This is a genomic window from Bradyrhizobium sp. McL0615 (genome assembly GCF_049993905.1).
GTDB lineage: Bacteria > Pseudomonadota > Alphaproteobacteria > Rhizobiales > Xanthobacteraceae > Bradyrhizobium.
On sequence record NZ_CP188254.1, the window covers coordinates 7,552,532 to 7,665,520 of the forward strand.

The following is a 112,989-nucleotide window of genomic DNA, read 5'->3' on the forward strand; positions in this document are numbered from 1 at the left end:
TGGTAAAGGCGTAGGACGCCAGACCAAACGGCAACCGATTGGCTTCCTCGGCTACCTCGGTTCAGTCGCGGCCTTCAAGGGCCGTACCAACGGCTCGATCTACGCGGTCGCTAAAGCGGGTATGACGCATTACACCCGCTGCCTCGCAGACCAACTCAGATCCTACGAAATCACCGTCAACTGCATCGCGCCCGTCGACACCCGCACCGGCCGCTTCATGGGCACGCGCGCGGTGGACCAGGAACGAATGGTGGAAACTGGCACGCTCGACCGTATCGCCACCGTCGACGAAGTCGCACGCGTCGTCGAAGTGTTCGCAGGACCGCTCGGTGCATTCGTTTCGGGCCAGGTGCTTCGCGTCGATGGCGGGGGGACAGTGCTGGGCGGCGTGAGGCGGATGCCGGTTTGCCAGCCACAAACCCTTCTGGGATTTCGACATTGCTTGATCGGACTGGATTGGACGCCCGCATCCTGGGCGGCGCAAGCCAGGCGTCAGCCGCATCGGCGTTGCTTCCAGAACGGTAAAGGTTGCTGCAAACTGCATATGTAACGCGGCGATTCGTAGATGTCTTGAGGGCCCATGAACGAGACTTTGATATCCGCCTGCACGATGTTTCTCGTTCCGGCAACGCTTTTGTTTGGCGCTCTGGGTGTCGCGAACTCGTCCTTTCTCAAGATGCTGGTCTGCTTGCTTGGCGTAGCCACGACAGGAATATGGCTTTACCGGATCTGGTGGTGGACAAACCTGTCCTTGATTGATCGCAGAACGGCACTTGGTCTCGCGGGCATGTTTGCGTGCGGATGGCTGGTGACATTCCTGGTACAATTAAAGAATGTGTCCTCGTCGCGCTGACTTGCTCCGTCCTGCTGAAAATCTTGTCAGTTAGCCGTGTGACTCCATCTACCCATACAAGCCACACCTGCCGATTGCCTGTGAACGACCGCTTTGCGCCGTGGAGAACACGGCGTGGTCAGCCATGGGCGCTCGACGGGCTGCGATCAGGTTGTTAAGCCCGCCTCCGCCAAGGGGACTTTGAGTCGAGCCATGACCGTTGCAATCGAGATGGGACACACGACGGCAGGCGCCCCGGCTAACCTGGACCTCGAGGAACTGCTGGCGACCCGCCTGCTGGTGCAGGGCAATTCGGGTTCCGGCAAATCCCATTTGCTGCGCCGGCTGCTGGAACAGAGTGCGCCCTGGGTGCAGCAGACCATCATCGACCCCGAAGGCGACTTCGTGGCGCTTGCCGAGCGATTCGGCCACCTGCTGATCGATGCCGAGGAGCATACCGAGCGGGGCCTGCAGGTCGCCGGCGAGCGCGCACGCATCCATCGCGTCTCCACGGTGCTCAATCTCGAAGGGCTCGACGCCGAGAACCAGATGCGGCGCGCCGCCGCCTTCCTCGGCGGGCTTTTCGACGTCGCCCGCGACCACTGGTACCCGATGCTGGTGGTGGTGGATGAGGCGCAGCTGTTTGCGCCGGCCGTCGCCGGCGAGGTTTCGGACGAGGCGCGCAAACTCTCGCTCGGCGCGATGACGAACCTGATGTGCCGCGGCCGCAAACGCGGGCTTGCGGGGATCATCGCCACCCAGCGACTGGCGAAGCTCGCCAAGAACGTCGCGGCCGAGGCGTCCAATTTCCTCATGGGCCGAACCTTTCTGGATATCGACATGGCGCGCGCCGCCGACCTTCTGGGCATGGAGCGGCGGCAGGCCGAGGCATTCCGGGATCTGGAGCGCGGGCAATTCATGGCGCTGGGACCGGCGCTCTCCCGCCGTCCGCTGGGGCTGCGCATTGGCCCAACGGACACCACGCCGCGCAACGCGACCCCGCGCCTGATGCCGATGCCGGAAGCGACAGCGGACGCACGCGCCATCATCCTGGCAGCGCCGCCGCCCGGAAATAACCGGCCGCAGCGCCGGTCGTCACCAGACCTCCTCGAGCAGCTCATGGCGGCAAAAACCGCGGCGCTGGAAATCCGTTCCGAGGCGGTGGAACAACGGCTCAGCGCCGATGAACTGGCGGAGCGGCGCGAGCGCGTGGACCGTATTCTTCGCGCCGTCATGGCGGAGCCCGACGCAGGCTTCCGCGCCATCGGCGTCCTCTATCAGGAGTTCGTGGTCCGTTGCCGAATAGAAGGCCTCGGTTCGGACGTGCCGGACCTTGCTGACTTCCGTCGCATGCTGACGCGCGCCCGCGCCGGGCTCGGCTCCGATATGGCAGAGGATGACGGGTGGCAGGATGTCTCGGTCCGCGCCTCGCTCCTGCCGGAAGATATGCAGGGCGTCTTCATGATGATTGCCCGCGCCGCGAAGGAAGGCTGGCCCTGCCCGGGCGATGCCGCGATTGCGCGCGCCTATGGCTCACATTCGTTGCGCCGTGCGCGGCGCCTGCTGACGTATATCGAGGAGCAGGGCCTCATCGTTTGCCAGCTTGACGGTGCCGGCCGGCGGATCGTGACGCTCGTCGAACTGGCCTGGGCGACGGCGCCGGGCGACCCCAATGCCGAGGAACTGCCGACGGAACAAGCCTTCACAAACGAAGTAACTTGATAATAGCGCCCGTCTCGCTCCGCGGTGTATGATTCGCAGAAGTGACTGAGCGTTGCGCCACGGTTCCTTTGACTGCGTCCGCGGTCTTGTCGCCGACCGCTTTTGGCATATCTCGCTTAAGAGGAGTTTTGAGCTTGAGCGTTGCCTTCACCAAGGAAGACAGTGCCGAAACGGCGTCGGAGACGTTGCTTCCCGACCGCCCGGTGTCACCTCATCCGAACCTCGTTACGGTAGCGGGATTAAAGGCCCTGGAATTTCAGCTCCAGCAGGCCCGCGAGGCGTACGAGACCGCGCAGAAGATCGAAGATGTGAATGAACGCCGCCGTCAAACAGCAACCCCCTTGCGCGATGCGCGCTACTTTGCGGCGAGAGTTCGGACGGCTCAGGTCATCCCCAATCCGACGTCAACCGAGACGGTCGCCTTTGGCAGCACTGTGACCTTCAGGCGCGACGATGGGCGCGTGCAGAAATATCATATCGTGGGAGAAGACGAAGCGGACCCCAAGGCCGGTTCCATTTCCTTCGTGTCCCCGGTGGCAAGGTCTCTGATGGGAAAAGCTGTTGGGGATGTCGTCGGTACATCCGGTCAAGAGCTTGAGATCGTCGCGATCTCGTAGCCCCCCGCACAAGACGCAACCGATCGCGCGGGGTTCGCTCTTTCACCCGCTGCACAGAGATTTTTAATGACGACAAAACAGGTCATGCTCGCTCGACATCATCGTTGACGGTTGACTGATCTGCCGCCTTCTTGCGACACTTTCGGAAAAGCCAATCCTGCTGGTCCGCCATGCAGGGTTCAATCAACGATCGGAGGGGACGATGGGAAGCGCTTCAAAGGTATTGATCGCAATCCTGCTCGCATGTCAGTGGACCGGCGTCACGAGTGGTTACGCCGCGAGCGTGTACCCCGAACGTGCGATCCGTCTCGTCGTTGGTTTCCCTGCCGGCGGCAGTTCCGATGCAATCGCGCGCATCGTGCAGCCGAATGTTGAAAAGCAATTAGGGCAGGCGCTCGTGATCGAAAATCGCCCCGGTGCGGGCGGAGCGATCGCGATCGGCATGGTCGCAAAGGCGCCACCAGACGGCTACCTGATCGGGCTGGGTGGAGCCGCGGGGCTGGGCGTTAGCCTCGGTGTCCAGGAGACCGCAGCCTATGACCCGATCAAGGACCTCGCGCCGGTTACCGGCCTCGCGTCGGTGCCTTTCATTCTCGCAGCCTCAAATGCGCTGCGGGGGAAAACGCTTCGCGAGATCATCACCATGGCAAGCCAGCCAAACAACCTTACGATCGGTCACGGTGGTAACGGTACGCTGATGCACCTGACATCCGAGATGTTCAATCAGATGGCCGGTACCAGGATCGAGCTGGTGCCCTATCGCGGCATGGCCCCGGTAGTTACCGATCTGGTCGGCGGGCATATGACGCTCGGCGTGATCGATCCTCCATCGGCGATGTCTGCGATCGAAGGCGGTCTCATTGCGCCCATCGCCGTCTCTTCGGCCACTCGATATCAACGCCTCCCGGACGTTCCAACATTTGCCGAACAAGGCGTTCCGGGTTTTGAAGCGACCGGTTGGTTCGGCATCGTTGCGCCTGCCGCAACGCCGGACGATGTGATCGCAAAACTCAACGCGGCCTTTGTCACCGCACTGAAGGATCCGGCAATCGTTGAACGGATCCGTGCGCTGGGATCGGACCCCCTGCCTATGTCGCCCCAGGAGTTTTCACGATTCATCGAGAGCGAGGCGCGGAAATGGGAAGCGGTTGCTGCAAAGGCGGGAAAAAAATAGACTTCGTTTCGCTCGCGCTTCGCCAGTTGGCCGTCAATGTGAGACTTGGAAGGCCGCCGACTCGGCATCATCGCGGCGATGGAACGGCCAGTGATGGGGATCGCCGGTGGCTCACTGCGACGAGCGACGGACGCTCGTCCGTACCTTCAGGCCATAGGGATCCAGGCAGAATGAGTGGTGGTAGCGAGAGAGCGCTACCGCTTTTCCCCACACGACGCAAACCTACGATATTTTCTCCGATCGCCCGCCTAAACTCAGAAACTTGTCGGATGGTAGGTTCGAATCGGGTTCGCCACGCGGCGGACCTAATCTACGGTGAAGCCGACATTAATAACGTGACCGCGCGGGAGCGCGACCAAGTTCCCTCAAGCAAGCCTGGACCTGAGATATGGCGCAAGCACCCTCCCCAGAGCGAAGCCAGAAAGCTACGAGAGGATTGCCCTCGTAGGCAAAAGCGTCACCCGCTTCGACCTCCCTTGCCCACCAAACTGGGTCGGATGCCGCGCGCGCCGCCGCGAATTGGGCGGCGAGTAGCGCGTCATAGACCTTCAGCTCCAGCGTTCTCCTTTAGGAAGCATACTTGCGAAATCCGCTTACGATGCGGGCGGATTTCCGATACGAAGCAAACGCGCTGACGCTTGTTTCGGTTGTCAGCATAACAAGAGCTTGCCGCGAAGGACGGGCGCTTAAGCAGCAGTTAATACTTTTGCGCAAATGATAGACAACCAGCGCAACAACATTAGATCGCCGCAAGAAGTGCGAGCGGAACTCAGGCCCCTTATGAGGGATTAGCATGAGAACGCTTCTCATTGGTGCTCTAGCTGCGACCCTGGTTGGCTGTAGCTACCCTTCACTGCCGCAAGCGAGCATGGACGCGTGCATGGATGCGACTGGGCTCGGTCGTATCAACATGACCGCAGCCAGCCGGCCGGTTGAACCGGCGCCAGCGTCATCCAAGACCAGTTCCGAGACAACAAAAGGAAAGCCCGCTGTCGCGGCGAAGACGGAACAACGGTCGACTGCCCACGTCCGCGACAGGCCCCAACTCGCTGAGAAAAAAGCGAAGTCCACCATGACCGAAGCGAAAGTTGAGGCTCCGGCATCTGGTCGGCCCGCTGAGACGTCCGATCCGGTCATTATCAAGGCGAAGACCACGATTGCCGCGAAGTTGGAGGACCCGGCGTCCGCCGAGTTCGGTGAGATGAAACGTGCCACCCGCAAAAACACGCTCGGAAAATCCGTCGACACCATTTGCGGCCGTGTCAAAGGAAGGAAAGCGTCGGGTGAAGACACCGGAGACCGGCCGTTTTTATATCTCGTGACGGAAGATGAAGCATACGTCGTCGATGGTCCCGCGAATTCGGCGGCGGCGAGCGCGTATCGCAATATTTGCAGCAGCTAGATCTGTTGCGACGGACCAGAAGGTCCCCTGATGACGTTCCTGCGAACGAACTTGAAAACCGAAAGCACGTCGCGATCAGCAGCAATTCGCTGCAGAGTGTGTGGGGCAGACTTTGCTCCATGGAAAATGGAAATCAAAACTGGCGGAGTGACTCAAGCCCTTCTCTGAATTCGGGGACATCATGGACGATTTTTCTAATCCTGCGGAACTAGCCCTCGTATCACAAAACTCGCCGGTGATCGTGATCATCGAGCAACATGTCCTGGCGCGTACGTGCATCCTCAATATCCTCGAGAGAGAACTCACTGGATTCGAGATCGTCGAGATGGCGACGACGAATAGCCTGAACTGGTTATCCGGCAGAGATATCCGCTTGATTGCGCTGAGTATCGGGGACAGTCAGATGACTGACCCTTCGATCGAGGAAAGCCTCGCCCTACTCGCAGAATCCTGCCCGAAAGCGTCGGTTGCCGTGTTGTCAAATCGCGACGACGATGCGACGGCTTCAGCTGCGATGCAACGGGGAGTGCGCGGTTTTTTCCCGATATCGATCCCGGTCGAAGTCGCTATTGCCGGATTGCGCTTGGTTCTTGCCGGTGGGGTCTACCGACCGTTAGCGATCGTTGGGCAAAATGGAGCGTCGAGCCTCAAGGCGATATCGGAATGCCCCGACGCGCCCGAGCTATTCGGAGCTAACGAGGGTAACGGCGCCACCAGGATTATGCCGGAGAAGGCGATGGTCGACCTTACGCCACGCGAACAGCATGTGCTCGAGGCGCTGCAGCTGGGCCTTCCCAACAAGTTGATTGCCGTCAGGCTCAACCTTTCGGAAAACACCGTAAAAATGCATATTCAGCGTATCATGCGAAAATGTTCCGCGCATAACCGCACCGAGGCGGTCATTCGCTGGAGCCGGCGAGCCAACGGTCATGCGCAGCCCTCACGCGTGCGATCATCTTGAGAGCTGCCTGAGCTAGCAGTTCTGCTCGCAGTTCAATCCTCGCGGAACGCGCTGTGGAAGCTGTCGAGCAGAGGCCTGAGGGCGTAGAGCGCCACGGTGCCGCGACCCGTCTTGATGAACGCCTGGGCCGGCATTCCCGGAATGATCTGGACACCAGCGAACCCGGCGCCGGCCGGATCCTGCACTCGAATCTTCGTTGCGTAGTAGGGTTGATCGGTTCGCTTGTCGACCAGACGGTCGGCAGACACGTGCATCACAGTCCCATGGAGCGGTGGCACGCGGCGCTGATTGTAGGGCAGGAGATTCACTTCGGCGCTCAGTCCGGGACGGACCACATCGATGTCTTCGGGCCTGACGCGCGCAATCACGATGAGCCGATCCTGCCGGGGAACCAGATCCATGAGAGGTGCGCCGGCGCCAATGACGCCGCCTGGCGTGTGGACCTTAAGGTCGGTTACCACGCCGTCCTCGGGTGCCTGGATCGCCGTTCGCGAGAGTTGGTCGTCGGCCGCCCGCAGTCGTTCCCATATCTGAAAGATCTGGTTCTGCACCTCGCGCAGCGACTGCGCGATCTCGTTTTGACGGTCGTTCTCGAGCTTGAGAAGAGTTGCCTGCGATTCGTTGATAACCTGCCCGGCGCGCGATATCTGCGCGACAATCTCACCCCGCCGCCCCTCGATGTCAGCCATTTCCCGCTCGAGGTTCAGAAGCCGCGGACGCCGCTCAAGTCCCTTGTTAACAAGCATAGCGACGGTCGCCGCTTCTTCGCGGACGATTTCGATGCGCCTTGAGGCCGCGCTTTCCTGCGCCCTGAGGCCCTCGATCTCTTTTTCCACCTGCGACCTCTTTTCGCGGTTTACGGCCGCTTGCGACTGAAAGACCTGCCGGCGCGTTTCGAAGATGGCTTGCTGGCCCGCAAGGACATCGGCGACAGAGGCACTCGCCATCTGCGCCATCTCCAGCCTGGCCGGAAACGATACTCGCTCTTCTCCGCGCTGTTCCGCCTGCAGCCGAGCTTCGCGTGCCGTCGCTTCCCACAACTGGCCTTGCAGGCTCTGGGCTTCGGCACGGGCCTTGGTGTCCACCAACGAGATCAGTGTTTGTCCGGCGCGGACAGCGTCGCCGTCCGCGACCAGAATTTCCCTGATGATGCCACCCTCAAGGTGCTGAATCGTCTTGCGGCTCGACTCGGATTCGACGGTGCCGATCGCAATCGCGGCACTCTCGAGCGGGGCATAGGTTGACCAGGTACCGAGACCAACGACGAAGCCGCAAACCAGCAGATTTCCTGTCCAGGTGACGCCGCGAAGTCGATCGCGGAGCGCCGGCGGCGCCGATCGCAACCACCGTGGGACCTCCCAAATCTCGACGTGAGTGAATGCAATTTCCAGACGGGCCCATCTCCTTCGGTCAAAGAGACGGTGAAAATGTCTGATGCAGATCCAGGTGACACCGCGAGGCAGGTCGGAGAGCACCAGCGCCGCCGATCTCAACCACCGTCGAGCCTTTCGAATGTTGATGTGAGCGACTGAAATTTTCATGAGACAGGCTCGCGCGAAGCAACCTGGGGGCGTGACAAACACCTTTCGAAAATTTCCCTGCTCTCACCGAATGCGCTGACCGCACCGCCCTGCATGATGGCAAGTTTGTCCGTTGCGCCGAGGATCCCTATCCGGTGGGTGATGATGATGACAATTGTATTGGCCGCCTTCATCCGTTCAATGGCGTCGAAGAGCATGCGCTCGCCGAGACTGTCCAGGCTGGAGTTCGGCTCGTCGAGGACCACGAGGTGCGGATCGCCGAAGAACGCCCGTGCAAGGCCGAGGCGCTGGCGAAACCCACGTGGGAGATTGGCCCCTGCGACGTTGACCACCGTATCGTACGCCTGCGGCAGCCGAGTGATCGTTTCGTGAAGGCCGGCCAGCTTTGCTGCTTCAATCACCTTCTGCAAATCGGCGTCGTTCAACCGTGCAATGATGTCCTTTACCGTTTCTCCGAAGAGATCGATATCCTGCGGCAGATATCCAAGGCGCCGGCCGCCACCCAAATCGCGCACGGCCAAAACGTCGATGCCGCCGAGCAGGACCGAACCCACCATCGGAGCGGAGATTCCAGTGATGATTTTGCCGAGCGTCGATTTGCCGGAGCCGGAGGGACCAATGATGCCAAGGCATTCACCGGGCGCGAGACTGAACGACACATCTCTCAGCATCAAATGGTTCGATCCCGGCAACACGGCGCCAACATTGTTGACGATGAGGTTGCCCTTCCGGTCCGGGAAGGCCTTGATGCTCTTGACCGGGGTGGCAGCGGACATGATGTCGTTGAGTCGGCGGTAGGCGGCCAGGACCATCGCGAAAGCCTTCCAGCCTGCAATCGCCCCTTCAATGGGCGCGAGCGCGCGTCCGAACAGCATGCTGGTAGCAAAGATGATGGCGGGACTTCTGCTTTGTTCCAGGACGAGCCAGGCGGCAGTGCCCATGATCAGGACCTGCGCCAGCGCCCGTGCGGGTTTGGAGATCAGCATGATGGTCTCGTGGCGGCGTTGCACCACGGCTTGCTCACTTCTCGCATCCTGCGCAGCTTGGCCAATGAAGCGCGCAGCGCCGTCGAGCATTCCCATGGCCCTGATCACGTGGAGGTTTCCGGCGGCCATGGCGAACCATCCCTGACTCCTCGTCAGTGCTGCAGCCGACCGCGCCTGCGGGCCTTCCGTGAGCCTGTCTCCGGCAAGCCCGAGACCAAGCAGGAGAAGCGCGGTGAGCGCGCCTATCACTCCCAGCAACGGATGCACAAGGAAGAGAACGCCGAGAAAGAGCGGCGTCCAAAGCGCGTCAAACAGCGTCGAGCTGGCTCCTGACTGAGCGAACTGACGCAGGGTCGTGAGATCGCGATATGCTTCCGATGACCGCGCCCGATCGGCTTCGTGGGCGTATTTGAGGCATGCGGAGAGCATTGCCGGATGGAGCTCTTCTTCAAGCCATTCGCCCATCCGCCCCAATGCAGCGCGGCGCAGGGCATCAAGCACTCCGCCAACCACGACGGTAAACGCAACAATCAGTGTCAGCATCAGGAGCGTATCGCCGCTGCGGCTCGACAGCACGCGATCATAGATCTGAAGCAGATAGATGGATGGCGCGAGAAGAAGGAGATTATAGCTGCAGCTATACGCGAAAACGAGTCCGAGTGACCCCGCGCAGGCCCGCAAGGCCGCCTTCAACGGCGTCTGCGGTGATGAGATCGTTTGGAGCCGGAGCGGTGGCATCAGCATTGCGGTCCCCGCCAGAGATCTGAAGTCCGACCTTTCCCACCCCGTTGTTCGCCGACTTCGCGGCGAAGTGAGAACCGGCAGCCTGGCCGCCGGTTCTCTGCTCTCAGAGGCAGGCGTCGATCATCCGTGCGCGAACATGCCGGAATCGTCGATATGGTAGTTTTCGTAAGTGTTGAGCGAGTCGTTCAGGTTCGCGGACTCGATGCTGGCCTTGACGTGAACATCTCCGCCTTCCGCCTTGTTGTGGTCTCCGCCGTCGCCGCCGATGCCGGCCATCACGGTCTGACTCTGGTTCGCAGCGAGCCAGTTGTCCTGATAGGCCGTGGTGTGGGCATCCACATCGGATTTGTTATGGCCGCTTTCGTTGCTCTGGTCGCCATTCGATTTGGCAGTTCCGCCCTCTGCCTTGGCATACTTCTCCGCCTCGGCATTCGCGCCGCCGGCGTCCCAGTAGGCCTTCTGGTGAACCTGATCGCCGGTGTTGACATGCACGTCGGCGCCTTCCGCCTTGTTGTACGGATTGAATTCGATACTCGGGTTGCTGCTGATGTTACCCTTGTTGACGCCGTCTCCACCGTTGCCTGCGCTGTTGCCGCCGGTGTCAACGTCCTTGAGCGAGATCGTGTCGGAAGGAAACATTACCTTAGCCTTTGACATGTGAGTCTCCCTGATTTGGTTTGCGCACTGTGCGTCCCAATTGGACAGCAACAATTCTGGATTTGGACACCGGAGCGGTCTAGCCGCCAAAGCTGATGCCACCCGATGGCGGCGGTGTACGCCCGAAATGCCATCCTTTCGCCGGCGAGCTCCAATGCCGCTGGATCGTTTTCAAGCGAGGTGGATCCGGTTCGCGTGAAGAAAAAGGCGTCAAATCAAAATCCAGAGCCCCGTTTCGATATTGAAACGGTAAAGGCTCTAGGCATGATCCAGCAAGTGAAGGTCCGACAACAGGTGCATGGCGAAATCGCCGCCAAGCGCAGCGTTGCCGTGGCCGCCGTTACCACCGATTCCGGCCATCTGGACCGTACTCTGATCGAACCAGACATTGTTGCTCTGATGAGCCTCGGCTGTTGAATTGTAACCGGCGACCGCAATGTTGATCGGGGCGTAAATCGCCACGTCGATGTCGACCATGCTTCCCGAGAAATGGCCGTTGCCGCCGTTGCCGGCGCCGTTGTGGCCGGTCGCAATGACGTCAGAGCCGATCAAATCGAAGAGTGAAGAGAAAATGTCCGCGCTTCCGCCGGTCGCGGCATTGCCGTTCCCGCCATTACCCCCGACGCCGGCCATCTGAAACGCGGATTGATCGAACACCACATTGTTTGTCTGATCAGCGTTGGCGCTGGAATTGTATCCCGCCACCGCGATGTTGATCGGATAATATAACGCAAAGGACGCGTGAACGAGGCCCCCATAGAAGTATCCGTCTCCGCCGTTGCCGGCGTGGTTAGCCCCGCTCGCGATCGCTTTGGAGCCAATCCCGCTGGGGTCGGACGCGAGCCCTGCCCCGCCGGTGGTTTGGTGGGGCCCGTGGCCAATTCCGGAGACAGATACATCTCCGCCAATCGCAGCGTTGCCGTTCCCACCATCGCCCCCGACGCCGGCCATCTGAAACGCAGATTGATCGAACACCACATGGTTCGTCTGATCGGCGTGGGCACTGGAATTGTATCCCGCCACCGCAATGTTGATCGGGGCATAGACCGCGACAGGATCATGCACCATTGCTCCGAAGAAGGTGCCATCGCCACCATTGCCGGCGCTGTTGTCACCGGTGGCGATCGTACCAGGGCCGCCAGACCCGAACGCGCCGACGTTTCCGCCCAATGCGGCATTTCCATTGCCGCCATCGCCGCCAATTCCCGCGATCTGGGTCGCGGACTGATCGAAATAGGCGATGTTCGTCTGATAGGCGTCGGCTGTCGCATGGGAGCCGGCCTGCGCCATGTTGAGCGGCTCGAACGCAGCGTAGCTCTTGCCGATCAGGCTCCCGGCAAAATAGCCGTTGCCGCCGTTGCCGGCGCTGTTATCTCCGGTGTGGGTCGGGAAATTTGGCGACGAATCCGCGGAAAGCCACCACGAGCCTGGCGCATCGTGCCCGAGCAGATACTTGCTGCCGAGGTGAACGCCGTCCAATGCACTCCGAACACCCATGGCTCATGTCCTTCCGAAATCGCTTCCCGCCGACTGGACGGACGCTCCCGAACTCAAGAAAGATTGTCACCTCGGCAAGCCAAAAGCCGAGTCGTCAATTCGGATCGCAAACGTTCGGATGGTTGACATGATATCGGTTACGCCCGTTCGGGTGTGGGTAGTGGTGCCTTGCCGTGAATCCTGGACACCTTCGCGGAGGAAGCGGATTGTGTCCGCCTGGCGAGGCGTACCAAGGTACTTTGTGCGTTCGGACGCTGAAGAGCAACGAAGGGAGGTGCACAAACGACTTTATGCACTAGCCTATGAAATCCGGTTCACCGACTCATAGGGCCGGCGGAAAGCTCCACATGCGGGGAGCTTTGCGGCGCAATGGTGCGCTACCACGTCGCGAGCGCATGGCATACCGCTGTGGCCGTCAATGCGCTAGCATTCGCAAGTGCCGCTTCGAGCCTTTTGCGACCATCATGCATGCGCACGAGACTCGGCTGAATGCTCTCGAACAGCTTGCGTAGCAGATCGCAATCACGGAAGCCGTCATGCCTATTTTTGAAGAAGGTCGAGTGGTCCGGCACCTCGCCGGCAATCCCGAGCCGACAGAACCAGCGGTAGGCAAGGTGCACCTGCTCGTACAACCGCCGTTCGGAACGAATGCCGTAGCAATAGCCAACCAGCAGCATCCGGACGAGCAGTTCGGATCAATCGAAGGCCGGCCAGTTGAGCCGTAAAATGACGCCAAGTGGCTCCGAACATCTGACAAATCGACGAACCGGTCGACCGCCCTCAGCAAGTGAGCGGCCGGAACATGTCGTTCAAGCGAGAACTCGTAGAACAGCGCCGCCTGATCGACCTGCCGCGGACCCATCATCGATTCAAGTCTCCCGCCCACACGGACAGAGTGAATCAGCGATCTCCTTCGGCTTTAACAGTCCAGTTTTTCAACACAATCCGCCATGATCGGTCCTTCCATAACCGCTCAATATGCGAATCCCCTGCTGCTTGAGCTGTCTCGCGCGCTACCTAGATCGCGCAAGCCGAGCTTTCGCCCAAACTTATGGGACGAATTCAGCAGTGCACGCTGACGAGGCGCTACCATTGAGCGCAAGGGATCGCAGAAGATCGAAGGAAGGCGAGCAAAATCGTAGAGTTTTGGTAGCGAGAGACCGCTACCGCCTTTCCCCACACGACGCAAATCTGCGATATTTCCTCCAATCGTCCGCCTAAAGTCCCGAAAGCCCTGTCAGAATAGGTTCCACCGATAACGACATTCGCTGATGGTGGCCGATTTAAGTGGAATTAGCCGTGAAGATTACCAAGCCGCAGAAGACAAGCGCAACAATAGCATCGAGACTTTGGTCACAGTTTCGGCGTCCTCGAACGTAGGCGTTCAGCAAAGGCCTCGGCGCTCATGCTGAGGGTAATGTTTGAAGATTTCGAGAGTCATCAGCAAATCGCGGTGTCTCTCGCCGAGGACCTTCCTTGCTTCGGCCTAACCGTTACGAGCGCCAGATCAGTAAGGCCGCCTCGGTTGGGCGGCCTTTTTCGTGCGTACGGATGTCAGCCCGCTGGCAAGGCTTTTTTGCACCACTAGCCACGTGAAGGTGGCGAAGTCAGCGGCGGGAAACTCTGGTCCAAAAAGCAGAAACGCTACCTTCGTGTCGCAGTGGACAGCGGGGACAAAAACAAGACTACGATTGCAAATTTCTAAATTGGGCGCTCACGATTATGGTTGTACCTTGGAGGTCCCATATGGTTCGTCCTCGCGATTTAGCGGTGCGAGCTTCTGACGCGCAGCACCGAGATACATTTCGGTTGCCAATTGATGCGGCACGCCGCAAAGCACGCGAGGTTATCGATCAGAACCCACAGGATGGCTTAACGCCGACCATTGAGAATTGGAGACAACTTCCCGATGGTCAGATTGAATTTGCAATACGGTACTTTTTAACTGCGGATTGACGACCTCAGCCCCTCCTGCCCGGCTTTGGCCGTTCACTGCGCCGTTTGACGGTCGCGGCGGGTTTTAGCTGAGGCGCGAGACGGCCACCCGGGATTCTACGTCATAGCGCATCTCTTACACGCATGGTTGTGTCCTCCCCTGAATTAAACCATTGGGGAGAGACTGGGAAAGAAGCAGATAATTTTGGCTGCCGCCTTGACGCTGGCCGCCATCGCCGCCCAGGCGCAATACCTTGGCGGCACGGGCTCGAATACGCGAAGCCACGGCGTCCAAGGTTACACGACGAACAGCGGAACTTATGTGGCACCGCACGCCGCAACCAATCCCAACAGCACCCAGCGCGACAACTACAGCGCTACCGGCAACGTGAATCCGTACACCGGTGCCGTCGGAACGCGGAATCCGAGATACTAGGCTATCCTCATCAGTCATGCTCTATCCTCTCGGGGCCGACTTGTGGGAATGGGAGGGGAAGTGTAGACCGTCCACTTACTTCGGAAACGTTATCGGCCCTGAAGGCGGCAGCAACCAGGCCACCGCCCACAAGCCCTATCACCGCGTGATTGAAATAGACCGAGGCTCCTAGAAGCGCGAACCCGACAATTCCCGCTATGATGAAGGGCAGAGCCTCAAAGTGGCCAAGCCACGGAAAAATATACCACAACAAAAAATACCCTAACACTGACACGCAGACAGCTACTGAAAATATCGCCTCTATCTCTTTTTTCTCTTCGCTGCTCAACTTGGTTGCATTTCTGATCACCGCAATGAGTATAACGAGACCAGCAATTGTAATGACGCACACGACAACTATTTGGAGCCAATTCGGCAAATACGACGCGTAATGCAAGCCCGCCAACTCCATCATCTTCCCTCCCTTGGCTTGGGTAAAATGACGACCGAATAGTATCCCTTTTTATGAAAGAAAATCAGCTTCGGTTGTAGTTCTAATTTAAACTCTCGGCAGTTGATTATCGCCTTTCAGGCTTGTTCAAGAATTGTGCTGATGACGGCTGCTAAAGACTTCCGTCGCCTAAACGCCAATGTTCGCAGCTTCTCATAAGAACTGGGATAAATGCGAAGCTGCTTTGTCGCGCGCTCTTTGTGCTTCTTCATATATAGTCGCGCACCTACCCCAGAGGGGCGGCTACGCCGGAGGATGGCTCGGCTGATATCCGCTTCCGGACTTACGGAGCGTGTACGTGATAGCGTATCTGGATGAGTTGCTTCTCACCCTCACTTCGTTCGGGTGAGCGCCCTTCGGGCGTGTTTTGATTTTTGTATCGACGCGAGCTTGAAACCCGCGACAAACCAAACAGACCTTACGTGCGGTCGCGGCTGAGCATCACTTTGCTATCGAGCAAAATGATCCGTGCGTATTACAGCTTTCGGTATCATCGGATCAGAAGACCATATTCATGGTCGGGACCGACAGTGCGGTGAGCCCATTATCGCAGGGTCTCGGCAAGACCGATCCGCCGATCTTGTCACCCTTGACGGTCTAAAGCTTCGCCGTCTCTCGTCAGGCTTAGTTTAGCGACGGTGCCTGCTTTCGATTTGAGTGCCGGCCCCAACCCATCCGTATCTTGCTTACGCAGCGTGGATGGCGTTTTTGGCGACGCAACAAGGTAGCAAAACGGATTGACTACTTAGGAACCAATGTAGTGCTGCTGCAACACTCTAGGCCAAAGCAAGCTTCACCCTTATCAACCCAGATCGACAATTAAGGCCTGGCCCTGCTTCACAAAGGTGGAACGCTTAGCGAGTGCAAACGGCCAAGCACAAAGATAAGACATAGACGGGGGCGAGATGACTGCGGACAAGCAGGCTGAACTATATACCAGCCCAAGCGGCAAGTTCGTCCGAGCAAATACGCACCCCAGGGTCCCTGCACATTGGCGGTCAATGCGAGGCTCGCAGAAGCAGTCCCACTTCATCAAATACGACGGGGAGCTTTATGTCGGCGAGGAGATCGATAAGCGGCAAGTCTTGAAGGCTTAGTATGCCACGGTCTATTGACCATCTAAGCAATGCTGGACATGGCTAGCTCGATCTCTTGGGAGCACTTTGGCCTCTTCGGCCTTTTTATTGCAATCCATTATTTTCATCTGTTCAGAACGCCGCTTTGCTGCGGCCTCTCGGAATTCGGGAGCGACCTTATCGGGGTCGACCAGCTTCTGTGCAGGGGCCGTTTGAAGAATCACTGCAGAAAACAGCGAGACGAAAATTGCTAAAGCAGTGAGCTTCATCGAAATATCCCATTGTCGGCATTGAAAACGAGAGGATTCTGTTTGGAGAAATGACGTTGTCAATGGGATGCCGGCGCAACCGCTCCAAGAGCAGTTCTTCTCACGCCAAAGCACCGTGTACGACCGTCAGTTTGCCGTTAAAATGCCGTGGACTGTTATCGAGCGATGCGATTCAGGCGTCACAAGCATGCCTATGATAAGGATTCGTCTCGTGGTGAGGTATTTGGTTAGCAAGTAAGACCGCTTCGCCGGTGCGGCGGCACGGAAATTCAATTCACCTTGAACATTTGCCCAAGGCGCCCAGCGATATCGTCTAAAAACGTCGTCTTGTCAGCCGGTTTGGTATCCTGTTTGAATTCACCAGCGAGGAGGTTTTTCACGGCTGCGACATGCACCTTTGGCGCAACCCGATTAGCAACTACTTTTTTTGCAGGGTGACGTTTTGCTTTGATTTTTGCAGCGTCACGTTCTTCGGTGATCGTCTTTGGGGGAACCTGCGCTAACGTCGAAAATTCGGGCAATAAGCCGGGCGTTATCTTTTCAAATGTAAGCGCCGACGGTAGAGGCCGCGTCGCCACTCGCATAACGTCCGGAGGCGGTGCCGTATACGGCAGGGTGTTATCGAGAACCACTTTTTCTGGCAGTGTCTCGATCGAGCTGATCTTAATGACGGGCCTCACGGTGCTGGTGTAAATAGGTTCGGCCGTGGGGTCGGGTAGAAGCCAATTCATAGCCAGCAGTAACAAGACCAGAGCACTGCCGACGAAAAAAACATACTTCATTAGGGGCATTTGACCGCCTCCACCTCGAGGCGACAGATATGCCTTCATTCTTGGTGAAGTCTTAACGGTGAATTTAAACTAGCAACTTGGTTACCGCTGCTGCAACACGGATTTACTGCTGCTTAACCAAAGCTCGTGACTTCGACGAGGCGTCGTAAATTTCGACTTGCAACATCGGATACCTCGCAAGCAACTCGGTCGCCATTTTTTTGCAGTTCCCTCTGAAATGACCATCGACAACTAACGCACAACCGTCAGTTGGTGCGATGTCGGCCCGTTGAATGTTGCGGGGTTGCGGTTGTTCGACGTGGAACGCTGGCCTTTCCATTTTGTTCTCAGGCCTATTGCGAAACGTAACTGCTCATGTGCGCCTGTTGTGGAGGCTCTGCCCGTTGTTCGGACTGAAGGCTTGCGGTCTCCCAACCTGCGTAAGCGCAAGCCAACATCATGAGGACCCGAAACGTAATGGTCATAGCCTTCCCCGCTTATTGCTAAACGAAGGCTACAGACGACTTCTTACGTGCCGCTTTGGCGAGATGGTTTGTAGGACGTCGAGTGCGTTGGTAAACAAAAGGCAACGCTTGAGTTTGTTGCCCTCAGGCCCTTACCAGTCATTCTTGAATAGCTTCGCCGGTTTGGGCGGCTATATGAGAAGTTGCTATCGTGAGCAAATGCACAGCGGCAGTGCCCAATTGCTGCATATCCTCAATTTCCGTATAGGCAGCCGACGCTCGACGGTATGCGATCGCTACGGTGGCGTAAGCATCGGTGATCATTGAGCCAACTTGATCTTTGTCAGCTATTGCTTGTTGCTCCCGATGCTTAACGATTTTCAGCGCAGTTTCCGCTGCAGCTTGAGTGAGTTGCTCATTTTCCAAACTTGGATCGGAAACGCCCTGCTGACATGCTGCGGCGGCCCCAGCGATCGCCTCATAGTATCGTTGCTTTCGGGGGGCATCCGCAGACAGATAACCCTTCAAGAGGCAACGAGCCCTTGCTTCCAGGTGCTTGCGATCCTCTCGGATCATCGCCCGCTGCTTATTGGGCTTGAACCAACTGAACATCGCTGAACCTGTTGGACAAATTTCGGGGTGTGCTCAGAAACGCAGCCAACCGGGTGAAGTTCCGCTATCCGTCGGACTTGGGACTTTCGTACTTTTCGGCCCTTTTCCGGCTCGACTGAACGAACGACGGCTGTAGATGGACCAGTTTAGGAACTGGCAGGTCCATTGACCGAAGACCGTTATGGGTCAAAGTGAGACCTCGACGCACTTGAGCGCAAGGTCCGCTTTCCCCCATCAACGGACATCGTCTGCGTGGCGCGGCACGTCCGATAAGTGCCAAAAGCGGAAGTCGCCTAAGGTCCTCTTCGAAGTAGTCTTGCCGGAATTTCAAGGCAGATGACGTCCAGTAGCGGCCCTAAGCTAACTGGGTCGGCTTCTTTGGATGCGCCGTTTTCGGATGATGATCGTGCAGGTACGAAGCCAAATGGTTTCGAATGATGGCGTCCTCGGCCACAGCCGTTTCGAAAATGTTCTCCTGCACGTCGCAAGGCAAGTCCGCCCACAATGCGAGCGCGGCCTTGCCCAACAGGCGTTCGAATTCGTGAGTTGAGTTATTCATCATCATGAGCCCACGCTATTCGAAACGGTTTGCATACGCCCGCTATTCGTCGCGGCTTTCGAGGCTACGCTGCTGCGGGCCGGTTCTCGCAGCCTGCCGCCTCGTAAGTCACCCCTGACGCGGCTCCTGCCAAACGGCCGTCACCGTACTTTCGATGACGTGCTGTTGAACCCTTTTACAACGCGGGCACGCAAACGTTCGCACATCCTGGCCCCACGCCTGGCCGGGCTCAATCGCTGCCAGCTTCATTGGAGAGCCACAAGCCGTGCATTGTGGACCTTGGTTTTGTGTATCGAGCATGCGCTAATCCTACCGTTCGGCTTCAGGCAAGCCACTCCCTATCGCGCATTCTTAAGTTGGCGCTTGCAGTTGTCCGCGAAGCCATATGTTCGTTTTGAGGGAATTCATCGGGTCGAATAGTAGTTCGACTACAGTCTGATTGACGTGTTTGCACGCAGGACATTCGAACGTCCGGATATCAAAGCCGATGGGGCCGGGTGTAACCCGCGCGAGCACCGTTCTTGTTTGGCACGTGGGGCAAACTGGTCGCAGGATGGGCATGATGCTATCGCCTTTGGTTCAGGCGGGAGCGTTACAGACTCTCAGTCACCGGTAGATACCGCGGGGGGCGGTGATGAACCCACCGTGGAACCTTCGCGATCCCGGCGCTGGTCAATTTTGCTCATTTTCGAAAAGTTAATGTAAGGTCGAAGCCAAATCAAACAGGCTGCTTCCAATGACGCCTCAGGGAATTTCTGATCGCTTTACAATTCGCTCTTGATCTCGGGCTTGTCGTATAAGACCGCGTTCAACAATGAACTATTGACCTCGATTTTTCCGTTGTAAGTGATGAAGCCAAGCTTGCGGAACTTGTTCATGAAGAAGCTGACGCGGGATCGCGTCGTACCGATCATTTCGGCCAATGTTTCCTGGCTGATATTCGGACTGATCAGTTGAGGGCTATCCTCCTTGCCGAAATTCGCCAGCAGGAGCAGCAGGCGCGCCAGCCGTTTTTCACTGGAGTTGAAGAGCTGGTCGATCAGATCCTCTTCAATCCGGCTGTTCCGCGTCAGCAGATAGGCCACGAACAACTCGGAAAACTTCGGTTGATCGTGAAGCGCCGCTAGCATGGCCGCCTTGGTTATCGCGGTGACCAGGCACTCTTCCATCGCCGTCGTGGTCGCGATCCGCAGCGAATGGCCGTTCATGCAGCCTTCGCCAAAGAACTGGCCGGGCTCCAAAATGCCGACCACGGCTTCCTTTCCTTGCTCGGATATGACAACAACCTTGACCCGACCTTTTTGAATATAGAAGATCGTGTCTGCCACGTCGCCTTGGGCGAAGACGACCTCTTCGTTGCGAAATTCAAGGATGGTCTTCCCTTCGCCCACCTTGGCGAGAAACTCCTTGGGATCAAATATTGCTTGGTTGGTTTGGTCTGGCATTTCCGGTTTCGTCCCCGCGATGGGACGCCTACCTTACCATTCAGGCCGCCGACAGTCTGAAGGAAAAGTGCCGCACAGTGAAAGCTTTTCGCAGCCACGATGAGCAAGGGAACCTCGCCCTGCGCAATCTCACGCCTTCATGGAAATGACACGTGAGATCCAAGCGGCCGAAGAGCATCCGGCTGCGGATAAAACTGATGGAGCGGTCAGCAAACGAAGCCAGAGTCGCCGCTAGATCGCGACTGCAAAACTCCCAGTCGTCTTGCATTTCGAGCACGCGAAGGTGCGGACTTCATGACCGGGTTGAGCAGGCTCGATGCAAGCCAACCGCATAGGCTTGCCACACTTAGAACACGGAAGAATTCCGATCTCCGCGCGGCTGTGTAGTGGATTTAGTTGGATAGATGACATCATGCTTCCCTGTATTGGGCGGGAGCATTGCCGATCTCTCTGTCGCCGGTAACTGCCTATTCGGACGGCGATGGAGCCGGTCTTACCCAATACCCCAATGAGGGGCTGGTCAATATTGCTCACATCGGAAAGTTTAAACGGCGGCGCGCGAAATCACTCCAACTAGCATATGAAAAAAACCCATTATTCGCAGGAACCTCTCATCGGCTGACTCTATTTGCAGCCTGTCTCCAAAAAGGGAGGAAGACACAATGACGAAAGTTCTTTTAGCGACTGTTGCTATTCTCGCCTTCACTGCACCTTCTTTCGCGCAGCAGGACAAAACTACCGGTCAAGCGCCACCATCAGGTGCTTCCTCGTTCTACATAGCTCAAGATACCGCGACGATGAAATGTCACGTCGTCAATGCCCAGCCTGCCGCCGGTGGCAACATGAAGGTCGTCGGTACGGCACATCCGACACAGGCATCAGCACAAACAGCTCTAGCGGCTGACAAGACTTGCAAGGAATGAAGTGACGGCGCGAGTACAGGGGTGGATCTATTGGTTCGAAAAAACCACTGACCCGCCCCCGCCAACCCGACGGGTGCATTTTCGGACTTGGGCGCGCGCAATTGCGAGGTCTGGTTTACATCGATGAGCCGACATCGTCAGGCCGCTTCGGCAGGTCTGAAAAGTGCCAATACCGGAAATACCGGACGCGACGTTGCGGCGTAGGCAGAAGCAGCGAAGCTATTCTGGCATTCAATCCGACAGAACGAGGAACGCGATGTATGGATGCGAGCGCACGAGATGTGAGGTAAAGGCGTTGCAGCGTTCCTTGCCGGATGAGGCGCTAAGTATCGTCGCGCGCGGGCTTTGGCCGAGAATTCGACGAGCCGATCGCTCTGCCGAACGGGTGCGATCCCCCCAATGACTTAGGGCAACACCGCCAATGCGTTTTGGAGTTGCGCAGCGTTAGCCACCAGACCGATGCAAAAACGGATCCACGGACTCAGCTAACAGGGTAGCCAATTGGGGGGCGGCAGGCGTGGACTGCTTTTCGGGCGGCAGCGAGCCGACAGAATGGACCGCCAGTCCAGCACCAGCGGCAACTATCGCAATTGCAGCAAGATATTCGATCCTCATGGCGATGGTTCCTCCATCGGCCCCACGTACTAACCCGGCACTCTCTGAAATGGTTCCAGAGCGCGCATCTGATCTGGTCTGCAATCGCGGCGTTTTTCTCCTCACTGCAGCAAGCACACGTCACGCTGCCGCTGCCATAGGTCATTGCAAGAATTTCCGTAGCCTGGCCGGCACAAAGGCTGCCGAACTTGGGGCCAATGACCCGATATTCTGCGCGGCAAGTTCCTCAATGCGTCGGCTTGGCGCTCCGATGGCTTCCTCCCGTCCGAACGGCCGTCACGATCAGAAGTCAGGGAACGAAAGCTCCGGTCAAGACTTTAGAAGTACGAGACCGTCGCTCGCCGTTAACTACACGGCGCATGTCGCGGATAGCCAAAGGTTCCTACTGCAGGGCCCGCTGTTGTCAAAGACAAGCGCTCGCGCAGATAGCCAAAAGCGGCGGTCTCCGGTTCCGTTGCCAGCCGTGCTCGCAAACGGGAGAGCTGCGGGAGGGGTGGACGCCAATCCTGGCGCGTTCTTACCCGAACGAGGCTTCGCTATGCGCAACCGCATTGAGATAGACTCCAAGCACAGCCGAGCAATCGTGCAAGAGATCGGGGAGAGACTGCGCGCGTTCCTGCAAGAAGAGCCGGAATTACCGGGGAGTCTAAGAGCGCAAATCAACCGGCTCCGCGAACTGGAAGAGCAGTCGCCATCAATCATTCGCTGGGACAAACTTCGCTGTTGAGCCGCCTAGGACAGCACAGACAGCCCATGGGCGCGCAATGCCATCAGGGAAGCGCCGAGCGTCAAAAATCTTGGATGAGTACGGTGCGGCGCAATCCGAGTTGATCGGCAAAGCCGTCGTGCTCACCGACGGAAAGGCAGGCACGGTCGAGAACGTTTGGCTGGATGAATTGCACGGGCTTCGGATTTCCATCGCAGGTCATGAGGGAAGATGGCCGGTCTCAACGATCAAGCTTGTGGAGTCCTAGACCTCGCATCGGCTGCGCGCTGCCCAGATCGCGCGTTCCTTTCAAATCATTCCAATCAAAATGAAGAGCCCGACCTCGGTCAGGAAAGTGACGCTCATGATCGCGACCGTAAGGAACACGTCGCTCGCCGATAGAGGGTTCATGAATGCCTCGCATCTTGCGAAGCCCCGGGAGTAAATCATTCAGGCTGGAAAATGTTTCGGTTCCAAACGCAGACGTCGCGAGATGCGAGCGACGTCGCATCCGTGGCGGCCTGAGACGACGTCCGCTTAGGGTCACTCGCGTCGGTTTGGCTGTGTACCGACGATTCCGCTCTACCCCTATAAACAGACATCGTTACCGTGCGTCGGCATGTCTCAAACGTGCCAACAAGGGACATCCGCAGTCTGAAATAAAAGCCGCACCCACCGGGGAAGACGGAAGATCGCTTAGGCACAATCCTCATGGATGCCAATCAGCCACAGAAAGCACCATGTGCCACACAAGCCGATCAAGAGCGGAGCCCATATCCCGAAATTTCGATCGAGTGTTAGTAAACGCCGACCAGCAGAAATCGCTATGCGTTCGTACAGCGATGGTTTGAGTTCCATCCAATAGACCAGGATGCCACCAATTGTTTTGCGCATTAACAAAGAAACCTTTGGCATAGTTAGGATTTGCAGCGGAAGCGATGGTCATTGTACGGATGGTGTCGTCGTTAAGCAGCTGGTCGGCATCTTTGAATCCGTTGATATGGACGAAGAACGCCGTCAAATCGCTCGGTGTCGCGATCCAACCGCCGTGAGAATCCATCCGCGTGACGTTCATTCCATACGGATCGCCCGGAGTCTGATTATAGTATTTGACCTCATTGGCCGCTCGATCCTCCAACGTATTTCCGGCGATCTGCATGTCAATTATGCCGCAACGCTTTAGAAGATTGTCTTTGATGTACCGCTCGTACGTCTGACCAGTAAGCGTTTCAATAACGCGTCCAAGGATGCAATAGCCGAAATTAGAGTATGCAAAGGACTTTCCTACAGGATCATTTAGAGTGATGTGATTTAAGGTCCAAGCTATGAGTTCCCGATGGTTCATTTCCGTGTTCAAGAACATCGGATCGCTAACGTTGTTTCCCCAACCGCCGGTAGTGTGAGTAAGCAGGTGCTCAATTGTAATTTGCTCGATAATGGAGCGATTAGGCGGGGTCGGATAGTCATCTCCGAGAATAGAATTTGGTCCAAAAAGGTGACTTTCAAGCGTTAGCTTCCCCGCTTCGATCAGTGTGAAAATCCCGGTCGAGGTAATCGGCTTAGTTACACTTGCAATTCTAAATCGGTGTTGCGGCGTTAATGCTTCCCCGGTTTCTCGATCGGCAACACCGAACGCCTCGACAAAGACAGGTTTTCCCTTGATTGAGATCGCAACTGAAAGACCTGGAACATCATAAGTGTCCATAAAATTAGCAGCCAACCGAGCCAATCTATTGCGCTCAGCCGAAGTCGGTGGCGAGACGAGTTCTTGAGGAAGAGCCGGCGATGATCTCTCGACTAATCCTACAGCACAGAGCAAGGAACCCTGAAGCAACCTTCTGCGTGAAACGAACATGGCGGCGAGTACCACTGGAAAGCGATAAGCCAGAGTATCGCACTTTTGCTATCTTGCCACCTATACTGAAAACGAAGTCGGCTTCGGGTCAATCGCGTCGGTTTGACTGCGTACTGCCGACTTCCGCTCTGCCCCGTCAACGGACATCGGCAGGTCGGCTCGGCAGGTCCGTTTCGTGCCAGGAGCCGACCTCCTACCCCTTCGCGATGACAACTTTTAGGGTACCCCAGGAATACCGTCGTCTGGCTCGGCTGAGCGGCCTTCGCTACCGCTCTCACTGCCAATAGGTGTAAAGTATCTGCTCAAGTCCCGGCTATCACGGGCGGCTAAGCCGCAATGCAGGAGAGCGGGTATGAGTGATCCGCCCAAAACAAGATATGCCAAGAGCGGAGATGTTCATATCGCTTACCAGGTCCTTGGGGATGGGCCTATCGATGTCGTGTATGTGCCCGGATTTGTGTCGAACGTGGAATACGACTGGGAGCACCCACGTCCGGCGAGATTTTTTCGACGGCTCGCCTCTTTCTCTCGCTTGATACGGTTCGACAAGCGGGGAACCGGCCTCTCGGATCGCGTCGCAATCCCGACTCTTGAGGAACGAATGGATGACGTCAGGGCCGTATTGGACGCCACCGGCTCGACTCGTGCAGCGCTTATCGGTGTCTCGGAGGGCGGTCCAATGTCTCTCCTCTATGCCGCGACTTATCCTGAGCGTACCTCCGCTCTTGTGCTCTATGGCTCATACGCGAGGCGGGCGTGGGCTCCTGATTACCCGTGCGGCGTCAGCAGGGAGCGAATGGACGGCATCATCGAGACATTCGAGAAAGATTGGGGTGGAGCATCCGTTGCACTGGAGATATGGAGTCCAAGCATTTTAGGCGACGCGGCCTACAAGCAGTGGCGAGCGACGTATATGAGGCTTGCGGCGAGTCCCGGTGCCGCGATAGCCGTCATGCGGATGAACGTGGAGATCGATGTTCGTCACGTCCTTCCGACCATAAGTGTACCGACACTGATTTTGCACCGAAACGGTGACCGGCTCACGTCTGTCGACCAGGCACGTTACATGGCCACGCACATCAAAGGCGCCAAATTAGTTGAGCTGGTTGGAGCAGATCACACCCCCTACGTGGGAGATTCGGACGCGCTTCTCGAGGAGATCGAGGAATTTCTCACGGGAATCCGGCATGGTGCGGAGCCCGATCGAATTTTGGCGACGGTCCTTTTCACCGACATTGTCGACTCCACAAAACGGGCGGCAGAAATGGGTGATCGGAACTGGGGTGAGCTGCTGCAACAACACGACGTTATCGTGAGAAGGGAGTTGGCGCGGTTCCGTGGCCGAGAGGTGAACACAGCAGGGGATGGCTTCCTAATTGCCTTTGATGGACCCGGCCGGGCGATCCGCTGTGCCATGAGCATCTCTCGACAGGTACGCTCGCTAGGCATCGAGATCAGAGCCGGACTCCACAGCGGCGAGTGCGAATCCGTGGGCACCAATCTCGGCGGCATTGCCGTTCATATTGGAAGCCGTGTTGCGGGCACGGCAAAGGCTGGTGAAATTTTGGTCTCAAGCACCGTGAAGGACTTGGTCGTCGGCTCTGGCATCAGCTTTGAGGATCGGGGCCTTCATACTCTCAAGGGCGTGCCGGGCGGATGGCATCTATTTGCCGTCGACCGCGTTGACGAGGCGATCGAATGAGGCGGCGACGTCGGTTCCGGTTCAATCGCGTCATTTTGGTCGTCGGCCGGTTACTTCCGGTCTTCTCCTGAAACCGGACATCGTCAGGGTCGGTCGCCATGTCTCAAAGGTGCCACAACCGGACTCGAAGTGCCCGCCAGGTTAGGACGTTCCGTGACCTGCTTCTGATCACCGAGCTTTTGGATTTCCAAGGCCGAGAGCGACGATGTCGGTTTTGAAGCGGAGTTTGCTCGGATGTCCTGTCAGATCGAGCGGGCTTTCCGGTTTGTTGAAGTCCTCAAAAAAGCCGCCGCTGATCCATCAAACCGAAGCTCGATTGATCCGCCGCTATTCCGGCTATCTAGGTCGGGGTCGAACTCATGCTGCCAAAGCTCATTGAGCATCGTTTCATGAATCGCATTTTTTACACGCTGAGCTTCTTCTGCATTTCCTGATGCCGTGAAGTTAGCGATAGCAGAAATGAACCTGTTGATTTCGCCAAACGGCAGCAATCGAGCGTACTGCAACTCGATTTCGGTTCCGACCTGTGGATCAGCGGGGCCGTAGTGATGGCTCGCAAAAATCTGCAGGTTTCCAACGCTATATTCGTTATAGAAAATCTCATAGCGACGACCGTACTCTGGTTCCTCGCGGCCGGTGAGTTCAGCGTCAGGTCGTTCTTGCAACCGCCATGGCTCGTTTGGCTCGAACCTGTGGTTTAGAGCGTCGGCAAACATCTCGAAATCGGAGAAGAACCGTCGATCCTCGTCGGTGATTCCTAGCTCGATGCCGTTTCGTAACGAAGGCGGTATATGATTGGGCGTGATGGGCTTGCCATTTAGCAGCTTACCTAGAAATTTCCGCTTAGGGCCGCGCCTGACCGTTCGCCAGATGTAGCTGGTGAAGCCTAAATTCACCAGAACCAGCAGTATCAGAACTTCGTACATGTTCGCCCCCTAGTCGCTGTTGACGGCGCTTGAACGATAGCTGACGCGAGGAAAAAACCGCAGCTTGTCGATGCTGCCCCTGCCCCGTTGTGATGGGCTCATGCTTAGAGGCAAATGGCAGTATTTGCGCATCACCGGCAGAATTTGAGCGCCATACAGCGCCGACGTCGCTAGGATATTTCACCAGCGCGCAACCAGCACGAATTTCCCGCCTATTAAAAGCTTTGCAACCGGGTCAATAAGTTGGCGACTGACGATGGATGCCATACCCCGCCCCGTGGGGCTTTGATACCTCGTCTGTTTAACGCTTGGGCCGTTTCTCGCGGGGTTGCGGCTCCTTCAGAGCGCACGGCTTGAACGATAGGCACCAAGCTCTCCACGAACTTGTCCGCACTTTCGATCAAGGCCGCTCGGCCGAGAGAGCCCGCGTGAATCAAATTACGCGGATTGCCCAAAGCTGCTCCCGCGACTTTCTTCGCGGCGAGCGCGGCCTTTGTCCGCTTTGATATCAAGCGGCGCTCTTTCTCAGCTAAAGCCGCATAAAGATGCAACATGAAGGGGTCGGCATCACAGCCCAGCTCAGATCCTGATTAGTCGGGTGGCCGGCATGGATGACGCGGCAATGGCGGCGGTTGCCATGGATGAAGGCGGTTGGATTGCTACCCCTGGTGCTCGGCTTGCTCGCGGCCTTCGCCGTGGTGCGGCTGGTGCTGCGCGGTACTAATCCATTTTTATTTAACAGTCGGCAAATTTAAAATTAGTCGAGCCGCGGAACCGAACCTTCGGTTCTGCTTTTTTGAACTGCCTTTTCGCTCAACCCAACGGTCTAGGACCCGTTAGCCCAGAGGTGCGTCATGCAGCGTCGTCGTCGATCCGCTCCCCACACGTTTGAAGAGAACATCGCAGCTCAGAAGGCCAAGTTAGAGGCCCAGCTATCCGGGCTAAAACCTGGACCCCAGATGGACGCGCTCCGCAAAAAGATCCGGCAGCTAGAGACGGCCTCGCACATGAGCGAGTGGCTTTCGTCACCCGGACTACAAACCCCGACATGAAATAGGCTGAGGAACGAAAAGTCTCTGACTTTGTAGTCGGATTCCCAGGTGGCCCGGTTGGCTCCCGCCTGAGAGCGGAGCCGGGCCCATGTGTGAGAAGTGCGTCGAGATCGACAAGACGATTGAACGCTATCGGCAGATTAAGCGGTCGATCATGGATCAATTGACGGTGGATCGTACCAAGGAACTGATCGACGAGCTGGAGGCTCAGAAGGCCGCCCTGCACCTCAAAGAGTAAGCCCGCCTCACCGCTTGTGCGCCTGCCCGCTGCAGGCTGTCATGTGCCCGGTCGGTCGGCGCCAGCGCCTGATCTGAGTTGTTAACGATTTCGCGAGGTGAGCTGTATTGACCAGTATGTCGGCGACCGGACATGCCAGCTTGTTCCATCACCGCCCGGTCAGTGGCTTCCATCGGTGATGAGAACGCCCGTTGCGCTCCCGCCTCCACAGGAATGGAGCAGCGCCATGAAGCAACGCAGTCTTAAAGAGAATGCCCCACTCAGTCAGCGTTTGACTGAGCAGGCAGAACGTCTGCGCAAAGAGGCCCGAGGCACATCACCTGGGGTTAAGCGCGACCAGCTCATTCGCCAAGCACGGCAGGCGGAGACAGCTTCGCATCTGCAGGAATGGGTTTCTTCTCCCGGCCTCGAGCCGCCTCGCTGAAAATGCTTACGTTGGTCGCCATATTGGCCGGACCTATCGTGGTGACGACGATCGTGACGATTGTCGTCTTTGAGATCAAGGACGCATGGGACCGTAACCGCCTGAGGTAGCGGCCGGCACAGGCCTTGCAAGTGCTTAAGAGGGTGAGCCGTGTGTCAGGCTTCCTTCCGGTGAGGGCCAACGATGGATCGTGCGTCAGTAAAGCGAGACCAATTTGATTTGTCTTCGCATGGTATCATCCACATGCCGACCGATGCGGCATTCACGCCTGATCCTCGTGATCCTAACTCGGGAACTATGCGAGTAGGCCACCTGAGCAGCCGTCAGCCTAACGACGGGGGCTTCAGGCCAAATGATGTATGCGGAGTTATGACCGAGCTTTGGGTTGAATACGTTGCCAACCACCCTGAGCTTTTCAGAGGCATTGGCCGAAAGCCTAGTTAGCAGAGGCCGCCAACTGAGGCGGACTTTACTTGCCCGGGCGTTTCTCTTCTTTCAATAGGTCGGCCAGAAATTCCGCCAGCACTTGCTTTCCCGCAAATTGCGCGGCCGCGTCCGACTGATATCCGTCTCCGGTCATCTTGATGCCCAACGGTGTGCTCTTGCGGTGTATCTCCCAGCTCCAGCGTTCAGGTTGCTGGCCTCGTCGAGAAGTTACGACATAATAATTGCTGATGGGATTGTCGGCCATCGCGCACACTAGACCAAGTACGCGCTCCGCCACCGACTGTAGTTTAAGCAAACCAGGCTACTGCGCCGTTCAGGGACCTTTAGGACACGGCGAGCGTTGAGGTCCGTAGCCGGGGCAGGATCGCCAACCCGGAATTTGGATTATGAGCATTATTCCTCTCGACGTGCAAAGAAAGTTCGAACAGCGGTGGGCTGCCAGATTTTTACGGCCGCCGGCGCCTCCTCGAGTGCTTCGGCCTCAAAGCCAGCCTCAACAGCTTGCCGTACCTGCCAAATCCAAAAGAAAAACCCGCCCGGTTGGAGCGGCGGCCTTGAGGCCTGCACCGGCGGCGTAGCGCGGGCCCCCGGAAACCTCTAAAGCGGCAGGGATCCTTGTCCCTCAGCCCAATCGATGATCTCGAACAGCATGCCCCGTCCAAGCATTTCGGATTCCAGGTCCGCTGCGTGTTTCTTCCATTCCGGCGTATCACGGACTTTGAACGTGGGTTCGCCGCCCTGGCGTTCGGCCGCGTCATCGGCGGCCAAAGCACCACGGACGGCAGCGTACATCATCGTAAGGCTGTCATTCGTGAAAGCCTGATAGTTCACCCGGGCTCTCCTACGAAAAAGCCGCCGCTGGCGCTGGGTCAGCGACGGCTTCTCCCAGGTATGAAACCATACTCTGCGTCATCTATGCGGTCCCGTCCCAAGACCACCAGAATAAGGCGTGAACTGTAAATCCAAGTTTGCGGAGACGGAAGGGATTTTGCGAGGGTACTTCGTCCTGAAGACCGATGGACGCGGGACCGAAGCCCCGCGTTCTTTGCGTTCGCGCCCAGCCCAGACGTATCTTTTGTTTCCCAGAACTTTCGCTATCTAGGGGTTCGTGGGTTGAGCGCGCGCACCGCCCCCTTTGGCTTTGCCAGCGGACACCTGGCGATCGCGCACGGCGATCAATTCTTTCTCAAGCTTCAACCGTTCGTCGGCCGTCATGGCGGGCTTCTCGCGCTTCGGCGGCAGATCGTGGACCGGGAGATAGCCGTCGGCCTTCTTCGGATGGGCCGGCGCTTCAGCCCGCCCATCCATCAGTGATAAGCCAGCAGTTGAAGTCGCGCATCCGCCAAGCGAGAGGCTCAACAGCAGCAGCGCTGCCGCAGCCCGCGATGCGATTTTTACATCCTTCGACATAAACTCAACATGCACTCAGAGCACAGTCATTGAGTGGCGGGGATCGGTACCGCCAACTGAGGCGGCGTTACCTTAGGCCGATCAGCGCTACGGCTACTTCCGCTATCTTGCGAGGCTTCCTGTTGCCGGTCGCGCTGACTTCGATAACGGTGCGAGCCACCATCTCGCAAAGGGAGTCGTTGCGGTCAGCCACGCTCAGCAAGTTCAGGGCGTGATTAAAGGCACTGTTCAAAAGCTCGATTTGCTCCGGCGTATGTTGGCCGTCTTTCAACAACCGATTGATTGGCATTGTCCCGCCCCTCAAACCGACGCAAGACCCGGCTAATTCCAGTGAGGGAACTAGATTCTCCTTTGGACCGGGAGTCGAATTAAATTCTTGCTATGTTCCGCAGCGGAATAATTTCCTTGCTCAAGGTTTCGTCGGACCACGAGAACAAAGCAAAAATGGCCCCCCACTCCGACCCGGCAGGCATGGAAAAGCCGCCCGGCTTACCACCGGGCGGCCTGTCGCTCTTGGCGCGGCGGACGTTCCGCACGGTCAGTCGCTTTTCTTGCCCTGCCGTGAAGCGGCGATCGATTTGCGCGTTGGGTGAGCCTCAAGCCATTCGACGTCGGCCTCGATCGCGCGCTGAGGGCGCTCCGGCTTCACGTCCGTGTAGTGATAGTTTTCGGCTTGAAGCTGCGCCCGCTTCCAATTAACCCCCGCGACATCCGGCGGCGGGGTGAGCATCTGGGCAACCAGCGCGGCCCGCCAAGGTCGTCATCACCCGTCAGTTGCGACGCAAGCAGGTCATCGACTTCTTGAGCAAGATTCCCCCTTGCCTGGTCGGCATGGAAGCCTGCGGAACCGCTCATCATTGGGCGCGCGAAGTCTCCAAACTCGGTCACACCGTGCGTCTGATGCCGCCGAGCTACGTGAAGGGCTATGTCAAACGGTCGAAAAACGATGCTGCCGACGCAGCCGCCATCTGTGAAGCCGTGACACGCCCATCAATGCGGTTCGTGCCGATCAAGTCGGCCGATCAGCAAGCCTTGCTGATGTTGCATCGAACGCGGGATCTTTTGATCCGTCAGCGCACGCAGCTGATCAATGCGCTCCGAGCCCAACTTGCCGAGTTCGGCCTCGTTGCGGAGACGGGACGTGAAGGTCTCGCGCAGCTTGCAGCGATAATTGCGGACGAAAGTAACCACCAAGCCGTTCGATCTGCGATGAAACAGGCGCTGCAGGCCATTGTCGATCAACTCGCTGCTCTGGAATTGCAGATCGGGACTCTAGATCGCGCCATTCACGCCCATCATCGTGCCAATGACATGAGTTGCCGCCTTGAGACCGTGCCCGGGATAGGCGTGATCGGGGCCACGGCCATTGCTTCTACTGTCACAGAACCGAGTGACTTCAAGTCCGGTCGGGATTTTGCGGCATGGATCGGACTTGTGCCGCGGCAACATTCGACGGGGGGCAAGGACCGGCTCGGCGGCATCTCCAAGCAAGGAGATCGCTATCTCCGACGGTTGCTCGTCATCGGTGCAACAGCCGTTGTTCGACACGCCCGGCAGCATCCGCAAAAGCATCCCTGGATTATGAGGCCGCTAGCCAGGAAGCCGGCCAAGCTTGTCGCCGTTGCCGTTGCCAACAAGATGGCGCGCATCGCTTGGGCGATCATGGCCAAGGGAGGATACTATCGAGCGCCTGAGCTTGCTGCAGCCGCCTGAAGAGGCTTGGCAATGGGAGCATGAGGCAACGGCGCAGCGAGACAATCGAATTGCGAGGGTGATGATGGCGTGATGCGAAACGGTCGAGCCGTCGATTGGGACAACCCGCTTCTGGGTCATGGGCGTCAAAGCCCGTGCGAATGATTGGGACCCGATCCGCGGACTACATCAGGGCCAGCGGTCATGGTGCCGCGCAAACAGGCCGGACACATGACTTGCACCCGACCGCAAGCCGAACGTCAGATTCTCCTTGCAACGCGGGCGTCGTCCACACATGACCCAAAGCGGACATCATAGGCATCTGCGGAATTGTCCTCTGAATGATCGAGGATCATGCGATCCGGACGCCCGTTAGCCCGGCGATCTTCTTGACATGAGCGACTGCTGCGCGACCGCCAGTCGTTTTTGTAAGAAGGTCGAGCGTCTCATCGCCATCGTCGCTTACCGGCGCGAGCGCCCGATCTCTATGATCGACGGCCATGGGGCTATAGGTGATGATCGTTTGCCAAATCAACAGTCGTCCAGCCGCGCCGATCAGAATGAAGTGCTTCACAAACGTTTCCCAGCCGAAGCGCAGCCAGAACAACCAAGGGCTCTCACGCAATAATCCGGGCCGGCGTTCGGATGGATGCTTGAGGCGGAAGATCCCCCCCTGCAGCGGGTGGACATGTTCGAGGCGATCCGTCGTCGAAAACGTAAGCAGGTACTTCGCGAGATTGCCAATGGGAACGCCGGTGGCTCTCGCGCGCCGCAGCAGGGTCTTCATGTGCTCCGGCGTGTAATAGAGCAACCAAGCCTCGTGGTAAATGTCCTGCCAATCCTTGTCGCTCATTCGGGAATGGGAGGTGCAGACGTGTTCAACGTCGTATTTATTGAGGTCCGGATCCATCGCGGTGCCATTCTTCCAGAGCGACTGGTGATCCTCTGAGCCCGGCAGCGGCGTTAGACAGAAAAATTCAAGAAGATCGACAGGCAATTCTTCTTTGATTATCGCGATATCGCGTCTGATCGTCTCCGGCGTGTCCGCTGGAAAGCCCAGGATATATCCAGCGATCGTCATGATGCCTTGCTTCTTCCAGGCAAGCAGCATCTTGCGATACTCGGTGATCTTGTTCTGCCGCTTCTTTGCTGCCGCCAGATTGTCAGGATTAATGTTCTCAAGCCCGATGAATACCTTATTGACGCCAGCCCGCCTTGCCTTTTCCATGAAGTTTGGAATCTTGTGACACAGCGTGTCGACCTGGATCATCAGGCCAAGCGGGATGCCATCCTTCTCGCGAAGCTCGATCAAGCGGTCAAAGGTCGATTCCCATTCTTTGTTGCGTGCAAAATTATCGTCGGTGATGAAGAACTTTCGGATGCCCTGTGCCCAATTGAGACGCACAAGGTGCTCGACATCGTCCGCCGAACGGTAGCGCGACTTGCGCCCCTGCACATTTATGATGGTGCAAAAGCTACATTGGTAAGGGCAGCCACGCCCGGCGTCGAAACTGGCGCTGGAACCAAGCGTGCGTTCAATATATCGCTTCGGAAGGAACGGCACGGGCATTCCCTCCATCCCCGGCAATTCCTTCATGTAATTGTATAACGGCGCGAGGCGACCCGCGGCCACATCCGTAATCAGCGATTCGAAGCGCCCTTCGGCCTCACCGGCGAATATGGTGACCCCCATGTCCCGGCAAGCGTCGAGATCCACCGCGTGGCCATCCAGCATCGACAGGCATCCCGACACATGAAAGCCTCCCAAGGCCACAGCAATTCCGGCTACCCGGAGCGGACGTGCGATGTCGAGGGCGCGCGGATACTGATTTGATTGAACACCAATGAGAGCGACACATCCGAAATCGCCGTGACGCCCAAAATGGGAAATCAGCGCAGGGATATCCACGCGAGTGTTCGTCTCGTCGATGACTTGTATATCGATGGCGACATCTGGTCCCAACACCTGCCTTTCGGCGCAATCGGTTGCTATACCGCAAACCGCGGCTAACGAATTGGAGGGAGTCATCGCGCGCCACCAACGGATCACATATCCGTCGTCGTCATAGTGAGACGGCTTGATGAGGACGAGCTGAAAGCGTCGTCCCTTCGCTACATTTGATTGCAGCAGCACTAACGCTCTCCTAATGATGCAGTGATCTATAGCACTGCAACCGATGATAAGCACTAGGCCTCTCGCGGAACTACATCGGGTTGATCCAAGATGTTGCCGGATGCTCAAATCCTGGCCGCAAATGCCTTTCTTGCTGGCGAGATCAGCTTGCTGCCGTGTCCAAGTCCGAAACTGGCGTGTTTGAGACCTGGCACCGAATCCTGGCATGTCCGTTTCCGCGCTAACACCGGATGCGAATGGCGAGCGGTCAAATTGGCACGATTGACCCAAAACGGAAGTCCTAGCGGTCGTTGCTAGGAACCCGGGGTGGCCACAGTGGACACGGAGCCGACGAATAATTCAGTGAACGGGTTCGCGGGCTCATCGTTCGCGCGCTGGCTGACTTGCTTCGGTGGCACGACGATGGCGCCAGCGTTGGGGTGATGATCGTCGGTGATCGCTCCCCGCCGGACGCCGTCACCTGGCATTCGTCCATCAAATAGGAACGGCCGTGTTCCATTCGCGCTGGCAACGGGCGGCGTGTCCGGTTGTCCAGACTTAGTATCTTGCGCGTTGGCTCCGGTCGCGGCCAGTGCCACGACAAGCGCGATTGCTAGTCTCGACATGATGGGCTTCTCCTCTCGCGGGCGGAACCACGCGAGGAACTCAGCAAGCGCAGGCATTAGGTCGTGGGACTTAGCACACGCGGCAATATCCCCAAGATGCGCAACAGCTGCCGGCCGCGCAGCCGACCGCGCAGGCACGGACCGCACAGCCTCGGACCGCGCAGCCACGGCAGCCACGGGCTGCGCAGCCGCGGCAGCCACGGGCCGCGCAGCCACGGCAGCCACCGCATCCGCGGGCTAGCTGCACGCCGCTGGCAACGCTTTTCTTATCCAAGAGATGGAACGTGGCGAGACTGACGTCGGCCATTTCCTCTTCGCTAAGAACGAAGCGCTGATTGGCCGAGGTATTGTCAGATTGCGCGATATCAGCAGCGGGCATCGTGGATGCTGATGTGCTACCCAGCAGCGAAAAACCCAGTCCGGTCGCACCCATCACCGTCACGGCGGCGGCTTTGGTTGTGCGTTTCTGCTTCGAAGCTTGCTTGACCCGTGGCATGGTCTGCATCCTCCGTAAGTTCTGCTTGAGGCAGCAAGTGTGCGCTCGGCAAATCCGGCGCGCAAGGGTTGCTTGTGCGCTAAGATGCGAGCCGTCCCATCGAGTTCCTATTCATCTTCATGAACGAGATCGACACATAGCCGCTTTTAGCGGCGGCTCGGGGGCGGTCTACGCGGTCTCGTCTCCGCGTTCTCGATGCGTACAAAGACGGGCCCAAGTAAGCTCCAATATGGGAAAGAGGCCGCCAACTGAGGCGGCCTCTTTTCATTTGCAGATGCGATGCCAATGTCGCCTCTTGGCACTTTTGAGACATGCCGACCGTCCGTGACGGTGTCGGCTTCCGGGGGAAAACCGGAAGTCATCGAGGGAGAGCCAAACCGACGCGATTGACCCACAACGGAAGTCGCAGCGGACCGAATATGTGACGCTGCCGCAAGTCATTGAAGGGTCTGGCATGGGTGCCCCGGTAGTTGGCGTAAATCTCTGAAGGGACGGCGTCCCGTGGCCCCCTCGATCGCTGTGCGTTCGAAGTCCGGCGGGCTCCTCCAGCGTCACCGGTAGTCAGCGCCTCGCGACAGTTGCGGCACACGAGGCAGACGCGCCCAGTCCAGCAAACAAAATCCACTTTACTCGAAACGATCATCCACCGTGAGATCTGCGGCTGACGGAAAATGCAGGCGCGGCGTCACGGCTTCATCCGGGACGATCCGATCGGTTTCACGGCGCATGATGCGGTAGCATTCGCAGGTAGCTTCCTCGAGCCGCGCCCTGTCAATTTCGATCAAGCCCCGCCGATCGGATCTGATAGCACCAACGGCACGGAGTTTGGCAACCATCTGTGTCACGGTCGTTCGTCGTACTCCAAGCAACTGCGAAAGCGTCTCCTGCGTGACTGACATGATGGGGCCCTCAGTTCGATCGTGCAGCTCAAGCAGCCAGCGGGCCAGGCGAGCCTCGACCGGGTGCAGCCCATTACAGGCTGCCACGTGCTGGAGCTGCGATAGAATCCACCCCGTGTGCGCCTGAACCACGTCTCTGATGGCGCTGCTCGCCATGTAGGCAGCATGAAACCGCGATACGGAAATCTGTGACGCGGTGCCGCCTACTCGCACGACCGCGGTCACGGAAGATCGGGAGGGTCCCAGGACCGATAGAGCGCCAAGGGCTCCCTCGCGCCCGATCACCGCGGTTGCAATCGTTGCTCCGTTCGGCATGTCGAGCATGAAGGAAATGGCCCCGCTGTGGGGAAAGTAAACATGCTCGCGTCGATCTCCCGATCGCACGACCACGGCATCCTGTTCAAGCGAAACCTTTTGGAGATGAGGGCTGAGCAATGCGAGGTCCGCCCGCGGCAACGCAGCTAGGAGACGATTACCGCCCCCCATCACGGAGACTCCTTCCCTCAGCGGAACGCGCAGCTCTCCTCCAATGTCTTTGGCGGCTGCGTCGTCTGCGCTGCGCCGATACCAAATCAATCATTGTGCTGGCTGCCCCTTGAACGCAATACTCACTCACTACCGCAACCCGCTGGGCCGGTAAAGGTCGCCAATGGCGGTCATCTTTCGGGGACTAAGGAGCAAGTTGCTGGTTACGATAAGAACAGTTGGCTTCGGCTAGGGAACCTTCGGGAACAGGCGGCACTCTGGCTGCGTCTTACAGCGCGACACTGGGGTGCCGGGGTCGTCGTGACGTGCTTCCAGGCGCCACTGCGACGCCCGTTCGCCCTGCAAAGTAGCTCGGCAAGACGGGCGATGGTGGATGGTCGGTTGTGAGCCTCGAAGTGATCGAACTTTGTTCACCAATCTTGCGCTCATGGTAGTAGCTGATCAGTTCATCCGAGACGTCGGGCGCGGCGATCGAATGAGAGCGGCGACTTCCGCCTTTGGCACTTAACAGGTGTGCCGCCCCACGTTGACGATGTCCGTTGATGGGGACAGAGCGGACCTCGCGTTTGTCGCATCGCCAAAGCCAAACGTTGGAAGGAAGCGCCGCGGCCCGCAGAGCGCGATTGCTCTGCGGGATATTTTTTGCAATCAAGCTTCAGGCCGCTCTGGGCTTGGCCCGTTTCGGTCCGTGCGTTATCTTCCGGGAAGAAACCGGCGATGGGGATGGGCTCCCATGAAGGATTATCAGGCGGTTATCGAGAAGCTGCGAAATGACGCGGCAGAGGCTGCGCTGATCCGCGATCTGGCTACCGACACGACCAAACGCGAGATGTTCGACCGACTGCATCAGCATCTTAATCGGCTCGCCGATGAGGTCGAGAAAGCGATGAAAACCAGCAATCGATCAGTTTAGACTGGGCTGCCAGCCGTCGCACGTTACCGCGATGATCGAGACCACCCTTGGGAGATCGGATCCAGCGCCGGCATCTCGCCCCGCGCAGCCTTCGCAACGGAACTATTGCTAATTGCAAGCATGGCTCCATGTAGCTGGCGCGTGGAGTTTAAGGTGGGCGAGGACATGTCCGACTGCTAAGTTTTCCCGATGGGAAAAGTCGATTGGTTCGCTGTTGCGTTGGTTGTTTTTGGGATGTTGCCGGTCGTGGTGGTCGCAATCGCGCTCTTTTCATTCTAGTCAGAAAGCGCATATGCCCACAGTCGAACAATGCAGAGCCTACGCCGCGAATTACAAAATCCTCGGAGATGATCCAGCGAATTCGGCCCGCCGATCCAAACGCGTGCTCAGGGGTATTTCGCGTAGCTGGTCAGCGCTAGGAAACCAGCTTGAGAACCTTGCCCTCATCGTGAAAGAGGAAGGATAGGCCGCCTCGGTTCGCGACCTCGATAGCCTGGGCCAGAAAGCGCAGTGGCGGCCCGCAGTGGTGGTAGCAGGCGCGACCACCTCCCATGATTGTTCAGGATTGCCAGGAAGTAAGTAAAATGCCCGCCGTTGCCCCAAGGTACGGCAGCATTTTGTGAGTTTGATTTTTTGCCAAAGCCTATTTCAGCTATGCCCGGCTTCATCAAGCCCAAGCTTGCCACCTTGAAGTCAAAGGCGCCGAAGGGCGAGCAATGGCTTCACGAGATTAAGTACGATGGCTACCGGATACAGGTCCATCTCAACCGCGGCCGGAAGAAGGTCTACACGCGCAATGGGCTGGACGGACAAAACGCTTCACCGAGATTGCCGGTGCGCTCGCGATACCGGGCGAAGCCATCATCGATGGCGAGGTGGTGGTGGTTCACGAGGGCCGGACCAACTTCTCTGAACTCCAGGCAGAGCTCGCCGCCGGCAGACAGGGCCGGCTCGTCTACTACGCCTTTGATCTCCTGTGGCGGAATGGCGATCTCCGAAAACGCCCGCAAATAGAGCGCAAGCAGCTACTGCTGGATCTGCTCGGCGGGCACGATATCGAGCTGCCCGTGCTATTTTCTGAGCATCTTGTCGGCGATGGTCAGAAGATGTTCGAGCATGCCGCCAAACTGAATTGGGAAGGCATCATCTCGAAGCGGGCCGACGCGCCTTATCGTTCGGAGCGCAGTGAGAACTGGCTGAAGATCAAGGCGGTTCATAAGGGCAAGTTTCCGGTCGTCGGGTTTGTGAAAGACCCGAGCGGCGTCGCGGCCCTGTATCTCGGCAAACAGGAAGGCAACGAACTCGTTTACATGGGCAAGGTCGGGACCGGATGGTCTCGCACTGTTTCCAGTCAGATTAGGAAGCAACTCGATACCGTGGTCAGTCCGATGTCAAAGCTAACAAAAGCCATCAGGAAGCCGAAAGCGACATGGGTCGAGCCGAAATTCTACGCCGATATCGAGTACCGCGACGTCACGTCGGAAGGCTTGTTGCGGGCCAGTTCATTTATGGGACTGGCTCGAAAATAGAAACCTGTTGGATACTGCGTGAGCGTCGGTCCGGCGCGACGATCGTCTTCCGATGTCCGCTGCTGGGTGGGTGTTGAACAGACCTAAATCAACTGCGCCCGAAGGTTCCTTTTGACTCGTAACGGACGTGACGCTGGCGATTGAAGAGTGCCGGGTACTTCGGAAGTTTCGCTCCTCATTTGCTGAGGGTGTGCGGGAGGAGCGGGCCGACAAATTTTAGGCCCACCTCCATCCGACGCGTCATTAAGCTCGGTTATTGACGCGAAGCTGACGCTGGCAGGGCATCGGCCGAAGCCCGCGTGCCACGTGCGTTCACGGGCTTCGACGCGACGGTCGCTGCCGGCGCGGTGCGGGTCACTTCGGGAGTTGTCGCGTTGTTCGCCGCCAGGTCGGCCCGTGCCGGCGCGACCTTCATATCGATCAACCGAGCGCGCAGCTGTGGCGTCAGGCCCGGAAAAGACGACACAGGCTTGAATTCCGGAGTCGGATCGTTGACCCCCATGCCGGAATAGGCGACGAGCCCGTCGCTGGTGGCGACTATGTCACCTGGTCGCAGCGTGTCATCCAGCGCAAGATCGATTGCCGCAAGACCGGCGGGATTGCGCCCGTTGCAGGTGCAGTCGGCGCGCAGCGCCTTGCGATAGACAAAGGCGTTTTCGCTATCAGAGTAGCGCTTCCCGGTCTCTGAAGAGGCGGTATCGATACTGGAGCCGAAGAAGACTTCGGTCGCGCTTGCCGGACAGAAGGCCTCGCACATCCGCGTCGCCGAGGCGGCGCCTCTCCTCAGCGGAAAGTATTTTCCATCGCAGCTGCGCACGCAGAAGCCGGGTCCCGAGCTAATGCTGGGTCCCGGGCTTTCGTCAACCGGTGCGGGCGATGGCGGTTGCAGATTGGTATTCAAAACCTTGTCGAAAAACGAGCTCTGGGGCTGCTGCTTCTGGCTACCGCCGAAAAGGAAATCGAGCAGACCTTCGGCCGAACTCATCTCGGGCGCCAGAGCCACGGGGAGGCCGATGGCGATAGCAACCAAAACGCGGTGCAGTTTGCGCTCGGTACCCAAACTTTGCCCCTCCGACGGAACGGACCTCCCGTGAACACGTGGGGCGCGCCGCACCGTTCTTATGTGTGACGATCGTGGTTGGAAAACGCGCTCTAAGCGCGGCGGCGAAAGGGAAAGAATAAGGCATGTTGCACGGCGCGCCAGTTCCTCGCCTCGGGCCACGCGAATGCGGTCCTCGTCATGTGTGAAAAGTGCCGGAACTTTGTCTATGCCGGAACGATCACCGCTTCCGCAGGTTAACAAGCATCACCGCCCGGAACTCGGCTTATATCGGTGATGAGAACGCCCGATTTGCGCTCCCGCCCTACTCAAAGAGGGAACAGCGCAATGGTAATGCGTCATCGTTTTATACAGACAAAACCACTCAAAGTTAGGCTTCTGGAAGAGTCTCGTACGCTTCGTGAACAAGCAAGACTGCTGCCCTATGGACCGGTTCGGGAAGCAGCAATGAAAAAGGCCCGCCAAGCTGAAGCCGCCGCGCACATGGACGATTGGCTCGGCTCCCCCGGCTTGCAGCCGCCAAAGAATGACGGCACTCATGGACCAAATTGATCGGGCCGCGAGTGGCTATGCCGCTTTACCATTTTGATCTGCGAGACGGCGAAGCCTTCGTAAAAGATGACGAAGGAATGGAGATGCTGGATATCGGCCTCGCTCAAATGGAAGCCGTGCAATCATTGGCTGACATGGTCAAAGACATTCCAGTCAGAGTCTCGCGGGCGTCGGGATATCCTATGGGGGTTGAGGTTCGGGACGCGGAAGGATTTCTATTTTCATTGAGCTTCGCGTTCTTAGATCGGCGAAGACATTGAACCGTAACATACTTGCGATGCTAGCGGCGCGGCGGCATGACCAAACGGAATTTCCACCCCGTCCGAAAGTTAACTAGCTATCGGCTGCACATCGGCGCACAGTCGAAGCATCACAGCTATTTCCCGGCTTTTATCTGTGATGAGACCGCGTGTCAGCGCTTGGAGGGCGCGCGCCATGTGCAGCCGATGCGACGATATCGACAATAGGATTTCCCACTATAGACGGCTCAGCGAACATATCGACGACCTCAAAATGCAGGAGGCAGCCGCGGCCCTCATAGCTTCGCTCGAAGCCGAGAAGCTGACGCTGCATCCCGAGGAAGAGTGAACGCCTCGGACAGCATAGCGGCGGCAGGCGGTTCGACCCGTCACCAGGTCGGTTTTGTCTGAACCAACATTTGTTATGGCGATCGATTTCCGGGCGCACGCTCCCACAGTCACCGCCCGTTACGTGGCCTTTTCGCTAGCCATCGCCTTGCCGTGCAGGCGCCCCCTCGCTATCAAGCCGTCCTGTTCGTCGCTTGGGCTATGCCGCGAGCCCCGCGCTTCCTCATGTGGCCGCGCATGTCGACGTATCGAGCCACTACTGATGTAGGAACAGACCGACACCCCTGTCGTTGTTGTGCGGAATGAACCGTCACGAGTACGAAGCACTAAACGCGCGAACACGCCAACGCCCGTAGGCATGTAATGCGAACAACATACCTGCCGGCGGCTTAGGCCGTATATCGAAGCGAACTTCCATAGTGCTTGAAGAAGTGATCGAGCTTCACAGGTTCGCCGGTCTCTCGCCAGAAAAGCTTCTTACCGAGGCTGGCCGCCTGCGAGAGGCGATGATGGCCGCCGATTAGAGTATGGTCATCAGTTGCTTTGGCGATGATCTCACCGGCCTCGTCGATGATGACTTTCATGCGCTGCCTCCAGTGCAACGCCCCCTCGGCGCAGCCGCGATTCTGCGCAACGATCTAACTTCGCACCAGCTCTAGGCGTTCCAATGCGAGAAGTCGCTGATTTCGTATTGCCATGCGCCACATCGCGCGGCCCGTGACGTGGTGTGCTCAAGCAAGGGTTCCTTCACCTTGATCCAGGGAACACCCGAATTGGCAATAGCCGGGGCTCGTTTTGCGTTGAAAATCAGACCGCAGCTGCTGGGGTCACATGGAGATTGCCGATGGGTGTGGCAGGCTCGCGCTTCGTGCGGCAACGTTCATTGTCAGCGTAGCCAAACCGCCACACGAACGAGATTTTGCGCCTTATGTTGATTGTCGTGCAGACGAGTTCGAAATGACGGGTAGCCTCGTAGAGCGGCGCGGCGAAAGCGGCCCTGCCGAGTGAATCCAAGCCTCGGCGGGGCCGCCTCTGCGTCCCCTGTGATCGAGCTACCAATTAAAATTCCATGGCAGCAAAAGCCGAAAGCGCGGGCGCCGGCGCAGGTGCAATTTGCATCGACCGATGCCGGACCTGACCCTAAATTGGTCAAGGCAATTGTCCGGGCCCATGTCTGGCTTGGCCACCTATCTAGCGGTCAGTACAAGTCGATCGAAGATTTGGCCGTTGCTGCCGGTTATAATGCAAAGGTCATACGGCAAGGTCTCCGCCTCGCATTTCTCGCTCCAACAACAATGGAGTCGGTTATCAACGGCGAGCCGTCCGTCAGACTCAGTCAAATCCCGAAGCTCCTGCCGCTGCGTTGGCGCGACCAGCACCAGCTTTTCAGCTGAATTTCGGCCATCGAATGTTACAAACGGCTCTAGCCAACTACTCGTCCAGCAACTCAAGGAAGTCGCTTATTCGGTCGAACGGCTTTGCATTGCGATTGCCGATATAGACCACGCGATCGCCTTCGCGCTGCAGCGACTTCGCTCTCGACTTGCGAAGCCGACCAGGGAGGAACGTCGCCGCAACAGCCTCGGGGCCGACGTCGAGCCTCATAATGCCGCGCCGCTTGCAATCGAGCCTGAGCCTTGCGGCCGCGAAAAAGTCGCGCGCTTCCGGCGGCAGCCTACCGAAACGACGTGCGGTTTCGTCCTCCAAATCCTCGAGATCATCCTCGGTGCGGCATCTGGCAATACGGCCATAGATTTCCAGGCGAACAGCGTCCGACTGTACGTAGCCCGTGGGCAGCATGTCGGCGATCGGCAGGTTCAGATCAGGCACCCACAGCTCGGCGCCACCGTCGGCGCCCTTCTCCGACGCCCGCTTGAGAAGAGGGCTATAGAGCATCGGCCCGAATACCTGCAGATGGCCAGACTGCTGTTCGGAGAACAGGTCTCCGGCGCCCCGGAGATCCAGATCACGCTCGCTGATGGCAAAGCCGGCGCCGGGCTTGCTGAACTCTTCCAGCGCGGCCAACCGCTTCTCGGATTGCTCGGAGTTCGACTCGTTTAACAAATACGCGAAAGCACGCGTGCCGCCCCGTCCGACGCGGCCCCTTAGCTGATGAAGCTGCGATAGACCAAACTTCTCCGGCCAGCAGATGACGATGGTGTTCGCCCGGGGAATGTCGAGGCCGCTCTCCACGATATTGGTCGCGAGGAGCACGTCCGCTTCACCTTCGACGAAGCTCATCATTCGATCGTCGATATCTGCGGCTGGCAACCGACCATGGAGACATACGATGCGAAGGTCCGGAGCAGTCAATTTTATCCTTGCCAGCATCGGCTCCAAATCCTGGATACGGGGGCAAATCAGGAAGCTCTGCCCGTGGCGCCTCTGCTCACGCAGCAAAGCCGCGGCGATCGCGGCGTCCGATAGCGGAGCAACCTTGGTGACGATAGGCAGCCGATGAACTGGTGGCGTAGCAATAACGCTCAGGTCCCTGAACCCTGCAAGACCCGCCGCCAGCGTGCGCGGTATCGGCGTGGCGCTCATCCAAAGAGTATGAACGCCCTTCGCAAGACCCGAAAGTTTCGCCTTCTCCGCCGCACCAAAGTGCTGCTCCTCATCGATGATGACAAGGCCGAGGTCGGCAAATCTCACGTCAGTCGAGCCGAGAGCTTGTGTGCCAATAACGACTTTCAGTTTGGCTCGGCGGAGTTTTTCTTTCGTATCTCTTATCTCCGCCGCCGACGCAGCTCGCGACAAATTCGCCACTTCGATTCCGAGCGGGCCGAACCGCTTGCGAAACGTCTCGACATGCTGTCTGGCCAGGACGGTGGTCGGAACCGCAACAGCGACCTGTTTTCCTGACAGCGCGACAGCCGCCGCCGCCCGCAAGGCAACCTCAGTCTTGCCGAAGCCGACATCACCACAGACCACCCGATCCATCGGGTGACCAGCCGCCAGATCGTCCAGCACGTCCCGGATCGCCTTGGCCTGATCAACCGTCGTGAAATACGGAAAGCGCGCGACGAATCTTTCATAGGCCGCCCCCGGAGCGACCAGCTTGGGAGCACGCCGGCGCCGTCGTTGGGCGATATGTTTCGCAAGCTGCTTGGCCGCTGCTTCGATTTCCTGCTCGGCCTCGCCACGTCTGTTCCACCACGTGCTGCCATCGGCCTTGTCTAACGCGAGCTTACCGGGCTCTACAGCGTAGGGCCAGATCAAGGCGAGATCGGCAGGCGGAACAAGCGCAGCATCATCGCCGGCGAATTCGAGCCTGATCATCTCGCGGTTTGTACCGTTCCCCATGTCGAGGGTCTGCAAACGATCAAGTAAAGCCAAGCCACGCTGAAGATGAACGACGGCCGCGCCGCGCTCGGGAATATCCGGGTGATTGAAGGCGACTGTCCAGGCTTTGGCCATCGGTTGCGGATGATGGGCACGGCTACCGAGCACGTCAGACGCGGTCACAACCAAGGTCTGCTTTTTCCCGGGAACGAAAAAGCCCGCGTCGAAGTCGGCCAACAGCGCGCCCTCGCGTCTTCTGGCCTCCGCCGCCTCGTCCCAGTTGGCGAAACGCTCCGCCCTGACCCCACTCATGCGCTCCATCGCGCGCAGATCGTCTTCAACCGCGGCGACGAAGAGCAAACGAGATCCGGCGCGTTCCGCACTGGCCACGAACGCGCGAAGCGCTTTCCTCGGCGCCGCAACCTTCGAGAAGTCGGGCGTGGCCACAAACGCCGTCTTAGCAGGAAGCACACTCATGCGCTTCTTCAGCTTCTTCCAGTCCCCTAGCCCCAGATACTCGCGTTCCGAATCCCTGCGGCCGGCCGCCTCCTCGATCGTACTCAGCCAGCTGTCAGCGTGAACCAGAACTTTTGCATCCGCGATCCAACGTGCGCGATCGCAATAGTCCGGGAAGGTAGCTCGCTGCGCCCGGTCGCCGCCTAGCGCGAGGCGTTCCGACATCGGATCGATAATCAGTTCCTTGAAATCGGATATGACGTCATGCTCATTCGGGTCGACGGCAACAATTCTCCGGATCGCACCGCCGGAATGCTCGATCCGGTACGGCCCGAGAGCACCGGCCGGGAAGATCTCGAATGTCGCGCCGTGAAAGAGCGCGGTGCCCGGGTATTCTGCCTCTTCGTCGAGATCGTAGCCCAGTTTTTCCATGCGGCCCTTGAGGTCCCGCTCGGCATACGACGCTTGCACCTTCAGACTTAGGCTGAGACGCGACCAACTCGCCGGCAAAGGCAGCCGCTCCATGATCGCCTCTGCCGTCGAGACGAGCAGAATCGGCTTCTTTCTTCTGGCAAGACGGCGCAAGACCGAACTCCGCCTGCCAGCGATCTCGCGCGACGGTTCCAGCCCATCGAACGGCAACGTATTCAATCTGGGAAATACGAGAACATCGAGCGATGGATCGAGTGCATGGACGATACCGCCGAGCCGCTCGGCCCTGTTCTCGTCTTCAGCGAGAAACACCAACCCATCGCGACCGGACTTTTTCCACTGCTCGCGAAGATGGAGCGCCAACATGCCGAGGGGCGAGGACGTCGAGATCGCCGAACCCGAGAATTTTTTGCCTTTCTTGGTCGCGCTTTTCCCGGTCGCACCGCTGGCGCCGACCTTCTTGCTTTTCTTCACGAGACTTCCATCGTCATTCGAGAACCTGGCTGCTGCGAATCGTCAACAAAATACAAGTTATCCACTTTCTACGCTTCCTCCTGTTTCGCCCTTGGTACAGACTGATCGCTCGCATCGGAACAACAGGAGTCGACGAGTATTTCCTGGATCCGATTCCGCTCAGCGGCACCACGCCCCAAGCTTACCGAGCGACGTTTACGGCGCAGCGGGGCGGTGAACTATTCTTGTACGTCAACGCGGTGATAGGATTACCGTGGGCGAATGATCATTATTTCAAGAACAACGTAGGCAACGCAAAAGTTACCGTGCGCCTAATGTAGCGCCTTGTTGAGAATTTGCTGAGCAGCGTTATGCGCAAATCGAATGTTATGGAACCTCCATGGCCCTGACCGCCCGATAAGTCTTCATGCAATTTGTTGTGAGTTGCAGACCGGCCGCCCCCGCAGAGCGTTCCCTTCACACGGGAGAGGTCCAAGGTTCGATCCCTTGTGCGTGCGCCAGCAAACTCAATAACTTACGGTGGCGCCAATCAGAGTCTTGACCACTTGGGCGACCAGGGGGCAACCTCCCTCCCCTGTCGGAAGGTTCGACTTCCGGTCAGTCAGCGTAGCTGGCGTCACGAAGCTTCGCTTCTACGGAGGGGAAATGGCGCATATCCGCGCTTCGCGATCATCAACATCAACACGTTTAGCCGAGGCAGCAAATTCAGCAAGAGAAGCCACGGCATAGAAGGCAAAGCTAAGTTCGCATCGCTCCATCAGCACTAACCGTCTCAAAGTATTTGTTTGGTGATTCATCCCAGCCGCCGGCGTGAGCCAATGCGTCAAATACAGTGCTGAGCTTGACCACAACGCCTCCAGTTGCTTCTTCCATATCAAAAATGATGGGCGGCAAAATCAGCCGATGTTGCTTGCCGATTTTCGCCGGCCCTCGTGATACCTCTTTGTCATAACTTACAGTCTTGTATTCCAGTTCACCTACGATCGATACAGCAAGCCAAACGCGCCCGTTAAGGCCAAGTAGGCGATAAACATCCAAAACTGCGAGTGTCAGAGACAAGACGGCTTGCTCGACGGCTGTTCCTGGTATGACGCTAGAATGAAGCGCCTTAGCCATGATCTCCCGATCTACAGCTTCGACAATTCCATTCGGATAAAACTGGACATAGTAGGATGAGTATTCAGTTTCCTTTTCTTCTGAGTTGAATATCACTAGGCCATCCGCAGCCTTACCGGACGACTCTTCTACTTCGCCGTACTTTGCGTTCAGTAGGGCAAGGCTATTGTTGTATTGGTCCTGAGTGATGATGCCTTGCGCAAGGGCAGCGTTGAGCGTCCTTGTTCCTTTTTCGATTTGCGCCTGAGCACGGGCCGTGTCGTCAATCTGGTTTGTAAGCTTGGCTAGTGCGTCCTTAGCCGAAAGTGCTCGCTTCGCGTTGGTGTCTGTTACTTGAGCGACATTGTTAGACGCATCAGCAAGCTTATTCAGCTTGCCGGTTTGTTCGTCAATGCCGGTAGAAGTGGCGCTGATAGTTAAGCGCCGTACAACTTGATCCGACAATATTATTTCTTTCCAATTATAATCTTCAAGAGTGCGTCTCGATGCGCATCGAGGGTGTCCCGTATTCCGATGTAGTATCCAGCGCTGAATGACTCTCGTAAGCGCTTTGGAATAGTATCCAACGCGCTCTGTAGTGATTGATTGATATGGGCCGTGAGTGCGGTGCATTGATCATCGGAAAATCCGTCAGAGAATTTATCAACGATCGCTTGAGCAATTGAGTCGCCGTGTTTTATTCCGGCTTCTTGGTGATGAAAATTGAGTCCAGCTTTCTGTTTTGGTGTCATTCCGTCTTGCACCGCCATAATTGAGTGTTAAAGGGACGCTCCAAACAATTGGAGTAAAACGAGTGGCGAAGAAGAGAACGGCCGTAAGGCGCGCGTGGTCGAAAGACGATTTGAAATTAATGAAGTCTATGGCCAAAGATAAGCAAGGCGTTGACAAGATCGCCAAGAAGCTAAAGCGATCGCCGGGCGCCACCAGCGTGATGGCGGCAAAGCATGGGGTCTCGCTGAGTATGAGAGCTTGATAGCTATGGCCCGGGTGCGGAGTATTCCGGCCCGGGCCGTTTAGAAGTATTTTGCGGCAGGGTCTTCCGGGTCACCTTCGTCGGGCATCTTCACCTTGCTGGCGTCAGATGGCGTTGCGCCCATAGAATTGAGCATCATCCTAAGCAAGTTGAGGGCTTTAACTCCTACGTCTTCGCCAGCTATTTGGCGTCCGCGAATGTCACTGGCGATACTGACCAAAGCCCTGTGACTGTAGTTGAGCCAGGGCAATTCCTTAGCGAATGTATTCCACGCTTCCTTCTGACTCGCGGTCCTAAGAAATTTAGGCGGCGGGCCTAAGGCCCCAAGGCCCGTAGGTTCGGTGCGGTTCTTGAAGCGCTTGGGATTCTTTAGCGTTCGTCCGGTGGTCTGCGCTTTGATAAGCGGGACGCGAGGTCGGGGCATTATTGAAATAACTTTCGCTCTAAAAATGAAAAAAATTGCTATGGGGCTACGAATTGCAGCGCTGCGCGTGAAGGCCCACATCGGTGGGTGGCTCCCATAGCGCCCGAGGATTTACCCTCCCCCCTATACCCCCGCAGCGCGGTCCCCATCCAGCCCGTTGAAAGGGAGGGGGACCGCGCCGAGCCGTGGGAGTCAAGCACCGCTCAATGGATCATCTTACTGCGAGCTAATCCGCGAGCACCCCGCGAACGTTGGCCCACAAGCTTCGTACTGAAGCGTCGGGAAACGCTTTGCGGCCCTTCTACCGTGGAGCCGCTTTCCAGATTTCCAAATCATCATTCATGGCACTTTATTGATTGTAAAACATTCCAAGCAATTTTAACGTGCAGTCGCAATGACAGAAATATGATCGGCTTGACCTAACAGCAGCCCGCCGTACCGAGATGACGCAGGCATTCCGACCTTGGCGCACAATGTGGCAGCCTTGCCTGGCTTGGCGTTGATCGAATGATGATTGCTGTATTTCGTGTCAGCGCGGCGCAGAGACCTGCAGCTCGCAGATTGTGCGCAAATCTCGAGGTTCGATCGTGCGGGACGCTGGTCGAAAATCACCCTTGCAGAGTGATCCGGACGAGGCGATTCTGCGCCTTGCGCGCGTACTTGCCCGTCTGACTGCAAGGGAAGATCATGAACGAGAACTCGCCAAACAACGAGGTAAAGAAGAGAGCGGTGATCTATGCCCGGTTCTCGACGGACCTTCAGAATGAGCGATCCATTGAGGATCAGATTTCGCTTTGTCGAACGTACGCGGACCGGGAAGCGTTAAATGTAGTCGGCAGCTATGATGATCGCGCCCGCTCCGGCGGGTCGTTGATGGGGCGCAACGGCCTGCTGAAATTATTGGATGATGCAAGAGAGAAGTGTTTCGACGTCATTATAGTCGAAGCCCTCGATCGTCTTTCGCGCGACATGGAAGATCTCGCGGGCATCCATAAGCGACTGTCTTTTCTTGGCATCGAAATTCGGGCGGTTCACGAAGGCGTCGTCAACACCGTGCTGGTCGGCCTTCGCGGCCTGGTAGGACAGCTCTTTCGCGAGGACAACGCTCATAAAGTACGTCGGGGCCTGGCAGGTCGCGTCAAGCAAGGCTTGTCCGCAGGAGGACTAACGTACGGATACACGCCCGCTCCCGGTAAAAACGGCGAGCGCGTCATCGTAGAGGCTGAGGCGCAGGTGGTCAGGCGCATCTTTCAAGAATATGTGGATGGTCGAACTCCCCGCGAAATCGCGCATGATCTCAATAGTGACAAAATAGCCCCTCCTCGAGGACGAGCCTGGAACGCCTCAACAATAAACGGCAACCGCGAGCGAGGAGCAGGCGTTCTCCAGAACGAGCTCTATGTGGGGCGCCTTGTCTGGAACAAGGTCCGGATGGTCAAGGATCCCGAAACTGGAAAGCGGCTCTCACGACCAAATCAGAAAAGTGATTGGCAGATTGCCGAGGTGCCACATCTTACAATCGTCACGCCAGAGCTGTTTGCAGCAGCTAAGGCTCGCAAGGAAGAGCGCAATCGCATTCATCCCAGTCACCTACGCCGACCTCGCCGCATGCTTTCTGGCCTTCTTCGCTGCGGCTCATGCGGCTCTGGCATGGCAACAAAGGGACGAGACAAATCGGGACGGGTCCGCATTCGCTGCTCGGCAGCGACAGAAAGCGGCACATGCTCCGACCCCAAGACTTTTTACTTGCATACTGTCGAGGGCGCCGTTCTCGGCGGGCTAAAGGCTGAATTGCGCGCGCCGAAGGTTATTTCCGAGTACGTACGAACGTATCTTGAGGAGCGTAAGCGCCTCGCAACCGCATCAAACGCAAAAAGGCAACGTCTTGAGCAGCAACAAGGGCAATTGACCCGGGAAATCGATCGACTGGTAAATGCGATCGCAAAAGGGCATGGCGATCCGGCCGTTCTCGGCCCACAATCAACTGCTTTGGCCGCTGAGCGAACTCGAATCTCTGAACAGCTAACGCATGAACCGCCCGCGCCGAAAAATGTCGCGCTGCACCCAGCCATGCTCAAACGATATGAGGAGCAACTAGAACGTCTTGAGGAGGCGTTAGCCAAAGGTGCCAAAGCCGGCGATGGAGAGGCCGCCGAAGCAATCAGAGATTTGGTCGAATCGGTCACCGTGTTCCGCGATCCAGAGCGCCCAGGCGGCGTATCTGTCGAAATAGCAGGTCGGCTAAATGCCCTGCTGGGCGACACCGCTTACCCGAACCGGGTCAGAGGAGTGGGGGGAAAGATGGTAGCGAGAGAGGGACTCGAACCCCCGACCCCAGGATTATGATTCCCGTGCTCTAACCAGCTGAGCTACCTCGCCACGGTTCACCGTCGCGGCACAGTATGCCGCATTCGCGAACGCGCGGCATATAAGGAGTGGCTCGCGGACCTGTCAAGCAAAGCCGGCGGTTCGGCCAAGCATCTGCAAAATAGCGCTATTTCGGCCGGATTGTCGGGTCGCCGCCGGGACTGCCGGGTGGCGGAATCACGGGCGTCTTGCCGGTGTCCGGCGCTGGTGCGTGCATTTCGGGATCGACGCCGGGGGGAGGGCACAATACGCCGTCCGAGCGGGCCAGCTTGTCGCCGAGCGGCTCGGCGCGCTGGCCGGTGGTGGTCCCGTCCGGAACCGCCGTGCCGGCATTCGGCTTCGGCTGCATGGGCGCGCAGTTGGCCGCGCGTTCAGGCGAGGGTGGCGCCGTCTTGGCGGGCGGCGTGGTTGGGCCCGGCGGGGCTTGCGCACCCGCCACGTCAGCCATCACCATCATTGCACATGAGATCAGAAAAGCGCGTTTCATAGGCATGTAGGGAAACGGCCTGCGCTCGCGGAGGTTCCGCGATTAGATTGTCGCTTTTTGTTTGGAAAACGCCGGGCTTCACGATTTTCGAAATCGGATCAGCGAAAAATGCCCCATCGGCGGCATCGGCCGCCGCTCGGTCAAAGTGACACCGCCATGTCTGGCGGCCCAGTTGGTGAGGCGTTCCCAGGGGAATTCCGGCCGCCAGCCGAGCCTGCGCGCCAGCGGCGCGAAAGCCAATTCGAAGATGCGGCGGGGCCCGCTTTCCGCGCCGATATGATTGACCAGAATGAGCTCGCCGCCCGGTTTCAGCACGCGGATGAAATCATCCAGCGTGCGTTCCGGATCGGGCACCGCCGTGATGACATATTGCGCCACCACCGCATCGAAGTATGAGTCCTTGAACGCAAGATTCTTGGCGTCCATCACCGCAAGCGTTTCGACATTGGTCAGGCCGAACTCCCGCACGCGCTTGAGCGCGCGGCGCAGCATCGGCTCGGAAATGTCGACCCCGCATAGTTTCGTGTTGCGCGAATATTCAGAAAGCGACAGCCCGGTTCCGACACCGACGTCGAGAACGCGTCCGCCGATCTTGTCGGCTTCCGCAATGGTCGATCGGCGGCCCTCATCGAACACCTTGCCGAAAACCAGATCGTAGACCGGCGCCCAGCGCCCATAAGCCTTTTCGACCCCCTCGCGGTCGATGTCCCCAGCCATTCCCTCTGCCCCGATTTTTTTCAGATCATGACGCGATTTTATCAAATCGCATCATGATCTCATCTCTTTGTTTGAGCATGATCTTTTCGAAAAACCGGCTTCCACTTTTCCGGATCATGCTCTAGCTGCGCATCACCTCAGCGAGCGATGCAGTCTTTTCCTGCGCCCCTCCCCTCGCCGCCGCAATCGTTGCGGTCGCGCTCTTGATGAATCCGCCGCCGAGCACGCGCGCCTGTCCCGCCGGCGCATCGTAGAACACGCAGGCCTGGCCGGGCGAGACGCCCTCTTCGCCGGCAACGAGTTCGACCTCATAGCCGCCGTCGACCGCGCGCAACCAGGCCGGCTGCGGCGGTCGCGTCGAGCGCACGCGCACGAACATCTCGATGCCGTCGCCGATCACGCGATCCAGCAGCCCGTCGCCGATCCAGTTGACGTCACGCAGGCGAATACGATCCATCCGCAGCGCCTCGCGCGGCCCCACCACGACGCGGCGGCTGGCCGCATCGAGCTTGACGACATAGAGCGGCGCACCGGAGGCGATGCCGAGCCCCTTGCGCTGGCCGACCGTGAAATGAACGATGCCCTGATGCCGGCCGATGGTACGGCCTTCGAGGTCGACGATATCGCCGGGCTCGATCGCGCCGGGCTTGAGACGGCCGATGATATCGGTGTAGCGCCCGGTCGGCACGAAGCAGATGTCCTGGCTGTCCTGCTTGTCGGCGACTTCGAGGCCGAAGCGCCGCGCCAGTTCGCGCGCCTGCGGCTTGGTCATGTCGCCGAGCGGAAAGCGCAGATAATCGAGCTGCTCGCGGGTGGTCGCGAACAGGAAATAGCTCTGGTCGCGATCGGCGTCCGCAGCGCACACCAGCGCGCGCGATCCGTCGGCGAGGCGGCGCGAAGCGATGTAGTGTCCGGTCGCGAGCGCACTCGCGCCGAGTTCGCGCGCAGTCGCCAGCAGATCGCGAAACTTGATCGAGCGGTTGCACTCGATGCAGGGCACCGGCGTTTCGCCGAGCGCATAGCTGTCGGCAAAATTGTCGATCACGGATTCGCGGAAACGGCTTTCATAATCGAGCACGTAATGCGGAATACCGATCCGTTCGGCGACGTTGCGGGCGTCGTGGATGTCACGGCCGGCGCAGCAGGCGCCCTTGCGATGGGTGGCCGCGCCATGGTCGTAAAGCTGCAGCGTGATCCCGACCACGTCGTAGCCTTCGGACTTCAGCAAGGCAGCCGTCACCGAGGAATCGACGCCGCCGGACATGGCGACCACGATCCGCGTGTCCTGCGGACGGCCTTCGAGGTCCAGACTGTTTCGCATGCCAGGGGTCATCGACTTCAATCGCAAGCACGCCATGCGGCTCGCGGTCAGGGTTATAAAATGCCTTTAATCATAAGGCCTTAGGACATGATTCGGCCCTGCCGGGCCGGATCGGACGCCGCTCTTTAATATAGGCCGTATTCCCGCGAGGCAATCAGCCGATCCCTATTTTGGAGCGTATCCAGGACGGCAAATCTTGCCGCCGGGCAGAAAAGGGGGTTGCGGTCATGCGGTGCGATCTACGTGTCTTTTTTATAAGTAGTTGAAAAAACTGGACTATTTTTACCGCAGCGGCTGGCCCGGTCCTTGCTGAATGGTAGACCGAGAGCTCAGCGCGAGGGTCGCCCGTGGTAAGTGTCACGTCAGAAGTATCGGCAAACGCATCGTTTCAGAATGCGGCGGCAAGGTCCGCGCGGCCGGATTCCGAGCCGCCTGCCGGCAACGACAGCTTCGCCGCGCTGGTCGACAGCAATACAGCCGCGAGCCGCAACGACCGTGCGCAGGACTCCGCGCCAGCGCCCGCCATGCGCCGTAACGACGACACAGCTATCGACAACCGCTCGCGCGACAACGCCGCCGCATCGGACAAGGCAGCCGCGGACAAGGCCGCGCGCAACGCTTCGAACGATCGCGACGACGCCGCAGCCAAGGCACGCCGCGACGACGAAGCCGATAGCAAGGTCGATACCGACACCAAGGCCGCGACGCCCCGACGCGCCAAATCGAAGTCCGACGCGCCGAAATCCGATAATGCGAAGTCTGACGAGACGACGCAGGCATCTTCCGGCGATGCTTCAACCGATCAGGCCGGGACGACACAGGATGGAATGGCCGCAGTGACAGCCGACGCCGTTGCTGTCGCCATCCCCGCCGCAACAACGCAGGCGGCGACGGCTTCCGCGATATCCGCAACCGACAAGGCGACCGCGCCGATTGTCATTGCTGCCGCGGCGATCGCAGCCCTCACCGCCGAGACCGCGCCGGCCACTCCCGCCGCTCAAGGCACCGAGGCCAACGCAACCCCGGGCGCGAACGCTGCGCAGGTGGATGGCGCTAAGGCCAACGCGCAGGCTGCCGTCGGCGCAGCCGCTGACCCATCGGTCGCAACCGGCATCGCTCAGGCCGCTTCGTTGGTCGCAGCGACACCCGCCACCAAGCCCGCGGTGCAGCTCAAGAACCCCGATCTCGCCAGGAAAAGCGCCACGACGGCGGTCGAGACGCAGAACGCGGCCGGCACCACGGCGCCCGCCGCGGACACCATCGTGCCCACTGCCACGTCGCCGACCGAAGCCGCGGGTAAGACGAAATCCGAGAATGGCATCGCCGACGCCGCGAAGGCCGACGCGTCAGGCAATTCCATGGCGCCGTCGGCCCCCCACGCCAACGCGCATTTTGCTGCGCCCGACGTCAGCCAGACGCCGGTCAATTCGTCCGGCAACGGCCTGCAGGCCGCCGGCGCAATCCAGACCCAGCAAGCGGCCGCTCCCACGACGACGCCGGCTGCAGCTAGCCAGCTCACCGCGACCGCAGGCGCCGCGGTGCCCGTGAGCGGGCTCGCGCTGGAAATCGCCGCATCTGCCAAGAGCGGTAAGACCCGCTTCGAAATCCGGCTCGATCCGGCAGAACTCGGCCGCATCGATGTCCGCATCGATATCGATCGCCACGGCCAAGTGACGTCCCATCTGACGGTCGAGCGGCCGGAAACGCTGTCGATGCTGCGCCAGGACGCCAACCAGTTGCAGCGCGCACTCGACAATGCCGGGCTCTCGACGGGCAATAGCGGATTGCAGTTCAGCCTGCGCGACCAATCCTCGCAGGGACAGAACGACGGCAACCAGTCCAACCCCAACGCCCATCGCCTTGTTGTCAGCGAGGACGACACCGTGCCGGCCGTCGTCGCCGGCCGCAGCTATGGCCGCATGCTCGGTTCGAGCAGCGGCGTCGACATCAGAGTTTAACGGAGGTCACCATGGCAGTCGATGCAACCATGCCGACGACGATCAAGTCGGCGCCCTCGTCCAGCTCAAGTTCTAGCAGCAACAGCAGCAAGTCCTCGACGGCTACGACAGGAATTGCGGATAATTTCCAAACCTTCCTGACGCTGCTGACCACGCAGCTGCAGAACCAGAACCCGCTTGATCCTCTCGACACCAACCAGTTTACCCAGCAGCTCGTGCAGTTTGCCGGCGTCGAGCAGCAACTCAAATCGAACGATCAGTTGAAGTCGCTGATCGACATCGAAAAGAGCGCCCAGGCGACGCAGGCGCTGGTCTATGTCGGCAACACGGTCGCCGTCGACGGCAGCACGGCGCAGTTCGACAAATCTGCGACCTGGAATTTTACCAGCGAGAAAGACACCACCGCGACGATTACGATCACCAGTTCGACGGGCCAGACCGCCTTTACCGGGTCATATGCGCTGAAACAGGGCAATTCCAGCTTCCTCTGGGACGGCAAGGGTAACGACGGTGTCCAATGGCCAGCTGGCACCTACACCATGAGCGCCACCGGCAAGGATAGTTCGGGCAACAGCGTGGCGATCTCCACCGAGGTCCAGGGCATCGTCGACTCAGTCGATCTCAGCGCCTCCCCGCCGCTGCTGTCGATCGGCGGCCAGAGCTACACCACCGACAAGATCAAGCGCGTGGTCCGTTCTACCGCCTCCAGCTAGCCCTCACCCCTCGCATCGTTTGATCCGCCACTTCCGATCCGGCAATCCCTGGTTGTACGCAAAGGCGTCACAGGGAACCCGGGGCCGACATATTTTCCATCATTTTCAAGGAGATTCGTATTGAAGCTGCGGGCTTAGGCAATTTTTAAGCCGGCAGGCGTAGGTTGTCATGGTGAGTTCAGTGGTTGAGAGTTTGTGAGTACGCCATGACAGAACCCCATCGCCCGAGGGTAAAATACGTCATCGGGCCTGACGGCAGCCCGTTAACAATTGCTGACCTGCCCGCGCCAGGCACCAAACGGTGGGTGATCCGCCGCAAGGCCGAGGTCGTTGCAGCGGTCCGCGGCGGCCTGCTCTCCCTCGAGGAAGCCTGCAGCCGTTATACGCTGACGGTCGACGAATTCCTGTCCTGGCAGTTTTCCATCGATCAGCATGGTCTGGCCGGCTTGCGGACCACCCGGATCCAGCAATATCGGCAGTAAACTCTCCCGCGACCTGAAAGATTTGATGAAAACCGGCTCCGTTTTACGAAGCCGGTTTTTTTCATGTCGGAACTATTCGTCGCGGCTTTAACGGCTGTTAACCATATGGAAACCATCCCCTAGGCAATAATTGCCCAGTCGGTCCCTGGGGCCGAATCCCTGGGGGCGGTTGGTGCAAAGTCTCGTTGCTTTCCTGAGAGGACTGGGCGCCTCGCGGTTGATGGCCATGGTCGCGGTGACGACCGCGCTGCTCGGCTTCTTCGCCTTTGTCATCATGCGCGTCACGACGCCACAGATGACCACGCTGTTCTCCGACCTCTCCGCCGAAGACTCCTCCGGCATCATCAAGGATCTGGAACGCCAGGCGATTCCGTTCGAGCTTCGCAACGAAGGCGCCGTCATCATGGTGCCGAAGGACAAGGTTACGCGGTTGCGGATGAAGCTCGCCGAAAGCAATCTGCCCAAGGGCGGCGGCGTCGGTTACGAGATTTTCGACAAATCGGACGCCCTCGGCACCACGAGCTTCGTCCAGAACATCAATCATTTGCGCGCACTGGAGGGCGAACTCGCCCGCACCATCCGCGCCATCGACCGCATCCAGGCGGCCCGAGTGCATCTCGTGCTGCCGGAGCGGCCGCTGTTCTCGCGCGAAACGCCGGAGCCGTCGGCGTCGATCGTGCTGCGGGTGCGCGGCACCCTCGAACCCCAGCAGATCCGCGCTATTCGCCATGTCGTCGCCTCCGCCGTCAACGGGCTGAAGCCGCAGCGGGTATCGATCGTCGACGAGGCCGGCCGGTTGCTGGCCGACGGCTCTGGCAAGGACTCCGAGAACGCGGTCGGCGACGAGCGCCGCACTGCGTTCGAGAAGCGCATGCGCAACGAGGTCGAGGCGATCGTCTCCTCGGTCGTCGGCCAGGGCCGGGCCCGCGTCCAGCTCACCGCCGATTTCGACTACAACAAGGTCACCCAGACCTCGGACAAGTTCGATCCCGAGGGCCGCGTGCTGCGCTCCAGCCAGACGCGCGAAGAATCCGCGGTGTCGGCGGAGAATAGCGGCCAGGTGACGGTCAACAACGAACTGCCCGGCAACCAGACCAACACCACCACGCCCACCGCTCGCGACCAGAGCAAGAAGAGCGAAGAGACCAACAATTACGAGATTTCCCGCACCACCAAGACCGAGGTCACCGAGGCCGGACGGGTCAACCGGATCTCGGTCGCAGTGCTGGTCGATGGCGCCTATTCCAAGAACGAAAAAGGCGAGATGGTCTATCAGGACCGCAGCAAGGAACAGCTCGACCGCATCGCCACCCTGGTCCGCTCGGCGATCGGCTTCGACCAGAAGCGCGGCGACCAGGTCGAGGTCGTCAATCTTCGCTTTGCCGAAGCGCCGGCCGTGCCCGCGGTCGTGGAGCCGACCGGCCTTCTCGGCATGCTGCAGTTCACCAAGGATGACGTCATGTATGTCATCGAACTCGGCGTCATGATGCTGCTCGGCCTCGTGGTTCTGTTCATGGTGATCCGTCCGCTGGTCAAGCGCATCCTGGCTGCCGAAGTCGTTCCCGCACCGCCCGAACCGGCGCTCGCCTTGACCGACGGCACGGCCGAACTCGGGCCCGGCCAGGCGTTGATCGCCGGCACCAGCGGCACCGCCCAACTGATCGACGTCGCCCAAGTCCAGGGCCAGGTCCACGCACAGGCCGTACACCGCGTCGGCGAACTGGCGGAACGAAATCCGAATGAGACCGCTTCCATTGTTCGCCAATGGCTCAGCGAACCCGCCGAGTGACCTGACATGGCCGTACCGCAAACCAACAATGCCAACGACATCACCACCGTCATCTCGGCGCTGGCGAGCCGTCAGAGCGCACGGCCCAAGAGCAAGCCGCTGAGCGGCCCGAAGCGCGCCGCCATCCTGATGCTGGCGCTGGGCGAGCAATATGGCGGCAAGGTCTGGGGACTGCTTGCCGACGACGAGGTGCGCGAATTGTCGATCCATATGTCGACGCTCGGCACCGTCGAGGCCGACGTGGTCGAAGACCTGCTGCTCGAATTCGTGTCGCGGATGTCCGCGTCAGGCGCGCTGATGGGCACCTTCGATGCGACCGAGCGGCTGTTGCAGCAATACCTGCCCGGGGACCGCGTCACCGGCATCATGGACGAAATTCGCGGCCCCGCCGGCCGCAACATGTGGGAGAAGCTCTCCAACGTCCAGGAGGAGGTGCTCGCCAACTACCTCAAGAACGAATACCCGCAGACCATTGCGGTAGTGCTGTCGAAGCTGAAGCCGGAGCACGCCGCACGCGTGCTGGCGATCCTGCCCGACGATCTCGCGCTCGACGTGGTCGGCCGCATGCTGAAGATGGAAGCGGTGCAAAAGGAAGTCATCGAGCGCGTCGAGCAGACGCTGCGCACCGAATTCATGTCCAATTTGTCGCAGACCCGCCGCCGCGACGCCCACGAGGTGATGGCCGAGATCTTCAACAACTTCGACCGCCAGACCGAGACCCGTTTCATCACCTCGCTGGAAGAGGAAAACCGCGAATCTGCCGAGCGCATCAAGGCGCTGATGTTCACCTTCGACGACCTCATCAAGCTCGACTCCGGCTCGGCCCAGACGCTGATGCGTAATATCGACAAGGCCAAGCTCGGCATCGCGCTGAAGAGCGCCAATGAGGAGGTGCGTGCCTTCTTCCTCGGCAACATGTCGTCGCGCGCCGGCAAGATGTTGATGGACGACATGGCCGCGATGGGACCGGTGCGGCTGCGCGACGTCGACGAGGCGCAGGCGCTGCTCGTCAACCTCGCCAAAGACATGGCCGCCAAGGGCGAAATCACGCTGACCAAGAGCCGCGCCGACGACGAGCTGGTGTACTGATGGCCGCACCCGCAAAATTCCTGTTCGACACCGACTTCGCAGCGCCCGACAGGACGCGCGAGCGTGCGGCGACGGCTGCCGAGATCGCGCAGAAGATCGCGGAGGCCGAGGCACGCGCCTACCGCGCCGGTTACGAGGCGGCCCAGCACGAGGCGAAGGTGGAGAGCGACCGCCGCTCGGCGCTGGCGCTGGAAGAGATCGGCATCACCATCCGCGGCATCGCCACGCGCTTCTCCGGCATCGAGGCCAGGATGGAGACCGAAGCCGTCGAAGTCGCGGTCGCGGTGGCGCGCAAGCTGTGCAGCGAACTGGTCGCCCGCGAGCCGCTCGCCGAGATCATGGCGCTGGTCAGCGACTGCTTCTCCCACCTGGTTGCAACCCCGCATCTCGTCGTCCGCATCAACGACCAGCTCTACGAAGCCGCCCGTGACAAGATCGAACGGCAGGCTGCCCAGAACGGCTTCGAGGGCCGGCTGGTGATCCTGGCGGAGCCCGGCATCGTCACCGGCGACTGCCGGATCGAATGGGCCGACGGCGGCGTCGTGCTGGAACGCGCGACCATCGAAGCAAAGATCAGCGAACTCGTGGGGCGCTATCTGGCGTCCCGCGATCAGGCCGGAGCGTAAAGGCCATGAGGACTGAACCATGAGTGACACCGACGCACAGGTACCGCTACCCGACCTCAACGCCGCGGACGCCCCGCCGGTCGACGATCTCGCCTACAACGAGGACGAACAGGCCTCGCGCATCGCGGCCGACCTCGAGGCCGTGTTCGACGTGCCGGTGCAGGTCTCGGCCGTGCTCGGCCGTTCCAAGATGGACGTCGGCGAACTGTTGAAGCTCGGCCCCGGCACCGTGCTGGAGCTGGACCGCCGCGTCGGTGAAGCCATCGACATCTACGTCAACAACCGCCTCGTGGCGCGAGGCGAAGTGGTGCTGGTGGAAGACAAGCTCGGCGTGACCATGACGGAAATCATCAAGGCGGAACGCAGCTAACAATTTTGGCGATACGCGCCGTAAACGGCGCGAACAGACGAACTGGAGATAAAAAATGCGGCTTCTCATCGTTGGCACATTGAAGGGCCAGCTTACGACCGCCACCAAGATCGCGATGGACAATGGCGCCTCGGTAACCCACGCCGAGGCGGTCGAACAGGCGATGGCCGTGCTGCGCGGCGGCAAGGGTGCCGACCTGCTGCTGGTCGATGTCGCCCTCGACATCCGCGACCTGGTGATGCGGCTGGAAGCCGAGCACATCCACGTGCCGATCGTAGCCTGCGGCATTTCCAACGACGCCCGCGCGGCGGTCGCCGCGATCCATGCCGGCGCCAAAGAATACATCCCGCTGCCGCCGGATCCGGAACTGATTGCGGCCGTGCTCGCCGCCGTCGCCAACGATTCACGCGACCTGATCTATCGCGACGAAGCCATGGGCAAGGTCGTCAAGCTGGCGCAGCAGATCGCGGGCTCGGACGCCTCGGTGATGATCACCGGCGAATCCGGCACCGGCAAGGAAGTGCTGGCGCGCTATGTCCACTCCCGCTCGGGCCGTGCCAAGCGGCCGTTCATTTCGATCAATTGCGCCGCGATCCCCGAGCATCTGCTGGAGTCAGAGCTGTTCGGCCACGAGAAGGGCGCCTTCACCGGCGCCGTGGCCCGCCGTATCGGCAAATTCGAGGAGGCCACCGGTGGCACGCTGCTGCTCGACGAAATCTCCGAGATGGACGTTCGCCTGCAATCCAAGCTGCTGCGCGCGATCCAGGAACGCGTGATCGACCGCGTCGGCGGCACCAAGCCGGTGCCGGTCGATATCCGCATCATCGCGACCTCGAACCGCAACCTCGCGGACGCCGTGCGCGAAGGCACCTTCCGCGAGGACCTGCTGTTCCGCCTCAACGTCGTCAACCTGAAGATCCCGCCGCTGCGCGACCGTCCGGCGGACATCCTCGAGCTGGCGCAGCATTTTGCCAAGAAATATGCCGACGCCAACGGCGTGGCGTTGCGGCCGATCTCCGCTGACGCGAGGCGGGTGCTGACCTCAAACCGCTGGCAGGGCAACGTCCGCGAACTGGAAAACACCATCCATCGTTCGGTGCTGATGGCGCAGGGCGACGAGATCGGTCCCGAGGCGATCCTGACCCCCGACGGCGACCGCCTCGACCTCGCCAAGACCGCACCCGCGGTGGCGCACGCCACCTTTGCCGCCGAGCAGGTGACGCGTGCGCTGGTCGGCCGCACCGTCGCCGATGTCGAGCGTGACCTGATCCTGGAGACGCTGAAACACTGCCTCGGCAACCGGACCCATGCCGCCAATATCCTCGGCATCTCGATTCGCACGCTACGCAACAAGCTGAACGAATATGCCGACGGCGGCATCCCGATCACGCCTGCCGGCGCGGGTGAGCATCAGCGTTTTGTCGCGGCTGGCTAGAACCCTGCCGCCGTCATTGCGGGCGTAGCGAAGCAATCCATCTTGTCCCGAGCGGCGCCATGGATTGCCTCGCTAGGCTCGCAATGACGTTGAGATAGCTGAATAGCTCGGCGCGTCGGGCTTTCGAAAAATGCGAATGGGATCGCCGGGCTGCAGGTCGCGCCCGGTGAAAACCGCATAGGCATAGAGCGCGAGGTAGGCGATCGCGAGCGCGCCGACGCCGTAAAATATCCAGGTTGCAAGACGCTTCATTCGCCGGGTTTAGATCGGCAACCCGGGAAAAGCCAGCCCCGGCCCGGGACGGCTGCCTCGGTCAGAACTTGCGGCCGGTCTTCCGCACCGGCACGCTGACCTCGGCAAGCTTCGCCGCATCCTCGTCCTGATCGATGGCGACATAGCGCCCCTGCCAATAGGCCAGCGCCGCGGTGCGCGCGGACACCGCTACGTCCAGCACGCGGCCGATGACGATCGCATGCGAATGCCGCTCGATGACGTCCTCGACCTCGCAGTCGATCGCTGCCAGCGCGTCTGCCAGCAGCGGCACGCCGGAGGCACGCGTAGTCCACTGCGCGCCGGCAAAGCGGTCGGCGCCCTTCAGCCCGCCCTTGCCTGTGAAGCGCTCGGCAATATCGATCTGGTCGGATGTCAGGATGCTGACGCCGAAGAAGCCATAACGCTTCACGAGCGGCCACGAGGACGATTCACGATTGAGGCTGACGATCAGGGACGCCGGCTCGACCGACAGCGAGGACACCGAGGTGACCGTCATGCCCGAAATGTCCCTGCCCTTTCCGGCGGTGATGACGCTGACACCACCCGTCAATTGGCGCATGGCACTGCGAAAATCGCTCGCCGTCACTTCGGTTTCGATCGACACGGCGCGGACAATGGAATTCATGGGCACCTCACAGGTCGGAAGTATCTTCCGTCCCTTCCAGAAGATTTTTCAGGATCGCGCCTTCCAGCGCCGCCAGCTCGGCCGAACCGCGCTGCCTTGGACGCGGAATATCGACGCTGAAATCCTCGGCGATGCGGCCGTCCTCGATGACCAGCACGCGATCGGCCAGCGCCACGGCCTCGGCGACGTCGTGCGTCACCAGGATCGCGGTAAAGCCCTGATCGTGCCAGACCCGCTCAAGCAGCCGCTGCATCGATATCCGCGTCAAGGCGTCAAGCGCGCCGAGCGGCTCGTCGAAAGCGAGCACGCGCGGCTGGCTGACCAGCGCGCGCGCCAACGCCACGCGCTGCTTCTGTCCGCCCGACAGCACCGCCGGCCATTGCGTCCGCTTTTCGGCGAGACCGACCTCCACAAGCGCGCTCTCGGCACGGGCCTGCGCGTCCGGCGAATTCCGTTCCCGGCCAAGACCGACTTCGACATTCGACAGCACCCGCGCCCATGGCAGCAGCCGCGGCTCCTGGAACATGACGCGGACGTCTTCCGGTCGCGCGTCCTCGCCAAGGCTGATCGTGCCGGCGGTAATGGTCTCCAGACCGGCAATCAGCCGCAGCAACGTGCTCTTGCCGCAGCCGCTGCGGCCAACGATCGCAACCGACTGGCCGGCCGGAATATGCAGGTCGATGCCGCGCAGCACCTCATTGTCACCGAAGGATTTTCGCAATCCCCGGATGGTCAGCGAAAGCCCGCGGGACGGCGCTTCCGAGCCGCGCCGAAGCAATCGCGCCTGCTCGACGATGTCGGCGCGATCGACCGGCTCGGCCCCGGGTGAAAGGAAACGAAGGGCTTCTTGCATTTCTTGTCCTCAGTGTTTCTGGAAAGCCGGGTGCCAGGACAGCGTCAACCGTTCCAGCGTGCGCGAGGCGCTGTCGGCGAGCTTGCCGAGCAGGGCATAGATCAGGATCGACAGCACCACGACGTCGATCAGCATGAACTCGCGCGCCTGCATCGCCATGTAGCCGAGGCCAGAGGACGCAGCGATGGTTTCGGCCACGATCAAGGTCAGCCACATGATGCCGAGCGCGAAGCGCACGCCGACGAAGATCGACGGCAACGCGCCAGGGAAGATTACCCGGCGGAACAGTTCGCCGTCGGTCATGCCGTAGATGCGCCCCATCTCGATCAGTTGCGGATCGACGGTCCGGATACCGTGCAGCGTGTTGAGATAGATCGGGAAAAACACGCCGAGCGCGACCAGGAACAGTTTTGCGGATTCATCGATCCCGAACCACAGGATGACCAGCGGGATCAGCGCCAGATGCGGGATGTTGCGCACCATCTGCAACGTCGTGTCCGTGAGCTTATTGGAGAGCTGCGACAGGCCATTGGCGAGCCCGAACGCGAAGCCGATGCTGCCCCCGATCAGGAAACCGACGCTGGCGCGCCAGAAACTGACCCAGATATTGCGGGCGAGTTCACCTGATAGCAGGAGCTTCCATCCGGCCAGCGCGACATCGCTCGGCGCCGGCAGCACCCGCGCCGAAACGAAGCCAGTGACGCAAGCAAGCTGCCATATCAGGATGATGGCGAGCGGCACGATCCACGGGATCAGGCCGTCGACCCTCGGCAGCTTCGGTGAGCTGACGCGCGAAAGACTATCAATGAGACTCATGATTGTGATGCCTGTTTGTCCGGCCGGTATTCATTGCCGATGGTTTCGCCGAACGGTCCGGTGTTGACGCGGATCGGCGTAACGTTGGTGTGCTGCGTCAGCGACAGCAGCGGGAACACCAGTTCGGTAACGCGATAGGCTTCTTCCAGATGCGGGTAGCCGGACATGATGAAGGTGTCGATGCCGACATCCTGATATTCCCTGATCCGCGCCGCGACGGTTTCGGGGTCGCCGACCAGCGCCGTACCCGCGCCGCCACGCACCAGGCCAACGCCGGCCCAGAGATTGGGACTGATCTCGAGCTTGTCACGCCGCCCACCATGCAACTGCGCCATGCGTTGCTGGCCGACCGAATCCATCCGGGAAAAGATCTTCTGCGCTGACGCGACGGTTTCGTCCGTCACATGCTGGATCAGCTCATCCGCCGCCTTCCAGGCTTCCGCATTGGTCTCGCGCACGATCACGTGCAACCGGATACCGAACGAGAGCTTTCGTCCGCGCGCCGCCGCGGCGGCTTTCACCCGATTGACCTTCTCGGCGACCTGCGCCGGCGGCTCGCCCCAGGTGAGATATTTGTCAACGGTGTCGACGGCGACGTCGATGCCGGCATCCGACGATCCACCGAAATAGAGTGGCGGCCGCGGCGACTGCACCGGCTGGAACAACACCCTGCCGTCCTCGATGCGGATATGCTTGCCCTCGACGTTCACCGTCTTGCCCGCAAGCAGGTCGCTATAGACGTTGAGAAACTCGCGCGTCACCTCATAGCGCTCGTCATGCGACAGGAAGATACCGTCGCCCTTGTTCTCGACGGGATCGCCGCCCGTCACCACGTTGATCAGCAGGCGGCCATTCGACACCCGGTCGAGCGTCGCGGTCATGCGCGCGGCGACGCTGGGCGACTGCAGGCCCGGCCGCACCGCCACCAGATAGCGCAGCCGCTCCGTCCATGGCGCCACGGCTGAGGCGACCACCCAGGAATCCTCGCAGCTACGGCCAGTGGGCAGCAGTACGCCGAAATAGCCGAGCTGATCGGCGGCCTGCGCGATCTGGCGCAGATAGTTGAAGTTCACCTCGCGTCCGCCGGTGGTGGTGCCGAGATAGCGACCGTCACCATGGGTCGGCAGGAACCAGAGGATGTTGGCGTTGGGTTGCGTGCTCACGATCCGGACCTCCGGGCTACGTCTGAAATCTTGATTTGCTTCGGGATGAGTCCGAGCGCGAAGAACGTATCCGCGACCTGTTGCTGGTCGTTGATGACGCTCTCGGTGAGCGGCTTGATGCCGTAAGACTGCCGCTTGAGGGCCACTTCGACCACCGGAACGGAAAGACCGATCGCCGGCGCGAGTTGTTCGGCGACCGCATGGATGTCGCCCTTGGCCCAGTCGTCGACCTCGCCGAGCTGCGCCAGCACCACATCAACGATCTTCGGATCGCTCTCCAGGAACTTTTTCGAGGAGAAATAGAACTGGTAGTTCGCGACGATACCGGTGCCGTCGGCCAGTGTACGCGCGCCAGTCGCGGCCTCAGCGGCGGCCTGGAACGGATCCCAGATCACCCAGGCATCGACCGCGCCGCGTTCGAACGCCGCGCGGGCATCGGCGGGCGCCAGGAACACCGGCTCGATCTCGGAATATTTGACGCCGGCTTTCTCCAGAGCTTTCACCAGGAGATAGTGGACATTGGAGCCCTTGTTCAGTGCTACCTTCTTGCCTTTCAGATCGGCTACCGAATTCAACTTGCTGTCCTTCGGCACCAGGATCGCCTCGCCTTTCGGCGCGGGCGGCTCATAAGCGACATACTGGATCGGCGCACCCGCGGCTTGTGCGAAGATCGGTGGCGCTTCGCCGGTGTTGCCGAAATCGATGGCACCGACATTGAGTGCTTCGAGCAGCGGCGGCCCGGAGGGGAACTCCGTCCACACCACCTTGTAGCCGGCGGATTTCAGCTTCTCTTCCAATGTGCCCTTGCTCTTGAGCAGCACCAGCTTGCCGTATTTCTGGAAGCCGATGCGCACGACCTTGTCCTGGCCGTAGGATAGGCCGACAGTCGCGCCCACGATGCTCATGGAGAGCATGGCGCTCGCGATCCAGCGTCGAATTAAACGCGTCATGGGTAGTGACCTCTTTCTGAAATTCAGCTTTGGGTATGGCGCCAGACGATGTCGCGGACGGCGATCGGCTTCGGGATCAGGCCGAGCCTGTGGAAGCGGTCGGCGACGGCCTGCTGCGTCGTGACGATCTCATCGGTCACCGGACCAATTAGGAAGGATGCGCGATTGGCGGCGATGGCCTGAACCTCGAGCGGCACGCCGGTGATGGCCGCAAGCGCGCTGGCAACCTCGCCCCGATTGGCTTCCGCCCAGCGCGCGGCCTCTGCCAGGCCGTCGATGACTTCACGGGTCTCCTTGACATTGGTGTTCGCGAAATCGCGGTTGGCTAGGTAGAACGAATTGGTCTTGGCGACTTCATGGGCGTTGACCAGGATCCGGCCGCTCTGGCGCTTCTCGCCGATCGCAAAATAGGGATCCCAGACCGCCCAGGCGTCGATGCTGCCATTAGCGAATGCCGGCCCCGCGTCGGGAGGCGTCAGATAAACAGGCGTAATGTCCTCGTAAGTGAGCCCGGCCTTTTCCAACGTGGCGATCACCACGTTGTGGGCACTGGAGCCCTTGGTGAACCCGACGCGTTTGCCTTTAAGGTCGGCAATAGCCCGTATGCCGGAGTTGGCGGGAACCAGAATGCCCTGCCCGTTCGTGATCCGCGATCCCGCGACATAGAGCACATTGGCGTTCGCGGCCTGCGCGAAGATCGGCGGCGTATCGCCAACGGAACCGAGATCGACGCTGCCGATGCTCATGGCCTCCAGCAGCGGCGGGCCCGACGTAAACTCTATCCACTTGATGCCGATCTGCCGGGCCGCAAAGCGCTTCTCCAGCACGGCCTGCTGCCGCGCGATCACGAGTACGCCGGTCTTTTGATAGCCGATCCTGATTTCCCTCAGCGGCGTTTGCGCACGCGCCACTGGCGACACCGACGCCGCCGCCGCACCCAGCGACAGTTTAAGGAACTCACGACGCTTCATCACAATCTCCTGAACGCGCCTCGTAGATCGACGCACTCAGAGAATGATGATGATGCTTCAAACAGGTGTCGAGTGCTCTGCAAAAATAGCAATGAGGACACTGCGGGCTTACGGGACTCGATAGGTTTATTGCTGGATCTCGATCACACGCGACGCATTTTTCTTTTTCGGTCGCGATGCACATTTTCCGGTCACAAGCATTTATCCCGCACGACACCGTGATCGGTACAGCAATGGAACAGCGGACAGTAAACGCCTAAAATTTTTCATCTGCGATGCGAACTGGACGTAGCAAATTTACATTCACGGCGCGCCGACAACGAATTCTGGTCCTATTGACTGAAGCTCCGTGCGCCTTAGCCTCTGAGGAATCCCTCAATTCCATCAGGCAGACAATTTTATGAGCCATCGGATCAAGTCGGCGCTCGGTATCGCCGCCGCCGCAGCGATCATTTCGGTAAATTCAGCGTATGCGCAGACGCCGGCCTCCGATACGATCCGCATCGGTTATCAGAAGTCGTCGACGTTGACGGCGATCCTCAAGACCAATGGCGAACTCGAGAAAGCGCTGGCGCCGCTCGGTGTCCGCATCTCCTGGCATGAATTCACCAGCGGCCTGCCGCTGCTGGAGGCGATCAATACCGGCAACGTCGATTTCGGCGCCGACGTCGCAGATACCGTACCTCTGTTCGCGCAGGCCGCCGGCGCCAAGCTCGCCTATATCGCGGAAGAAGCCGCCTCGCCGTCCGCCCAGGCGATCCTGGTGGCCGCGGAATCGCCGATCAAGACGGTCGCCGACCTCAAGGGCAAGAAGGTTGCGGTCACCAAAGGCGCAGGCAGTCATTTCCTGCTGCTGGCTGCGCTCGCCAAGGCGGGCCTCAGCTTCAAGGATATTTTTCCGGCCTACCTGACGCCGGCCGACGGACGCACGGCCTTCATCGGCGGCAAAGTCGATGCATGGGTGTCGTGGGATCCGTTCCTCACCAGCGCCCAGCGCCAGTCAAATGCACGGGTGCTTTCCGACGGCAGCAACGGCCTTGCAAGCTACAAGCGGTACTATCTGTCGTCAGCTGCATTCGCCGACCGTCGCGCCGACGTGCTGAACGCGATCTTCACCAAGCTCGATGAAACCGGCAAATGGGTCAAGGCGCATCCAAAGGAAGCAGCGACGCAGCTCGCGGCCCTCTGGGGCATCGATGCCGCCACGGTGGAAGAAGCCAACAGCCATCGCTCCTACAAGGTCGGCGTCGTGACAGTGCCAGGCCTGTCCGAACAGCAGCGCATCGCCGATGCGTTCTTCGCGGAGGGTTTGCTTCCGGTGAAAGTCGACGCCGGCGCCGCCAAGATATGGACGCCGAAGCGGGATTGATCTTGTTGTGGCGGCATTCAGCAGACACGCTTCGTCACCACTTCAAAGCCGAGATGTTCATTGCACGCTCGGCAAAATATTCAGTCAGCCATTTCATTGACTGCCGTGCCGCTGCCCGTAGACTTTGTGCATCGCTGATAGCGTCAGACGATGCAGCGGATGAAATGGAAAGATCAAAAACATGAAGGCAACCAAACTTGAATGGCGCGCCCGCGCGCGTCTCGGTCGCATCGGCGCCACGCTGTTCGGCGCGGCAATGGGCGTGGCGATTACTGCATCGGCGTTGGCCGCGGACACCGTGACGCTCCGCGTCGGCGACCAGAAGGGCGGCAATCGTTCCCTGCTCGAAATCTCAGGCTACGCGAAGGATTTGCCCTACAAGATCGAATGGTCGGAATTTCCTGCGGCCGCGCCGATCCTCGAAGCGCTGAACGCGGGCGCGCTGGATGTCGGCTACACCGGCGATCTCTCGTTCCTGACGGTGTATGCGGCCGGCGCGCCGATCAAGGCCATCGGCGGCACCCGCTCCGATGCGAAGACGCAGGCGATTCTCGTCAGACAAGACTCGCCGATCAAGTCGGTCGCCGACCTCAAGGGCAAGCGCCTCGCCGGAACACGCGGCGGCTGGGGCCAGTTCCTGATCGACGCGACGCTGGAGAAGGCCGGATACAAGATTGAGGAAGCGACATTTGCGCCGCTTGGGCCGGTGGATGCGAAGATCGCGCTGGTCGCCGGCTCGATCGACGCATGGGCGGTGTGGGAGCCATACGTGTCCTACGCCACGCTCAAGGACAATGCGCGGGTCGTCGCCCATGGCGAGGGCCTGACGCCGACCGTCACCTTCATCGTCGCATCCGACAGCGCCATCGCTGCCAAGCGCGCGGCCGTGCAGGATCTCGTGCTGCGTCTCAACAAGGCGCGGCTATGGTCGCTGGATCATCTGCCTGAATACGCGAAGAACACCGCCGAACTCACCAAGCTTCCGGAAGACGTGTTGCTGAGCGCCTACAAGGCGCAACGCACCAGCCCGATCGCGATCGACGAAACCATCGTCAAGGAGGTTCAGGAAGCATCCGACCGCGCCACCCGCTACGGAATTCTGGCGAAGACGCTCGACGTCAGCAAAGCGGTCGATCGGAGTTTTTCGGCGGGTGCGAACTTGAACTGATAACGCATGTGGCTTGTACAGCCGTCATTGCGAGGAGCGATAGCGACGAAGCAATCCGTCTATCGGCTATACCGCACAATGGATTGCTTCGCTCCGCTCGCAATGACGCGGAGAGGTCGGCGGTCTATCCCGCCGCCACCTTCTGCGCCGGCGCGACATTCACCGCCAGCTTGCCATAGCGGTCCTTGAAGGCGTCGGTGTCGATCTCTTCAAGCTGGATCGCACCGCTCATCACGCCTTTCTTCCACGCCTCATGCTCGGGGTCGTTCTGGAATTCCGGCATCACCTCTTTGCCGAACAGCTCAAGCGACTCGCAGATGTGCTCGTGGGTGTTCTTGCCGGCCTGGTTGAGCAGGATCACCTGGTCGATGTGGGAGGCGCGGAAACGCCGCAGCTTCTTGCGGATGGTTTCCGGCGAGCCGATCAGGCCGCCACGCAGCGCCGCCTCCTGCGCTTCCGGGTTCTCGCGCTTCCACTTGTTGTACTCGTCCCACATGTTGACGGTGCCGGGATCGGGGCGCTGCCGGTTCTGCGAGGCGCCGTAGAAGCGCAGCGCGAACTGGAAGAAGGTGGCCCCGTCGGCGCGGGCGCGCGCTTCCTCGTCGGTCTTGGCGCACATGAAGAACGAAACCAGCGCCATGTTCGGATTGATCTCATAATCCGCGAGCTTCTTCAGCCGTTTTGTGATGGCGTTGTAATAGGCATGCACCCACGCATGCGCCGCGTCAGCGCTGACGAACTGGAAGCCGAGCGCGCCAAAGCCGTTTTCGCCGGCACGCTCGATGGTCTGCAGTTGCGAGCACGCCATCCACAGCGGTGGATGCGGCTTCTGGACGGGTTTCGGCACCACATTACGCAGGGGAATGTCGAAATACTTGCCATGATGCTCGGTGCCCACCTTGGTGAACATCGGGAAGATCGCTGCGACAGCCTCCTCGAACACCTCGCGCTTGGTTTCCATGTCGCGGCCGAACGGGGTCAGTTCGGTGATCGACGCGCTCTCGCCCATGCCGAATTCGCAGCGGCCGTTTGAGAGCAGATCGAGCACCGCGACTTTCTCGGCGACGCGGGCGGGATGGTTCGTGGTCAGCTGGAAGATGCCGTGGCCGAGCCGGATCTTCTTGGTGCGCTGGCTGGCGGCGGCGAGAAAGGATTCCGGCGCGGGAGAGTGGGAATATTCTTCCAGGAAATGATGTTCCACCACCCAGGCGTGGTCATAGCCCAGCCGGTCGGCGGTCTCGAGTTGGGTCAGCGCGTTCTGGTAGAGCCGGAGCTCGTCGCCCTCTTCCCATGGGCGTGGCAGTTGCAGCTCGTAAAAGATGCCGAATTTCATGACGCCTCCCAAACCTCTTGTTGTTTTCGGTCAGTGTATTCGCCATCCGCTGCAAGTCCAGCCTCGGCTGTGAAACAGCAATTCCGTGACGCGGAAGCAGCCTTGCATGGAACGCGCGAATGGTTAGCTTTACGCTTCCGTTGAGTCGCGGCCTCACCGCCCGCTCCGCTCTCCATCTGGACCCCATGACCACGTTCACGCCGCACCAGGATTCCGCGCTGAAGGCCGTTGCCGACTGGCTGAAAGCCAAGCCCGGCAGGGGCGGCACGCCGCCGGTGTTCCGGCTGTTCGGCTATGCCGGCACCGGCAAGACCACGCTGGCGCGGCACATCGCCGAGGGCGTCGATGGTGAGGTGAAGTATGCGGCTTTCACCGGCAAGGCCGCGCTGGTGATGCGCAACAAGGGCTGCGACAACGCCTCCACCATCCACTCGCTGATCTATCGCGCCAAGGAATCCGGCGTCGAGCAGCCGAGCTTCGAACTATGGGACGATGCGCCCGCCTCTAAGGCCAAGCTGATCGTGATCGACGAATGCTCGATGGTCGATGCCGAGCTCGGCCGCGACCTGATGTCGTTCGACTGCCCGCTGCTGGTGCTCGGCGACCCCGCGCAATTGCCTCCGATCCAGGGCGGCGGCTTCTTTACCGACTGCGAGCCGGACTCGATGCTGACCGAGGTGCATCGCCAGGCGCAGGACGACCCGATCGTGCGGATGTCGATGGATATCCGCGAGGGCCGCGAACTCGAAATCGGCCGCCATGGCGAGAGCGAGGTCGTGCCGCGCAGCGAGCTCGATCCGGATCGCGTGATGGGCGCCGACCAGGTACTGGTCGGTCGCAACAACACCCGCCGCGCCTACAACATGCGGGTGCGGCAGAAACAGAACATCGAGGACCCCTTTCCGGTGGCCGGCGACAAGCTGGTCTGCCTGCGCAACAACCGCAAGAAAGGCCTGTTCAACGGCGGGCTGTGGCGCGTGAAATCGCGCACCCAGCCGCGAGGCAAATCGAAGATTTTGACGATGCGGCTGTCGCCGGATGAAGAGTTCGGCCACAAGGTCACCAAGGTCTCGGTACGCCATGATTGCTTCGAGGGCGGGATCGACGCGATCCCGTGGGAGCAGCGCAAGCCGTACGACGAGTTCGACTACGGCTACGTGCTCACCGTGCACAAGTCGCAGGGCTCGCAATGGGACGACGTGGTGCTGTTCGACGAGAGCTTTGCGTTCCAGGACAGCCGGGCGAGATGGCTCTACACGGGAATTACGCGGGCTGCGAAACGCCTGAGCGTGGTGGTGTAGTTCGTCGCACCACAAGGAAGTGCTCATCCGTAGCGAACTGAGACCTCATCCTGGGGAGCCGCGAAGCGGCGTCTCGAAGGATGGCCCGCGGGCAATATCCCGGCCACATGGTTTGAAACGGCGCGGGGCCTGTCATCGGTCCGCGCTGAGCGCGGACACGTTGGCGCCTCCTCACCATGAGGTTTGAGAATGTGCCACGCCTCTGCACGATGACGACCGCAACTACTTCTCCACCAGGAAGTAAAAATCTTCCCGACCGGGCGGCGACCCATAGGTGAACGGCTGCTGCTGGTGTTTCGAAGCGGTCCAGACGTCGTCGCGGACGATATCGAACAGCTTTCGTAATTCGACCTTCGGCGCGGGCCAGGGCGGTCGCGAACGGGCTGTTGACGCCCTCACCGTCCAGCGCGGTCTCGCCGTGCTTGGCCGCATACACCACCATGAAGCCGGCGGCGGGCTCGATGTTCGAGAATCCCTTGTCGACCAGCTTCAATGCGATGGTCCGCTGCATATTCTTCTCGAACGGATTATCGCGACAGGCGTCCAGCATGACGAGCCGCAGCTTCCGCGCGCCGCCGACCGCGGCGATCACCTGCTCCAGCGCCACCATCTGGGTTTCGGCGTCGCGGTCGACGGCGAGCCTGGCATCGACCGGCACCAGATAATTGACGCCGCCGATCTCCAGCCCGTGGCCGGCGAAATACACCACGGCCCAGTCGGCCTTTTCCGCTTCGCTGGCAAAGGTGTGCAGCGTCTCGAAGAACTTGTCGCGAGTGAGATCCTTGCTCAAGGTCACCGTTTGAAAGCCAACGTCGCGCAACGCAGCGGCCACCAGTGCGGCATCGCGCGGCGGATTGTCGAGCGCGGGCACGTTCTTGTAGGCGCCATTGCCGACAATCAGCGCTACGCGACGCGCACCGCCGATGCTGGCCGCCTGCGACGTGAGCACAGCCAGCCGGTCGCGCGCCTTCTGGCGCGCCAGCATGGATTCAAAATTGTCGAAAGGCGTCTGGGCGAAGCTGGCAGAACGGTAGTCCGCCCTGGCTTGCGCGAGATCGCGTTTTCTCTCGAACAATTCGCCCCGTCCCGCATGCGCGCGCAGATTGTTGGGGTTGAGGTTGAGAATGAAGTTGAAATCCTTCAGCGCGGCATCGAGATCGCCCTTTGCGAGATAGGTTTCAGCCCGGGCGGCAAGGATAAACTGGTTTTTCGGGTTCTTTTCGAGCACGCTGTTGCAATCGGAGAGAGCTTCGCTGAACCGCTTCATGGCTGCGTAGGTTGAGCAGCGAAAACCGCGGGCCTGGGGTGCCGCCGGATCGATCCGTTCAGCTTCGGCAAAATCCGCCAGCGCGCCGTCGAAATCCCTGTTGACGGTCAGCACGCGCGCCCGGTTGGTGCGGGCAAGGTACATTTTGGGATTGCTCTTGATCGCGGCGTTGAAATCGTCGAGCGCGCTTTGCAGCGCGCCCTTGCGAAGATACAGCGTGCCGCGGTTGTTGAGGGCAAGCGGTGCGTTTGGGTATTTCTGCAGCACGCGATTGTAGTCCGCCATCGCGAGATCGTCCTCGCCCTTTCCCTCGCGGGCGTAACCGCGCGCAACGAGGGCGGGGGCATTTTCCGGATCGGCGTCGAGCGCCGCCCCGAATGCCGCGATCGCCTTGTCGGTCTCGCGCTTGGTCAGCAAGGCACCACCACGCACCCACAGCGCCAGCGCGAGATCCTTTCCGCTCAGCTGGCCGGCGGCAATCAGTTTTTCGCAAGCCTCCTGCCGCTGGGCGGCGTCGGGGTTGCGGTTGCGACAGAGTTCGAGGTCATCCGCAGCCCGCGCGGGGCCGGCAGCGGCGAGTATGACTATGGCGAGGAAAAAGCCGCGTAACATTCGCGTAACGCTCCGGCTGATGATTTTGTCGCCGGCAAAGGCTGGCGGTTCATTGTTGATAAGGAAATCCGAAACGCAAGCGCGGCCCCGCCGCCAGCCTCGGCCCGTGCCTTAACGCCTTGGACAGGCGTCATTTTTATCACGAACTCGTGTGGCGCACGCCGTAACAATCCGCATCCCGCGCCGTATCTTGGGCATCGGGACGCCCTGAGCCAATTGCGAAACGCCGATCCCGCTCTAGACTGCCCCCAACCATTGCCGAAAGAGGAAAACATGTCGCCTCGCCATCTCAGCCGCCTGTCGCTGTGCGCTGCCGCCATCGGCGCGCTGGCCATCGCCGCTGTCGCCGTCAGCCCGTCGCGCGCCTCGGAGGAAGCCTTCATCATTCCGCCGCCCGCCGTCGACTTGCAGGCGGCCGACAGCATCCAGACCGCCGTGATCGCCGGCGGCTGCTTCTGGGGTGTGCAGGGCGTGTACCAGCACACGGCCGGCGTGCTCAACGCGGTGTCCGGCTATTCCGGCGGCAGCAAGATGACCGCGAACTACACCATGATCGGCACCGGCACGACCGGACATGCCGAGTCGGTAGAGATCAAGTACGACCCGAAGAAGATCAGCTACGGCAAGATCCTGCAGATATTCTTTTCCGTGGTGCATGACCCGACGCAGTTGAACCGCCAGGGCCCGGACACCGGCACGCAATATCGTTCGGCGATCTTCACCGCCAATGACGAGCAGAAGAAGGTCGCGGAGGCCTATATCGCCCAGCTCAACGCCGCCAAGGTCTACAAGAAGCCAATCGTGACCAAGGTCGGCCCGCTGCAGGCGTTCTATGCGGCGGAGGACTATCACCAGGACTACCTGACGCTGCACCCGAACCAGCCCTATATTGCCTTCAACGACATCCCGAAGGTCGAGAACCTGAAGAAGATCTTTACGGAGAACTACATCGAAAAGCCGACGCTGGTCAGCAGTGCGAAGGCTACAAATTAAGGAGGTTGAATGTCTGACACCAAAACATCCAGCAAGGTCGTCAAGAGCGAGGCCGAATGGCGTAAGGAGCTGACGCCGATGCAGTACGCAGTGCTGCGCGAGAAGGCGACCGAGCGGCCGTTCTCCGGCGAATATGAGCACGAGCACCGCAAGGGCACCTATACCTGCGCCGGCTGCGGCCAGACGCTGTTCGAATCCGATGCCAAGTTCGACTCCGGCTGCGGCTGGCCGAGTTTTACGGCGCCCGCCGTGGACAGCCATGTCGACGAGGAGCGCGATGCCACCCACGGCATGATCCGCACCGAGGTCTTGTGCTCGAAATGCAACGGCCATCTCGGCCACGTCTTCCCGGACGGCCCCGGCCCCAACGGCCTGCGCTACTGCATCAATTCGGCGGCGTTGAAGCTGCAGCCGAAATAGTTCGCGTAACGCTCGAACCTGTTTGCCCCCCGCGCGACCAAGGACTGGTCGCGCGGGGTTTTTGTTTGGTGGGGCGCTTTGCCCGGTTTGCCCGGCGCGCAAACTTCAAGGAAAATTTCGAAATGCACATTTCCAAACGTCTGCTGCTCGGTCTCGGGCTTGTCACCCTCATCATGGAGAGCGTTGTGATCCAGCCTGCCTTTGCCGCCGACAAGGTCTCCCTGTTCAAGGTCATCACCGCCAAGGATGAAATTGTGATCGGCATTTCCGAGGACGAACTGGCGCAGGTGGAGGGCCGAAACGCCGCCGGTATCGCAAAAATGCTGGTCGCCAAGGGCTCGATGAGCGCGTGGCAATACGCGGTGCGCAAATCCGCCGGCGGCGATCTCGAACAAGCCCCGCTGCACAAGATCGGCCTGATCGCCCGCGATAGCCTCCGCGTCGAGCCCTATGCGACGCCGCTGAAGGTGCTGCCGATCGACGAAACCAAAAAATAGCCTTCCGTCGTGACCCCTTCGGCGGATCGGATCTAACGACTCGCGGCCCGGAATATGCTTTGATCCGGGCCGCGGCAGGCGTTTGGGGGACGCGCGCCGGCCTTCAGGGAGCGTGTCATGTCGCTTGGGACGATACTCGTCATCATCCTGATCATCATCCTGCTGGGCGGCTTTTCCGGCCGTTTCAGAGGCTACGGCTATGGCCATGGCCATTCCGGGATGGGGCTGATCGGGGTGATTTTGGTCGTGCTCCTGATCCTGCTGCTGCTCGGCAAGATTTGAACTCCCTTAAATCATTGAAAAAACTTAACTAAATTTGTGTTCCCCGCAGCCATGCGTGGATTCATCATCACCCCCGATCCACGACTTCAGGGGTCGCATTTCCGTCAAAGAAGCTTATATTGGGTCATGAAATGACTGCACGGCGCGGCCCGCCATTGTGGCCCACCGTCATCCAATCCCCATTGCTCGCGTGAAGAGCCAAAAAAGATTGAGGTCACCGACCATGCGTCCCTTCAGCTACAATACCTCCGCCGAACTGTTTCCCGCCGCGATCCGCAAGAAGAAGCGCGCCGGGTTTGCCTATCGGCGTTTCGGCACCGCGGCAGAAGCGGTTCGCTTCGCAATCGAGGAGTTGCCGGCCGACTCGCTGAACGGCGCCTATCTGCAGGTGGAAGAAGCCCGCTTCGACCAGAGCGGCATCCGCTCGCTCTATGAAAGCGAAGCCTTCCCGCTGGAGCGCCGCCCGCGCCCGGCTGTCGTCGCCGAGGACAAGGCCGACGCGGCCTGAGTTTTTCGGTATCCAAACAGAGCGCCTCCGGAAATCACCCGGGGGCGTTTTTTATTGGTGCGGTTGCTTGTCGAGCCAGCGCTTGAGCATGCGGACGTTGCGAACGTTGGCGCGGAACATGACGTCGAAGGCGTCGCCCGCGACCGGCACCAGGCCGACCACGCCGTCGACCGCGACATTGGCGAGCATCCGCGCGGTGATGTGCCAGGGCGCCCCGAGCGCGCGCGCCTCCCGCACCACCCACAGTGAAATCGCCGTCGTGATGATGTCGCCGACCACGGGGATCAGGCCGATCAGCCCGTCGATGCCGTAGCGGAATTTGGTGCCAGGCACGATGAAGGCGACATCCAGCAATTTCGCGATGGCGTCGAGCCGCGCCAGCCGCTGCTCGCGCGTCAGATCGCCGAACGGATTGGCGGTGGAATGGCCGAAATCGAACCGCAATCCCTCGAACTGCGTGTGCAGGTTCGGCTCCGGGATTTCGTGCCCCTCCTGGTCGATGACCGGGCCGCGCCCGGCCGCGCGCGTCCGGGAAGACGGCCCGGAACGTGAACGCGGCGGCGTGTAGATATCTTCGTTTGACATGGTCATCAGATGGTAACGCGGATGCGAGCTGCAAGTTGCGTCAAAATATCGCTTTCGCTTTCAAAGCCTTTGATTTCGACGTGTTTTCTTCACGCGAACCGGTGTCCGCTTCGCTTGAAACGCCTTATCTCCCCCGCGCTGCCGTCGGCGTCAGGCCGAAGCGGCGGCGAAAGCAGCGGTTGAAGTAGGATAGATCGTTGAAGCCGCAATCGAAGGCTATGTCGCTGATGCGCCGCTCACCCGCATGCGCCAGCAGGTCCGCCGCCTTGCGCAGCCGCAATTCCAACAGCCGCAGGGTGAAGCTGGCGCCGGCTTCATAGAGCAATTCGTTGACATAGCGCTCCGAGAGGCCGGCGGCGGCGGCAAGTTTTTGCGCGGAAAACTCCGGCTCCGTAAATCGCTTTTCCAGGATCATCAGCACGGACTTCAGCCGCACCGCGCGCACGCCGCCGCGCCGGGCGGCGCCGGCGACATCGCCGCGCGCGCCAAGGCCGAGCGCCGCCAGATCCATCAGATGGTTCGCGATGGCAACGCCCGCCTCGTCGACGGCGCCCGGATGGCGCAGCAACAGATCGCTGTAATCCATCGCCAGCGACAGCGCCCCGCCCGGCGCCAGCTCGCGGCCGACCAGATCGTCGACGCCGGTCACCAGGGCCTTCAACGTCGCCATCGGCAGATGCACGTTGGTGAAGCGCTTTTCGTTCATGCCGTCGGCCGCGAAGAACGGCTCGTCGAGCTTGAGCAGCACCATTGATCCCGGCCGCATCACGAGTTCGCGGCCGCGATGGGTGACGCGGGACTCGCTGGCGCCGGTGTTGCGCGCCAGGCAGTAGCGGTCGTCATTGGTCGCCAGCACCTGGCGCTTTTCGCGCCGCACCGTGGTGAAGGTGCCGTCGCAGCGGCCGAGCATGGTGGTGCCGACATGGATCGAATTCATCGCGGCGCGAAACGGCACGTCCTCGGCGGGATCGAGTTCGCCGGTGTTGGAGAAATGCTCGAACAGCTCGGCGAAAAACATAAAACGCTGCCGCTCGCTCAAGCCCTGCGGCAGCATGTCGGTCGAGAGCATTTTCTTGAGGACGGGCATTGGCGGGGAGTTCTGGGTGGCAGGCAGGTGCAGTCTGGCCGCGGCCGAATGAACGCCGGCTGAAGGCTTTGCAGCCTAGCAACACGGGCATGTGAAGAAAACAGCGCCGGACAGTCCAAATCGGCGATCCTCTGGCGCCTGCCAGTCCAAGACGCGACCTGCGGCCCGGCTTAACGGTGCGGCGGCAGCGGCCGCCGGGGCCGGCAGCCCTATTCCGGCAAGGGAATGGCCTGCGTTTTAAAAACTTCAGAGGAGACCGGGAGATGACGACATCCTTCGCCCGCAAGGCGCTGCTCGGGACCGCGATCGCGGCCAGCATGGGCATCGGCTACGCCATCGGAGCGCAGCCGCACATGACCGCTGGCCTCGGCCTGTTGCAATCGGCCCGCGGCGAACTCGCTGCCGCGACGCCGAACAAGGGCGGTCACCGCGAAAAGGCGATGGGCCTGATCGACCAGGCGATCGGCGAGGTCCGCGCCGGCATCGCGTTTGCCGGCGGCTGATGGCAATATCCGGCTGAGCATATCGGGAGAGGGTTTATGAACAGACTGATCGCTACCGCTTTCGTTTTCGGCATAATGGTCGCGGACGCCAATGCGATGCCGCTGGCGCCGCTCGCGCCCGCAACCAGCAGCGACGTTATCGAGGTCGCCGGCGGATGCGGCCCCGGCTGGCACCGCGGCCCCTATGGCGGCTGCCGCCGCAACTACGCCCGGCCCTGGCTGCACGCCTGCCCGCGCGGCTGGTATCCCGGCCCGTTCGGCCGCTGCCGCGCCAACGGGACCTGACGCACGGCCGGCGCCCCGCTGCTCGTGACCCCGGGGTTTCCCGGATAGATCGGCCGCGGAAAAGATCTACTATTCAAGGCTCAACCGCGGTTGAGCGGCTCGGGGCTTTCAATCACGTAAAGCGTATTGCAATAACATGCGCATGAGCGGCGGGCCGAAAGGTCCGCCGTTTTTGTTGCGTGGTCGCGCGTTGGCTGGAGCCTTGCTTGCAAGGCATGCGGCGCGGCCGGTTCAGTGCCGAATTGGCATGACATGGAGCGCCGCGCAGCGCGTCCGTTCGCGCCGGGTGGAAACCCGCATAGACGAGCGTGTGCTCGTGAACAGCGGGTCGTGTCTCAGTTTGAAATCTTTGGCGGGCTGCTTTGCTGGAAGTGCTCCACGGCACCATTTATTTGAACCCAATCATGTTTCGACTGTTCGAAAACCGATATGACGGGGGCCGGGTATTTTGGTTCTGCCATCGCGCCGACTGCAACGGCGATCAGCGCGGGCAAATTGCTGAGTTTCCAGTAGACCGTTGAGCCGCACTGCGGGCAAAAATAGTTATGGATTTTCCCGCCGCTCGCCGCGGCGTGCGTGAATTCTTTCGAGGTTCCTGAGATCGTCACAACCTCAGCGCGGTAATAAGCGCCTACACCGAACGGCGCGCCGGTTCGGCGTTGGCAGTCGAAGCAGTGACAGGCAACGACCATCTTGGATGGTTCTTCCGGAAGCGAGAGCGTGACTGCACCGCAGCTGCATCTGGCGTCACCCATCGGGAAAGTCCCCTTCCGTCGTCTAACCGAAATTCAAACGGAGACACTACCCGAAATCGAAATCGAAATCGATGAAATGGGGGCCTGTTCGGGTCCAGCCGTTTTCGGGCTGACTGCTTCCCTTTCAGGGAAGATCGCAAGCAATGCGTAATGCGTAGGGTGGGCAAAGCGAAGCGTGCCCACCATTTCGATGCGTAATCGGCGATAGATGGGGGGCACGGCGCAAGGGCGCCTTTGCCCACCCTACGGATCTGCGGATCAGGACAACACGTTACGTCGAATGCGCCGCCTACGGCGCGTCATATCTGTGCGCCAGCCAGGACGACAACATCGCAGGCACCAGGCCGACGATGCCGTAGAGCACGAACTGCAGCGCACCGGCATCAGGCCCGCGCGAGCCGTAGAGCAACGCGGCGGTGGCAAAGCCGACGGCACCCAGGATCAGCATCCGCACCAACGGCGCAATGCGCTTGACGTGATAGAGAATGTCATCGATAGCGCCGAGCATCAGCATCGGCACGATACCGAACAGATAACTGTACTGCAGCGTCCTGACGAACGCGCCGAGGAATTTTCCGATCTCCGACCAGCTGGTATCGGTCCAGTAGCCCGAATCTACCGTGGTCGCGAGCAGCATCAAAAAACCGCCGACGAGCGGGCCGATGGCTCCGAAGATCAGATAGCGTTTCATGGCGACCTCTGCGTCGAGCCAATGTATCGAACGGGAAGACTCACCACCGGACCAATCGCGCTTCCGTAGCCGGACATGATCCGGTTTTCGTCAGCATTCTGGCGGTGCGCAATTTCAAATTCGGTCAGGGCTGAGTCAAGAGGCCCGCGGATTTGGCGCCTCGGCGAAACCACCGTCAGGCAGACCTGCTCTGCTTGCCGGCGGCAGCGGGGGCAGCCGCTGCCGGCGCGTTCTTCTTCGCCAGAATCCGGTCGGAGCCAAATCTGATCGTCCATTGCGCGACCGACAGCAGCAGGGTCTCAAACACCGCCACGCATTGTTCGAGTTCCCGGTCTGTGGATGGCGGGCAGTTGGGCCGGTTGCGGACGATCATCGTCGTTGTCGACCAGCTTAGCCGGGCGGCCTTGCAGGCGACGATGAGGCCATACACCAAGTCGGGTTCGAGCAAAGGTTCGATCGCCTCGACCTTGACGTCGGCCTTCAGGGCAAGGGCTGCGACCACGAGGGTGTATTCACCCCGCACCGCAAACCGGTTGACGAGTGAATCGTTCAGCTTGCCGGTGCGATTGAGCGTAACGACCTCGTTTTGCGCCTGGGTGTAATCGATCGCCTTCCGGGCCGCGCCGTTCCCTCCGGCCGCCGCGGCATTTTGGGCTTTCTGGCGCGCGACAGGCCGCGGCGCCGTCAGGAAGCGCGCGCGAACGACGTCGGCAACCTTGCCGATCAGCTCCCGCAGCAAGCTGCCGGGGATGTCCATGCGAACGCCGAGCTTTTCCGCAAGCCCCTCGTCCTTCTCGGCCCGCCCGACCAGCGTTGCGTAACCGCATTCGGAGAAACGCGCGCCGGTGTTGCGGGCGAGCGCGTTGGAGACGTTGACGTCGCCAAATCGCATCAGCGCGTCCGTCAACGCTTCGTTGAGCGCCCTGCGGTCGCAGATCGCCAGCAGATGCTGCTGGCCACGGCTTTTGACGATTTCAAGAAGGTCCGCGTCCGACAGGCAGCTGGAATGTCGCAGAACCGGCGCGGCCACCTGGGGCTGCTCGTGGAACGCAAGCTTGCGGACCGTCTGGACCGGGGCGCGGTCGATGGTGGACAGGGCCTCGCTGAGCTGGAGGACGGTCGCCGCTTCCACCCGCTCGACCAGGTGGGCGAGGACGCCATCGACGGCTGCAATCTGGGAATCGCCGAGACGGCCGACATTGGACAGGAACAGGTCCGTCACCTCGCCAAAGATCCGGGCATCGTGCTCGGGTCCATCCTCTTCGGCGCCGTTCAATTCCTTGCGCAGGTCCGGCGAAGCGGCAGGCATGGTTATCCCACCTCCGCGCCGGTCGGCCCGGCTCGCCGCGTGACCCCATTTCCGCAAGTTGGCGTCATACCCTTAAGGCCCACCGTTCAGAACGCTTCCCGCAGCCGCCGCGCCATCGCAGGGAGGCCGCTGTCTTCGTGGATCCATCGGTAGCGGAATGAACAAGCATGTGAACGCCATTCGAAAGGCCGGTGCCGGCAGCCTTTTGCTTCCACGAAAGCGATGAACCGGATGCGAGCAATAGCCACCGATCGTACTTAGTCTTCCCTAACGGGTGGTTGTTTCGAACCCCGGATTGTCCGCATTTGTACTGAGTTTTGCTGCTCAGAAGGCGAGCCCGACCGGCTGGGCGCAACCGGGCCGGGCAGCGTCCGCTTTCGGAGGCCTCTTGTAGCGGGGGACAGCGAAGCCGCGTCATGGAGCCGTGGGGTAAGCGCATGTCCGCGCGGCCGTCCGATCGCGGTCGGAATACGAAAGACGCAGAGACCCGAATCCATTCCGTCGAGACCCGTCGAGCCGGCGAATGCGCAACCGTCAAAACCGCATCGTCATGCATTTCTCGTCGCGATCGACGTGGCGTGCACGCAACAGTCAAAGAAGTGTTAACGCGAGCCATTGCAGCTTCGCAGCATTGGCGCATAATTCACGGCGGGGCGGCGCAGCACTTTTGATTCGAACATCGGCAGAATTCGAGCAACCACACCGGGTGACTTCCGGGTGATGGATGACGCGTGCGGCAGTGCAAGCCGCGTGCAGCGCCCCCGACCGAATAGCGGCCAGCACCGCGCGCAACCTTGGGGAACGCATCGATGACCTTCCGTCTTTCCAGCAGAGCAGCACTTCTCTTCGCCACGGCCTTCGCGGCAGCGGCGCTTTCCGCAAGCCCCGGCCCTGCCTTTGCGTCGGACGCCCAGCAGATGTGCACCGGCGACGCCATGCGACTGTGCGGCCATGAAATCCCCAACGTGCAGCGAATCACCGCCTGCATGCACAAGCAGCGCGCCAATGTCAGCGCGGGCTGTCGCGCCGTGATGGATCGCGACAATACCGCGCGCAGGCGAGCCGCCGCCACCGAGTGACCGGTCGCTTCGCCCCGAAGGCGAACGCACAAACGGCCGCTGCCGTAGGCAATGCTGAGTCCGCTCTTCTATTGAAGCGCTGCGCCGCGTAGCGATTTAGCGATCGAATTCCTGGCTCAACGGAGATCGGCTCAGGCTCGAGAGCGGATCCATAGCGCCGGTAGCTACTCCCCCCACAACGCAAACGCGTCGTTGAACGCGCGTTCGCCGGGGGCGCCCTTTTCGATCGCGATGATGGCGCGGCGCTGGTTGACATAGACCAGCGGCACGTCGAACCAGGAGCGCTCCTTCAGGAGCTGCAGATTGCGGGCGCGGTCGGAATCGACGTTGGAGAGGCCGACCAGGAAGAAGCCGTCGGTGACCTTGACGGCAAGACCGGCCAGCGGCGTGCCGCGCGCCTGCTCGTTGGACTTCATCAGGATGCCCGGCACGTTGCTGACGCCGCCGCCGGAGAAATCCTGCGGCAGGATGAAGGTCAATTCCGCGGTGTGGCTCGCCGGCAGCGACGAGTCGGTATTGCGGCGGAACGACATCGTCATCTTGAACTTGCGGTCGGGAATCTCGATGTCGGCGCGCACGGCGACATCAGGCTTCTGGTTGCCGCTCGCCTTGATCGGTTCGGTGCGCCAGATCACCGAGCCGACATATTGCTTGCCCTTGGGATCGGACGGGTCCTCGTCATACAGCACGACGCGCTGCGCCACCGGCGCCACGTTCTCGCTCGACGACGGCTGGCCGACGCGATCGGGGATTTTCGGGCGCGACTGGGGCGCCGCCGGATCCTTTTGCGCTTCCGCCACGGGAGAGGATTTGAACAGGCCGCCCACGGCCGTGACCGCCGACTTGCCCCACAGGATGCCGGCGCCGACCAGAATGAGCACGATGCCGACCGCAATCGCGCTCTTGAACGGAAACACGGCGCCGGTGCGGGCACGCGGTTTCTTCGGCTCGCGGTCGCGGTCCTGCGACAGCCGCGGGCGCTCGCGCGACGCCGGTTGCGGCGGCTGGGGCGCGTAACGGTCGGCCTCCTCCAGCGATTCGTCATACGAATAGGGCGCGTCGGGATCGGCGCCACGGTTTTCCATGCTCGGCTCGAGCCGGTCGAATTCCGGCGAGGGCGACGGCACGTTGGCATAGGTTTTTCGCGCCGCACGGTTGGCCTGGGCCGCGGCGCGGCCGAGATCATCGGCGTCGGCGGCGATGTCGCGGAAGCCGCGCATGCCGGGCGGTGGCGGAGGCGGCGGCGGGCCACCATTGTCGGGGCCGCGGCGGGGGCCACCATTTCCGCGAGGGGGCGGCGGCGGCAGGACGGCATCCTGCATCGGAACCTGCGGCGGCTGCGGACGCGGCCCACCGGACGGCGGCACATCGGGGCGCAGATTGCGCGGCGGGCGTTGTTCGTCCTGGCCAAGCGGCGGACGGGCCTCGCGTGAGGGTGGTTGACCGGGCGGACGCTGGCGCGGCGGACCGGGCGGCGCGCCCGGCGGACCTGCGGGTTCCGGCGGCCGGGCATTGGCGCGGCGGAACGCGTCGCCGCCCCGCGCAGCACCGCCGCCGCCGGGCCGCGAGGCCTCGCGGGCACGCTGGGCGGCTTCTGATTCGACCTTGCGGACGGCTTCTTCGAGCGACAGCCGCTCACGGGTGATTTCCGATTCGGAAAGCGGCGGCTGAACGCTGCGCAACTGCGCGATCAGCGCGGTGCGAGCCCGCTCATAGAGCGCACGGCGGCTCTCGCCTGGAGCATTGGGGTCCAGGCCGGCGATGGCGCGTGCGATCAGCGGGTAATAATCAGCCATTTTTCATCAATACTGCAGCTCTATTTTTGAAGTCTTAGCGGTGACATCTCGTTAAGCCTCGAACGGGTTCTGTACCAGAATAGTATCCTCGCGTTCGGGGCTGGTGGAAAGCAACGCAATCGGACAACCCACCAGTTCCTCGACCCGGCGCACATATTTGATCGCCTGGGCCGGCAGATCCGCCCAGGAACGGGCGTTGGCCGTCGGCTCCTTCCAGCCTTCGATCGTCTCATAGATAGGCACCACCCGGGCCTGGGCACCCTCGCCTGCCGGCAGATGGTCGATTTCCTTGCCGTCCAGCATGTAGCCGGTGCAGACCTCAATGCTGTCGAAGCCGTCGAGAATGTCGAGTTTTGTCAGCGCCAGCCCGGTGATGCCGCAGGTGCGGACCGTCTGGCGCACCAGCACCGCATCGAACCAGCCGCAGCGCCGCTTGCGCCCGGTGTTGACGCCGAACTCCTTGCCGCGACGGCCGATCTCCTCGCCGATCTCGTTCTTGAGTTCGGTCGGAAACGGACCCTCGCCGACCCGGGTCGTATAGGCCTTGCAGATGCCCAGGACATAGCCAACCGCGCCCGGGCCCATGCCGGTGCCGGTCGCCGCCTGCGCGGCCACGGTGTTGGACGAGGTGACGTAAGGGTAAGTGCCGTGATCGACGTCGAGCAGCGCGCCCTGCGCACCCTCGAACAGGATGCGCTTGCCTTCGCGGCGCTTGATGTCGAGCAGCCGCCACACCGTCTCGGCATAGGGCAGCAGTTTTGGCGCAAACGCCGTCAGTTCCTTCAGGATGACGCCAGCGTCGAACTCCTCCAGATTGAGCCCGCGACGCAGTGCGTTGTGATGCGCCAATAGACGGTCGATCTTGTGCGGCAGCGTGTCGAGGTCGGCCAGATCCATCAGGCGGATAGCGCGGCGGCCGACCTTGTCTTCATAGGCCGGGCCGATGCCGCGGCGGGTGGTACCGATCGCCGTTGCCGAGTTGGAGGATTCGCGCAGCGCATCGAGTTCGCGATGCAGCGGCAGGATCAGCGTGACATTCTCGGCGATGCGGAGATTTTCCGGGCTGATGGCAACGCCCTGACCCTTCAGTTTTGTCACCTCATCGAGAAAGGCCTGCGGGTCGAACACCACGCCATTGCCGATCACGGCCAGCTTCGAGGGCCGCAGCACGCCGGAGGGCAGCAGCGCCAGCTTGTAGGTCTCGCCATTGATGACAAGCGTATGGCCGGCATTGTGGCCGCCCTGGAAGCGCACGACGATATCGGCCTGCTCCGACAACCAGTCGACGATCTTGCCCTTCCCTTCGTCGCCCCATTGGGCGCCGACGACGACAACATTGGCCATTTCTAAAGCGTTCCCTGCAAATTTGGTGGTCCCAGCATGACCCTTCCGGAAAACCGGTCTCCATTTTTCCGGATCATGCGCTCTCTAGTTCGCGCATGATCTGATCGGAAAACCGGTAGCCACTTTTCCGGATCATGCGGTAGCTTGCCCAGCCAAAATTACGGCCGGGGCCGTTCGCATGCGAGGCAGCCCCACCGGATAAAGGAAGCGGGTGCTCTAGGCAAGCAAGAAGGCGGTTTTAGGGGGGTCTTAGAACCGATCCAACCCATTGATATCCCCGTAAAATTTGTGAACACCGGGCGAGAGACCCATTAACATCCGGCAATGACGGAAAGGCCATGTCGAAAACCACCCGTGCAACGCAGGCGCTGGAAAAGCTGGGCGTGAAATTCACCCTGCATGCCTACGATTACGACCCGGATGCGGCGAGCATCGGGCTGCAGGCGGCGCAGGCGCTCGGCGTTGCGCCGGGGCGTGTGTTGAAGACGCTGATGGCCGAGGCCGACGGCAAACCGGTCTGCGCCGTGGTGCCGTCGGACTGTGAAGTCAGCATGAAGAAGCTCGCCGGCGCCTTCGGGGCCAAGGCGGCCAGGATGATGCGGCCGGCGGATGCCGAACGGCTGACCGGCTACCATGTCGGCGGCATCTCGCCGTTCGGCCAGAAGAAGCGCGTGCCGGTCGCAATCGAGGAAGCCGCGCTCGGCCATGCCAGCGTGTTCCTCAATGGCGGCCAGCGCGGCTTGCAGGTCGAACTGGCTCCCCAGGACGCCGTCAAGGCTGCGGGCGCGATCGCGCGCGCACTTGTGGCGTGAGCGGGCTTCGCCTCGGCTTTGGCTTCGGCCAGCCGCTACGTGCTGAGTTTGGGCTGCGTCTGTGCCCATAGCATCGCCTCGATGATGGCCTTGCGCAATTTCGGGCGCTGCTCCTCATCGCATTCGATGAACGCCAGTATCGAATTGGCGCGAACGGCAAATTGGTGACGTGTTTCAGCTTCGGCTTCTTCGGCCGACATCGGCTTGTTCAAAGGAATGACCCATCATCTCTAGAAATTCGACCTCACGGACAGTCGAAGCTGCTGCACAGCGCCGCCTGCAAAACCGTGGTCCCAGCGATCGAACGAACGTCCTGTATTGAAATTAGCTCGGAATAACTCACCGCATGCGCCCGGAAAACAAACCAAGGTTGGGTCGCATGAATCAATCGTCCTTTGATTGCATATTCACCCGCCTGCTGGCAACCCCAAACAACAGACAAGGAACAGAACAAGGCAGGCTGCATGGTCGCGATGCATCCTGCACCATTGATGAGCGCTGCAAATCCGTGTCTGTGGCAGGGCCGGGTTACATTCCGGCCCGGCGACGTCGGCCGGGCGGGCCGCGGCTTCATGAACCGGGCCTTACCTTGAAATGACGGCTAGCGAACAGACTTCTTCCGCCCGATCCGGCAGCTGGCTCGCCAACCAGCCTTATCTGCTGCTCAGCATCACCGCGCTATGCTGGGCCGGCAACGCCATCGTCGGAAGGCTGGCCGCCGGCCACATCCCGCCGGTGACGCTTTCGTTCCTGCGCTGGTCGTTCGCGTTCTTGATCATCCTGCCGTTTGCCTGGAAACATCTGGTCCGCGACTGGGCCGCGATCCACAGCCGCCTCGGCATCATGATCCTGCTCTCCATCACCGGCATCGGCGCGTTTAACACCCTGCAATACTGGGCGCTCGAGCACACCCAGGCGCTGAACACGCTGCTGTTGCAGTCGGCAGGCCCGCTGGTGGTAGCGGTGTGGTCGCTGCTACTGCTGGGCGTGCGGCTGACGCTGGCGCAGGCCGCGGGCGTCCTGCTGTCGATGGCCGGCGTGTTCGTCATCCTGCTGCATGGCGATCTCACCACGCTGTCGAAGATCGACTTCAACATCGGCGACCTGATCTTCCTCATAGCGCTGGCGATCTTCGGGATCTATTCGGTGCTGTCGCTGAAACGCCCCGATATCCACGGCCTGTCGTTCGTCGCCTTCACCTTCGGCGCCGGCGCGGCCTGCCTGATCCCGCTGTTCATCTGGGAACTGTTCGCGCGACCGACAATGCAGATCGATACGGCCAATTTGCTGACACTGGCTTATGTCGCGCTGTTTCCCTCGACGATCGCCTATCTCTGCTTCAATCGCGGCGTGCAGCTGATCGGCGCCAACCGCGCCGCGCCGTTCTTCCACGTGGTGCCGGTGTTCGGAACCATCATGTCGATCGTCTTCCTCGGCGAACATCCGCAGGCGTTCCACTTCATCGGCTTCGCGCTGGTGCTGACCGGGGTGTTCGTGGCGTCGCGAAAAGCGTCCGCGTAGCATTCCCCGGTCCCCGCAGGTGGAGCGAGGTTGGAAGCCGCGGTGACTTGGCCCGGCAAATCCGCTATCTCTTGAGCCTGTTTCGCCTGAGCATTCAATGAGAGCACGCGCCAGCAATCTGATGATCGGCACCCTGACCCTGGCCCTGATCGGCGGGTCGCTCGGGGCGTGGCTCGGCTATCAGAAGCTCTCCGGCGCCAAGCAGAAGACCGCGTTCCGGGTGATCTTCGAAGGCTCGGCCTCGGGCCTGCGCAAGGGCGGCAGCGTGAACTTTGCCGGCATCCGGGTCGGCGAAGTGGTGTCGCTCAAGCTCGACCATCCGCGCCGCGTCGTGGCGCTGGCCATGATCGACGGCAACACGCCGGTGAAAAGCGATACGCAAGTCGGCCTGGAATTTCAGGGGCTGACGGGGATCGCCGCGATCTCCTTTACCGGTGGCTCCGACGAGGCGCCGCCGCCGAAAAAGGGCCCGGACGGCATTCCCGAATTGACCGCCGATCCGGACGGGACGCTCAATACCCAGGAAAAGATCCGCGCGGCACTGCGCAACGTCGACAAGGTAATCTCCGACAATGAAGTGGCGATCAAGGATACGCTGCTGAATTTCGAGACGTTCACCGCCTCGCTGTCCGGTGACGGCGAGAAGATCAGCAGCATCATCGCGACCGCCGAAAACGGCGTCAACGCCGTCGACGGTGCGCTGACCAAGACCAAGGATTTTCTTGGCAGCCTCGCCAGCGACAAATATGGCGGCGAATTGCTGCCGACTGTGATTTCGATGCGCGAGCTGATCGAAAGCTTCGACAAGAAATCCGGTCAATTGATCGCCGAAACGCGAAAAATGCTCGGCGACGTCAGCGCGTCCGTCAACAAGGCCGGCCAGAAATTTGGCGGGCCGCCGCCCCGGCGCTAACCTGCCTCCACAACAACAACCAAAAAATGGAACGCCCGACGTGCTCGACAAATCCGCAAGCCTGATCGCGCCGCCCGCCACCGTGACCCGCACCGAGAGCACGGTGCCGCGCTCTTTACAAAAATATCTCGCGCTCGACGATTTCGAGCCTGTCGCGCGGCGCCGGATTCCGAAATTCCTCTATGGCTATATCGCCGGCGGAGCCGAGACCGACGCCGCGCTGCGCGACAACCGCAAGGCCTTCGACGAATACGGCTTTGTGCCGCGCGTGCTCAACGACGTCTCCGGCCGCGACCAGACCACGACATTGTTCGGCAAAACCTATGCGTCGCCGTTCGGCATTCCGCCGATGGGCTCTTCGGCGCTCGCCGCCTATCGCGGCGACATCGTGCTGACGCAGGCCGCTGGATCCGAGAACGTGCCGATGATTCTCAGCGCCTCGTCGCTGATCACGCTGGAAGACGTGCGCGCCGCCAATCAGGCGGCGTGGTACCAGGCCTATCTCGCAGGCCTCCCCGAACGAATCGAGCCGCTGGTCGATCGCGTGGCAGCCGCCGGCTACGACACCTTCGTCGTCACCGCCGACGTGCCGGTGCCGCCAAACCGCGAGAACAACATCCGCAACGGCTTTCAGGTGCCGCTCGCAATCACGCCGCGGGTGTTCTGGGACACGGTCACGCATCCGCACTGGCTGTTCGGCACCTGGGCGCGCACCATGAAGAACTTCGGCATGCCGCATTTCGAGAACATGGACGCCAGGCGCGGGCCGCCGGTGATGGCGAAAAACCTGATGCGCAATATCGGCGCCCGTGACCAGCTTGCGTGGAAGCATGTCGAGCTAATCCGCAAGAAGTGGAAAGGAAAGCTCGTCGTCAAGGGACTGGTCTCGCCGGCGGATGCGCGAATCGCGCGCGAGAGCGGCGTCGACGGCGTGATGCTGTCCAACCACGGCGGCCGGCAGCTCGACTACACGATGTCGGGCCTGCGCACGCTGCCGGAGATCGCGGCCGAAGCCAAGGGCATGACAATCATGGTCGATGGCGGCATCCGCCGTGGCACCGACGTGATCAAGGCCTTAGCGCTCGGCGCGCACTTCGTCTGGATCGGCCGCCCGTTCCTCTATGCCGCGATCGCCGGCGGCGAAGCCGGTGTGCAGCGCGCGATCACGTTGCTGAAAGCCGAGATCGACCGCGACCTGGCGCTGCTGGGCATTCGCTCGATCAGCGAAATCACGCCGGACCTTGTCAGGAAGTTTTGAGGCGAAGGTCTCGCAACAAAAACACTGTCGTCACCCGCGAAGGCGGGTGACCCAGTATTCCAGAGGCCGACGATTGAGCCGAGAAGCCGCGGCGTACTGGATGCCCCGCTTTCGCGGAGCATGACGGGTGGTGGATGTTGGTCTTGTACGATCAACCTCATCCCATCTTGAACTTGCTGTACGCTTCCTTCGTCGCGATGATGACGTGCTCGGCGCAGCCGTTGGTGCGGTGCGGGTCGCAGCGCTGCTCGTAGTCTTGCGACGTCATCATGTCGATGAAGGCGGCGACCGTTGGATAATACACCAGCGCCAGGTAGTCCCATTGATTGCCGACCTCGGACCCCAGCGCCACCGCTGTGGCGTCACCGGTCCACAGCAGCGTGCCGCCGCGCGCCTTGATCATTGGCACCGTGAGCGCGCTGTAGCGCAGGTAGGCGTCCCAGCCCGAACCGTCGCCGTCGAGCGAACGCTCGCGAAACCGCATCAGGTTCACCATCACCACCGGCGCCAATGGATCGAGCGCCTGCAGGCCCTTCACGTTCAGCAAATCCACAGCCATCGACGTACCTCGCGACAATCCTGGGGCATTGTAGCATTGCATGCATGGGACTTGTCGCGTGGCGGAAATCCGGCCTATCTCGACCAGCGACCATGACCCAGCCCGCACCAGCGCCGCCCGCCCTCGATCCGGTCCGGTGGCTGAATAATCAGCCTTATCTGTTGCTCACCCTGACCTCGCTGTTCTGGGCGGGCAACATCGTGCTGGCGCGCCATGTCGCCGGCCACGTGCCGCCGCTGACGCTGTCCTGTGTCCGCTGGATCGCCACCTTTCTGATCCTGCTGCCCTTTGCCTGGCCGCACCTGAAGCAGGACTGGCCAGTGCTGCGCGCGCATCTGCCCATGATGCTGTTTCTGTCGTTCGTCGGGTTCGCCTACAACAATGCGATCTCCTACTGGGCCCTGCAATATACCGAAGCATTGAACGCGCTGTTGATTCAGTCGTCGGGACCGCTGTTTGTCGCGCTGTGGTCGCTGGCGTTGTTCGGCATCCGCCTCACGGGTGCGCAGCTCGCCGGCATCACCATCTCGCTTCTCGGCGTCCTGACCATCATCCTGCGCGGCGATTTTGCCGCGCTCGCCAATATCAGCTTCAACCGCGGCGACCTGATGTTTGCCAGCTCCCTGGTGTCGTTCGCATTGTATTCGGCGCTGATCCCGCGCCGCCCGGTGACTCACGCGCTGTCGCTGATTTCATTCACCACCTGCTGCGGCGCGCTGATGCTGGTGCCATTCTCGATCTGGGAATATTCGACCGGCGCGACGCTGAAGTTCGACTTCATTTCGATGGCGACGCTGGGCTATGCCGTGATCTTTCCCTCGACGCTGGCCTATCTGTTCTTCAACCGCGGGCTGGCGCTGATCGGGCCCAATCGGGCTGCGCCGTTCTTCCATCTGGTGCCGGTGTTCGGCTCGGCGATGGCGATCCTGCTGCTCGGCGAGCAATTGCGGTTATTCCACCTGGTTGGCTATGCGCTTGTGCTGGCCGGCGTGGTGATCGCCTCCAGGCGGGCCTCGGCCAAGAAGGCCTGAGCGGCCTGCGGCGTGGTGTCTTACCGGCTTTCCCTTTCGATCCCCGCAGGCTAGCTTGCCGGCCAATTCAACACAAAAACATCCGAGGAAACAACGATATGTTCGCGTTATGGAAACGGTACCGGCACGCCGCTGCAGTAGTCCCCCTGATGCTGGCGATGGTCGCCACGGCTGCGGCGCAGGCGCCCTACCCGAACCGCAACATCACGCTGGTGCTGCCGTTCGCGGCCGGCAGCGGCACCGACACCACGACGCGCCTGATCGGGAAAGAGCTCGGCGTCGCGCTCGGCGTCAGCATGGTGATCGACAACAAGGCGGGCGCCAATGGCTCGATCGCGGCCAGCTATGTCGCGCGCTCCGCGCCTGACGGCTACACGCTGTTCGTCACGACCAACACCTCGCATTCGGCCAATCCGTATCTGCTGAAGAACATGAGCTACGATCCGGTCAAGGATTTCACCCCGATCGCGCGCACCGGCGACCTGCCCTTCATGCTGGTGATCCATCCCGACATTCCGGCCAATTCGGTGGCCGAGCTGATCGCGCTGGCCAAGAAGGAGCCGGGCAAATACTCCTACGCCAGCGGCAGTTCCTCGGCGATCGTGTCGGGCGCGACGTTCGCCCGTCTCGCCGGAATCGACCTGCTTCACGTTCCCTACAAGAGCTCGCCGCCGGCTTTGACCGACGTGATCGCCGGCCGCGTCTCGATGATGTTCATCGACGTCCCGACCGGCCTGCCCCACGTCAACGGCAAGGCGCTGAAGGCGCTGGCCGTCACCACCAAACAACCCTCGGCGCTGTTGCCGCATCTGCCGACCATGGACGCCACGGTGAAGGGTTTTGATATTACCTCATGGCAGGGCTATTTCGGCCCGGCCAACATGCCGAAGGATGTCGTCACTAGGCTGAACGCGGAAATTCGCAAGGTGATCGAACGGCCCGACATCAAGGCCCAGCTCGCCGAGCGCGGCATGGAAGCGTTCTCCGGCACGCCGGAAGAGTTCGACGCCTTCGTGAAGGAGCAGCTGGTGCTGTGGGAAAAGCTGATCACGGAAGCCGGGATCGAGAAGCAGTAAAAGGAAGCGAACCCTGGCGCCGCCAACAAGGCCATCATCGTCCGCCTGTGCGCAATTGCGCACTGGGGCGGACGATGACACACGTTGTACCTCTCGGGGTTGATCGCTAACGGCGGGGGCGCACCATTAGCCGGCAGTTCTCTTCGCTGATTTCACGAAGCCGGAATCGGCTGCCGCCTTCTTCTGCGCTCTTCGCTTTTTGGTCGCGGTCTCGAGTGACCGCAGCGGCTGCAGATTAGTGTTGAGGGTATTCTTCAGCAGACTCTCGAGACGGTCCTGATATTCGCGCTCGCTCATACGATCTTTGTACTTCATCGCCTCATTCCCATTACGTTACGCAACGCACTTCGCGACGATCATCCGCGCCGAGAGAAAGGCCGCGGTTGGAGAAAACACGGAGCCGTGCGGGTTATCGCTCGACACAGACGCGGATTGGAGCATCGGTGCATAGGCAATCAGCCGGCGCTGCTTGTCAAAATTAGCGTCCGGTTCAAAGCTGCAACGCAAGTTTAGATGCACGATCTGCGACAGCGTCACTGCCCGATCATCACGCCGGCGCGGTTCCGCCCGAGTTCAAGAATCTTATTTCGTCGCGTTGTCAATCGAAGTGCAAAATTACCGCGAGAAATAAAATCTCCAACGAAGTCAGATGATTGGATTGTGATTTGATGGGGAAGATTTGGTCTTCCTGATTGCCCCTGTGAATATGCCAGGAGGAGGGCGAACATCTACCGTCGAGCAGTTCACGTATCCGCAGATGGTCGAAATCGCTCTCCAAAACTTCCACGGGTCGACTTGCTGCGAGTTCGACTGCGCGAGTTTGCTAGCTAGCTTCGCAGGGTGGGCAAAGCGCAGCGTGCCCACCATTCACGCCAGGACCCGTTGATGCATGGTGGGCACGCTGCGCTTTGCCCACCCTACCGATTCCTGCGTTCTATCGCTTACGCCGCACGCACTTTGCCCAGGAATTCGTCGACTGCGCTGCGCAGCATGCCGGACTGGGTGTCGAGTTCGCGGGCGTTCGCCAGCACCTCGGACGCCGCCTTGCCGGTTGCGGCCGCCGCCGTAGTGACGCCGCCGATATGGGCGGAGATTTCGTTCGATCCGGCCGCCACCGACTGAATGTTCCGGGCGATCTCGCGGGTCGCATCGCCCTGCTGGTCGACGGCGGTCGAGATCGAGACCGTGATCTCGCTCATCTGCGCGATGGTTTCGGTGATGCCGCCGATCGAGACCACCGCCTCGCTGGTCGAGGCCTGCATGGCCGCAACCTGCGCGGAGATTTCCTCTGTTGCCTTCGCGGTCTGATTGGCGAGCGCCTTCACTTCCGACGCCACGACCGCAAAGCCACGGCCTGAATCGCCGGCGCGCGCTGCCTCGATGGTGGCGTTGAGCGCGAGCAGATTGGTTTGAGCGGCGATCGAGTGGATCAGCTTGACCACCTCGCCGATCTTCTCGGCGCCGGTCGAGAGGGCGCCGACTGTGGCGTTGGTACGCTGGGCGTCGCTGACCGCCTTGGTGGCGATCTCGCTGGAGCGCGCCACCTGACGGGAAATCTCGCCAACCGAACTCGACAGCTCTTCCGCGGCGGACGCAACCGTACCGACATTGTTCGACGAACTCTCCGACGCCGCGCCGACGGTCGCAGCGCGCGCGCTGGCGTCGCTGGCGGTAGCAGTCATGGACTGCGCGGTGGTCTGCATGCCCGCGGCCGCCGTCGAAACCGAGCGGACGATGCCGGTCACGCTGCGCTCGAAGTCGCTGGCGATGCTTTCCATTGCCGCCCGGCGCTCGGCAGCGGCCCGCGCCTGCGTCTGGGCCTCCGCCTGTTCGAGCCCGCGGATACGCACCGCGTTGTCCTTGAAGATCTGGACGGTCGCCGCCATCGCGCCGATCTCGTCGCCGCGGCCGATGCCGGGAATTTCGCCCTCCAGCTTGCCGTCGGCCAACGCCTGCATGCGGGCCCCGAGCTGACCGAGCGGTCTTGAGATGCTGCGGCCGATCAGCCAGGCGATGCTGCCCGAAATCACCGCGATGCCGAGAATCGCAAGGCCCAGCAACCACGCGATCGGCGCCAGCCTGGCATCGAGATCGTCGAGATAGGCGCCGGTGCCGACATACATATCAAAGCCGGGAACCGCGACAGCGTAGCCGATCTTGCGGATCGGCTTTTCCTCGCCGGGCTTCACATATTCATAGTACAGCAGAATCGAGCCGTTGGCCTTCACGCCATTCAACAATTCCTGGGACAGCTTTCTGCCATTGGTCACGACATCCATGCGATTGGTGCCGACCTGCTTTGGATCGGGCGCCAGAATCGTGATGCCGTCATAGCCGGTGCCAAACAAATAGCCCGCGCCCTTGTCGTAGGTCATGGAATTGGCCCGGCGGCCGAATTCCTTCAGCGCGACTTCGCGGGTCATCTCGCCGGCATCGACCTGTTTCTTGAGCCCGGCTGCCAGATTGAGGCCCATTTCGACGATCGCCTTGGTCTGGTCGATGCGGGCATTGAGCATCTCCCGCTGCATCAAATAGCCTGCCAGAGCGCCGGCGGCGCAAAGGCCGAGCAGCGTCACGCCCACTAAAATGCCGAGCTTTGGCGTGATCGTCAGATTGGTCAGCTTCACGGTGGCTTCTCCGGCAAAATGGACGTGCACGCGATTCGCGAGACATCGGGTCGAGGCCACCGTAGGGCGCGACCATTTACCGCTTTGTTACAAAGCCGCACCGTAGAATTACCGGCCAGGAAAGCAGGCGGTGAGGCCTGGACTTCGCTACCTGTGTTGCTTCAGCGCCGGTGGATCAGGCCGCGCGCACCTTGACCAGGAATTCGTCGACCGCGCTGCGCAGCATGCCGGACTGGGTGTCAAGTTCGCGGGCGTTCGCCAGCACCTCGGACGCCGCTTGGCCGGTCGCGGCCGCAGCCATAGTGACGCCGCCGATATGGGTGGAGATCTCGTTCGATCCGGCCGCCACCGACTGAATGTTGCGGGCGATCTCGCGGGTGGCGCCGCCCTGCTGCTCGACGGCGGTCGAGATCGAAACCGTGATCTGGCTCATCTGCGAGATGGTTTCGGTGATGCCGCCGATCGAGGCCACGGCTTCGCTGGTGGAAGCCTGCATGGCCGCGACCTGCGACGAGATCTCCTCGGTCGCCTTCGCGGTCTGGTTGGCGAGCGCCTTCACTTCCGATGCCACGACCGCAAAACCGCGGCCGGAATCGCCAGCGCGCGCCGCCTCGATGGTGGCGTTGAGCGCCAGCAGATTGGTTTGAGCGGCGATCGAATGGATCAGCTTGACCACTTCGCCGATCTTCTCGGCCCCGGTCGAGAGCGCGCCGACGGTGGCGTTGGTGCGTTCGGCGTCGCTGACCGCCTTGCTGGCGATCTCGCTGGAGCGTGCCACCTGACGGGAAATCTCGGTCACCGAGCTGGAGAGTTCTTCCGCGGCGGAGGCGACCGTGCCGACATTGTCGGACGAACGCTGCGACGCTGCGCCGACGGTCGCCGCCCGCGCACTGGCGTCGCTGGCGGTCGCCGTCATCGACTGCGCGGTGGTCTGCATGCCGGCTGCCGCCGTCGACACCGTGCGGACGATGCCGGTCACGCTGCGTTCGAAGTCGCTGGCAATGCTTTCCATCGCCGCCCGCCGTTCGGCCTCGGCGCGCGCCTGCACCTCGGCTTCCTTCTGTTCAAGCCCGCGGATGCGCACCGCATTGTCCTTGAAGATCTGGACGGTCGCGGCCATCGCGCCGATCTCGTCGCCGCGGCCGATGCCCGGAATTTCGCCGTCGAGCCTGCCCTCGGCGAGATCCTGCATGCGGGTGCCAAGCTGAACGAGCGGATTGGAAATGCTGCGGCCGATCAGCCAGGCGATGCTGCCCGAAATCACCGCGATGCCGAGAATGGCGAGGCCGAGCACCGCTGCGATCGGCTTCATCTTGGTGTCGAGATCGTCGAGATAGGCGCCGGTGCCAACGAACATGTTCCAGCCGGGGATCGGAACCGCGTAGGAGAATTTGCGGATCAGCGTTTCCTCACCGGGTTTGCGGAATTCATAGCGCAGCATGATTTCGCCATTGGTAGCGATGCCATCGCGCAGTTCGCGCACGAGTTTTCTGCCGCCCGTGTCGATGTCCATACGGTTCTGGCCGATCTGCGAGGGAACCGGTGCCAGCACCGCAACGCCATCCATCGTATAGGCGAACACGTAGCCGTTGCCCTTGTCGAAGGTCAGCGTATTACCGCGCTTGCTGAATTCGGCAATCGCGGCTTCCTTGGTCATCTGGCCGGCCTCGACCTGCTTCTGCAGGCCCAACGCCATGTTGCGCGCCATGTCGACGATCGACCTGGTCTGCTCGATCCGCGCATTCAGCATCTCACGCTGCATCAAATAGCCTGCGAGTACGCCGGCGACGCAAAGGCCGAGCAGGGTCACTCCCACCAGAATGCCGAGCTTGGGGGTGATCTTGAGATTGGTGAGCTTCACGGGGATCTCCGGAATAGACGCGTGGCACGCGATAGGCCGATTGATTTGCCGCACGATATCGTGAGACCCTTTAGCGCTTTGTTACGAAGACCGGCGGAACGGCTGCTTCGGTTATGGACAGCAACCGGTGATTGTAGGCGGGACCGGTCAGGTCGCGTAAAAGAAGAAGTCACGTAAAGAACAGGGGCGGCGCCCGCCGCCCTGAACAAACACCGAAGAATAAAATCGGGAGCAGGAAATGCCGAAATACAGGGTGGTGACGCCGAAGGGCGCGAGCTTCACGGTCGCTGGCGGCGGCTACGATTACGAGAAGGAAGCGCTCGATCCGATCGGGGCCGAAATCATCGAGGCGCCGGCCAATGAGGCGGAATTCATCGCCGCTGCGAAGACCGCGGACGCGATCTACGCCAAGGGCATGCCGATCACGAAAGCGGTCATCGACGCGCTGGAAAACTGCAAGGTGATCACGCTCGGCAGCGTCGGCGTCGACTCGGTCGACGTCAAGGCCGCCACCGCCCGCGGCATTCCCGTCACCAACATCCCCGACACCTTCATCGAGGAGGTCGCCGACCACGCCATGATGCTGCTGCTGGCGGGTTTCCGGCGGCTGGTCGAGCAGGACAAGATGGTGCGCACCGGCCGCTGGTCGGAGGGCCGGCCGGCGCTCTTGAAGATCCCGCGGCTGATGGGCCAGACGCTCGGCTTCATCTCGTTCGGCCGGGTGGCGCGCGCGGTCGCCAAGCGTGCAGCGCCCTTTGGCTTGCGCATGATGGCCTACGATCCGTTCATTCAGGAAACGCTGATGTACGATCACGGCGTGATCCCCTCGACGTTGAACGAGGTGCTGTCGCAATCGGACTTCGTCTCCATGCATGCGCCGGCGCGGCCGGAGGTGCATCACATGCTCACCGAGAAGCATTTCCGCCAGATGAAAAAATCCGCCGTGTTCATCAATACGGGCCGCGGCGCCACGGTGGACGAGGAATCGCTGATCAAGGCGCTGCAGGAGGGCTGGATCGCCCATGCCGCCCTCGACGTGCTCGAAAAAGAGCCGGCGTCGCACAACAACCCGATGCTTTCGATGGAAAACGTCACCCTGACCGCCCACGTCGCCTCCGCATCGGCACGTTTTGACGAAGCGCGCAAGCGCCGCGTGGGCTACGAATTGTCACTGGTCCTGCAGGGGATGTGGCCGGTAAGCTGCGTCAATCCGTCGGTGCTGCAAAGCACCGCGCTCCGCCGCTGGCAGCCCGTCAGCATGGACCGCGGCCCGAACAGCTAGCGACGGCCAAGAAGCGTTTTCGAACGACAGGGTTCACCGGCGATTCAACGCCGGGAACCAGCACAGGGAGAGAAGCATGAACGACATTACCCGTCGCGATGCGTTGGCTTTGGGCGCATCCGCCGCGGCCCTCGCCGTGACCGGCGCTTCGGCGCAGACCACATCCGCCATCAAGGCGGCCGACGTCCCCGCCCCCAAGCTTGCAATCGAAAAAGGCGCGAGCCTGCGCTTGCTGCGCCCGGTGCGCTTCGTGCAGGCCGACGAGGACGTGTTCCGCGCCAATGCCGCCAAATTCACCAAGGAGACCAGCGTTGAGGTCAAGGTCGACTTCGTCGGCTGGGAAGACATCAACCAGCAGACCGCGGTGACTTCGAATTCCGGCGCCGGCCCCGACATCATCATCGGCTTCTCCGATGCGCCGCATATTTATGTCGACAAGCTGGTCGAGTTGACCGACGTGGCCGACTATCTCGGCAAGCGCTATGGCGGCTGGCTGCCGCTGGCGAAGAACTACGGCATGAAGAACAAGAGCAATGCCTGGATCGGCCTGCCGTTCGGCGCCACCGCCGGCCCCCTGATCTATCGCAAATCGGTGCTGCAATCGGTCGGCTTCGACAAGGCGCCGGAAGACCATGCCGGCTTCCTCGACCTGTGCCAGAAGCTGCACAAGGCCGGCAAGCCGGCCGGCTTTGCGCTCGGCAACGCCAAGGGCGACGGCAACGGCTTCGCCAACTGGGCACTGTGGTCGCACAACGCTTCGCTGATCGATGAGGAAGGCAACGTCACCATCAACAGCAAGGAGACCATCGCCGCGCTGAAATGGGTCAAGGAACTGTACCCGACCTTCATTGCCGGCACGCCGTCCTGGAACGACGTCAGCAACAACCGCGCCTACTCCGCGCACGAAATCTCGCTGACGGCCAACGGCGTCTCGCTATACTTCTCGCTGAAGAACGATCCCGCCACCAAGGCGATCGCCGACGACAGTGAGCATCAGTTGCTGCCGAAGGGTCTCGCCAAGGTCTCCCCTATGGCCGGCCTGACGCTCAACGCCATGCTGTTCAAGCACAGCCAGTACCCCAACGCCGCCAAGGCGTTCATGACTTACATGCTGGAAAAGGACCAGTACGAGCCGTGGCTGAACGCCAACTCCGGCTATTGGGCGCAGCCGCTGGCCAACTACGCCGAGGCCAAGGTCTGGTCCGAAGATCCCAAGGTCAAGATCTTCAAGGACACCATGAACAGCACCTACTACGACGGCTACAAGGGCCCGATCTCCACGGCGACGGGTGCGGTCAGCGCCGATTACGTGCTGGTGCAGATGTGCGCCGCGGTCGCGACCGGCGCATCCACCCCGGAGGCGGCAGCAGCCGAAGCCGAGCAGCGCTGCAAGCGGTATTTCCGGCGGCAAGGGCGGTAACGCCGAACACAGCGACCGTCATTGCGAGGAGCGAAGCGACGAAGCAATCCATGCCTCCACGGAAAGAAAGAATGGATTGCTTCGTCGCTTCGCTCGCAATGACGGACGCATATAGCTCGCATCGGGACAATATTGATGTCTGTAACGACTCTGCCATCACACCGCGTGGCGACCCGGCAACCGGGCTGGATCGCGCGCCTGTTCGACTACAAGCCGTTCCTGATCGTGATGTGCCTTGCACCCGCGATCGGGCTGCTCGGAGTATTTCTCACCTATCCGCTCGGACTCGGCGTCTGGCTCGCCTTCACCGACACCACCATCGGCAAGCGCGGCATCTTCGTTGGCTTCGAGAATTTCCAGTATCTGTGGACCGATCCCCTGTGGTGGGGGGCGGTGTTCTACAGCGTGTTCTACACGGCGGTCGCGACCTTCGGAAAGTTCGCGCTCGGCTTCTGGCTGGCGTTGCTGCTCAACAACCACTTCCCGCTCAAGAGCCTGTTGCGCGCCATCGTGCTGTTGCCGTGGATCGTTCCGACGGTGCTGTCCGCGCTGGCGTTCTGGTGGATCTACGATCCGCAGTTTTCGATCATCTCCTATCTGCTGGTCGACGTGCTGCATATCCGCTCGACCAATATCGACTTTCTCGGCACGCCCTGGCCGGCGCGCTTCTCGCTGATCGTGGCCAACATCTGGCGCGGCATTCCCTTCGTCGCGATCTCGCTCCTGGCGGGCCTGCAGACCATCTCGCCCTCGCTCTATGAGGCGGCAATGCTGGACGGCGCCAGCGCCTGGCAGCGCTTCCGCTACATCACCTTCCCGATGATGATGCCAATCCTGGCGATCGTGATGACGTTCTCGATCATCTTTACCTTTACCGACTTCCAGCTCGTCTACGCCATCACCCGCGGCGGGCCGGTCAACTCCACACATCTGCTCGCGACGCTCGCGTTCCAGCGCGGCATCGCCGGCGGCGAGCTCGGCGAGGGTGCGGCGATCGCGGTGTCGATGATCCCGTTCCTCGTGTTCGCGACATTGTTCAGCTACTTCGGCCTCGCGCGCCGCAAATGGCAGCAGGGAGAAGCCAATGACTGACGTAGCCGCCTCACCCGGAAACAGCAACGTCAGCAGCGCCACGCCGGATACGATGTCGTGGGATTCCCGCGCGCGGCGGGTGATGATGATCTATCTGCCGCTGTCCTGTTTCGTGCTGATCCTGCTGTTCCCGTTCTACTGGATGGCGATCACCTCGTTCAAACCGAACGCCGAGCTTCTGAACCACAAGGAGCATAATCCGTTCTGGATCACCTCGCCGACGCTCGCCCATATCAAGCATCTGCTGTTCAACACCGCCTACCCGACCTGGCTGAAGACCACGATGTTCGTGGCGGTCGGCTCGACCACCCTGTCGCTGTTCGCCTCGACGCTTGCCGCCTACGCAATCGAGCGCCTGCGCTTCCGCGGCAGCCCTTATGTGGGGCTCGGTATCTACCTCGCCTATCTGGTGCCGCCCTCGATCCTGTTCATTCCGCTGGCCACCGTGATCGTGCAGTTCGGCCTGTTCGACTCTCCGATGGCGCTGATCCTGGTGTATCCGACCTTCCTGGTGCCGTTCTGCACCTGGCTCCTGATCGGCTATTTCAAGTCGATCCCGTACGAGCTGGAGGAATGCGCGCTGGTCGACGGCGCCACGCGGCTACAGATCCTGCGGCGGATCACGTTGCCACTCGCTGTGCCCGGCCTGATCTCGGCCGGCATCTTCTCCTTCACGCTGTCGTGGAACGAGTTCATCTACGCGCTCGCCTTCATCCAGAGCGGCGCCAACAAGACCGTGCCGGTCGCGATCCTGACCGAGCTCGTGACCGGCGACGTCTACCAGTGGGGCGCGCTGATGGCAGGCTCCCTGCTCGGCTCGCTGCCGGTCGCGTTGTTCTACTCGCTGTTCGTCGACTATTACGTCTCGTCACTGACCGGTGCAGTGAAGGAGTGACATTGCCTAAGCCAGCCGGGCCTTCAGACGCGGCGTCGTCCAGTTCAGGAAGGCACGCAGCTTGAGAGGCACCGGCTTGCGCTCGGCATAGACGATATGGATCGGCCACGGCTCCTGCTCATATTCCTCCAGCATGAGGACGAGCTGGCCGGCGCGCCGAGCCGCTTCCATCTTGTAGGACATGACCCGCGTGATACCCGCTCCCGCGATGGCGGCCTCGATGGCCGCCTCTGAGTCGCTCACTGTCAGCCTCGACCGGATTGGCGCCACCATTTCCCGGCCATCCTTGATGAACTTCCAGCTCCGCTGAGGCGCGACGCTATCAATGCTGATGCAGTCGTGTACTGCCAGGTCAGTGGGCTCGCTCGGGTGTCCATGCTCCGCCAGATAGCCGGGGCTCGCACATAGCACGAACCGGACCGAACCAACTTTCGTCGCAATCAGATTACTATCCGCGAGATTACCAATCCGGATCGAAATATCGATGTTCTCTTCGACCGCATCGACGATGCGGTCGGTGAGGACGAGCCGCAGCGCGATCTCCGGATAGGCGTTCATGAACTCGACGGCGATCGGCATCAGGTGCATGTGCCCCAGCCCCCAGGGGGAGGTGATCGCCAGATCGCCCTTGGGAATTCGGTACTCGCCGGACACCTCCCGTTCCGCATCATCGACCTGCTCGATGATGCGCTTGCAAGCCTCGATGTAGGAACGACCGGCATCCGTAAGCGTCATCTGCCGCGACGATCTTTGAAACAGCTGGGCCTTCAGCCGCGCTTCGAGTTCGGCGACGTTGCGACTGACGGTCGCGACCGGCTTCTTCAATCGCCGCGAAGCCGCCGAAAAACTCCCGGTCTCGGTGACCGCGACGATAACCGACATCGCCTCCAAGCGGTCCATTGGACGGCCTTTCCAAATTCGAGAAGCTTCTTCTCGATCATATGGAGTGCACGCAAATGCCGCAATCCGATACAGGCTGAGCGTGACGGAGCCTTCGGCGGGCGAGATCGGCAGACTGCTGCGCGGAGCCGCCCATTTCCATCCCGTCAAAATGCGCTGACAGGTCTCATGGCTGCCGAGAAAAGCTGCAATCCGCTCGATTGCTCGCAAAGAGGGAGCACACAAGATGGGCACCATCACGACGACGGACGGCACGCAAATCTTCTATAAGGACTGGGGCGCGGGGCGTCCGGTGGTGTTTTCCCACGGTTGGCCGCTCAATGCGGACGCCTGGGACGACCAGATGTGGTTTCTCACCTCGCATGGCCTGCGGTGCATCGCCCATGACCGGCGCGGTCACGGCCGGTCCAGCCAGCCATGGACCGGCAACGACCTCGACACCTACGCTGGTGACCTTTCGGCACTGATGGAAGCGCTGGATCTTCGGGACGTCGTCATGATCGGACATTCGACCGGTGGCGGCGAAGTGGCGCGCTATCTCGGCCGGTACGGCACGAAGCGCGTCAGCAAGGCCGCGCTCGTCTCCGCCATCCCTCCGCTCATGCTGAAAACCGCAGCGAATCCCGGCGGGCTTCCGATCGAGGTTTTCGACGGTATCCGCGCCGGCCTCATTGCCGATCGATCGCAATACTATCGGGAGCTCGCCGCGCCGTTTTACGGCGCGAACCGACCCGGCTCCAAGGTCTCCCAGGGCGTCAAGGACGCGTTCTGGATGTGGAGCATGCAGGCCGGCATCGCGGGCGCCTATCAATGCATCAAGGCATTCTCGGAAACCGATCTGACCGAAGACATCAAGAAGATCGATATCCCGACGCTGCTGCTCCACGGCGATGACGACCAGATCGTGCCGATCGCCGATTCCACCCTGCTGTCTTCGAAGCTGATCAGGAAGGCCACATTGAAAGTCTATCCCGGCGCGCCGCACGGCTTGATGGCGACACATCGAGATCAATTTAACAGCGATTTGCTTGCCTTCATTCAGGGCTGAGAAAGCATCGAAAGGACATCATCGTTCGGCTGCGGGCTCTGGCACGGGTAGAGGACACCATGGAACTCAACAACAAAAAATGGCCGACGCGACGCAACTTCTGTCTGTGCTGCCTGGGCGGCGCCGCAGCCGCTGCAGGCAGTGGTTGGCTTTCGCCACGTCAGGCCTACGCCGAAGCGCGCGGCATTGTCAGCCTGATCAAAGATAGTGCCGCGGCATCGCCGATCACGACATACAAGCTCCGACACAACATCAGTGTGCTGGAAGGCTCCGGCGGCAACATCGCCGTCCTGACCGGCCCCGAGGGCAAAATGCTGGTCGACGCCGGCATCCGCGTGTCGCGCCCCCAACTCAGCAAGGCATTGGCGGATATCGGCTCGGGGCCTATCACGCATCTCGTCAATACCCACTGGCATTTTGATCACGCCGACGGCAACGAATGGCTGCATTCGGAAGGGGCCCGGATCATTGCACAGGAGAATACGCGAAAACATCTCGCAGGAGTCCAGCGCGTCGAGGACTGGGACTACAATTTTCTCCCGCTCGGTCCGGGCGGAATCCCCAGCGAGGTCTTTTCCGAAGCCCACGGGCTTAAGCTCAATGGCGCTTCGATCGCCTTGAAGTATTACGGCCCTGCCCACACCGATAGCGACATCTCCGTCACATTCTCAGAGGCCAACGTCGTCCACGTCGGCGACACCTTCTGGAACGGTATCTATCCGTTCATCGATTATTCGACCGGCGGCAGCATCGACGGAATGATCGCCGCATCGGACGCCAATCTCGCGTCGACTAACGATGACACCATCATTATTCCCGGACACGGCAAGCCGGTCAGCAACAGGGCTGAACTGCAGGCGTTTCGCGACATGCTTGTCGCGATCCGCGACAACGTCGCGAGGCTGAAAAAACAGGGACGAACCCGCGACGAATCCGTCGCGGCGAAGCCAACCGCGGCCTTCGACGCCAAATGGGGGCAATTCGTCATCGATCCCGGCTTCTTCACCCGGCTGGTGTACGAAGGCGTTTGAGCGCGCACGGCAGTCATCCGCAACAACCCGATTCCGACACGGAGATGGAAATGAAAGTCACAGAAGTTAGGGACGTGCCGCTTCGCCTCGATCGTCGCCGCCTCATTGTCGGAATTTCAGGGATGACCATCGCCGCCGCAGCCTCGCAGAGCGCGTCGGCAAAGTCGTCGCGCGAGGCGTCAGGAACGGCAGTCACCTACCCGGTCACGTATCATAGGACAATGGTGATCGACGGAATCAAGATCTTTTACCGCGAGGCGGGGCCGAAGGATGCGCCCGTCATATTGCTGCTTCATGGGTTTCCGACTTCGTCACACATGTTCCGCAACCTGATCCCGGCGCTGGCGGACCGCTATCGCGTGATAGCTCCCGACTATCCCGGCTACGGTCAGAGCGACATGCCCGATCATGCGACATTCAAATACACGTTCGACCGTTTCGGTGAACTCGTCGGCGGACTGCTCGATCAACTCCGCGTCACCCGCTACGCGATGTATGTGATGGATTACGGCGCGCCCGTAGGCTGGCGGCTGGCACTGAAACAACCCGAACGCATCACCGGTCTGATCGTGCAGAACGGCAACGCCTACGACGAAGGGTTGAAAGAGTTCTGGGATCCAATCAAGAAGTATTGGGCCGACGGATCGGATGCGAGTCGCAAGGCCTTGCTGAAGCTCGTCACGCTGGAGACGACAAAATTTCAGTACACCGACGGGATGTCCGACGTGAGCCGGATTTCGCCCGACAACTGGGTGCACGACCAGGCGCTGCTCGACCGGCCCGGCAACAGCGAAATCCAGATGGACCTGTTCTACGACTACCGCACCAATCTTCCGCTGTATCCCGCGGTGCAAGCCTATTTTCGTAAACACAGGCCTCCGACGCTGATCGTGTGGGGCAAGAACGACTTCATCTTTCCTGCCGATGGCGCGCATCCTTACAAGCGTGATCTCCCGAAAGTGGAATTTCACCTGATCAATACCGGCCATTTCGCGCTGGAGGACAAGTTCGACGAGATGGTTCCGCTGATCCGCGACTTTCTGAACCGCAAGATAGCCTAGCTTCGCCCGCCTCCTGAAAGGAGCGAAAATGTTCACCACGCTCGATTGCGCTGTCGTTCTGGCGGCCTCAACGATATTTGCGGCCACCTCCTTCGCACAAAGTGCGAAAGACATTCGCGGACCTTCGCCGCTGGTCGCGATCGAGGACCAGCCGCCGGCGCGGCTGATCGTCGATCCGCCGCTGGCGAAGCAGCTGGAGCAGGGCCTGGTCTTCATCCAGTACGCCGCGGAGAATCTGCATATCGTACCTGTGTTCGGTAAGGGCGCGCTTGATGTATCGCCACGCATCGGCCACGTCCACATTACCGTCGACGATGCGCCATGGCACTTTGTCGATGCCAGCGGGGAAACGGTCATCGTGGTTGGGCTGAAACCAGGTCCTCACAAAGTGCTGTTCGAACTCGCCGACCCTACGCACCACGTGATTGACAGCAAAACCGTCAGCTTCGAGATTCCGCCGAAGGAGGCGCCGCGCTGACGAGAAGAGTTGGAGGCGTTCCGCTACCGGATATAGAACGCCACCGGCGCGCTGAACGGCATCGAGGACTGTTTCACGTCCGCAGGGAATGCGGGAAACGGCTGCGCGCGGCGCACCATCGCCAGTGTCTCGGCATCCAGCGCCGAATGGCCGGACGAGCCGCCGAGGCCGACGGAAAGCACGCCGCCGCTTCGGCTGAGCGTGAAGCTGACCCGCGAGGTGCCCTGCTGGCCCGCGGCCTTGGCGGCGGGCGGGTATTGCTTGAAGCGTTGCAGATGGGCTGCGACCACCTGCCGATAGGAGGCAAGTGCCGCCGCCGTTGCGCCGGCGTTGGCGGCTGACGCGGCCGGCGCCTGGCGCTCGGCCTTGGGCGAAGCTGTCGTTCGCGGCGCCGGCGGCGCGTCGGAAGGCTTCTTCGCGTCCGGGCGAACCACCTTCGGCTTGACTGGCGTGGGCCTGGCCTCCGGGACCGGCCTGGCGGGCTCCGTCGCCGGCTTCATTTCCAGCTTCTGCTCCGGCGGGGCGACGACTTCCGGCTTCTCCTGCAGCGGCGTCGGCGCGATCTCCTCCTGCACGGTTTCCGCAGTCGCAGGCTCCGGCGGCGAGGCATCGGCCTGCTGCATCACGGGGCCCGGCGCGAGATCCATTTGCGTCGGCTGCGGCGCGGAGGAAACCGGTGCCATGTCGACCATGATCGCAGGCAGGGAGACGCCGGGTACCGGCCGCTGGGTGTACCAGTTCAAGGCCAACGCAATCAGCGCGGCATGCGCAGCCGCGATCGCGAAGGCCGAGGCGCCCCAGCGCCGGACGGCGGCCTGGTCGGAAACCTCATGCAGCGCAAACGCATTCATGGCGGTCAGCTTCGCCCGTCGAGGCCGACCAGCGCGATCTTGAGATAGCCGGCGTTGCGCAACAGGTTCATCACCTCCATCAGGTCGCCATAGCTGACGGCCTTGTCGGCGCGCAGATAGATGCGTTCGTCCTTCTTGCCATGCGTGGCGCTGTCGAGCGTGGCAGTCAGCGTGTCGCGGGCAATCACATCCTCACCCACCGCGACCGACAGATCCGGTTTCACCGTGACGAACACCGGCTTGTCCGGGCGCGGCTGCGGCTCGACCGAGCTGGCCGGCAGATCGACGCCGAGATCGACGGTCGCGAGCGGGGCTGCGACCATGAAGATGATCAGGAGCACCAGCATTACGTCGATGAACGGCGTGACGTTGATCTCGTGAGCCTCGACGAGATCGTCGCCGCCGCGCGCCCTTCCGATTGCTTGACCGAGCTTCGCGCCCATCGCTTTTCACTCCGTCGTTTACTCGGCGGCGCGCGCCAGCCGGAACGAACCGCGATCGCCCTCGCGGCTGATCAGAAGCAGCACCATCGCTGAAGCGTCGCCGAGCAGCGCGCGATGGGCCGCGATGGTACGGGTGAGATGGTTGTAGATCACGACCGCCGGGATCGCCGCGACAAGACCGAGCGCGGTCGCGAGCAACGCTTCCGCAATGCCGGGCGCGACGACGGCGAGATTGGTGGTGTGGGCCTCGGAAATACCGATGAACGAGTTCATGATGCCCCAGACCGTCCCGAACAAGCCGACGAACGGCGCAGTGGCGCCGATGGTCGCGAGCACGCCGGTGCCGCGCGCGATCTGCCGCGACATCGCGGCTTCCACCCGCTCCAGCCGCAGCGCCACGCGTTCCTTGAGGCCGTCGTCGAAATGGCCGCCGGAGAGAGAGGCCTCGCGCGCGGCGGACTGGATGATCTGGGCCACGGCATCGTTGCCGCCACGGCTTTCCTGCTCGACTTTGGCGAGCACCGTGTCGGTTTCCAGCAGGCTCAGCCGCCGTCTGGCGGTCGCCGTCTTGCGACGGACCTCAATGGTTTTTGCCAACCAGATCGTCCACGTCACCAGCGAGGCGAAGGCCAACCCGATCATGACCACCTGCACCACGATGTCCGCATTCACGAACATGTTCCAGGGCGACAAATTGCGCGGCAGCAGCGCGACGTCGGTGGCGGCGCGCGCCGAACCTGGCAAGGCGGCCACGCCGGCCGCTCCACACCAGCGGATCATACCATCCAGAACTGTTCGCTGCATGACCACCTCCTGGACTGACAATGCGGACCGGGCTACGCCTCAGGCGCAGGCGCGATCCTCTCGGCAAGCGCATGAAAGCGCTCCAACTGGTCGCCGCGCAGCGCGCGCGTCTCATCGCGGCCGACGAACACCTTGAACATGATGCCGCCGTCCACATTGACGAACGCGATGAAGGCCGATGATTTGCCCATGAAGGGCCGCTCGACAAAGGCAATCGCCGCGCAGCGCTCATGCCGGAGATGGCCGTGCAGCCCCTTCGGCTGCATCAGGTTGAAATAGCCGCGCCCGACTTCGCCCGCGGGCACGCTGCCCGTGAACTCGAAGATCGCGTCGTCGGTATGGACGATCAGCGTCACCTCGCCCCATTGCGCGACGTCGTTCATGGCAGCGCCAAATTCGCCGCCGGCGCCGATGCGCACCATCGTTTCCGGCAGCGCCTCGAGCACGGCGCGCGGCGTGACCTTGCGCTCCCGCGCGACATCCTCGATGACAGCGCCCGGATTTTCCAACATATACGCCTTGAGGTCGGCGAGCTCCGTGCTCAGCATGACGCTTCCCCCTTCAAGCGGCGGCGCTGGATTTGCGCTCGCTCAGGATCACGTCGAATCCTTCGAACTTGGGATGGCCGAGGTAGAGGCTTTCGCCGGTCTTGTTGTCGGCGCGGGCATGCGCGCGCCGAAACTCTTCCGATTTGGTCCAGGCTTCGAAGGCGGCCTTGTCGGCCCAGGTCGTGTGCGACGAATACAGCGTGTGGTCCTCGAGAACGGGGCCCTTGAGCAGATGAAACTCGACGAAGCCGGCCATGTTGCTCAGATAGGACTCACGCGTGCGCCAGACGGTCTCGAAGGCCGCTTCAGAGCCAATCTTCACCTGGAACCGGTTCATTGCGATAAACATTTGAAATCTCCTTGGCTTCGTTGCTGGGGTGCGCCTGGCGTACCGTTAGAGTTGGTTGGAAACATGGATGCACCGAAGCCGCGCTGGAGCATCAGCGCGGCCCGGTGCAGCTTGATCGGTTGGTCAGCTCGTCGAATTACGCTCCGCCAAAATGGATCTTCAATCCGGCCTTGTAGACCCGGCCCGGTCCGGGGCTCGACCACAACACGTCGTTCTGCGTGGTGCCGTCGGTCGAACTTCCGGGGATAGCATAAGGCCGGTAGTACTGGTTCAACAGATTGTCGATCGACGCCGTAAACATGATGTCCTTGGTCGCATGCCAGGTCAGGTACAGATTGACCAGCTCATACCCGGTCGAAGGCACATAGCCGGCGGGAATGTCGTTGTTGGCGCCGAACGAGGACCACTGCGCCGCCAGGATCAGCCTGCGGTCGAGCAGCCTCACGCCGCCGGTCGTGGTGATCTTGCGCGGCGTGATGGTCGCCAGCCCGATATTGGTCGCGACGTTCTTGCCGCGGATCAGGTGGCCTGCGACACCGACATACCACAGGCCGGCATCATACATCGTTTCGGCTTCGACGCCTTCGATCCGGGCATGCGCGATGTTCTGGTACTGATAGAACTGCGAGAACGAGCCGAACGGCGGCACCGGCACCGGCGTGGAAGCAACGAGGTCGATATAGCCATCGACGTCGTTGCGGAACACGTTGAACTTGCCGCGGAAGCTGTCGCCGGACGTAAAGATGTCATTGTACTTCAGGTTGAGGCCGACTTCCTTGTTCTTGCCGACCTCCGGCCGCAGGTTCGGGTTGGGCAGGAAGCAGAACAGTGCCGCGGTTCCATCCGCGCAGGTGAAGAACGGAGGACCGCCACCGGTGGCGTGACCACCCGAAATCAAGGTCTCCGTGATTGAGGGCGCGCGATAGCCCTCGGCATAGCTGACATAGGGCGTGAAGCCCGCCACCGGGGTCACACCGACGGTGATCTTGGGCGAGAAACGATCGCCGCCGCCACCGGTCGCCACCGTGGGCGAGTGAAGATCGTAGCGATCGTAGCGGATCGCGCTGACGACCTCGAGCCAGGTCGAATAGTTCTGCTTCAACTGCGCGAATCCGCCGGACACAGTACGCAGGCCGCTGGGCGTGGTGATGTTGGAGTTGCCGCGGCTGTCCTTTGTGCTCACGTCATCCTGGAACGCATCGATCCCGAGCGTCACGGCGTTACGCCAGTCGCCGACATTGAATCTCGTCGTGTTGTAGACGTCGATCCCGAGCGTATCGAGCACGTAGCTCCGCTTGTCACCAACGCAGCCTGAAATGTTGTTGCCCAAGCCGCCGCCACAATAGGCCGATGGCGTCGAGCTGAGGTGCGCGGTCTTGGTCTGGTCGTTGTCGGTACGATTGCCGTACAGCGACATATTCCAATCCCAGAGATTGTCGTCCGGCTTGCTGTATTTCCAGGTCAGCGTGCCCATGTAGTTCTTGGCGTCGGACGCATAGACCGACGATCCCTGAAACAGCGCACGTTGCGCCGCGGTCAGCACCGGTCCGCGGTTGAACTGGCCAATGCTGTATTGATAATCCTGGAACACGCCGCCGAGCTTGATCTCATGGCCTTCGGCAGGGCGTACCGTAACCTTCATCAATCCGGCAGCAAGCTCGTTGCCGGTATTGCCGATTTCGGTGCCGTTGCCGTCCTTGTAATTGCCCTGGGTGCGGTACACTGCGCCGCCGAAAACATCGACATTGGGATCGGCGCGGACGCCGCCGAAGATCGAGCCGAGGCCGCGGGCATTGTTGGTGCCGCCGGAGCCGGTCAGGTCGACGCCCCAGCGCTCGCCGGGGCGCACTACGTCGTTGATGTCCTTGGTGCGGAATGAGACCAGGCCGCCAATCGCGCCCGACCCGTAGATATTCGCGGTCGGGCCGCGCACCACATCGACACCGCCGACCAGTTCGGGATCGAGGAAGAACGAGCCGTTGGCGTTGTGGCCGGAGCGCTGGTAGTTCTGCCGCGCACCGTCGACGACGACCGCGACGCGGCCGAAATCCTGCAGGCCGCGGATGTTGATGACGGTCGCGGGATCGTCGCCACGCTCCTGAAACGACACGCCGGGTACGTTGTAGAAGATGTCGGACAGCCGGTTCGGCTGCAGGCCCTGGATCTGCTCCATCGACACCGAACTGACCGGCGCCAGTGCGTCGATCGCGCGCTCCTCGGTCTTCGAGGCTGCCACCGTGATCGTATCGAGCGATTGCACCGCCGGGCCGCCAGCCTGCGCGCGCGCATTCATCGCCGCTGCGGTGGCCTGCGCAGCCTGCTGCGGCTTGGCTTGCTGGCGCT

Annotated in this window: 109 protein-coding genes, 1 tRNA gene and 5 pseudogenes (2 of these 115 only partly in view); 54 read left to right on the plus strand and 61 right to left on the minus strand. The window is 60.7% G+C overall.

Annotated elements, in window-relative coordinates; all coding sequences use genetic code 11:
- A pseudogene (locus ACPPVP_RS36280) lies at positions 1–58 on the minus strand (aldehyde dehydrogenase family protein) (its annotated part extends 191 nt beyond the left edge of the window); the annotation flags it as partial.
- Positions 59–97: 39 nt separating this feature from the next.
- Between ACPPVP_RS36280 and ACPPVP_RS36285 the strand changes: the two are divergent.
- The 7 genes from ACPPVP_RS36285 (at position 98) to ACPPVP_RS36315 (ending at position 6,708) form a co-directional block, all read left to right on the plus strand.
- Positions 98–550, plus strand: coding sequence for an SDR family oxidoreductase (locus ACPPVP_RS36285; protein WP_426538235.1), 453 nt, complete (start codon positions 98–100; stop codon positions 548–550).
- 30 nt (positions 551–580) lie between these two features.
- The gene (locus tag ACPPVP_RS36290) at positions 581–853 is read left to right on the plus strand and encodes a hypothetical protein (protein ID WP_426528350.1); all 273 of its coding nucleotides are present in this window, start codon (positions 581–583) and stop codon (positions 851–853) included.
- Between the two features lie 192 nt (positions 854–1,045).
- On the plus strand, positions 1,046–2,554 hold the full coding sequence (locus tag ACPPVP_RS36295) for a helicase HerA domain-containing protein (protein WP_426538237.1): 1,509 nt from the start codon (positions 1,046–1,048) through the stop codon (positions 2,552–2,554).
- Between the two features lie 134 nt (positions 2,555–2,688).
- The gene (greA, locus tag ACPPVP_RS36300; protein ID WP_426528351.1) at positions 2,689–3,171 is read left to right on the plus strand and encodes a transcription elongation factor GreA; all 483 of its coding nucleotides are present in this window, start codon (positions 2,689–2,691) and stop codon (positions 3,169–3,171) included.
- A gap of 202 nt (positions 3,172–3,373) precedes the next feature.
- Positions 3,374–4,345 (plus strand): Bug family tripartite tricarboxylate transporter substrate binding protein, encoded by a 972-nt coding sequence (locus tag ACPPVP_RS36305; RefSeq protein ID WP_426528352.1) that lies wholly within the window; start codon positions 3,374–3,376, stop codon positions 4,343–4,345.
- Positions 4,346–5,225: 880 nt separating this feature from the next.
- The gene (locus ACPPVP_RS36310; RefSeq protein WP_426528353.1) at positions 5,226–5,747 is read left to right on the plus strand and encodes a hypothetical protein; all 522 of its coding nucleotides are present in this window, start codon (positions 5,226–5,228) and stop codon (positions 5,745–5,747) included.
- A gap of 181 nt (positions 5,748–5,928) precedes the next feature.
- Positions 5,929–6,708, plus strand: coding sequence for a helix-turn-helix transcriptional regulator (locus ACPPVP_RS36315; RefSeq protein ID WP_426528354.1), 780 nt, complete (start codon positions 5,929–5,931; stop codon positions 6,706–6,708).
- Between the two features lie 32 nt (positions 6,709–6,740).
- On the opposite strand, the gene ACPPVP_RS36320 is transcribed toward ACPPVP_RS36315, so the two are convergent.
- The 5 genes and pseudogenes from ACPPVP_RS36320 to ACPPVP_RS36340 all read right to left on the minus strand — a co-directional run.
- Complete coding sequence (locus ACPPVP_RS36320; protein WP_426528355.1) at positions 6,741–8,249, minus strand: HlyD family type I secretion periplasmic adaptor subunit; 1,509 nt, start codon at positions 8,247–8,249, stop codon at positions 6,741–6,743.
- Positions 8,246–9,979, minus strand: a complete 1,734-nt coding sequence (locus ACPPVP_RS36325; protein ID WP_426528356.1) for a type I secretion system permease/ATPase — start codon at positions 9,977–9,979, stop codon at positions 8,246–8,248. Before ACPPVP_RS36325 ends, ACPPVP_RS36320 begins: the two co-directional genes overlap by 4 nt.
- A gap of 120 nt (positions 9,980–10,099) precedes the next feature.
- A complete protein-coding gene (locus tag ACPPVP_RS36330) occupies positions 10,100–10,636 on the minus strand; it encodes a hypothetical protein (protein ID WP_426528357.1) in 537 nt (178 codons plus the stop codon).
- A 258-nt stretch (positions 10,637–10,894) separates the two neighbouring features.
- Positions 10,895–12,133 carry a hypothetical protein gene (locus tag ACPPVP_RS36335; RefSeq protein WP_426528358.1) on the minus strand — a complete coding sequence of 413 codons (1,239 nt, stop codon included), beginning with the start codon at positions 12,131–12,133 and terminating at the stop codon, positions 10,895–10,897.
- A 491-nt stretch (positions 12,134–12,624) separates the two neighbouring features.
- Positions 12,625–12,998 (minus strand): annotated as a pseudogene (locus ACPPVP_RS36340) (transposase); the annotation flags it as partial.
- A gap of 1,275 nt (positions 12,999–14,273) precedes the next feature.
- On the opposite strand from ACPPVP_RS36340, the gene ACPPVP_RS36345 reads away from it, so the two are divergent.
- Positions 14,274–14,504 (plus strand): hypothetical protein, encoded by a 231-nt coding sequence (locus ACPPVP_RS36345; protein WP_426528359.1) that lies wholly within the window; start codon positions 14,274–14,276, stop codon positions 14,502–14,504.
- A 10-nt stretch (positions 14,505–14,514) separates the two neighbouring features.
- Here ACPPVP_RS36345 and ACPPVP_RS36350 read toward each other — a convergent pair whose 3' ends face one another.
- The 6 genes from ACPPVP_RS36350 to ACPPVP_RS36375 all read right to left on the minus strand — a co-directional run bounded on the left by ACPPVP_RS36350 (position 14,515) and on the right by ACPPVP_RS36375 (position 20,189).
- Complete coding sequence (locus tag ACPPVP_RS36350; protein WP_426528360.1) at positions 14,515–14,958, minus strand: hypothetical protein; 444 nt, start codon at positions 14,956–14,958, stop codon at positions 14,515–14,517.
- Between the two features lie 1,144 nt (positions 14,959–16,102).
- A complete protein-coding gene (locus ACPPVP_RS36355) occupies positions 16,103–16,339 on the minus strand; it encodes a hypothetical protein (protein ID WP_426528361.1) in 237 nt (78 codons plus the stop codon).
- 269 nt (positions 16,340–16,608) lie between these two features.
- A complete protein-coding gene (locus tag ACPPVP_RS36360) occupies positions 16,609–17,130 on the minus strand; it encodes a hypothetical protein (protein WP_426528362.1) in 522 nt (173 codons plus the stop codon).
- A gap of 602 nt (positions 17,131–17,732) precedes the next feature.
- Positions 17,733–18,185 carry a hypothetical protein gene (locus ACPPVP_RS36365; RefSeq protein WP_426528363.1) on the minus strand — a complete coding sequence of 151 codons (453 nt, stop codon included), beginning with the start codon at positions 18,183–18,185 and terminating at the stop codon, positions 17,733–17,735.
- A gap of 355 nt (positions 18,186–18,540) precedes the next feature.
- Positions 18,541–18,750: a hypothetical protein gene (locus ACPPVP_RS36370; RefSeq protein WP_426528364.1), complete on the minus strand. Its 210-nt coding sequence runs from the start codon at positions 18,748–18,750 to the stop codon at positions 18,541–18,543.
- Between the two features lie 758 nt (positions 18,751–19,508).
- On the minus strand, positions 19,509–20,189 hold the full coding sequence (locus ACPPVP_RS36375; protein ID WP_426528365.1) for a Crp/Fnr family transcriptional regulator: 681 nt from the start codon (positions 20,187–20,189) through the stop codon (positions 19,509–19,511).
- A gap of 662 nt (positions 20,190–20,851) precedes the next feature.
- Between ACPPVP_RS36375 and ACPPVP_RS36380 the strand changes: the two genes are divergently transcribed.
- Together ACPPVP_RS36380 and ACPPVP_RS36385 are read left to right on the plus strand one after the other, a co-directional pair.
- Entirely contained in the window at positions 20,852–21,112 is a 261-nt protein-coding gene (locus tag ACPPVP_RS36380; protein WP_426528366.1) for a hypothetical protein, read from the plus strand.
- A gap of 1,379 nt (positions 21,113–22,491) precedes the next feature.
- Complete coding sequence (locus ACPPVP_RS36385; protein ID WP_426528367.1) at positions 22,492–22,701, plus strand: PRC-barrel domain-containing protein; 210 nt, start codon at positions 22,492–22,494, stop codon at positions 22,699–22,701.
- A 441-nt stretch (positions 22,702–23,142) separates the two neighbouring features.
- On the opposite strand, the gene ACPPVP_RS36390 is transcribed toward ACPPVP_RS36385, so the two are convergent.
- Positions 23,143–24,288: a serine hydrolase domain-containing protein gene (locus tag ACPPVP_RS36390; protein ID WP_426528368.1), complete on the minus strand. Its 1,146-nt coding sequence runs from the start codon at positions 24,286–24,288 to the stop codon at positions 23,143–23,145.
- A gap of 352 nt (positions 24,289–24,640) precedes the next feature.
- Here ACPPVP_RS36390 and ACPPVP_RS36395 point away from each other — a divergent pair, with 352 nt between their 5' ends.
- Positions 24,641–25,990: an adenylate/guanylate cyclase domain-containing protein gene (locus tag ACPPVP_RS36395; RefSeq protein ID WP_426528369.1), complete on the plus strand. Its 1,350-nt coding sequence runs from the start codon at positions 24,641–24,643 to the stop codon at positions 25,988–25,990.
- A 242-nt stretch (positions 25,991–26,232) separates the two neighbouring features.
- Here ACPPVP_RS36395 and ACPPVP_RS36400 read toward each other — a convergent pair whose 3' ends face one another.
- Together ACPPVP_RS36400 and ACPPVP_RS36405 are read right to left on the minus strand one after the other, a co-directional pair.
- The gene (locus ACPPVP_RS36400; RefSeq protein ID WP_426528370.1) at positions 26,233–26,916 is read right to left on the minus strand and encodes a hypothetical protein; all 684 of its coding nucleotides are present in this window, start codon (positions 26,914–26,916) and stop codon (positions 26,233–26,235) included.
- Between the two features lie 215 nt (positions 26,917–27,131).
- Entirely contained in the window at positions 27,132–27,470 is a 339-nt protein-coding gene (locus tag ACPPVP_RS36405; protein WP_426528371.1) for a recombinase family protein, read from the minus strand.
- A gap of 586 nt (positions 27,471–28,056) precedes the next feature.
- On the opposite strand from ACPPVP_RS36405, the gene ACPPVP_RS36410 reads away from it, so the two are divergent.
- Positions 28,057–28,206, plus strand: coding sequence for a hypothetical protein (locus ACPPVP_RS36410; RefSeq protein ID WP_426528372.1), 150 nt, complete (start codon positions 28,057–28,059; stop codon positions 28,204–28,206).
- A gap of 893 nt (positions 28,207–29,099) precedes the next feature.
- On the opposite strand, the gene ACPPVP_RS36415 is transcribed toward ACPPVP_RS36410, so the two are convergent.
- The 5 genes from ACPPVP_RS36415 to ACPPVP_RS36435 form a co-directional block, all read right to left on the minus strand.
- Positions 29,100–29,321 (minus strand): DUF3622 domain-containing protein, encoded by a 222-nt coding sequence (locus ACPPVP_RS36415; protein WP_426528373.1) that lies wholly within the window; start codon positions 29,319–29,321, stop codon positions 29,100–29,102.
- Between the two features lie 353 nt (positions 29,322–29,674).
- On the minus strand, positions 29,675–29,908 hold the full coding sequence (locus tag ACPPVP_RS36420) for a hypothetical protein (RefSeq protein WP_426528374.1): 234 nt from the start codon (positions 29,906–29,908) through the stop codon (positions 29,675–29,677).
- 267 nt (positions 29,909–30,175) lie between these two features.
- Complete coding sequence (locus ACPPVP_RS36425; protein WP_426528375.1) at positions 30,176–30,487, minus strand: hypothetical protein; 312 nt, start codon at positions 30,485–30,487, stop codon at positions 30,176–30,178.
- A gap of 67 nt (positions 30,488–30,554) precedes the next feature.
- Positions 30,555–30,776 carry a hypothetical protein gene (locus ACPPVP_RS36430; RefSeq protein WP_426528376.1) on the minus strand — a complete coding sequence of 74 codons (222 nt, stop codon included), beginning with the start codon at positions 30,774–30,776 and terminating at the stop codon, positions 30,555–30,557.
- A gap of 249 nt (positions 30,777–31,025) precedes the next feature.
- Positions 31,026–31,217, minus strand: a complete 192-nt coding sequence (locus ACPPVP_RS36435) for a hypothetical protein (protein WP_426528377.1) — start codon at positions 31,215–31,217, stop codon at positions 31,026–31,028.
- A gap of 35 nt (positions 31,218–31,252) precedes the next feature.
- Between ACPPVP_RS36435 and ACPPVP_RS36440 the strand changes: the two are divergent.
- Positions 31,253–32,200, plus strand: a pseudogene (locus tag ACPPVP_RS36440) (IS110 family transposase); the annotation flags it as partial.
- Positions 32,201–32,531: 331 nt separating this feature from the next.
- Here ACPPVP_RS36440 and ACPPVP_RS36445 read toward each other — a convergent pair.
- The 3 genes from ACPPVP_RS36445 to ACPPVP_RS36455 form a co-directional block, all read right to left on the minus strand.
- Positions 32,532–34,310 carry a B12-binding domain-containing radical SAM protein gene (locus ACPPVP_RS36445; protein WP_426538239.1) on the minus strand — a complete coding sequence of 593 codons (1,779 nt, stop codon included), beginning with the start codon at positions 34,308–34,310 and terminating at the stop codon, positions 32,532–32,534.
- A gap of 678 nt (positions 34,311–34,988) precedes the next feature.
- A complete protein-coding gene (locus ACPPVP_RS36450; protein WP_426528378.1) occupies positions 34,989–35,414 on the minus strand; it encodes a hypothetical protein in 426 nt (141 codons plus the stop codon).
- Between the two features lie 626 nt (positions 35,415–36,040).
- Positions 36,041–36,799 carry a Crp/Fnr family transcriptional regulator gene (locus ACPPVP_RS36455; protein WP_426528379.1) on the minus strand — a complete coding sequence of 253 codons (759 nt, stop codon included), beginning with the start codon at positions 36,797–36,799 and terminating at the stop codon, positions 36,041–36,043.
- Positions 36,800–37,532: 733 nt separating this feature from the next.
- Here ACPPVP_RS36455 and ACPPVP_RS36460 point away from each other — a divergent pair.
- From ACPPVP_RS36460 to ACPPVP_RS36470, 3 genes and pseudogenes are all read left to right on the plus strand, one after another.
- Positions 37,533–37,712 carry a hypothetical protein gene (locus tag ACPPVP_RS36460; RefSeq protein ID WP_426528380.1) on the plus strand — a complete coding sequence of 60 codons (180 nt, stop codon included), beginning with the start codon at positions 37,533–37,535 and terminating at the stop codon, positions 37,710–37,712.
- A gap of 654 nt (positions 37,713–38,366) precedes the next feature.
- Positions 38,367–38,498 (plus strand): annotated as a pseudogene (locus ACPPVP_RS36465) (non-homologous end-joining DNA ligase); the annotation flags it as partial.
- Positions 38,499–38,587: 89 nt separating this feature from the next.
- Positions 38,588–39,241: a non-homologous end-joining DNA ligase gene (locus ACPPVP_RS36470; RefSeq protein WP_426528381.1), complete on the plus strand. Its 654-nt coding sequence runs from the start codon at positions 38,588–38,590 to the stop codon at positions 39,239–39,241.
- A 253-nt stretch (positions 39,242–39,494) separates the two neighbouring features.
- On the opposite strand, the gene ACPPVP_RS36475 is transcribed toward ACPPVP_RS36470, so the two are convergent.
- Positions 39,495–40,301, minus strand: coding sequence for a DUF2865 domain-containing protein (locus ACPPVP_RS36475; protein WP_426528382.1), 807 nt, complete (start codon positions 40,299–40,301; stop codon positions 39,495–39,497).
- Between the two features lie 569 nt (positions 40,302–40,870).
- Between ACPPVP_RS36475 and ACPPVP_RS36480 the strand changes: the two genes are divergently transcribed.
- A complete protein-coding gene (locus tag ACPPVP_RS36480; RefSeq protein WP_426528383.1) occupies positions 40,871–41,113 on the plus strand; it encodes a DUF6894 family protein in 243 nt (80 codons plus the stop codon).
- 175 nt (positions 41,114–41,288) lie between these two features.
- A complete protein-coding gene (locus tag ACPPVP_RS36485) occupies positions 41,289–41,441 on the plus strand; it encodes a hypothetical protein (protein WP_426528384.1) in 153 nt (50 codons plus the stop codon).
- Between the two features lie 388 nt (positions 41,442–41,829).
- Here ACPPVP_RS36485 and ACPPVP_RS36490 read toward each other — a convergent pair whose 3' ends face one another.
- A complete protein-coding gene (locus ACPPVP_RS36490) occupies positions 41,830–42,024 on the minus strand; it encodes a hypothetical protein (protein WP_426528385.1) in 195 nt (64 codons plus the stop codon).
- A gap of 420 nt (positions 42,025–42,444) precedes the next feature.
- Between ACPPVP_RS36490 and ACPPVP_RS36495 the strand changes: the two genes are divergently transcribed.
- A complete protein-coding gene (locus tag ACPPVP_RS36495; protein ID WP_426528386.1) occupies positions 42,445–42,834 on the plus strand; it encodes a hypothetical protein in 390 nt (129 codons plus the stop codon).
- A 37-nt stretch (positions 42,835–42,871) separates the two neighbouring features.
- Here the strand turns inward: ACPPVP_RS36495 and ACPPVP_RS36500 are convergent, their stop codons facing one another.
- Positions 42,872–45,976, minus strand: a complete 3,105-nt coding sequence (locus tag ACPPVP_RS36500; RefSeq protein WP_426538241.1) for a DEAD/DEAH box helicase — start codon at positions 45,974–45,976, stop codon at positions 42,872–42,874.
- Between the two features lie 846 nt (positions 45,977–46,822).
- Positions 46,823–47,644 carry a hypothetical protein gene (locus ACPPVP_RS36505; protein WP_426528387.1) on the minus strand — a complete coding sequence of 274 codons (822 nt, stop codon included), beginning with the start codon at positions 47,642–47,644 and terminating at the stop codon, positions 46,823–46,825.
- A 349-nt stretch (positions 47,645–47,993) separates the two neighbouring features.
- Between ACPPVP_RS36505 and ACPPVP_RS36510 the strand changes: the two genes are divergently transcribed.
- Positions 47,994–48,173, plus strand: a complete 180-nt coding sequence (locus tag ACPPVP_RS36510; RefSeq protein ID WP_426528388.1) for a hypothetical protein — start codon at positions 47,994–47,996, stop codon at positions 48,171–48,173.
- Between the two features lie 40 nt (positions 48,174–48,213).
- Here the strand turns inward: ACPPVP_RS36510 and ACPPVP_RS36515 are convergent, their stop codons facing one another.
- The gene (locus ACPPVP_RS36515; RefSeq protein ID WP_426528389.1) at positions 48,214–48,678 is read right to left on the minus strand and encodes a hypothetical protein; all 465 of its coding nucleotides are present in this window, start codon (positions 48,676–48,678) and stop codon (positions 48,214–48,216) included.
- Between the two features lie 606 nt (positions 48,679–49,284).
- On the opposite strand from ACPPVP_RS36515, the gene ACPPVP_RS36520 reads away from it, so the two are divergent.
- Entirely contained in the window at positions 49,285–50,943 is a 1,659-nt protein-coding gene (locus ACPPVP_RS36520) for a recombinase family protein (RefSeq protein WP_426538243.1), read from the plus strand.
- Here the strand turns inward: ACPPVP_RS36520 and ACPPVP_RS36525 are convergent.
- The 4 genes from ACPPVP_RS36525 to mnmA all read right to left on the minus strand — a co-directional run bounded on the left by ACPPVP_RS36525 (position 50,900) and on the right by mnmA (position 53,489).
- Positions 50,900–50,976 (minus strand) — tRNA-Met (locus ACPPVP_RS36525). The two genes, ACPPVP_RS36520 and ACPPVP_RS36525, sit on opposite strands and share 44 nt — an antisense overlap.
- 115 nt (positions 50,977–51,091) lie before the next feature.
- The gene (locus ACPPVP_RS36530; RefSeq protein ID WP_426528390.1) at positions 51,092–51,412 is read right to left on the minus strand and encodes a hypothetical protein; all 321 of its coding nucleotides are present in this window, start codon (positions 51,410–51,412) and stop codon (positions 51,092–51,094) included.
- A 117-nt stretch (positions 51,413–51,529) separates the two neighbouring features.
- Positions 51,530–52,168 carry a class I SAM-dependent methyltransferase gene (locus ACPPVP_RS36535; protein WP_426528391.1) on the minus strand — a complete coding sequence of 213 codons (639 nt, stop codon included), beginning with the start codon at positions 52,166–52,168 and terminating at the stop codon, positions 51,530–51,532.
- 121 nt (positions 52,169–52,289) lie between these two features.
- Entirely contained in the window at positions 52,290–53,489 is a 1,200-nt protein-coding gene (mnmA, locus tag ACPPVP_RS36540) for a tRNA 2-thiouridine(34) synthase MnmA (protein ID WP_426528392.1), read from the minus strand.
- A 347-nt stretch (positions 53,490–53,836) separates the two neighbouring features.
- On the opposite strand from mnmA, the gene ACPPVP_RS36545 reads away from it, so the two are divergent.
- The 8 genes from ACPPVP_RS36545 (at position 53,837) to ACPPVP_RS36580 (ending at position 61,951) form a co-directional block, all read left to right on the plus strand.
- Positions 53,837–55,447: a flagellar hook-length control protein FliK gene (locus ACPPVP_RS36545; protein ID WP_426528393.1), complete on the plus strand. Its 1,611-nt coding sequence runs from the start codon at positions 53,837–53,839 to the stop codon at positions 55,445–55,447.
- Between the two features lie 11 nt (positions 55,448–55,458).
- On the plus strand, positions 55,459–56,160 hold the full coding sequence (locus ACPPVP_RS36550) for a flagellar hook assembly protein FlgD (RefSeq protein ID WP_426528394.1): 702 nt from the start codon (positions 55,459–55,461) through the stop codon (positions 56,158–56,160).
- A 206-nt stretch (positions 56,161–56,366) separates the two neighbouring features.
- Positions 56,367–56,642: a DUF1153 domain-containing protein gene (locus tag ACPPVP_RS36555; protein WP_002714638.1), complete on the plus strand. Its 276-nt coding sequence runs from the start codon at positions 56,367–56,369 to the stop codon at positions 56,640–56,642.
- 172 nt (positions 56,643–56,814) lie between these two features.
- Entirely contained in the window at positions 56,815–58,431 is a 1,617-nt protein-coding gene (fliF, locus tag ACPPVP_RS36560) for a flagellar basal-body MS-ring/collar protein FliF (RefSeq protein WP_426528395.1), read from the plus strand.
- 6 nt (positions 58,432–58,437) lie between these two features.
- Positions 58,438–59,520 (plus strand): flagellar motor switch protein FliG, encoded by a 1,083-nt coding sequence (gene fliG, locus ACPPVP_RS36565; protein ID WP_426528396.1) that lies wholly within the window; start codon positions 58,438–58,440, stop codon positions 59,518–59,520.
- Positions 59,520–60,146 (plus strand): FliH/SctL family protein, encoded by a 627-nt coding sequence (locus ACPPVP_RS36570; protein WP_426528397.1) that lies wholly within the window; start codon positions 59,520–59,522, stop codon positions 60,144–60,146. Before fliG ends, ACPPVP_RS36570 begins: the two co-directional genes overlap by 1 nt.
- Positions 60,147–60,165: 19 nt before the next feature.
- Entirely contained in the window at positions 60,166–60,516 is a 351-nt protein-coding gene (gene fliN / locus ACPPVP_RS36575) for a flagellar motor switch protein FliN (RefSeq protein WP_065731301.1), read from the plus strand.
- A gap of 55 nt (positions 60,517–60,571) precedes the next feature.
- Positions 60,572–61,951 (plus strand): sigma-54 interaction domain-containing protein, encoded by a 1,380-nt coding sequence (locus tag ACPPVP_RS36580; protein ID WP_426528398.1) that lies wholly within the window; start codon positions 60,572–60,574, stop codon positions 61,949–61,951.
- A 72-nt stretch (positions 61,952–62,023) separates the two neighbouring features.
- Here ACPPVP_RS36580 and ACPPVP_RS36585 read toward each other — a convergent pair whose 3' ends face one another.
- The 7 genes from ACPPVP_RS36585 to ACPPVP_RS36615 form a co-directional block, all read right to left on the minus strand.
- Positions 62,024–62,203: a hypothetical protein gene (locus tag ACPPVP_RS36585; protein WP_426528399.1), complete on the minus strand. Its 180-nt coding sequence runs from the start codon at positions 62,201–62,203 to the stop codon at positions 62,024–62,026.
- A 61-nt stretch (positions 62,204–62,264) separates the two neighbouring features.
- Positions 62,265–62,849 carry a flavin reductase family protein gene (locus ACPPVP_RS36590; RefSeq protein WP_426528400.1) on the minus strand — a complete coding sequence of 195 codons (585 nt, stop codon included), beginning with the start codon at positions 62,847–62,849 and terminating at the stop codon, positions 62,265–62,267.
- Between the two features lie 7 nt (positions 62,850–62,856).
- A complete protein-coding gene (locus ACPPVP_RS36595; RefSeq protein WP_426528401.1) occupies positions 62,857–63,702 on the minus strand; it encodes an ATP-binding cassette domain-containing protein in 846 nt (281 codons plus the stop codon).
- Between the two features lie 9 nt (positions 63,703–63,711).
- Entirely contained in the window at positions 63,712–64,518 is an 807-nt protein-coding gene (gene ssuC / locus ACPPVP_RS36600) for an aliphatic sulfonate ABC transporter permease SsuC (protein ID WP_426528402.1), read from the minus strand.
- Entirely contained in the window at positions 64,515–65,684 is a 1,170-nt protein-coding gene (ssuD, locus tag ACPPVP_RS36605) for an FMNH2-dependent alkanesulfonate monooxygenase (protein WP_426538245.1), read from the minus strand. Before ssuD ends, ssuC begins: the two co-directional genes overlap by 4 nt.
- Entirely contained in the window at positions 65,678–66,631 is a 954-nt protein-coding gene (locus ACPPVP_RS36610; RefSeq protein ID WP_426528403.1) for a sulfonate ABC transporter substrate-binding protein, read from the minus strand. Before ACPPVP_RS36610 ends, ssuD begins: the two co-directional genes overlap by 7 nt.
- 23 nt (positions 66,632–66,654) lie before the next feature.
- The gene (locus ACPPVP_RS36615; RefSeq protein WP_426528404.1) at positions 66,655–67,602 is read right to left on the minus strand and encodes a sulfonate ABC transporter substrate-binding protein; all 948 of its coding nucleotides are present in this window, start codon (positions 67,600–67,602) and stop codon (positions 66,655–66,657) included.
- 400 nt (positions 67,603–68,002) lie between these two features.
- Here ACPPVP_RS36615 and ACPPVP_RS36620 point away from each other — a divergent pair, with 400 nt between their 5' ends.
- Positions 68,003–68,971, plus strand: coding sequence for an aliphatic sulfonate ABC transporter substrate-binding protein (locus tag ACPPVP_RS36620; protein WP_426528405.1), 969 nt, complete (start codon positions 68,003–68,005; stop codon positions 68,969–68,971).
- Positions 68,972–69,152: 181 nt separating this feature from the next.
- Positions 69,153–70,139, plus strand: a complete 987-nt coding sequence (locus ACPPVP_RS36625) for an ABC transporter substrate-binding protein (protein WP_426528406.1) — start codon at positions 69,153–69,155, stop codon at positions 70,137–70,139.
- A 124-nt stretch (positions 70,140–70,263) separates the two neighbouring features.
- Here the strand turns inward: ACPPVP_RS36625 and ACPPVP_RS36630 are convergent, their stop codons facing one another.
- Complete coding sequence (locus ACPPVP_RS36630; RefSeq protein WP_426528407.1) at positions 70,264–71,472, minus strand: LLM class flavin-dependent oxidoreductase; 1,209 nt, start codon at positions 71,470–71,472, stop codon at positions 70,264–70,266.
- A gap of 185 nt (positions 71,473–71,657) precedes the next feature.
- Here ACPPVP_RS36630 and ACPPVP_RS36635 point away from each other — a divergent pair, with 185 nt between their 5' ends.
- Positions 71,658–72,773, plus strand: coding sequence for an ATP-dependent DNA helicase (locus ACPPVP_RS36635; RefSeq protein ID WP_426528408.1), 1,116 nt, complete (start codon positions 71,658–71,660; stop codon positions 72,771–72,773).
- Positions 72,774–72,995: 222 nt separating this feature from the next.
- Here the strand turns inward: ACPPVP_RS36635 and ACPPVP_RS36640 are convergent.
- Positions 72,996–74,652 (minus strand): annotated as a pseudogene (locus ACPPVP_RS36640) (caspase family protein).
- Between the two features lie 273 nt (positions 74,653–74,925).
- Between ACPPVP_RS36640 and msrA the strand changes: the two are divergent.
- The 5 genes from msrA to ACPPVP_RS36665 all read left to right on the plus strand — a co-directional run bounded on the left by msrA (position 74,926) and on the right by ACPPVP_RS36665 (position 77,352).
- Positions 74,926–75,645, plus strand: coding sequence for a peptide-methionine (S)-S-oxide reductase MsrA (msrA, locus tag ACPPVP_RS36645; RefSeq protein WP_426528409.1), 720 nt, complete (start codon positions 74,926–74,928; stop codon positions 75,643–75,645).
- Between the two features lie 9 nt (positions 75,646–75,654).
- Positions 75,655–76,065: a peptide-methionine (R)-S-oxide reductase MsrB gene (gene msrB / locus ACPPVP_RS36650; RefSeq protein ID WP_426528410.1), complete on the plus strand. Its 411-nt coding sequence runs from the start codon at positions 75,655–75,657 to the stop codon at positions 76,063–76,065.
- A 122-nt stretch (positions 76,066–76,187) separates the two neighbouring features.
- Positions 76,188–76,562 carry a hypothetical protein gene (locus ACPPVP_RS36655; protein ID WP_426528411.1) on the plus strand — a complete coding sequence of 125 codons (375 nt, stop codon included), beginning with the start codon at positions 76,188–76,190 and terminating at the stop codon, positions 76,560–76,562.
- Between the two features lie 117 nt (positions 76,563–76,679).
- Positions 76,680–76,844 carry a DUF3309 family protein gene (locus ACPPVP_RS36660; RefSeq protein WP_300942968.1) on the plus strand — a complete coding sequence of 55 codons (165 nt, stop codon included), beginning with the start codon at positions 76,680–76,682 and terminating at the stop codon, positions 76,842–76,844.
- Between the two features lie 223 nt (positions 76,845–77,067).
- Positions 77,068–77,352: a hypothetical protein gene (locus ACPPVP_RS36665; RefSeq protein ID WP_426528412.1), complete on the plus strand. Its 285-nt coding sequence runs from the start codon at positions 77,068–77,070 to the stop codon at positions 77,350–77,352.
- A gap of 51 nt (positions 77,353–77,403) precedes the next feature.
- Here the strand turns inward: ACPPVP_RS36665 and ACPPVP_RS36670 are convergent, their stop codons facing one another.
- Both ACPPVP_RS36670 and ACPPVP_RS36675 read right to left on the minus strand, forming a co-directional pair.
- Complete coding sequence (locus tag ACPPVP_RS36670) at positions 77,404–77,943, minus strand: DUF4112 domain-containing protein (RefSeq protein WP_426528413.1); 540 nt, start codon at positions 77,941–77,943, stop codon at positions 77,404–77,406.
- 118 nt (positions 77,944–78,061) lie between these two features.
- Positions 78,062–79,024 carry an AraC family transcriptional regulator gene (locus ACPPVP_RS36675; RefSeq protein WP_426528414.1) on the minus strand — a complete coding sequence of 321 codons (963 nt, stop codon included), beginning with the start codon at positions 79,022–79,024 and terminating at the stop codon, positions 78,062–78,064.
- Between the two features lie 263 nt (positions 79,025–79,287).
- Between ACPPVP_RS36675 and ACPPVP_RS36680 the strand changes: the two genes are divergently transcribed.
- Together ACPPVP_RS36680 and ACPPVP_RS36685 are read left to right on the plus strand one after the other, a co-directional pair.
- Entirely contained in the window at positions 79,288–79,527 is a 240-nt protein-coding gene (locus ACPPVP_RS36680) for a hypothetical protein (RefSeq protein WP_426528415.1), read from the plus strand.
- 36 nt (positions 79,528–79,563) lie between these two features.
- Positions 79,564–79,812 carry a GCG_CRPN prefix-to-repeats domain-containing protein gene (locus ACPPVP_RS36685; protein WP_426528416.1) on the plus strand — a complete coding sequence of 83 codons (249 nt, stop codon included), beginning with the start codon at positions 79,564–79,566 and terminating at the stop codon, positions 79,810–79,812.
- A gap of 335 nt (positions 79,813–80,147) precedes the next feature.
- Here ACPPVP_RS36685 and ACPPVP_RS36690 read toward each other — a convergent pair whose 3' ends face one another.
- The 3 genes from ACPPVP_RS36690 to ACPPVP_RS36700 form a co-directional block, all read right to left on the minus strand.
- Complete coding sequence (locus ACPPVP_RS36690) at positions 80,148–80,567, minus strand: GFA family protein (RefSeq protein WP_426528417.1); 420 nt, start codon at positions 80,565–80,567, stop codon at positions 80,148–80,150.
- Positions 80,568–80,856: 289 nt separating this feature from the next.
- Complete coding sequence (locus ACPPVP_RS36695; protein ID WP_426528418.1) at positions 80,857–81,258, minus strand: DUF5413 family protein; 402 nt, start codon at positions 81,256–81,258, stop codon at positions 80,857–80,859.
- Between the two features lie 175 nt (positions 81,259–81,433).
- Positions 81,434–82,567: a DUF2336 domain-containing protein gene (locus ACPPVP_RS36700; RefSeq protein WP_426528419.1), complete on the minus strand. Its 1,134-nt coding sequence runs from the start codon at positions 82,565–82,567 to the stop codon at positions 81,434–81,436.
- Positions 82,568–83,376: 809 nt separating this feature from the next.
- Here ACPPVP_RS36700 and ACPPVP_RS36705 point away from each other — a divergent pair.
- Complete coding sequence (locus ACPPVP_RS36705; RefSeq protein WP_426528420.1) at positions 83,377–83,646, plus strand: hypothetical protein; 270 nt, start codon at positions 83,377–83,379, stop codon at positions 83,644–83,646.
- A gap of 164 nt (positions 83,647–83,810) precedes the next feature.
- On the opposite strand, the gene ACPPVP_RS36710 is transcribed toward ACPPVP_RS36705, so the two are convergent.
- Both ACPPVP_RS36710 and ACPPVP_RS36715 read right to left on the minus strand, forming a co-directional pair.
- The gene (locus ACPPVP_RS36710) at positions 83,811–85,442 is read right to left on the minus strand and encodes a hypothetical protein (RefSeq protein WP_426528421.1); all 1,632 of its coding nucleotides are present in this window, start codon (positions 85,440–85,442) and stop codon (positions 83,811–83,813) included.
- Positions 85,443–85,493: 51 nt separating this feature from the next.
- Entirely contained in the window at positions 85,494–86,786 is a 1,293-nt protein-coding gene (locus ACPPVP_RS36715; protein ID WP_426528422.1) for an adenylosuccinate synthase, read from the minus strand.
- A 338-nt stretch (positions 86,787–87,124) separates the two neighbouring features.
- Between ACPPVP_RS36715 and ybaK the strand changes: the two genes are divergently transcribed.
- Complete coding sequence (ybaK, locus tag ACPPVP_RS36720) at positions 87,125–87,598, plus strand: Cys-tRNA(Pro) deacylase (protein ID WP_426528423.1); 474 nt, start codon at positions 87,125–87,127, stop codon at positions 87,596–87,598.
- 35 nt (positions 87,599–87,633) lie between these two features.
- Here the strand turns inward: ybaK and ACPPVP_RS36725 are convergent, their stop codons facing one another.
- Entirely contained in the window at positions 87,634–87,798 is a 165-nt protein-coding gene (locus ACPPVP_RS36725; RefSeq protein WP_426528424.1) for a hypothetical protein, read from the minus strand.
- A 394-nt stretch (positions 87,799–88,192) separates the two neighbouring features.
- On the opposite strand from ACPPVP_RS36725, the gene ACPPVP_RS36730 reads away from it, so the two are divergent.
- From ACPPVP_RS36730 to ACPPVP_RS36740, 3 genes are all read left to right on the plus strand, one after another.
- Positions 88,193–89,119 carry a DMT family transporter gene (locus ACPPVP_RS36730; protein ID WP_426528425.1) on the plus strand — a complete coding sequence of 309 codons (927 nt, stop codon included), beginning with the start codon at positions 88,193–88,195 and terminating at the stop codon, positions 89,117–89,119.
- A 97-nt stretch (positions 89,120–89,216) separates the two neighbouring features.
- The gene (locus tag ACPPVP_RS36735; RefSeq protein ID WP_426528426.1) at positions 89,217–90,032 is read left to right on the plus strand and encodes an MlaD family protein; all 816 of its coding nucleotides are present in this window, start codon (positions 89,217–89,219) and stop codon (positions 90,030–90,032) included.
- Between the two features lie 103 nt (positions 90,033–90,135).
- Positions 90,136–91,290, plus strand: coding sequence for an alpha-hydroxy acid oxidase (locus ACPPVP_RS36740; RefSeq protein ID WP_426538247.1), 1,155 nt, complete (start codon positions 90,136–90,138; stop codon positions 91,288–91,290).
- Positions 91,291–91,447: 157 nt separating this feature from the next.
- Here ACPPVP_RS36740 and ACPPVP_RS36745 read toward each other — a convergent pair whose 3' ends face one another.
- Complete coding sequence (locus tag ACPPVP_RS36745) at positions 91,448–91,849, minus strand: DUF1330 domain-containing protein (protein WP_426528427.1); 402 nt, start codon at positions 91,847–91,849, stop codon at positions 91,448–91,450.
- A gap of 92 nt (positions 91,850–91,941) precedes the next feature.
- Here ACPPVP_RS36745 and ACPPVP_RS36750 point away from each other — a divergent pair, with 92 nt between their 5' ends.
- On the plus strand, positions 91,942–92,880 hold the full coding sequence (locus tag ACPPVP_RS36750; protein ID WP_426528428.1) for a DMT family transporter: 939 nt from the start codon (positions 91,942–91,944) through the stop codon (positions 92,878–92,880).
- 149 nt (positions 92,881–93,029) lie between these two features.
- Positions 93,030–93,956 (plus strand): Bug family tripartite tricarboxylate transporter substrate binding protein, encoded by a 927-nt coding sequence (locus ACPPVP_RS36755; RefSeq protein WP_426538249.1) that lies wholly within the window; start codon positions 93,030–93,032, stop codon positions 93,954–93,956.
- Between the two features lie 126 nt (positions 93,957–94,082).
- Here the strand turns inward: ACPPVP_RS36755 and ACPPVP_RS36760 are convergent, their stop codons facing one another.
- From ACPPVP_RS36760 to ACPPVP_RS36775, 4 genes are all read right to left on the minus strand, one after another.
- Complete coding sequence (locus tag ACPPVP_RS36760; protein WP_426528429.1) at positions 94,083–94,271, minus strand: hypothetical protein; 189 nt, start codon at positions 94,269–94,271, stop codon at positions 94,083–94,085.
- Between the two features lie 18 nt (positions 94,272–94,289).
- Entirely contained in the window at positions 94,290–94,493 is a 204-nt protein-coding gene (locus ACPPVP_RS36765; protein WP_426528430.1) for a hypothetical protein, read from the minus strand.
- Positions 94,494–94,897: 404 nt separating this feature from the next.
- On the minus strand, positions 94,898–96,583 hold the full coding sequence (locus ACPPVP_RS36770) for a methyl-accepting chemotaxis protein (protein WP_426528431.1): 1,686 nt from the start codon (positions 96,581–96,583) through the stop codon (positions 94,898–94,900).
- A gap of 175 nt (positions 96,584–96,758) precedes the next feature.
- The gene (locus ACPPVP_RS36775) at positions 96,759–98,444 is read right to left on the minus strand and encodes a methyl-accepting chemotaxis protein (protein ID WP_426528432.1); all 1,686 of its coding nucleotides are present in this window, start codon (positions 98,442–98,444) and stop codon (positions 96,759–96,761) included.
- A gap of 238 nt (positions 98,445–98,682) precedes the next feature.
- Here ACPPVP_RS36775 and ACPPVP_RS36780 point away from each other — a divergent pair, with 238 nt between their 5' ends.
- From ACPPVP_RS36780 to ACPPVP_RS36795, 4 genes are all read left to right on the plus strand, one after another.
- A complete protein-coding gene (locus ACPPVP_RS36780; RefSeq protein ID WP_426528433.1) occupies positions 98,683–99,726 on the plus strand; it encodes a C-terminal binding protein in 1,044 nt (347 codons plus the stop codon).
- 76 nt (positions 99,727–99,802) lie between these two features.
- Positions 99,803–101,146 carry an ABC transporter substrate-binding protein gene (locus ACPPVP_RS36785; RefSeq protein WP_426528434.1) on the plus strand — a complete coding sequence of 448 codons (1,344 nt, stop codon included), beginning with the start codon at positions 99,803–99,805 and terminating at the stop codon, positions 101,144–101,146.
- A gap of 135 nt (positions 101,147–101,281) precedes the next feature.
- On the plus strand, positions 101,282–102,238 hold the full coding sequence (locus tag ACPPVP_RS36790) for a carbohydrate ABC transporter permease (protein ID WP_426528435.1): 957 nt from the start codon (positions 101,282–101,284) through the stop codon (positions 102,236–102,238).
- Positions 102,231–103,133 (plus strand): carbohydrate ABC transporter permease, encoded by a 903-nt coding sequence (locus tag ACPPVP_RS36795; protein WP_426528436.1) that lies wholly within the window; start codon positions 102,231–102,233, stop codon positions 103,131–103,133. The genes ACPPVP_RS36790 and ACPPVP_RS36795 overlap by 8 nt, the downstream gene beginning before the upstream one ends.
- Before the next feature lie 6 nt (positions 103,134–103,139).
- Here the strand turns inward: ACPPVP_RS36795 and ACPPVP_RS36800 are convergent, their stop codons facing one another.
- Positions 103,140–104,033: a LysR family transcriptional regulator gene (locus ACPPVP_RS36800; protein ID WP_426538251.1), complete on the minus strand. Its 894-nt coding sequence runs from the start codon at positions 104,031–104,033 to the stop codon at positions 103,140–103,142.
- A 226-nt stretch (positions 104,034–104,259) separates the two neighbouring features.
- On the opposite strand from ACPPVP_RS36800, the gene ACPPVP_RS36805 reads away from it, so the two are divergent.
- From ACPPVP_RS36805 to ACPPVP_RS36820, 4 genes are read left to right on the plus strand one after another with little or no spacing between them, the layout of a single operon-like run.
- The gene (locus ACPPVP_RS36805; protein WP_426528437.1) at positions 104,260–105,081 is read left to right on the plus strand and encodes an alpha/beta fold hydrolase; all 822 of its coding nucleotides are present in this window, start codon (positions 104,260–104,262) and stop codon (positions 105,079–105,081) included.
- A gap of 59 nt (positions 105,082–105,140) precedes the next feature.
- Positions 105,141–106,112, plus strand: coding sequence for an MBL fold metallo-hydrolase (locus tag ACPPVP_RS36810; RefSeq protein WP_426528438.1), 972 nt, complete (start codon positions 105,141–105,143; stop codon positions 106,110–106,112).
- 50 nt (positions 106,113–106,162) lie between these two features.
- Positions 106,163–107,173, plus strand: a complete 1,011-nt coding sequence (locus ACPPVP_RS36815; protein WP_426528439.1) for an alpha/beta fold hydrolase — start codon at positions 106,163–106,165, stop codon at positions 107,171–107,173.
- 28 nt (positions 107,174–107,201) lie between these two features.
- A complete protein-coding gene (locus ACPPVP_RS36820; protein WP_426528440.1) occupies positions 107,202–107,651 on the plus strand; it encodes a DUF6130 family protein in 450 nt (149 codons plus the stop codon).
- A gap of 23 nt (positions 107,652–107,674) precedes the next feature.
- On the opposite strand, the gene ACPPVP_RS36825 is transcribed toward ACPPVP_RS36820, so the two are convergent.
- The 6 genes from ACPPVP_RS36825 to ACPPVP_RS36850 form a co-directional block, all read right to left on the minus strand.
- Complete coding sequence (locus ACPPVP_RS36825) at positions 107,675–108,502, minus strand: TonB family protein (RefSeq protein ID WP_426528441.1); 828 nt, start codon at positions 108,500–108,502, stop codon at positions 107,675–107,677.
- Positions 108,503–108,507: 5 nt separating this feature from the next.
- The gene (gene exbD / locus ACPPVP_RS36830) at positions 108,508–108,945 is read right to left on the minus strand and encodes a TonB system transport protein ExbD (protein ID WP_426528442.1); all 438 of its coding nucleotides are present in this window, start codon (positions 108,943–108,945) and stop codon (positions 108,508–108,510) included.
- Between the two features lie 18 nt (positions 108,946–108,963).
- On the minus strand, positions 108,964–109,725 hold the full coding sequence (gene exbB / locus ACPPVP_RS36835) for a tonB-system energizer ExbB (RefSeq protein WP_426538253.1): 762 nt from the start codon (positions 109,723–109,725) through the stop codon (positions 108,964–108,966).
- A 56-nt stretch (positions 109,726–109,781) separates the two neighbouring features.
- A complete protein-coding gene (gene hutX, locus ACPPVP_RS36840) occupies positions 109,782–110,297 on the minus strand; it encodes a heme utilization cystosolic carrier protein HutX (protein ID WP_426528443.1) in 516 nt (171 codons plus the stop codon).
- 13 nt (positions 110,298–110,310) lie between these two features.
- Positions 110,311–110,646, minus strand: a complete 336-nt coding sequence (locus ACPPVP_RS36845; protein ID WP_426528444.1) for an antibiotic biosynthesis monooxygenase family protein — start codon at positions 110,644–110,646, stop codon at positions 110,311–110,313.
- A gap of 136 nt (positions 110,647–110,782) precedes the next feature.
- Positions 110,783–112,989, minus strand: the 3' portion of a protein-coding gene (locus ACPPVP_RS36850; protein WP_426528445.1) for a TonB-dependent hemoglobin/transferrin/lactoferrin family receptor. The gene runs 85 nt beyond the window's last position; 2,207 of the gene's 2,292 nt are visible here — the last part of the coding sequence; the start codon falls outside the window, past its right edge; the stop codon is at positions 110,783–110,785.

Bases quoted from the DNA above. Each gene is read 5' to 3' on its own strand.
- ACPPVP_RS36665 (WP_426528412.1), top strand. From the start codon at position 77,068: ATGCGTCCCTTCAGCTACAATACCTCCGCCGAACTGTTTCCCGCCGCG.
- ACPPVP_RS36530 (WP_426528390.1), bottom strand. From the start codon at position 51,412: ATGGCTGACGTGGCGGGTGCGCAAGCCCCGCCGGGCCCAACCACGCCG.
- ACPPVP_RS36805 (WP_426528437.1), top strand. From the start codon at position 104,260: ATGGGCACCATCACGACGACGGACGGCACGCAAATCTTCTATAAGGAC.
- ACPPVP_RS36360 (WP_426528362.1), bottom strand. From the start codon at position 17,130: ATGCCCCTAATGAAGTATGTTTTTTTCGTCGGCAGTGCTCTGGTCTTG.
- ACPPVP_RS36620 (WP_426528405.1), top strand. From the start codon at position 68,003: ATGAGCCATCGGATCAAGTCGGCGCTCGGTATCGCCGCCGCCGCAGCG.
- ACPPVP_RS36500 (WP_426538241.1), bottom strand. From the start codon at position 45,976: ATGTTGGCGCTCCATCTTCGCGAGCAGTGGAAAAAGTCCGGTCGCGAT.
- ACPPVP_RS36595 (WP_426528401.1), bottom strand. From the start codon at position 63,702: ATGCAAGAAGCCCTTCGTTTCCTTTCACCCGGGGCCGAGCCGGTCGAT.
- ACPPVP_RS36335 (WP_426528358.1), bottom strand. From the start codon at position 12,133: ATGGGTGTTCGGAGTGCATTGGACGGCGTTCACCTCGGCAGCAAGTAT.
- ACPPVP_RS36755 (WP_426538249.1), top strand. From the start codon at position 93,030: ATGCTGGCGATGGTCGCCACGGCTGCGGCGCAGGCGCCCTACCCGAAC.
- ACPPVP_RS36735 (WP_426528426.1), top strand. From the start codon at position 89,217: ATGAGAGCACGCGCCAGCAATCTGATGATCGGCACCCTGACCCTGGCC.
- ACPPVP_RS36375 (WP_426528365.1), bottom strand. From the start codon at position 20,189: ATGCCAGACCAAACCAACCAAGCAATATTTGATCCCAAGGAGTTTCTC.
- hutX (WP_426528443.1), bottom strand. From the start codon at position 110,297: ATGCTGAGCACGGAGCTCGCCGACCTCAAGGCGTATATGTTGGAAAAT.
- ACPPVP_RS36690 (WP_426528417.1), bottom strand. From the start codon at position 80,567: ATGGGTGACGCCAGATGCAGCTGCGGTGCAGTCACGCTCTCGCTTCCG.
- ACPPVP_RS36355 (WP_426528361.1), bottom strand. From the start codon at position 16,339: ATGAAGCTCACTGCTTTAGCAATTTTCGTCTCGCTGTTTTCTGCAGTG.
- ACPPVP_RS36655 (WP_426528411.1), top strand. From the start codon at position 76,188: ATGCACATTTCCAAACGTCTGCTGCTCGGTCTCGGGCTTGTCACCCTC.
- ACPPVP_RS36815 (WP_426528439.1), top strand. From the start codon at position 106,163: ATGAAAGTCACAGAAGTTAGGGACGTGCCGCTTCGCCTCGATCGTCGC.
- ACPPVP_RS36425 (WP_426528375.1), bottom strand. From the start codon at position 30,487: ATGTCGAAGGATGTAAAAATCGCATCGCGGGCTGCGGCAGCGCTGCTG.
- ACPPVP_RS36550 (WP_426528394.1), top strand. From the start codon at position 55,459: ATGGCAGTCGATGCAACCATGCCGACGACGATCAAGTCGGCGCCCTCG.
- fliN (WP_065731301.1), top strand. From the start codon at position 60,166: ATGAGTGACACCGACGCACAGGTACCGCTACCCGACCTCAACGCCGCG.
- ACPPVP_RS36455 (WP_426528379.1), bottom strand. From the start codon at position 36,799: ATGGGGGGCGGTAATCGTCTCCTAGCTGCGTTGCCGCGGGCGGACCTC.
- ACPPVP_RS36705 (WP_426528420.1), top strand. From the start codon at position 83,377: ATGACCTTCCGTCTTTCCAGCAGAGCAGCACTTCTCTTCGCCACGGCC.
- ACPPVP_RS36800 (WP_426538251.1), bottom strand. From the start codon at position 104,033: ATGGACCGCTTGGAGGCGATGTCGGTTATCGTCGCGGTCACCGAGACC.
- ACPPVP_RS36315 (WP_426528354.1), top strand. From the start codon at position 5,929: ATGGACGATTTTTCTAATCCTGCGGAACTAGCCCTCGTATCACAAAAC.
- ACPPVP_RS36450 (WP_426528378.1), bottom strand. From the start codon at position 35,414: ATGCCACGGGTCAAGCAAGCTTCGAAGCAGAAACGCACAACCAAAGCC.
- ACPPVP_RS36670 (WP_426528413.1), bottom strand. From the start codon at position 77,943: ATGACCATGTCAAACGAAGATATCTACACGCCGCCGCGTTCACGTTCC.
- msrB (WP_426528410.1), top strand. From the start codon at position 75,655: ATGTCTGACACCAAAACATCCAGCAAGGTCGTCAAGAGCGAGGCCGAA.
- exbB (WP_426538253.1), bottom strand. From the start codon at position 109,725: ATGATCCGCTGGTGTGGAGCGGCCGGCGTGGCCGCCTTGCCAGGTTCG.
- ACPPVP_RS36520 (WP_426538243.1), top strand. From the start codon at position 49,285: ATGAACGAGAACTCGCCAAACAACGAGGTAAAGAAGAGAGCGGTGATC.
- ACPPVP_RS36585 (WP_426528399.1), bottom strand. From the start codon at position 62,203: ATGAAGCGTCTTGCAACCTGGATATTTTACGGCGTCGGCGCGCTCGCG.
- ACPPVP_RS36460 (WP_426528380.1), top strand. From the start codon at position 37,533: ATGAAGGATTATCAGGCGGTTATCGAGAAGCTGCGAAATGACGCGGCA.
- ACPPVP_RS36400 (WP_426528370.1), bottom strand. From the start codon at position 26,916: ATGTACGAAGTTCTGATACTGCTGGTTCTGGTGAATTTAGGCTTCACC.
- ACPPVP_RS36415 (WP_426528373.1), bottom strand. From the start codon at position 29,321: ATGGCCGACAATCCCATCAGCAATTATTATGTCGTAACTTCTCGACGA.
- ACPPVP_RS36630 (WP_426528407.1), bottom strand. From the start codon at position 71,472: ATGAAATTCGGCATCTTTTACGAGCTGCAACTGCCACGCCCATGGGAA.
- ACPPVP_RS36295 (WP_426538237.1), top strand. From the start codon at position 1,046: ATGACCGTTGCAATCGAGATGGGACACACGACGGCAGGCGCCCCGGCT.
- ACPPVP_RS36760 (WP_426528429.1), bottom strand. From the start codon at position 94,271: ATGAAGTACAAAGATCGTATGAGCGAGCGCGAATATCAGGACCGTCTC.
- ACPPVP_RS36715 (WP_426528422.1), bottom strand. From the start codon at position 86,786: ATGGCCAATGTTGTCGTCGTCGGCGCCCAATGGGGCGACGAAGGGAAG.
- ACPPVP_RS36385 (WP_426528367.1), top strand. From the start codon at position 22,492: ATGCCATCAGGGAAGCGCCGAGCGTCAAAAATCTTGGATGAGTACGGT.
- ACPPVP_RS36610 (WP_426528403.1), bottom strand. From the start codon at position 66,631: ATGACGCGTTTAATTCGACGCTGGATCGCGAGCGCCATGCTCTCCATG.
- ACPPVP_RS36580 (WP_426528398.1), top strand. From the start codon at position 60,572: ATGCGGCTTCTCATCGTTGGCACATTGAAGGGCCAGCTTACGACCGCC.
- ACPPVP_RS36845 (WP_426528444.1), bottom strand. From the start codon at position 110,646: ATGTTTATCGCAATGAACCGGTTCCAGGTGAAGATTGGCTCTGAAGCG.
- ACPPVP_RS36535 (WP_426528391.1), bottom strand. From the start codon at position 52,168: ATGGCTGGGGACATCGACCGCGAGGGGGTCGAAAAGGCTTATGGGCGC.
- fliG (WP_426528396.1), top strand. From the start codon at position 58,438: ATGGCCGTACCGCAAACCAACAATGCCAACGACATCACCACCGTCATC.
- ACPPVP_RS36290 (WP_426528350.1), top strand. From the start codon at position 581: ATGAACGAGACTTTGATATCCGCCTGCACGATGTTTCTCGTTCCGGCA.
- ACPPVP_RS36325 (WP_426528356.1), bottom strand. From the start codon at position 9,979: ATGCTGATGCCACCGCTCCGGCTCCAAACGATCTCATCACCGCAGACG.
- ACPPVP_RS36570 (WP_426528397.1), top strand. From the start codon at position 59,520: ATGGCCGCACCCGCAAAATTCCTGTTCGACACCGACTTCGCAGCGCCC.
- ACPPVP_RS36330 (WP_426528357.1), bottom strand. From the start codon at position 10,636: ATGTCAAAGGCTAAGGTAATGTTTCCTTCCGACACGATCTCGCTCAAG.
- ACPPVP_RS36305 (WP_426528352.1), top strand. From the start codon at position 3,374: ATGGGAAGCGCTTCAAAGGTATTGATCGCAATCCTGCTCGCATGTCAG.
- ACPPVP_RS36820 (WP_426528440.1), top strand. From the start codon at position 107,202: ATGTTCACCACGCTCGATTGCGCTGTCGTTCTGGCGGCCTCAACGATA.
- ACPPVP_RS36725 (WP_426528424.1), bottom strand. From the start codon at position 87,798: ATGTCGGCCGAAGAAGCCGAAGCTGAAACACGTCACCAATTTGCCGTT.
- ACPPVP_RS36825 (WP_426528441.1), bottom strand. From the start codon at position 108,502: ATGAATGCGTTTGCGCTGCATGAGGTTTCCGACCAGGCCGCCGTCCGG.
- ACPPVP_RS36590 (WP_426528400.1), bottom strand. From the start codon at position 62,849: ATGAATTCCATTGTCCGCGCCGTGTCGATCGAAACCGAAGTGACGGCG.
- mnmA (WP_426528392.1), bottom strand. From the start codon at position 53,489: ATGCGAAACAGTCTGGACCTCGAAGGCCGTCCGCAGGACACGCGGATC.
- ACPPVP_RS36430 (WP_426528376.1), bottom strand. From the start codon at position 30,776: ATGCCAATCAATCGGTTGTTGAAAGACGGCCAACATACGCCGGAGCAA.
- ACPPVP_RS36680 (WP_426528415.1), top strand. From the start codon at position 79,288: ATGACGACATCCTTCGCCCGCAAGGCGCTGCTCGGGACCGCGATCGCG.
- ACPPVP_RS36730 (WP_426528425.1), top strand. From the start codon at position 88,193: ATGACGGCTAGCGAACAGACTTCTTCCGCCCGATCCGGCAGCTGGCTC.
- ACPPVP_RS36795 (WP_426528436.1), top strand. From the start codon at position 102,231: ATGACTGACGTAGCCGCCTCACCCGGAAACAGCAACGTCAGCAGCGCC.
- ACPPVP_RS36515 (WP_426528389.1), bottom strand. From the start codon at position 48,678: ATGTGGGCCTTCACGCGCAGCGCTGCAATTCGTAGCCCCATAGCAATT.
- ACPPVP_RS36390 (WP_426528368.1), bottom strand. From the start codon at position 24,288: ATGTTCGTTTCACGCAGAAGGTTGCTTCAGGGTTCCTTGCTCTGTGCT.
- ACPPVP_RS36350 (WP_426528360.1), bottom strand. From the start codon at position 14,958: ATGATGGAGTTGGCGGGCTTGCATTACGCGTCGTATTTGCCGAATTGG.
- ACPPVP_RS36660 (WP_300942968.1), top strand. From the start codon at position 76,680: ATGTCGCTTGGGACGATACTCGTCATCATCCTGATCATCATCCTGCTG.
- ACPPVP_RS36405 (WP_426528371.1), bottom strand. From the start codon at position 27,470: ATGTTGCATCTTTATGCGGCTTTAGCTGAGAAAGAGCGCCGCTTGATA.
- ACPPVP_RS36320 (WP_426528355.1), bottom strand. From the start codon at position 8,249: ATGAAAATTTCAGTCGCTCACATCAACATTCGAAAGGCTCGACGGTGG.
- ACPPVP_RS36365 (WP_426528363.1), bottom strand. From the start codon at position 18,185: ATGTTCAGTTGGTTCAAGCCCAATAAGCAGCGGGCGATGATCCGAGAG.
- ACPPVP_RS36780 (WP_426528433.1), top strand. From the start codon at position 98,683: ATGCCGAAATACAGGGTGGTGACGCCGAAGGGCGCGAGCTTCACGGTC.
- ACPPVP_RS36380 (WP_426528366.1), top strand. From the start codon at position 20,852: ATGACGAAAGTTCTTTTAGCGACTGTTGCTATTCTCGCCTTCACTGCA.
- exbD (WP_426528442.1), bottom strand. From the start codon at position 108,945: ATGGGCGCGAAGCTCGGTCAAGCAATCGGAAGGGCGCGCGGCGGCGAC.
- ACPPVP_RS36750 (WP_426528428.1), top strand. From the start codon at position 91,942: ATGACCCAGCCCGCACCAGCGCCGCCCGCCCTCGATCCGGTCCGGTGG.
- ACPPVP_RS36675 (WP_426528414.1), bottom strand. From the start codon at position 79,024: ATGCCCGTCCTCAAGAAAATGCTCTCGACCGACATGCTGCCGCAGGGC.
- ACPPVP_RS36785 (WP_426528434.1), top strand. From the start codon at position 99,803: ATGAACGACATTACCCGTCGCGATGCGTTGGCTTTGGGCGCATCCGCC.
- ybaK (WP_426528423.1), top strand. From the start codon at position 87,125: ATGTCGAAAACCACCCGTGCAACGCAGGCGCTGGAAAAGCTGGGCGTG.
- ACPPVP_RS36480 (WP_426528383.1), top strand. From the start codon at position 40,871: ATGCCGCTTTACCATTTTGATCTGCGAGACGGCGAAGCCTTCGTAAAA.
- ssuC (WP_426528402.1), bottom strand. From the start codon at position 64,518: ATGAGTCTCATTGATAGTCTTTCGCGCGTCAGCTCACCGAAGCTGCCG.
- ACPPVP_RS36700 (WP_426528419.1), bottom strand. From the start codon at position 82,567: ATGCCTGCCGCTTCGCCGGACCTGCGCAAGGAATTGAACGGCGCCGAA.
- ACPPVP_RS36370 (WP_426528364.1), bottom strand. From the start codon at position 18,750: ATGATGATGAATAACTCAACTCACGAATTCGAACGCCTGTTGGGCAAG.
- ACPPVP_RS36635 (WP_426528408.1), top strand. From the start codon at position 71,658: ATGACCACGTTCACGCCGCACCAGGATTCCGCGCTGAAGGCCGTTGCC.
- ACPPVP_RS36490 (WP_426528385.1), bottom strand. From the start codon at position 42,024: ATGAAAGTCATCATCGACGAGGCCGGTGAGATCATCGCCAAAGCAACT.
- ACPPVP_RS36435 (WP_426528377.1), bottom strand. From the start codon at position 31,217: ATGCTCACCCCGCCGCCGGATGTCGCGGGGGTTAATTGGAAGCGGGCG.
- ACPPVP_RS36555 (WP_002714638.1), top strand. From the start codon at position 56,367: ATGACAGAACCCCATCGCCCGAGGGTAAAATACGTCATCGGGCCTGAC.
- ACPPVP_RS36410 (WP_426528372.1), top strand. From the start codon at position 28,057: ATGTGTGAGAAGTGCGTCGAGATCGACAAGACGATTGAACGCTATCGG.
- ACPPVP_RS36790 (WP_426528435.1), top strand. From the start codon at position 101,282: ATGTCTGTAACGACTCTGCCATCACACCGCGTGGCGACCCGGCAACCG.
- ACPPVP_RS36310 (WP_426528353.1), top strand. From the start codon at position 5,226: ATGGATGCGACTGGGCTCGGTCGTATCAACATGACCGCAGCCAGCCGG.
- ACPPVP_RS36810 (WP_426528438.1), top strand. From the start codon at position 105,141: ATGGAACTCAACAACAAAAAATGGCCGACGCGACGCAACTTCTGTCTG.
- ACPPVP_RS36395 (WP_426528369.1), top strand. From the start codon at position 24,641: ATGAGTGATCCGCCCAAAACAAGATATGCCAAGAGCGGAGATGTTCAT.
- ACPPVP_RS36710 (WP_426528421.1), bottom strand. From the start codon at position 85,442: ATGGCTGATTATTACCCGCTGATCGCACGCGCCATCGCCGGCCTGGAC.
- ACPPVP_RS36615 (WP_426528404.1), bottom strand. From the start codon at position 67,602: ATGAAGCGTCGTGAGTTCCTTAAACTGTCGCTGGGTGCGGCGGCGGCG.
- ACPPVP_RS36625 (WP_426528406.1), top strand. From the start codon at position 69,153: ATGAAGGCAACCAAACTTGAATGGCGCGCCCGCGCGCGTCTCGGTCGC.
- ACPPVP_RS36695 (WP_426528418.1), bottom strand. From the start codon at position 81,258: ATGAAACGCTATCTGATCTTCGGAGCCATCGGCCCGCTCGTCGGCGGT.
- ACPPVP_RS36745 (WP_426528427.1), bottom strand. From the start codon at position 91,849: ATGGCTGTGGATTTGCTGAACGTGAAGGGCCTGCAGGCGCTCGATCCA.
- ACPPVP_RS36485 (WP_426528384.1), top strand. From the start codon at position 41,289: ATGTGCAGCCGATGCGACGATATCGACAATAGGATTTCCCACTATAGA.
- msrA (WP_426528409.1), top strand. From the start codon at position 74,926: ATGTCGCCTCGCCATCTCAGCCGCCTGTCGCTGTGCGCTGCCGCCATC.
- ACPPVP_RS36685 (WP_426528416.1), top strand. From the start codon at position 79,564: ATGAACAGACTGATCGCTACCGCTTTCGTTTTCGGCATAATGGTCGCG.